Consider the following 114,244-nt stretch of genomic DNA (forward strand, 5'->3'; position numbering starts at 1 on the left):
CCCGCATTCGAAGGCCGCGCCCCGAACAGACGTTGTAAATTTCGCCGGGTTTTCCACGGGTCGCCAAAAGCGCCAGGGCTTCCAGGGCGTCCGGCAGGGCCAGGAAATCCCGCACGGCGTTTTGAGGACCCGTTTGAAGGGTCCGGGGCCCCTTGGATTTCCGTCGGAGAAGGTTCCACACCCGGGGCACGGCGAAGGTGTCGGGAGCGTCGGGCGCGTACAAATTAAAGAGGCGGGCCACGACCACCGGCACGCCCAAAACGTTGTAGGCCAAACCCAACCGGGTTTGAAGAAGTTTGGAAACACCGTAGTCGGTTTGGGGACGGGCGGGGGAGCCTTCGGTCAGTCGCCGGCGGGAGGCGCCGTATTCGGCGGCGGAACCCAGTAGGAGAACCCGGGGACGCGGAGCGGGAAGCCGACGAAGGGCTTCCAGGAGAAAAAAGGTGGGCGTTACGTGGGCGTCGGTCAATTTTTTGAGGGAGCCGGGCCGGGTCCGGCCCAGGCAGTGAATCACGTGGGTGGGGCGAAGGCGGGCCAACCGCGCGCCGACGTCGTCGATGGATTTAAACCGGGGGGCCGGGCCCGGGCCCGTTCGGTCGCCTTGAACGACCGCCCGGGGAAAACGGCGGCGAAGGCTCTTCAACAACCGGGAGCCGACGTAGCCGCCGCTCCCCGTGACCCAAAAACGCACGGAGTTAAACGGAAGTCACCGACGGGCCCGGGGTTTTCGTGAACAGTTCCTGGGCCTGGCGGTAATCGTCGGGGCGGCCGATGTCCAACCACTGGCACCGGCCGGGGAAGGCGACCACCCGCTCGCCCGCCCGCAAGAGCGCCAGCACCAGATCCGGAAAATCCAAAAGAACACCGGGTTTAATCCATTTTAAAACGCGCGGTTCGTAGACGTAGATGCCCATGCTGACTTCCAAGGTGGACACGGGTTTTTCCCGGTAACCGGTCACCCGGCGGTCGGCGTCGATGTCCAGGACGCCCAGGTCGATTTTGACTTCGCGGCGGTGGGCGGCAATGGTGAGGGCCGCTCCCCGCTCTCGGTGAAAGGCCACCAGGGCGCCAATGTCCAAATCCGTCAACAAATCTCCGTTCAACACCAAAAAGGTCTCGGTCAAATCCGGCACCAGCGCTAAGGCCCCGGCGGTTCCAAGGGGCGTGTCCTCGTGCACGAATCGAAGGTTGATTCTTTTCTTCCATTCGGATTTTTGGTCGAAATAGGCTTTGATAAGTTCCGCCAGATGGCCGAGCGCCAGGGTCATGTCCTTGACGCCGTGGGCCACCAGCCGTTCCATCAGGACTTCGAGAACCGGTTTGTCCCCCAGGGGCATGAGCGGCTTGGGAAAATTGATGGTGAAGGGCTGCAACCGGGCCCCTCGACCGCCGGCCAAAATCACCGCGCGCAAACCCTCGGCGGGTTTAACGGGGCCTGTCACAGGGCGTATTCCTCGGGGCGGTAGGCGGCCAAACGACGCCGAACGTAGTCGGCCGTGCGGCGAATTCCCTCCTCCAGCCCCACCCGCGGCGCCCATCCCAACAGGCGCCGTGCTTTGGTCGCGTCGCAGAGGAGCAGATTCACCTCGCTGGCCACCGGCCGCGTCCGAACCCCCTCGATTTTAAGGCGGGGGCGGCGACGAAGAAATCCCATGCATTTCTCCGCAAGTTCGCCCACACTCACCGCGTTTCCTTGGCCGAAGTGAATCACCTCTCCTTCAATGCCCCCGCGTTCCAGGGCGGCCACAAAGGCCGCCGCCGTGTCCGTGACAAAGGTTAAATCCCGCCGGGGGGCCACGCGACCGAGAGCGAGTGTTTTCGACCCGGAGAGAATTTGGGCGAGAATCGTCGGCAAAACGGCCCGGGCCGATTGGCGCGGGCCGTAGGTGTTGAAGGGACGGAGGACAACGACAGGAAGGCCGTGGCTCCGGTGATAGGCCAGGGCCATTTGGTCCGCGGCGATTTTACTCGCGGCGTAGGGGGATTGGGCGTTTAACCGATGGGTCTCGTCCATGGGCGCGGATTGCGCGTTGCCGTACACTTCGCTGGTGGAAGTCACCACCAATCGCCGGACGTCGTTTTGGCGACAGGCTTCAAGCAGGTTCAACGTGCCCTGAACGTTGGTGGCCACGTAAGAATCGGCGGCGCGATAGGAATAAGGAATGGCGATCAAGGCCGCCAGGTGGGCGACGGTGGAGCAGCCCCGGACCACCTCGTTCATCAGGTGGGCGTCCCGAACGTCCCCCCCCACGATTTCGAGATGGGAACGCCGGACGACGCGCAGGTCGTCCAAATGCCCGCGCCGCCCCGCCCCGTTGTAGTGGATCAACGCTCGCACCCGGGCCCCGCGGCGCAACAGGGCTTCGACCACATGGCTCCCGATAAACCCACCGGCGCCCGTCACCAACACGCGGCCACTTCCGCCTTGACCAACGCCCAATCGTTTTTCCCGGGACAATTTAATTTCCCCCTTTTCCCAAAGTCGGGATCTTCGCGGTGGCCCGATTCCGCGGCGCGCAATCGGTCACGGTATTATAGTGAAATCGACCGCGCCCGCCCACGATCCGGCCGAACCCGGCCCGTCGCCCTCAATCCGCTCGAGTCCCGGCGTTCACCGCACCGTAATACCCACGAAAGGCGATGGGCCACAAACGGGCGGGGGCGAACGTCAAGACCCGGCCCCAACGCGCTTTTCCCGCCATGGGCCCTCCCAGCGCGATGGTCCGGCGAAAAAAGCGCCGGGCCACTGGATCGCCGGCCCGCAACGCGGCCATTCCGGCCAAGAAGTATTGACGGCTCAACGCCGTTCGAAACAACGGCGGGGCGATACGCGGTTTCAAGCTCCACACCACGTGCGTGGCGTTCAGCCGGTGAGCGCGCTCGCGGTTGGTGTTGGCGGCGTGCACCCGGTAGCGGATCAGCGGCTTGGCCAGGAGGCCGATCGATTTGCCCGTTCGCGCCGCCATCCGGACCTGAAACTCGAAGTCCTCCACGTTCCGGTAGCGCGGGTCTTCGGAAAAAAAAGCGTCTGTTCGAGCCACGAGAAGCGACGACAAAGGCGGCGCCCCGTGCGTCAACAAGCCGGCGAGGTCGCGGTCTTCTTGGGGCAACGCGGGCCGGCGTCGGTGGATTGCAACGTCCCCGATCAGCACCGCGGAGGAGCCCACGCCGAAGTGGCGCGCCGGGTCAAAAAACCGCAACTGCGTCTCGAGTTTTTCGGGAACCCACAAATCGTCGTCGTCACAAAAAGCCACAAATTGTCCCCGGGCGTGGCGCAAACCTTCGTTCCGATTGACCGCGATGATGCCGCGATTGGGGTTTTTGAAAAATCGAAGACGTTCGTCCCCCAACCGTTGAAGCATTCCGCCCACATCGGCCAAGGAATGATTGTCGATCACGATTATTTCCGTGCGCCGGTGGGTTTGATCCAGCAAGGTCCGGACCGTCTCCAGGAGAAGCGTGGGCCGATTGTACGTGGCGACGATCACACTGACGAGGGCGTCGGTCACGGGGAGGCGACGCCGATCCCGGCGCCCGGAGGAACGGGGGGGGCTGGATCACTGGGGACGGCGGTCGCCGGTCGCCGTCCCGGGATCAAGACCGCAAATCGCGGGCAGTCGGGCCCCCCAACGGCGATAACCTTCAACGCACAAACGCAGCGTCCGGTCGATTTCGCGGTCGATGCCGTTGCGCCAGGAAAACCCCATGGTCGCAACGCGGTCAATGGAAAAACGCAGCGGCGAGACCGGCGTCGGCCGGGCCTCGGGTGCCGGTCCACCGATGGGCGGTCGGACCCCCAATAGACGCTCGGCCCGGCGTGCCACCCGGCGGGCCAAATCGCCCAACGTTAAATTCCAGGGGGACCCCAGATGGATCACCCCGTCGGTCGGCCAGGAGGCGGTTCGCCGGGCCAAAAAAGCCAACCCCCGGACGGCGTCCTCCATCGGAAGAAAATTGCGTCGGTCCGATAGCGGATTGCGCAACACGAGGCGGCCGTTCAACACCGCCTGCAGGCACAAATCGCCCACGATCAGCGTCCACCGCGGAACCGAAATGTCCGCGGGGGCGCCAAACACGTTCGAGAGGCGCACGCAAAGCGCGCGCAATCCCGCCCGGTGACGGAAAACCTGGGTGACGTTCTCGCCCAGGTAGCGGCCGAGGCCGTAGGGGTGACACGGGACGGGAACCGTTTGCTCGGTGACCCGGCCACGCCCCCGTTGCCCGTAAACGTGGAAGGTGGAGAGGTAAAGAAAGGCCGGACGGCGAGGCAAGCGCGAAATGGCTTCCAAGACGTTCCACACGGTTTCGCCGCCGGCGCGGATCGCCGCCCGCGGGTCGCGAACCGCCGCAATCTCGTCCGGCGCCGCCAGGTGGATCACGACGTCGCGGTCGGCCAACAAGGGGGCAATCCGATCGGGCCGGGTCAAATCGTTGCGCACGACCTCGTCGGCCACGGTCCAGCGTGGTCGCTCGTGGGCGGCGCGGCGGGTGGTCACGCGGACCCGGTGGCCCGCGCTTTTTAAATGTTCCGTTAGGCGGCCGCCGATGTAGCCGATGCCTCCCAGAAGCGCCAATTTCATGGGCGGCCTTCCGAACGACAACGGCGGCGGAACGCGCCGCGGCCGGAGAACGTCATTCCCCGACCTTCGGCCAACGGTAGGGGATGGCGTTGTCGAAAGGGTCCAACCGGCGGATCTCCAGCGGGTCGTGAGGGATCGAAGCGCAATTGGCCACGATGGACGTTTCCCGGCCCAGCCCGATGAACCCGTTCCAAACCAACGGCGGGATGGTCACCCGCACGTAGTGGTCGGGCCCCATTTCGATTTCCTGAATCCCCCCCCGCGAGGGACTCTCCGGTCGATCGTCGTACAACACCAACCGAATCTTCCCGTAGGGAACGGCGTAATTGAGAACCATCCGTTCGTGCACGTGCCACCCCTTGACCACGTTCGGGAGGACACAGGAAAAATAAATTTCACCGAACCCAAAAAAGCCCGCCCCATCGCTTCGAAGCATGTGCATGATGCGGCCCCGCTCATCCAAAATTTGTTTCAGGGGGGTAATGCGGACGTCATGAATCAACGCGCGTCTCCAGATATTCGTTTATTTGAGCCCCGGTTAGAGAATCCACGGAACCGCCCAGGGCGGCGGTTTTGTACCAGCGGACGGTTTCGTCCACGGTGCGTTCGAAACCCCATCGGGTTTGCCAGTTCAGCAAACGGCGGGCTTTGTCGCTGTTGAGGGCCAAAAGCGTGCTCTCGTGTCCGACGGTTTTCCCCCGGACCACGGGGGGATTTTTCCCGCCCCAACCGGCCACGACCCGGCGCACAACGTCCATCACCGGTTGGCTCGCGTTTCCGCTGGGACCGAAATTCCAGGATCCGCCGAACGCCTTCGGGGAACGGCGCAATCTCAAAGCAAGGGTCAAATAGCCGGACAAGGGCTCCAGAACGTGTTGCCAGGGACGCGTCGCTCCCGGATGCCGGACGACAATCGGTCGCCCCGCGATCAAGGCGCGGACGCAGTCCGGGACAATTCGATTTTTGGCCCAATCGCCGCCCCCCAGCACGTTCCCGGCCCGCACCGTGGCGGCGCCCAAACTCCGGCGGTCGGCAAAGTAGGAGTGATCGTAGGAGGAAAAAACCATTTCCGCGGCGGCTTTTGACCCGCTGTAGGGGTCGCGCCCCCCCAGCGTGTCGTTCTCGCGATACCCCCAGGGCCACTCGTTGTTCCTGTAGCACTTGTCCGAGGTGACGACAATGAGGGACCGCACCGTTCCCTGGCGCCGGACGGCGTCGAGCACGTTCACCGTCCCCCCCACGTTGACGTCAAAGGTCTTTTGGGGATCGGTCAGCGAAGCGGCCACCAGAGACTGAGCGGCCAGATGAAACACGAACTCGGGCTTGTGCCGCCGCACGGCGGCAAAGAGCGCGGGGGAATCTCGAACGTCGCCGTTCAGGTGGATGATTTTCCGAGCAAGGCCCAGTCGCGCGAAGAGGTGGCGCGGCGAGTCGACCGGAAGCGCGTAGCCCATCACCCGGGCTCCCATCGACCACAACCAATAGGCCAACCACGACCCTTTGAACCCGGTGTCCCCGGTGATAAAAACGCGCGCCCCCGAAAAAACGGCCAAATCCCGCGTGGTCAGCGCCATATCATCCATGGGGCTTTCCCTTCGTCGAGCAGCGCGTTCAACGCGGCAAATTCGCGCGGAGTGTCCATCGGTTGCCAAAACCCGTCGTGCTCAAAAACCATCAGCTGGCCATCCCGGGCCAGACGGCTCATCGGGCCCAACTCAAAAACCAAATCGTCGCGGTCCTCGAGGTAATTGAACAACTCTTGTCGGCACACGAAGAAGCCACCCGAGACTCGACCGCCGCCCGATTTTGGTTTTTCGTGAAATTCGATCACCCGCCCCCGGTTGTCGCTGAGAATCTCCCCAAACCGACCCGTGGGATGAACGCCGCACAGGGTCATGATTTTTCCGTGGGATTCGTGGGCGGCCAGAAGCGCCTTCAAATTGACGTCGCTCAGCCCGTCGCCGTAGGTCAAGAAAAAATTCTTTTCGCCGGCCACGTATTTCTGAATCCGTTTGATCCGGGCACCCGTCATCGCGTTGTCCCCTGTGTCCGCCAGCGTCACGCGCCAGGGAGTGTCCGCGTCGGGACCGTGGTAGTCGATTTTGGATTCGCGGCCCAGGGTCACCGTCAGGTCCGTGGTTCGCATTTTATAATTCACGAAATAATCTTTGATGATCTCTCCCTTGTGCCCCAAGCAAAGGACGAATTCGTTGTGGCCCCAATGGGCGTAATACCTCATGAGGTGCCACAAAAGCGGCCGCGGCCCGATGGGCACCATGGGTTTGGGTTTGTTCTCGGCCACATCGCCCAGCCGCGTGCCCCGTCCACCACACAAGATCACCACTTTCATTGGGCCTCCTCGTTCAACGAAATGCTGCGAAACCGCTCGATCCAACGCCCCACCCCTCTCAGATCCGAGGCGCGGGGCGTCCCCTTGGGAAAAACGGACCGCCGTCGGGCCGGAATCCGGGCCACAAAGGGCACCCGGCAATGGGCGGCGGCGCGCCAATCGCCGACGGCGTCGCCCACGTAGAGAGCCTCGGCGGGCCGCAAGCGGTGGCGGCGCAACAAACGCCCCAACGCCGCGGTCTTTTCGGGCGGAGTCCCGATCACGGAGGTAAAATACGACCGCAAACCTCGGCCACGGACAATCTCGCGCAATTCCCGAGCGGGAGTGCCCGACACCACGAAGAGCTTGACCTTCCCATGGTAGGTTTTCAAAAATCCAAGCGCCCCGGGAACCAACGGCGCGGCCATCACTTTCCGTCGCACATACCGGGCAAAGGCCGCGCCCAGACGCCGGCGCTCCGACGGGCCGTAAGAGCTGCCCAAAATCACGCGTTGAATGTGCTCAAATTTTGAAAACCGGGAAACGCCGGCGTTCCGTCTATGGTAATCGACTATGCGCTGGAGGTGGGCCGGGCGCCTCCGAAAAACCCAGCCAAACGCTTCCGTTTTGATGTCCGCGGACTCCAGCACGACCCCGTCAAAATCGAGAATCACCGCTCGGAGCGGCGGGCGACCGCGCGTCATCCTTCTTTTTCCACGCGGCCAAGCCCCCGGCGGACATCATCGATGGCCCCCAGCAACCCCTGTCCGAGGTCGACGTAGTGGGAGCGCACGAGTTTTCGCGCTTCCTGGGGCAAATAGGCGTAGGGGGTCGTGCGGTAGTGCAATTCTCGAAGTTCCGGCCGCGACCGGGGCTTGTAAATCAGTTTGATTTTATTCCCCAGGATTTCGCGAATCATCGCCAGCAAATCACGTATCTTCATCGTTTGATGACCCGTGATGATCAAGCAAGCATTCTCGTGTTTTTTGGCCAAGGCGTCGACGCAGGATTCCGCGGCGTCACGCACGTGGATGTATTCCCGAATCTCCTCGCCGTCGCCCCAATAGGTGATGGATTTCCTCGTTAGGGCCTGATGAAGAAATCCGAAAATGCCGTTTCGCTCGTCCGCCCGAGGTCCGTAAAGAGAACCGAATCGCAGGATCGTGTACGGGAGTCCGTAAATCCTCTGGTAGGCTTCGATATAGGCTTCGCAAGACAATTTGCTGGCCCGGTAGAAGGAGGCCATCCCGCTGTACACGTACATCGTGCTGGCAAAAAGGTACCGCTTGACCCGGGCTCGGCGACAGGCCTCCAACAACACGCCGTTCCCAAGCACGTTAAGGCGGATGGTTTCCAAGGGATGCCTCTGGGCGGCCTCGATGTCCGCGAACCCGGCGAAATTAAAGACGGCGTCCTGTCCCGCCACGGCCCGGGCCACGGCTTTCTCGTCCGTGATGTCCCCAAGCACCATTTCCTGCCCCGGCCGGAGGCGGGGCGACGTTTTTAAATCGAAGATTCTGACCCGGTGGCCGGCCTCGATCAACGCGTCCGCCACGTGGCCACCGACAAAACCGGACCCGCCGAAGAGCGTGATTTTCATGAAACGTCCTTTCGCGCCGCGGTCGCGGCCGAGGGGTATTCGTTTTCGGGCACGACGGAGGACAGCGCCTCTCCGCGGCAAAATCGTAACACTTCGTCGACCGCTTCGCGCTCCATGCGCACACGGCAGTCTTGGGACATGGATCCCATGTGGCTCGTCAAGACGCACCGTGGGAGAGTGGCCAGGACGCCGGAATAGGGTTCCCGGTCGAACACGTCAACGGCGGCGCCGGACAGCGCGCCGCTCCGCAGAGCCTCTGCCAGATCGTTCTCGTTCACCACCTCGCCGCGCGCGGTGTTGATTATCACGGCCGAAGCCTTCATTCGCGCCAGGGCCCGGCGGTCGATCAGGTTCCGGGTGGCCGGCGTCAGGGGCACGTGAAGGCTCAACACGTCGCTTCGCGACAGGAGCGTCGGCAGGTCGGCCCATTCCACGGGGCCGGGCAGCGTCTCCGTCGTGGGTGACAGGTCCTGGGCCAACACGCGAACGCCGGGAAATCCTCCGGTTAAATGCCGTATCACCCGCCGCCCCACGCGCCCCACCCCCACCACCCCCACCGTGAGTTCGGCCAGCCGCCGCCCCATGACTCGGTTCCACACGCCGTTGCGCATCTGGCGGTCGGCCAGGGCGATGTGGCGGAGCACCGTGAGCATCAGTCCCACGGTTAGCTCCGCCACCGCCGGCGCGGGGGCGTCGGGGGTGTAGGTGACCCGAATGTTTCTTCGCCGGGCGGCCGCCAGATCCACGTTGTCCAACCCGATCCCCACTCGGGCGATGAGCCGGAGGTGCGGCGCCGCGGCCAGGACACGATCGGTGATTGGCTCCGTCCCGGCCACGAGCAATCCGAAGTCCGGGATGAGCCGGATCAAATCCTCCTCCTGAAGCCGTCGCCCCAGGGGGTTCACGAAAACGGCGGCGCCGGCTTTTTCAAGGTCCTCCAACGGGCGACGGTCCACGTCGCAGAAGGGGACCGTGGTGACCAGAACCCGCCGTTCCGGCGGGACTCTTCGAACGGCCTCCGTGGACCCAATCCCGTCAATCGCGGAAATTGTTCCCGCGGGCCCGAGGTAAGGCGTTTTCACGTCGCTGAACCCACGGCGACGAAGCCACTCCTCCACCGCGGGAATTTGCCAAACGTGGTCGATGTCGCCGTAACCCTCGTGCACGAGCGGGGCCACGCGTTGGCGGGCCGGATTGACGATTTCGTTGGGGCGAGTCGATGGAAGCGATTCGCCCTCCAACAAGCGGGCCCGAAGAACCCACATCAGGGAGTCGGAAAAATAAGCCGCCCCGGTCGCGGAGGCCGGTGCGTCCAGAAAGGGCTTCAGAACCCCCCCCTCTTCCAGCCGAAGGGCGTACCGCGGGGCAAAATCGTTCCGCAGGGTCACCGACGCCACTCCGTCCAAGGTCGGGTCGCGCCGCAATTGTTCAAGGCCTTGGTCGATCATGCCGGAGGTGACCGTGGGCGCGTTGGCCAGGAGCACCACGAGGAATTCCGGGGCCCGGCCCTCTCGCCGCGCGATCTCCCGATACCCGTGGGCGATCACGTCTTCCAAGGTGCCGTCCCCCGCCCGAAGCACCGCCGGCCGTTCAATGACCCCGGCGCCCAGATGCCGGGCGATCCCCGCCATGGCCTCGTCATCGGTGGATAGGTACGTGCGGGGCTTTTCCGCCGCGTTGAGCGCGGCCAACAGGGGGTACGCCATCAGGGGCCGGCCCAGAAGGGGAAAGGTGTTCCTCCCTGGGAAGGGAAGCCGTTCCTTTCGGCCGCAAACAAGGGCGGCAATCACGCCGGAAGCACCCCGTGGGCACGAAGCCAATGCTCCGCCTGGGGCATTTGCCATTCGTAATCCACGTCCAAACCGCCCCATTGTTCGAGCGGAAATATGTTTTTCCATCCACCGTTGGGGGAGCAATCCGTCCTTCATGTTTTCGAAACAACGAGGCCGAACGATCGACAGGCCCATGTCGGCAAACCAGACGTTGCCCTGGGAATCCCGGTCGCAGTTGAGAGTGGCCGGATCGCCGAAGGTTTCAAAGGGAACAAAGGGGTGCAACAAGCCGTCGGGGCCGATGCGCCGGGCCCGGAGGGGGCTCCACATGTTGTAACGGGAAACGGTGACCGCTGAATCGTAGTTGGGATGGGCCCGGAGGGCCTCCACGCCGGCGTCGATGGTTTTGCCGAGGACCGTGGGCGCGTTGCAGAAAAGCAACGCCAACAATTCCAGGGCCTCCCCGCGTTCGGCCAATCGGCGGCGAATGGTATCGAACCCGTGGCGAAAGGCGTCCTCGCCCAGCGCCGACGGGGTGGCCAATTCCGCTGGCCGATCGATGATTTCGGCGCCGTACTCCCGGGCGATGGTTTTGATTTTCTCGGAATCCGTGGAAACATAGGCCCGCGAAATGGATTGGGCGGCCCGCGCCGCCAAGAGCGGATACGCCATCAGGGGGCGCCCGAGCACCGGGGTCGTGTTCTTCCCCGGAAAGCCCTGGCTGCCCTCCCGCCCCAACATCAACGCGCACACCGTCACGACGACCTCCTTCGACGACCGGCCGGCGGCGCGGCGTCCAAATCCATGTCCACCCGCGTCGGCGACCCACGCGATCCCTTTTCGATTAAAACAAAAGCAACGATCACGGAGGCCAGCGGAACCTCCGCGCCGTCGGCCGGCGCGTGGGGGTAGCCGCGAACGACGAGGCGCGCCGGCGCCGGGCGCAGGGCCCGCAGTTCCGCGAGCCACCGTTTCAGGTTGAGCACCAAATAGGGCAAGGCCGGCCGGGCCGGGTCCAGGGGAAAGGTCCCGCGAACCGCCGGGCCCCGGGTGAGTCGGAAATCCGTCAGGACGAACCGGCGCGCCTGGCGATAGGCGGCTTTCAACATTTTGGCGTACCCGGTGTTGAGATGCAAAACCCCGCTCAGGTGGACCAGGTCGTGGGAGTTCGCCGGGGTGTCGAAGCGCACGCCGTCGCCTTGGACGAACCGCGCGGCGGGGTAGCGGCGGCGCGCGGCCCGGACGAAATCGGGATTGATGTCGACCCCCGTGTAGCGGACCCGGGGGTTGTAGGACTTCATGATGGGGTAGAACCCCCCGGCCGCGCACCCCACGTCCAGGCAGGAGTCCACCCGGGGCAGAACCTCCGGCAGAAAAAACCGTTCCGAGGGATAAAGTTCCGAGGGTTTCCGGCGGTGGGTGCGGTAATAGCGTTGAATGGACGCCGCCGCCCAGGCCCGCTGTTCCCGCCGGATGGCGGCGGGGGTTTTCGCCGTCGGGGCCGTCACGGGGTTTTCGTCCCTTGGGCCCAGCGCGCCATGCGCTCCAGCCCCTCGGCCAAGGCCACGCGCGGAGTCCAGCCCAGGAGCCGCCGGGCCTTGTCGATCTTGGCCGTGAGGCCGAACTGGTCGTTGGGGGTCGGGCCTTCCCAGCGAATTGGATGGTCCGCCGGTTTTCCCAGGACCCGGAGCAGTTGGGCCAGAAGGTCCTTCACCCGGGTGCCCACGCCGGTGCCGATGTTCAGCACGGCGCCGTGGGAAGCGGGCGCGGTCAGGGCCGCCGTCCAGGCGGCCACCGCGTCGTCGATGTAGACAAAATCGCGGAAGCGGTCTCCCGACCCTTTGACCACGATGGGTTCGCCCTTGAGCGCGTAGGCCAGGTAAATGCTGATCATGCCCTGCTTCAGATTCCCCAGATTTTGGCCCGGGCCGTAGACGCTGAACAACCGAAAGGAGGTGGTCCCGAAATCGGGACGGTTAAACCGTCGGACGTATTCTTCCGCCGTGCCCTTGGCCAGTCCGTAATAGGACAAGGGACGGAGGGGCGTGTCCTCGTCGACCATTGTTGTCCCCGGCTGGCCATACGCCGCCATGGAGGACGCGTAGAGGAAACGCGGCGTATGGGCGGAGGCCCATTGGAGCAGGGCCACGGTGCCGGCCAGGTTGGTCTGAAAGTCCTTCGCGGGGTCCGCGTGGGAAATTTCCCCCGAGGATTGGGCGGCCAAGTGAAGCACCGCGTCGAACCGTTCCGCCGGCAACCGGTCCACAAAACCGGGCGCGGCCAGGTCCAAACGCAGAAATTCGCACCCGGCGGGGATGTTCGATTCCTTCCCCGTCGAAAGATTGTCCAACACCCACACCCGGTCGCCCCGCTCCCGCAGGACACGGGCCAGATGGGCGCCGATAAAACCGGCCCCTCCCGTGACGAGGTAACGCCCCGCGGCGCTCATCGGCTTCCCACGACCCGCCTAAAAATAGAAACGAACCGTCGCATGACGGCCACCGGTCCCACCGTGACCTTCAACTTTTGGCGCAGAGACGGGTGGGTGTAGCCGGAGCCCACCGTGACGCCCCGGTCCGCCAATCGCCGCGCCAACCCCGCGGCGCCGGACCCCGCTTCCACCAAGATAAAATTGCCCGCGGCCCGGCGCACCGGGAAACCCAAAGCCCCCAGAGCCCGCCCCAGATAAGCTTTCCCCTCCTCCACCTGGGCGGCGTAGGCCCAGGCCCGGGGTTCGTGGCGCAGGACGTATTCCGCGAAACGCAAGGCCAGACCGTTCACCTCGAAAATGGGCTGGCACTTCCGCATATTCTTGATGACCCCGGGGCGCCCGCACGCGAAGCCGATGCGCAACCCGGCCAACCCAAGGGCTTTCGAAAAGGTCCGTGTCAGCACCACGTTGTCGTGTCGGAGCGCCAACGCTCGGTGGGTTCGGCGCGTGAAGTAATAATACGCTTCGTCCACAAGCACCAGGGCGCCGAACCGAGCGGCCCGTCGGACGATCCGGTCCAAATCCCCGTCGTCGATCTCGGTGCCGGTGGGGTTGTTGGGGGTCGCGATGGGCACGAGCTTCGTGCGGCGCCCGATGGCGGCCAGGACCTTCTCCGTCGGAAAACTCAAATCGTCGGCGAAGGGCACGGCCCGCACCCGGGCCCCGGCCAGGGCGGCGTAGACGCCGAACATGGCGAAGGACGGCGAGGGCAGCACCACCTCGTCCCCCCGGTCGACGTACGCTTCGAAGGCAAGTTTGATGGCCCCGTCGGACCCCGCCGTGAGAAGCAGGTTGTCCGGCCGGCACCGGAGCCGCCGCGCCAAAAACGCCCGGAAGGGTCCGTAATCGGGATATTCGGTCAAAACCCGGAGGGGCACGGCGCGAAGGACGTCCCGCGCCAACGCGGCGTCGGGAACGAGCCGTTCGTTTTTGTCCAGCCGCATTTTGCCCCTCCGGGCGTATTCCGTCAACGGCGTTCGGGTGAGCAGGCGAAGGGGCGCGCGCGGGCGGATCATGTCAGGCGATGGAAACGTCCCAGGCGTCGTGGCGGGGGTCCAGGGGGAGAGGAACGCGCACGCCCTCGCCGCGGTCGGACACATGAAAAGCCAGGACCATTTCCAGGGAACGAAGGCCGTCTTCCCCGGGCGACCGGACGGGGTCCTCGGAAAGGAGGTTTCGAATCGCCCGGCCGGTCAGGTCCACGATATCGAAGGGCACGGGGTTCGTGAAGGGGACCGGCGGCATGGCGGTCCCGTAGCGGGTCAAGGGCAGGGCGCGGTCCGCGGCGCTTCGGGCCCGGAGAGTCCAGACGTCGTTCAACTCGTCGATAAAAATTCGCCCGTATTCTCCCACCAAGGTGTACTGGTATTGAACCCCGGTATCCTCGCTCGTGTCGACGAAACCCCGGGCCCCGTTTTGAAAGTGGAGAATCCCGTAGCCGGCGGGGTCTTTGAATTGGGCGCCCCGGGGGTTGGGGGTGCCGGTACGGTCCAGGGTTCCCTGCACCCAGTCGGGGTCGCATTGGAAAAGAAGGCGCATGGTGTCGAAGGCGTGGACCGCGAAGTTGCCGAGCCCCGTGCTTCCGGAATGGAAATAGATGTGGCGCAGGCGGCCGATAGCGCCCTCCCCGATGGCTTTCCGCACGGCGTCGTAGGAGGGGCTCCAGCGGCGGATGTGGTTGACGGCCAGGCGCGCGCCGCGCTCCCGCGCGGCGGCCAACAGCGCCTTGGCGTCCCGCAGGTTGGTGGCCATGGGTTTTTCGCAGAGCACCCGGGGCACGCCCGCCCGGACCGCCGCCGTCGAGAGGGCGGCGTGGGTGGGGCCGTTGGAGACGACGCTCAACACGTCGGGCCGGACGGCGGTCCACATCTTTTCCGGATCGGTGAATACGCGGTCGGCGGGAAAATCCGGCGCGGCGAGGCGCACGGCCTCGGGGTTCACGTCGCAGAGGGCGGCCACCTCGACCCCCGCCGCGCGGTAGGCCTTGAAGTGCCGCTGGCCCATGCCCCCGAAACCAACGATGGCGGCCCGGGCCCCGGTCACGGACGTCCCCCGATTCGAACGGTCGTCCTCACACCCGGGCCACGGCGAAGAGCGTGTCGCACAAATAGCGGTCCTTGAGGTTCTGGGAATAGGCCGCGAGCAGTTCCGGCGAGAAGGCGTGGTTGTATTTCCCCTGGCCGCCCGGCTTGCCCGCCAGCATCCAGTGCATGTGGTTCGACAGGTCGTAGCGTTGCTCGGGCTCGATCGCCACCGAGGCGAACCCGGCTTTCTTCAGCACCCGGTCGAGGGTGGATTTGGAATAGTAGAACTGGTGCGCCGGGGTGAAATAAAAATCCCGGAGCGCCGGAATGTCGTAGAGCGCCAGGAGCGCGTCGTCGACGTTCGGCACTTCCACCAGCAGTTGGCCCCCGGGTTTGAGCAGGCGCTGGAGCGCGCCCAGAAAGCCCATGGGGTCCCCGATGTGTTCCAGGACGAAGAAGATGAAGATCTTGTCGAAGGACGCGGGCTTGGCCGCGCCCAGGTCCTTCAGCATGGGGATGCCGATGGTTTCGCAGTAGGCGCGCAGTTCCGTGTGGGTTTCGAAGCCGGTCACCGAACGCACGCGGTCCCGGATCGTGTGCAGGAAATAGCCCGAGGCGCAGCCGACTTCCAGGCAGTCGTCGGTTTTTTTCAAATGTTTTTCGCACAGGCGCGCGTCCCGGCGGGCGTCGGGCAGGCGCTTCTCAAAGAGGTCCAGGGGCGTGGCGCCTTTCTCGCGGCTGTAAATCACGCCGTATTCCCGCTCGTAGAACTCGCGCTCCTCCTCGGGGCTCATCAGGGGGACGACGAACACCAGCTGGCAGGCCCCGCACCGGAAGGCGTATTTTTTTCCTTCGTAGCGGAACCGGTCGGTGAGGAAGGTGAATTTCGCCGGGTCGTTGTTGCCGCACAGGGAACAAGCGCCGGGCGCCGGCACGCCGGCCGGCCGCGGGGCCGCCGTCGAAACGGGGGATTCAACCATGGGGCGTTCCTCCAAAAAGCAATGATTTCCATCGCGGGAGCCGCTCGTCCAACTCCCAATATTTTTCGACAAAAGCGCGGCCCCGGGCGGCGGCGGTCGGATCGAAGGGGGCGTTGGCGCGTTCGGCCGCCGTCCGATGAAGCGCGGCGGGGGTGTCGACGGCGTCCCGGATCGACGTTTCTTCCAGAAGGGGATTGAGCGACAGGCCGCCGGAAAACAACGGCACGACCACGCGGCACCCGAGGGCCAGGGCGTCCAAGGCCATGCTCGTCGACCCGGTGACGGCCACCGCCGCCCGCTCCAGCGCGTCGTGCGCCGACGACGGGGACGCTTCCCACTCCAGCCGCGCCAGCGCGCCGGCCGGCCAGCCGCGCAACACCCGGTCGCGGTCGGCGGAGGGATGAAGCCGAACGCGCCAGCGAAGCGGAAATCCCTTCGCCACTCCCCACAACACCCACGCCAACAGGGAACGGCTTTCGCGCCAATCGATGCCCGAGAGCGCCAGGGCGAAGGCTTCCCGACGGGCGTTCACCGGTCGGCGCATTTTGGGCCCCAAGGACAAATGACGCAGGGCCTCCGCGCGAACAACGCGGGGGTGTCCGCCGCGCCGGAAAATCGCCTCGGTGACCGCGCCGTTGGCCACCCAGACGTCGGGGCCGGGCGCGGGAAGCGTGTTTTCCCACGGCGCGGTGTAATAGTTTAACTCATTTGTTCCCACCGCCGCGTGCTGGTAGGCGAACAGTTTTCCGTCGCCGGGCGCCCCCCGGGCGGCCGCCAACGCGCGCTCCCACCCGTGCATTTCGGCGAAATAAAACACGTTGCCGGTGGCCCGGGTGGAGAAAAAATCGCGAAAGGCCCGGTCATAAACCCTCCCCGACAAACCGTCCACCCCCCAGACCGATTGATCGTAGATCTCGGCCAGGTACGCGGCGGCTTCGGGCATGGGGCCGTTCGCGGTCGCGCGGTCGGCCGCGGCGCGGACCTCGACCGCCGTCGCCGCCCGCGCCGCCCGCCACCACTCGCCAAAGGCGCGCGCCAACGACCCGGGCGTCGCGAACTCCTCCCACAACGCCAGCCGAACGCCCACGCGCCGAAAGCGGCGCACGAGCCGAAGGGCGTCGCCGAAGGATTGCCCCGCGTGGGGCACCGCGATCAACAACCAGCCCAGGGTTTGGCCGCGATCCTCGAACAATTTTTGCAACTCGGGGGCGTACGTGTTTTGGAAGATCCCCCGATCGGCGGCCGGGCCGTCCACGTGGGGAAAATAGGTGACCACGGTGGCGTCCACCGCGCCCGTTCGCGGCGGGGGGCCCAAGACCCACCGCGCCGCGACAAATTTCATCAGGACCCGGGCCCCCCATTTGACGGCGCGGGCGACGGCCCGGAGCCGACTTCGAGCGGGCGATCGACGCGCCGCCCGGCCCCCCCGAACCGCCAATCCCCGTCGGCGGGCCAGGGCGGCCAAGGCGTCGGCCAGGCGGGGATCCCGCAGCGAGACCCAAAGACCCGTCGATTTCAATTCCTCCGAAAGGGTTTGAACCGCCGCGCATTGGGCCAATTTCAGGAAGGCGTCGGTTTTTCCCGGGTTCCGTTCCCCCAGCAAGGTGAACCACCACCCATTCACCGACCCGGGCCCCGTCCCCAGGCGGTCAAACAGCGTGCGTCCCCCGGGGCCCGCCGCGCGCGCGATGGCCCCGCACCATTGGACCAAATCGTCCCGCAGCGCCACCATGGCCCGCTGGACCCGTTCGCCGGCCGGCACCAGGCGGTCGCCGTGTTCTTCGGCCAGCGCGCCGAGAATGCGCGGGTCGTCGGTGAGGGGGAAAACAGCGGCGACGTCGTCCCGCTCCCCGGACAAGGCGTCCGTCGGGACGTCGCAGACGAGAATCCAGCGGACCGGCAGGTCAGTCGCGGAAGGCACGATTCCCGTCCCCTTCCCGCGCGCGGCCGCCGACGAACACGGCGTCGCCCCCCACCCAGCGGTGCCGAAGCCAAAAACCGTGTTTCGCAAACAGCCGGCGGTAGTCCTTGGGCCGGACGTCGTAAAAACGGCCCACGGCCCGCACGATTTTCCCCTCCTCGGCCGCCGGGGCCCGGAAAACCAAGGGCGCGATTTCGGCGATTCGATGCCGTAAAAACTCCACGGCGGGAAGCGCGCGTTCCTCCGGAAATCGGGAGAGCATCGCCGTCGTCCACCCGACCCCGGCCCGCCGGTCGACGCCGGGCCCCCGGAGCGGCCGCCCCGGGGGGCGCGCGAAGCCGGTCAGCGCCTCAAACTGCCGGGACAACGAGGATTCGTCGTCGAGAAAACGGCGACGTTTGAGGGTGTTTCCGTCCCGAACGTCGAATGCCTTGGACGCCTCCTCCGCCGAATTGTTCCCACAGGCCTTCGTCGGAAGGGTCGTCGATTCCAAATCGATCCGAATTCCGAGATCGCTCATGGGCGCCCGGGCGCGGCCCCGGCCCGCGGCCGGCGGGTCCCGGCGCGATCATCCACGGGGAGTCTCCCCCGGGCTTTCCCAGTCCACGTAACCATCGGAGAGCGACCGGTCCCGCTCCAGCTGGACCGACCAGAAACCCTCAAAATCCCGCCGGTTCCACCACCAGGCCAACAAAGGCCAAAACGGATTCCAGCGCCGGGGGTATTGAACGTAGGTGGAGGAACGCACCGCCCGCCACCCCGCGTGTTTGAACAGGAGGGTCCAATCCCGGGGACTGAGTTCAAAGATGTGCTCCTCCTCGGCGTGGACGGTTTTGGCCTCGTTGCGCCGCACGTGATGGAGGCCCACCTGACTTTGCCGTCGATAGGGGACGGTGAGCAACAACCGGCTGGCGTCGTCGCGGCAGGCCAGCCGCCGCAGAAAAAGGGCGGGGTTGTGAAGGTGCTCGAGCATTTCGAAGGAGACGAAAAGATCGACGGGGTTCTCCAGCCGCAGGTCCTCCGCGCGGCACAGCAGGGCCTTCAGCCCCCGGGCCCGAATCTTGGCGATGGCCCGAGGATCCAAATTCACGCTGACGGTCTCCACCGGACGGTCCGGCCCCAGGAGGGCCTTGAGGTAGAGGAGGTGGGTTCCCGCGGAATCGCCGATGTCCACGACGGTGATCCCCCGGGGGGATCCGGCGCCCAGAGATTCCACGGCGGCGAGCATTTCACGGCACTGGAAAGCCTGCAAACCGCGCCGTTTGAGCTCCCAATACGGGTTGAACCGTCGCTCTTCCGACGATTCCTGCCCGGCGATGTCGGGAACGATCTCCCGCAGCCGGCGGACCAAATCCGACAGCCCCTGCTCCCGCTGGGCGAGCCGCAAGCACCCCCGAAGGACCCGTTCCTTGATCGTCAACGCTTCGGCCTTCATGAATTTTCTCCTTTGAGATTAAACGGCCCGCGGCCGGAGACGGAGCGCTTCGCCCGCCCAGGCAAACAGCCGGCGCGCGTCCTCGGGCGAAACGCCGATCCAGGCGGGCCGAACCGCCATCGCCACCGTCGCCAGCGCCCCGTAGAGCGTCGCCGCCGCGGCGAGAGACCCCACCGCGCCCGGGATCCAGCGGGCGGACAATCCGCCGCTCAGGGCCGCCAGCGCGGTCCAAAAAAGCAACGTCACCACCTGGTGGCGGAGGTAGTACGAAAAGCGCATTTTGAGGGACCGCGCGATGACCCACAAAAGGACGTTCGTCGTCGCCGCGTTGAAAAGGACCGTCTTCACGGCCAAGCCCAGGGCGCCGGCCCCCAGGCCGCCCCGGGCGGGCGGAGCGAGGAGGAAATAGGACCCGGCCAGCCCGAGCAGCGAGCCGACGATCCCGACGTTCCGGTAGGCTTTCGTGCGGTCCGTCGCGTAGAAATACGAACCGCAGACTTGCCCCAGCATTTGATGGAGGGGGTAAAACGCCATGACCGCCAGGGGGGCCGCCGCGTCGCGAAAGCGCGCCCCCCCCGCCAGACCGGCCAGCGTACGGGCCTCCACCGCGACAAAGGCCGCCAGAAAACCCGTCACGGAATACAGCAGGGGCACGTAGCGTTCAAAGCGCCGTCGGATGTCGTCCGTGTCGTTCCGCTGAAACGCCAACGCGAACTCCCGCATGATGAGCGGGACCATGGCCCCCGAAAACAAAAAACACACGGAACTCCACTGGAAGGAGAAACCGAAGAACCCCTGATCCAAGGACCCCGCAAACGTTTGAAGCAGCCACCGGTCCATCACGTTCGCGGCAAAACCCGCCAGGCAGTACAAAATCAAGGGGTGGGAGTAGGTCCAGTACTCCCGGGCGTAGCCGCGGCGGGCCGCCGCGGTCAGGGGGTCCGCCGGGAACAGTCGGAGGTTTTTTTTCCGAAGGACTTCCCACCAGGCGGCGAGAAGGAGCGTCGCGACCACCGCGTTGTATCCGAAGAACGTCGGCAACCGGATCGCGCCCCCCCCGCAGAGCGCCGCCAGCAGGAGCAGGGCGACGGCGCGCTGGACGGTGCGCGCCCGCTCCCCCTCCACCGTGTGCCCGAAGGCGTCGATGATTTGGCCGGCGGTCTGGACGACTTTCAGAAGGAACGCCAGCAGAAGCGCCGACCAAATCCAGGACCAGTCCTGGTCGGGCCAAACCCGCGCGCGACCCCCGAACAGGCCCACCGCGCCCACCCCGACCGCCACCGCGACGCCGATCAGGCCGATGAATTCCCAATTGAAGCGTATCAGGGGATTTTCGCGCCGCTGGGACAAGCGGTTGTAAAAACACAGGGACGCGCCGGAGTCAAAAAAATCGATCCACTGGCCGAAAAACGCGGCGAGGAAACTGAAATTCCCAAAGTGGGCGGGGCCCAGGGACCGGATGATCAACACCTGGCTGACGAGCGAAACCACCAGGCCGACCCCGCCCGCCGTCACCTTGGACGCGTAGCGCGCGCCGAACGACGCTTCCGTCGAAGCCGACCGGGGGGAGGCCCCGCCCGCGGGGGACGTCACGGCGCCTCGCCGGCGGGACGGTCGAACAAGGTCCGACGAACCGTTTCCCAAAACGCGCCGGGGGCCGCGGGGGTCAGGAAGCGCTCCCGGAACTCCCCGTCGGGCGGGACGTCCCCGCCGACGGCCGCCGGGTTCCGAACCAACGCGTCCACCGCGCGCAGATAGTCGGCGCGGTCGCGGGCGACGCGGGCGCGCCGCTCCAGCGCGGCCATCATGGCCGGGTCCCATTGTTGGTTTTCCATCCCCGCGTAGAGAAGGATGGGGCGGTCGGTGGCCATGGCTTCGTAGACGGGGGACCCCCCCAGGGAATCGACCAGGAGGACGTCCGCCTCCGACATGTAATCGGCGAAGCTTCCGCGTCGAAGAAGGACCAGGTTTTCAAACCGATCCAACCCGAGGGCGTCCATTTCCGGCCGGTCCAGAATTTTCACCCAGGCCGGCGTTTTCATCTCGTTCAATCGCCGGCACACCTCCAGGACCAAGGGGACGTAGGTGTCCCACGGGGGTTGAACGCCCAAGGTCGTCGCCACGTTCACCAACGTCGGCGCGTAGAGGACGCGCCCCGTCCGCGGCCCGGGACGTCCGCGGGACCGGGCCCAAAGCGTTTGCATCCGCGGCGACCCCGTTTGAATAAACCGCAGGCGCGATTCGATTCCGTAGGACACCAGTTCATCGCAACGGCCTTTCCCCCAGGAGAAAAAGATCCCGTCCGCCCCCCCCTCCATGAACGGGAGCGGCACCGCCCCCCGCACGACCGTGCCCTGATTCCCGCCGTGCTGAAGCCCCGCGGCGGGGCACCCGGCCCGTTTAAAAACCGCCGCCACGTGTCCGGCCCCTTGGTCGTGCGTCGAGACGCCAACGGCCACAAAGGCGGCGCGTCGCCCGCTCGCGAGGAGCGCGTCCAGGACGCCTTGCGTCTTGCGCCGAACCGATTCGCCCCGATCGTCGAAGACACGGGAGTGCTCCCGCCATCGGCGCTCAATCAACGGCCGCAAAATCTCAAAACCCGGCCCCAGAGACGGCGGCGGCGCGGGCGGCGCGGGGGGGGCGCCCGGCGCTTCGGTTTCCACCAACGGCCGCGCGTCGCGCACAAACGACGGCCAAGGCCAGTGAAGGCCTGTTTCATTTTGGGGAAGGAAGAAAAGGACGTCGCGGCCGCCGGCCCACCGATACGCCGCGTGCTGGGCGCGGGCGATCCACCGTGTCAAAATATTTTCCCGGAGGAGGCGAATCGTTTTGGATCGCCAGAGACACCGGAGTTCCACCCCTCGGCTCCTCCAGGAACGTTTGGGCCGTCCGTCGCCTCCGTTCGCGGGTCCGGCCGACCGGGGTTGGACCCGGACGGGCAGGCCGCGGTGGGCGGCCCAGGCTCGGGCCACGTCGTGAAAATACGCGCTTCGGGGCGTGAAATAAAACAAATAGGGCTCGCGATCGTCGTCCTCGGGGGGCCCCACCGACACCTCCGTGACGGAAAAACGCCGGCCCAACTCCTCGAAGGCGCGCCAGAGAACGCGCGTTTGGGACAAAAGCAGAAAAAGGGGGTAGGGGTCGATCGCCGCGCCGGGGCGATTCCCGCCGGGCGGATCCGCCGGCGGGCCCTCCGAAATCGACCAGACCGCGCGGGCGCCCTCCTCCCAGGCCGATTGATAGTCCCGCGGTTCCAACAGGGTCGACGCGGGAACCGAGGGGAGGCCGCTCTCGAGCAAAAACCGCCACCCCTCCACGGAGCCCGGCATGTTCAAATCGGCGGCGCCCGGAAAATCCGGTCCCGGCGCGATGGGCCGGGAGACGATGTTTAAACGCACGGCGGTCTCCCCGCGCGGGCGGTCACGAAACCCGCTCCCGGGACCCGCCGAACCGGCGGTCGCGCGCGGCGAGAGGCCGACGATTTCCGACCCCCGAGGGCGGCCAACGCGAAACAAAAATTGCCGTTTCCGCACCCGAGGTCCAGGCACTTTTTGCCGACGACCAACTCCTCCAGCCGGTTGACCCGCAGGCGGCGGGTGTAGCGGTCCACGTAGGCGTCGTAGGCGGGGGCGTCGTATTGGTCCCAGATGGCGTTGAAGAGATCCTGGTGCAGGCCTTCCAGGCCCGCGCGTTTTCCCGTCCGCGCCGGGGCCCCGCCGGTGTTTTCGATGAACAACGCGTCGACGGCCGCGCGGAAAAACACCCGCTGTTCCTCCACCAGATCGCGGACGCGTTCGTAGGGATGGCGTTGAGAGGCGTGATCCAAAGCGATCCGCTCATACCGCATGTTCAAAATGGCCAGGGTCAGGACTTTAAACGTCATCCCCATCCAGGTGTTGGGCACGCCCTCCATCTCCTCCGTCAAACAATCAAGGGGCTTCAGATACACGGTTTTTTCCATTTAGGCTTTTCCTCCACGGGCGCCCGGGACGGTTCGAATGGTTCTGTCCCAAGGCGCAAGTTGACGTATGGTCCACCAAAACGGCGCACGGCCGGCGCGGGTCACGTGGCCATGGCCGCCAGGGCGCTGGCCACCGGTTCAAACCGGTCGGCCCACAAGCGCAAGTTCATATACTGCCAAAAAAACATCGCGTGGTTTTCACCCGCCAGGTGCGCGCGGAACAACGACGTTAAAACGCCGGGGCGGTAAACGCCGCGATTCACGGCGTGGTCGTCCGCGAGCAGCCCTTCCATTCGCGCCCGAAGGGAGGTGCGCAACCAAACGTCCAAGGGGGCGTTGTGGCCTGTTTTGTCCTTCCGCCAAAGGATCGATTCGGGAAGCAGTCCGGCCAGCGCTTTTCGGTGGATCCATTTTCCGAGCCCCCCGCGAATTTTGAGGGACGACGGGAGCGAAAAGCAAAATTCCACGAGTCGGTAATCCAGGAACGGGACCCGGTTTTCCAAGGAGAACGCCATCATGTTCCGGTCCTCGGCCCGCAAACTGGCGGGCACCGTTTCGAACAAAAGCTCCCGCGCCAGGCGTCGCGTCAATTCCTCCTCCGCTTGCCATTCGGGTCCGGTCGGAGCGATGGCCGCCGCCAGGGCCGGGGCCAGAGCGTCGCGGTGTGGAAAAAATCGGGCACGTTCAACGTCGGGGCGGTGATGGGCCGCCTCGATGCGATCGCGTTCGCGCTCCAGTTCCACCGGGTCGCGTCCGTGTTGCGCCCGCCAGGCGGCGACCTCGGGGCCGTCGTCCAGCCCCTGCCGGCGTAGATCAAAAAAGCGGTAGTGGTAATGGTCCCAATAACCCGCCAACAGCTCGTCCCCGCCGTGGCCGGTCAGAACCACCTTCAGTCCCGTTCGGGCGATTTCACGCGTCAGCAGGTAGAGGCTGTACCAGGCGACCGTACAAATCGGCTCGTCGTGAAACGACATCATTTCCTTCAATGTCCGCCACACGTCTTCCGCGGGAGGTCGCACAAAATCCACGGAAATCCCCGTGTGGGCCATCATGGCGCGAACGTGGTCGGATTCATCGAAGTACCCCTCGCCGGTCACCCCCGAAAAAGCCCGGATCGCGGGCTGGATCCGCAAAGCCATCGCGGCGATGGCGGTGGAGTCCAACCCCCCACTCATTAAAAGACCGACGGGGACATCGCTTCGCAACCGCAGACGCACGGCGTCTTCCAACAGGCCCCGGTATTCTTCGATGAGGGTCGCCTCGGAATCCGACCTCGTCGCGCCCACGGGAAGGGACCAGTAACGTTCCGAGCGGATGTCCCCTTGTTGGTCGATGGTGAGCACCGTCGCGGGAGGAACCTGGGAAATGCCTTCAAAAAACGAGTCCGGGGCCCCGTCCACCAGGCGGTAATGCCCCCCCGCATACGCGGCGATTTTACGGAGGTTTGGACGGGCCTCAACCGCCGGGCAGGCCAACAGCGCTTTTATTTCCGATGCGAACACCAACGCTCCGTTGGCGCGCGTGAAGTAGAGAGGTTTTTTCCCGAACCGATCCCGCGACAACACCAAAACGCCCGTTTCCCGATCGTAAATGGCCAGAGCCCACATGCCGTTGAACCGTCGAAAGCAATCCGACCCCCACTGCAAGAATCCTTTGAGGAGCACTTCCGTGTCCGTCCCGGAATGAAAGACGTGTCCGTGGGCTTTCAGGTCCTCCCGCAGCTCAAGGTAATTATAAACCTCGCCGTTGTAGGACATCCAATACCGTCCGCTCGGGTCGGCGCACGGCTGATGCCCGAGGGGGGAAAGATCGAGGATGCTCAGCCGGCGGTGCACCAGCCCGGCGCGGGCCGACCAATCCGGCGAGGGAACACCCGGGGGAAAGGCGCGCGCGCCGCCGGGTCCCGGATCCAACAAAACCAGACCGGCGTCGTCGGGCCCCCGATGAGCGAGGGAGTGGGACATGGCCGAGAGGTCCCGCGCCACCGCCCGGGTCCGCCCGTTCAGTCCGACGATGCCCCCAACGCCGCACACGTTAGACCCGTTCGCCCCGGGGTTTGGCCGGGATACCGACAACGATGGTGTTCGACGCAACGTTTTCCGTCACCACGGCTTTGGCGCCCAATATGGCCCCGTTCCCGATGGAGACCCCCGGCAGCACGGTCACGTTGGCCCCGACCCAAACGTCGTCCCCGACATCAATGGGCGCGTAGGTGTGGGGTTGGTCTTTTATATCGATGCCTCGGCGCGTCCCGTGGTTTGAACTTTGAAAATGGACGAACCCCGACACCATGCATTTCCGACCCAACGTCACGCTCGCGCCGCAATTGAACAGGCTGTAAGCGCCTATTTCCGTTTTCTCGCCCAATCGCAGGACCGCTTTTCGGGCGGCGACGAGCCGAACCCCGTGGTCGATGCGACACCCGTCGCCGATTTGGATGGCCCCGTCCTCCCGGTTGCGGATATCGACGTCCCCAAGGAAGGTCACGTTATCGCCGATGGAAATGTTCTCCGCTTTTCCCCGAATGAGAAAACGCGGGACCCCCTGGACAAGAAAATTCCTTCCCACCCGCACGCCCCGCCAACGCAAAACGAGACGTATGCCCAAACTGTAGGGGCGATACACCCATTCCCCAAAGACAAACGCCAGTAGTTTCATGGATCAATCCCGGCGCTCATCGAGCCATTCCACGACTCGGTTTTTTTCTTTTCGCAGATAGTTTTCAAAATCCCCCATGCGTTCGGGCTCAACCACCATAATGTAGTAACGACCCGCCGCGTTTTTCACCAACGCCGTTTTGAATCCCTGGTCCACCAAACGCCCGTTCACCGATGGCGTTGCGTAGAAACCCCACGATTTGGCAGCAAAATCGTGGAGCCGGCCGGAAGCGGTCTCAAACGAGACGAGCTCATCGGGATCCAGACGCACCCGGCCGCAATCAACGATTTCAATGTCTCGGTCCGCGCCCGTCCGAAATCGACGCGGCGGATTATTTGCGATGAATTTCATTCCACCTCCAGTCCTTAATCAGGAAGTCCTTCATCCTCCAAATTCCTCCGGACGAGGTCCATATGGCCTTGTTTCGAAATCGATCGGCGATCCGATGGAAGGCGTTGGGCGTCAAGCCCACAAAACGGCAAAACGCGGCGATGTCTTCGCGCGGGGTTTGGTCGCCCGACGACGCGATAATCCCCACCGCGCGGGCCCGGGTCATGCGGCCGTTTCGAATTTCGATGCACAGATTGTCAAACAGCCGCGTGAAACCGAATTTATGCCACTTCAGATAATGGTGGATGGAAATGAAATCGTCATCGATGTCGGCGAAATTATAGTAACCGGTTTTTGGCCCCTCCTTCCGCGCTTGAAATCCAAGCCGCCGGGCCACGCGAAGGCTTTCCTCCGGATCCCAGGGAAAATAGTATCCGAGAAAAACGGCCAGCACCCCCGCGCGCCGGAGCTCGTTCTCGGTGGGCGCGAAGTACGGCGTCATTTCCTTGGCCGACAGAGTGCGCCCCACCCAGTCGGCCGCGGTCGTCCCGTGGGTAACCCCAAAACGGGCAATCCACGCCTTGTCCATTTGAAATCCCCGCTTCTCCTCGTTCGATCCGCCGTATTCAAACGCGGCGTTTTCGCCCCAGACGACCAGCGGGATGCTAAACCGCGCCGCGATTGTCAGCGGGATGGCGATCAGCGCCATGTGCATGGGGATCGCGGTGGATCCGTATTTCTTGAACGACTCCAACAGGAATTTCCGTTCGACGTTCGGGTTGACCTGGTAATCGATGTGGTCCACCCCCAGGCGGATCAGGTTTTCAAGATTGCGCTGCCCCAACGCCGTTCGGGCCGGCGTTTTCCACGTCACCGCCAACACGTTGAGCCCGTGCTCGAGGCACTTCGCCACCTGCCAGGTGCTGTCTTTCCCTCCGCTCACCGGAACCAACGCGTCGTAGCCGCGGCTTTTGGATTTGGCGTGCGCCACCACTTTTCGGAACGCGGCCTCGCGGCGACGCCAATCGATGTCCCGTTTTTCAGCGGCGTTGGCGCACGCGTTGCACACCCCGTCCCGTCCGACGACCACGTTTGGACGCGTCGATGGCGTCACGCACTTCGCGCAGTAAATCATGCGGCGAATTCCTCCAGGAAGAATTTAACGTTGATGAAGTTGAAAAGAAACTTGCTTTCGCTGTTGGGAAGGGCGGGCTTGGCCAGCAGCGCCTCGATGGATTCCCGACGGACAATCTCAAACGCGGGGCTTTGGGGATCCAACACCGCCGACCGCACGGCGGGGTCGCGGGTGTCCAAAAACGAGAAAATGGGGGCATTGAAGCCGACCTTGCGTGGATTGTCCAATATCTCATCGGGGACAATGCCCCGCACGGCTTCGCGCAACACCGATTTGGTTTTTCCGTTTCGAACGAGGAGACGAGTGGGAATCCCGGCGCAGGTCTCAAACAAATCCCGATCCAGGTACGGGGACCGGTTTTCGATCGATTGGTGCATCGCGTTCAAGTCGTCCTCGTGAAGAAGCGCCGGAACCGCCTCGTGGAACATCTCATTCATCATTCGATTGCGAAGCAAATCGTCCGCGTACGTCGCCTCGGCAAAAGGCTCAAACCAGGGCCGTGTGAGAAAATCCGAAAAGACACGGGAGTTCAAGAAAATGTGGTCGCGAAAGGCGGGGGCCTGTATAAATAGATCCGGGTTGCTTAAGTGGGGGTTTCGTACGTACGGGCGCACTTCCCGGGCCCATGCCGCCTTGGCCGCCGCGTGGAGGGTTGCGTCCCCGCGCATTTCGAACAAATAGGCCAAATGGTGGTCGTAGTACCCGGAAAACAGCTCGTCGGCGCCGGTTCCGCTGACCGACACCCGGTAGCCCGCCTCGGCGATTCGTTTCATCAGAAGCCAGTGGGCGTAGTACGTGATGGTGTAGACGGGCGCGTCGTGGTATCGGACCAGCGCTCTCAGTTGGGGGAGAAAATTCTCGGTGGTGACCGATACGTTTGTGTGGCGGATTTGATAGGCGGCCACGGCGGCGTCCACCATGCCCTTTTCCTCGTAACGCGGGTCCAGGTTGGCGATGGTGAAGCCATGCAGATCGTTCCCGTGGATCTTCCGTGCGATGCCAATCAACGCGTTCGAATCCACCCCTCCGCTCATGCAAAACGCCAATTTAACGTCGGCCCGCAAGCGAAGCTCCACCGCGCGGAACAATTTCGCCCGGGCCCGTTCCACCGCGTCCTCAAACGTCAACGAAGGGTCCGGGGCCAGGCGGGGTCGCCAATACCGGCCCATGGACAAGGCACCCTCCGGTTCGATGACGGCGTTGGTGGCCGCGGGAAAGTGCACGACGTCCTCGAAGAAAGTTTGATCCGTTTTGTGAATGGCCTTGTACCCGTTCACCAAATACCGCTTTAAATGATCCATGTTCGGGGCAAACGCACGGCCACGCAGCGCGGCGATGAATTTAATCTCCGATCCGAAGTACACCCCTCCCCGGTCGTCGGTGTGCACACACAGCGGCTTTTCGCCGAAGCGGTCTCTTGAGAGAAGCAATCGCCGGCGGACGTCGTCGTACAGGGCAAACGCCCACATGCCTTCGAAGCGCTCAACGGCGGCGTCCCCGTAGGCCAAGTAGGCCTGCAGAACCACTTCGGTGTCCGATTCGGTGGTGAACGCCGCGCCTTTCTTTTCGAGATCTTTCCGCAACTCGCGGTGGTTGTATATTTCCCCGTTGTAGACCAACGTGCATCCCCCCCTCGCGAAGGGCTGATGGGAACGGGGATTGAGGTCCACGATCGAAAGCCGGGAGTGCAACAACACGCACGTCGCCGGTCCCGCGGGAAGGACGACGTGGGCCTGATGATCGGGCCCGCGATTGACCATTAATTTCAGCGCCGTCTCGATCCGTTGGTTGTCCGGTTTCTGTAAACCAAAATAGCCCGCAATGCCGCACATGGGAAGCCCCCGTGATTCAGCGAATTCGACGCAAGAGTTTGGCGCGGATCAAATCCTGGACAGCGGGCTGAAGATCCCACACCGGGACCCCCAGTTTTTCCGCGATCTCGATGAGCCCGTGCTCTCCATCCGACCAATTCAACACATACCGCAACGCGCGCCCGCGGCGGCTTTGCACCCGGCTTGCGCCCAAGGACGCGTACAATCCGTATTTCCCCAACCGCGGCTCGCCGTAGGGTTTGAGGTTCAGGTACGCCCGATCGGATTCCAACGCGTCGACCACGCGGGAATAGACCAGGGCCGTTTCGTAGAGGGATTCGGGCGTCACGAACCGGCAATCGTCCAGGGACGTGTGGTATTCGGGGTACGTGCCGTACATGGATCGCATCAGCGTGCCCACGGGCAAATTAAAACCGGGGGAGGCGTATTGCCGATCGTCGCTCCCCGTGGGAAAGAAGTCGAGAACCCGAAAGGGCTTCCCCCGGTGTTTCAAGACGTGGAGCACGGCACGGTCCAGCACGTTGTCCGGACGCCGGACCTTTTTGTACGTAAACGGCGCTCGATCCCCGCAGCACGTGACCACAAACCCGGCGTCCATCTTTTTTTTGAGGTGGGCCCCCCGACGGGACAAATAGGCCAGGGCCCCGATTGTTTCGGGACCGAAATAAAATCGATACGTGAAATGCCGCCGAGGAAGTCCGGCCAAATACCGATACATCAGCAACGTGACGATCGGCCCGGACAATTCGTTGTTGGCCATCGAAGGATGGCAACAATAAGTCGAAAAAAGAATTTCGCGATCGGAGTCGCCCCGGAGAACCGATTCGCCGATTGTCATGGACCCGGGCGCAAGACGACTGTCAATCCAAACCCGATAGAGCCCCTTCCTTAGCTTTTTCCGTTCCTGGTGGGAAAGACAGAAGCCCCAGTCCTTCGCGTAATAACTGGTGACGTACGGGATGGCGGATGGCTGATCGGGGAGGGAATGCAGCTTTGATTGCAATTGCTCCAACGACATCGTTTTTTGAATCGGGACGCTGTAACCAACGACGTGCAGATTGGACTTCTTAAAATCAATCACCTTCCGACCGGAAGGCCCCTTCACGTGGGCGTCACGGATGTTCCACTCCCATGGCACAACCCAGTCAAACACACGGGTCCCCGAGGGAATTTCCATAACGTCCAGTGGGACGTGTTTGGACAAACGCCGCAAGGTCGCGCGAACCCCATCGCCCGTCAGACTTCGGCAGATCGGAAAAAGGTCCGACAACAGGCTTTGAATGAGCGCCCGGGTGGGTTTCTCGGGCATTTGTTTTTCAAACAAAATCGTCCTCCCCCATCAGGATTTTTCCGCTTCCACAATGAACGCGGAGCACAGGAAGGGACTCTGCCAGGCGCCGGGGCGGTGCTCCAACCGGCTCGACTCCTGCCAAACCCGATCCCGCATCTTCGATTCCAGCAACGGGGGCGCGGCGTGGTGATGGTACCAATGCAATCGGCAAGCGCCGAAACCCGCCTCGGCAAAAAGTTCTTGGATCGCAAGGGGATTGTGAAATTTTGCCGGGATGTCGTCGTAGCTCTCCGTCCTTTGATTCGGAACACGGCGCCGGGGCTCGTCCAGGGCGAGCCGTCGGTCCAAATCATCGGCCACCAGCGCCTTGACGTCGTCGGCGACGCCCGCCAACAGATCGTTCAACACGAACTCCTTGGTCAAACGATTGAACGTAAACAGCGAAAACAACTTGTTGCGAAACTCCACAAAAACCCTCCCGCCCGAGCGAACCAGCAGGCGCATGTGGGTTAAGGCCAGCCGATCGTTTTTGACATGGGGCATGACCCCAAGCGCGATGACGGCGTCTCTCTCGCCCCCCGCCATTTGATTTGCAATGGACAGATTGTCCTCAATATCCCCCCACTGCACGACGCGGGGGTTGACCCCCGCTCGGCGGAGGCGTTGCCGGGTTTGTTTCACCATGTTGAGCGAAATGTCGCATCCCGACACCGACAAGCCCGCTCCGGCCAGAAGGGCCAGCGGGGTTCCTTCGCCGACACCGACTTCGTAAACCGAACGCGCCCCCAGGGCGCGCAGGCGTTCGACCAATATCTGGAGCCTGAAATAATTTTGCGGGTACTTGTCTTTCATCTCGAGGGCGCCCGGGGCGTACTGGGCGGAATACCCGCCGGCAATCGCGTTGTAATAACGCTCCACCGCGTTCCCGGCCCCCTGGCCCCGTTGACCGTGACCGGACGTCGTCTTCCGTTTATTCGACATGCTTCCTCCCGAAGGGCTCACCAAACGCCATGTCCCTTTTTAACCGACGACCCACCAATCGGTTTTCCTCGCCGGGGCGCATTCCCCCGGACGGTCGCGTCCACATCAAATCGGCCCACGCGATGCGCGTCCCGGCCGACAGGGCCCGTGCGCTAACGATCCGCCGGCGCGCCACCACCATAAAGGGTTTCTCGCAGGGCTGCACGTTCTTTTGGCCCGATCCCAAGAGGGATTCGGCCGCGCGAATTCGCCGAACGAGCTCGGCCATTTCGGCGGGCTCGGCCGACATTTTATGATCGCGGAAGGCCGAGGTGTTCTTGTCCAGCGTGAAATGCTTTTCAATCAGGCGCGCGCCCAACGACACGGCCAGGATCGGGGCTTCGATCCCCAGGGTGTGGTCCGAGTAGCCCACGGGGCAGTCCAAGATCCGACGCAAATGGGCGACGGCTCCAACGTTTTCTTGTCCGGGCGGAACCGGATAGGACGTCACGCAATGCAACGCCATCGTCCGCGCTTTTCCCCCGCGTCGGCGCTGGAGCCCCATTGTTCGCGCCACCACTTTCTTCAAGTCGTCCGCGGTGGCCATGCCGCCGGACAGAATAAGGGGTTTCCCGGTTCCGGCAACCCAATCGATCAAGGGGAGGAAATTATTATCGCCGGAAGCTATTTTATAAGCGTCCACCAAGGGCCTTAAAAACCGTGCGCTCTCCAAATCGAGGGGGGTCGATAGGAATGCCATCCCCTCGCGTTTCGCCAAAGAGGCCAACGCCTCAAACCGCGCCGGTGACAATTCAAAGGATTTCAATCGAGCGAACCGCTCTTTATCGGCGCCACTCACAAACAATTCGGTTTTGTAGGTTTGAAATTTGACCCCGTCAACACCGGCCGCCGCCGCGGCGCGCACCAACTCTTTCGCCCGTTCGTAGCTTCCTTCGTGGTTGTTGCCGATTTCGGCAACCACCATGACGCGTTTCGCCGTGTCGAACGAGCCGATCTTCACCCGCGGCCTCCGCGGTGGGCGTGAACAACGTAGTGGGCGGCGCGGACCGAAAACCCACACTGCAAATAGAGCCGAAGAGATGGAACGTTCGCCGCCTGCGTCCCCACGCGCAAAAGGTCACAGTCCTCCGCGCCGTCGTTGATGAACCGGCGCACCAGCGCCCGGCCGACCCCCCGACCGCGGTGGGACGGCCGCACCGCCATCAAGTCCAGAACCCCCACGCGCTGGTTTTTTTCCTGAATCCGTCGACGGCCCAAGAAACCCACGGGGCGCCCCTTTTCCATGGCCACCCAAACGCGGTCGGCGCGACGCCCCGCCAAATACTCTTCGAGCCACGCCCGTTTTACGGCCGCGGCCTCGGCTTTTGAAAAAAGCGGGTCCAAATGGAACCGGGAAAACAGGAACGCGTTTCCTCCCCAGGAACGAAGGGCGGGAGCCTCCCGGTTCGACAAAAGCCGAACGATCGGGAAGCCGGGCTGGCTTTCCCGAGCGGGCGCACGCTCCAACGACATCGTCACGTCGACCAGATGGAAACCGGCGTTGATGGCGATTTTGAGATCCGCCAATCGGTCGGCGGCGATCCGGGCGTGATAGAAACCGAAGCGCCGAAGCGGCGGGGGCCGGAAACGGCGTCCCGCGCCGCGGTAGGCCGGTCGCCCCAGAACCCGGGACAGCCAGGGATCGGGCTCAAACGACATTCGGCGCCGGGACCTTGGATCGATTTTTGTACCACGCGATGTAATCCCGAAAACCTTTCTCGATGGGGTAGGCCGGGGCGTAGCCCAACAGGCGGCGCGCTTTTTCGACGTCCAGCGTGCCCCGGAAGGGCATGAGTTTGTCCCGCTCGACGCGCTCGACCTTGATGTTCGGGAACTCGGAGCGAACGACCTCGATCAATTCCTGAACGGAGCGCGATTGGCCGTGGGTGATGTTGAAGGTTTCGTTCCGCGCGGCGTCTTTCACCATGGCGAGCTCCACCCCGCGAACCAAATCGCCGATGTAGGTGAAATCCAGCCGCTCGCTCCCGTCCCCGTCGACCCGGAGGGGCGTTCCCGCCAGAGCGCTTTCAATAAAAACCTGCCCCACCCGCCGGCTGACGCAACGCTCGCCGTACAACGCCGAAGGGCGGACGATGGTGTACGGCAGGTTGAACACTTGGTGGTAGGCCGTCACCATTTTTTCGCCCGCCACTTTCAAGGCCCCGTAAATGCCGATGGAATCGAGGGGGTGGTCCTCCGTCACTTCCGGGGTGCGGAAGTTCCCGTAGACCATGCTGGAGGAAAAATACACGAAGTGTTCGATGCGGCCGCGGCTGCAGTCCAGGGCGTTCTCCAGGGTCCGCAGGCTGTGGTCGAAGGTGCTGAAGGGGTCCTTGTTGGATTTTCCCGCGTGGGCCACCGCCGCCAAATGGACCACCGTTTGCGGCTTGATCTTCTCGAAGGTGCGGGCCAGGGCGTGGTAGTCGCGGAGGTCTTCCACCCACAGCGGCACGCCGGCGTCCTGCAACAGGCGCAGGCGCTCGTTGATGAAGCCCACGTACAGGTCCCGGTTGGGCCCTTCGTGGTCCCGGGACGAGTAATAGAGCAGGTTGTTCACCTGCAGCCCGTCCACCACGTGGACGTCGGCCCCCTGGGATTTGAGGCTGAGGGCCAAATTGTGTCCGATAAATCCGGCGCCGCCCAACAGAAGAATCCGGCGGCCTTTGATCTCGTTCGTCATGGTTTCACCTCGTTCACGGTTTCGATAAATTCGCGCGCCACCCGGTCCACGTCCGCTTCCGACAGGTGCGGACCGACCGGCAGCGCCACCGAGTGATCGCTGATCTCCGTCGCGGCGGGAACCGACGCGGCGCTCGTCCCGTATTTTTTTTGGTAATACGCCGCGCGCGGCAGGGGGTGGGGGTAATAAACGCTCGTCCCCACGCCCCGCTCCTTCATTCGAAGCAGCACGGCGTTCCGCCGGGCGGCGAGCGCCCCTTCCAGGACGACCGACAGGCAATAGGGGCTGTGTTCCGCCCGGGGCCCGGACCCGTCCAGAATTCGAAGGCCCGTGGCGGCGCGCAGACGCTCCCGGAGCCGGGCGTAATTTCGCCGGCGGGTTTCGATCAGCCCCGGCAAGTGGCGGAGTTGCACGCGGCCCAGGGAGGCGTTGATGTCGCTCATGCGGTAATTCAACCCCAGGGTCGTGATTTCGTAGAGGCCGGGCACGGTCCGCTCGTCGAAGGAACGATCCACGCCGAAGGCCCGCCAGTGGTGGACCCGCTTGGCCACCTCCGCGTGGCGCGTCACGAACATGCCGCCTTCCCCGGTCGTGATGTGTTTGACCGGGTAAAAGGAAAAAGCGCCCGCGTCGCCCAAAAGCCCCACGTGGGTCCCGTCGTAGCGGGTCCCCAGGGCGATGGCGCAATCCTCCACGACTTTGAGGCCGCGGCGGGCGGCCAGGGCCAGGATCGGCCCCAGGTCGCAGGGGAAACCGATGAAATGGACCAAGCCGATGGCTTTGGTGCGCGGGGTGATCAACGGCTCGATCGTGGACGCGCTCAGGTTCCCCGAGACGGGCGAACAGTCGGCGAACACGGGCCGGGCGCCGACCATTTCCACCGCGTGGGCGGTGGCCGTGTGGGTCAGGGCCGGCACGACCACCTCGTCGCCCGGACCGATGCCCATTTCCAAATAGGCCAGGTGCAGCGCCGCCATGCCCGAGCTCACGGCCAAACAATGGCCGCCGCCCAGGAACGCGGCGAATTCCGATTCAAAGGCTTTTCCCTGGGGACCGTGGGCCAGCACGTCCCCCTTCAACACCTCCAGGACCGCCGCGCGGTCCTCGTCGGTCACGTACGGCCGTCCGAACGGAATGGGCGCTTCTTTCACAGGTAATGAACCTCCTCGGGTTTTCCGGTTCTCAGAGACCGGTCGGCCGCCAGCGCCACGCTGAGGCCGTCGAAAAACAATCGGGTTTGTTCCGCCGTGTCCGTCCCGCGGCGAAGGGCCCGGACGAACCCGCCCAACAAGGCGCCCTTGTGGGACGGCAACGGCGCCCGCGGCACCGGCCGGGCCGGCGGACCGGGATCCCGGTGGACCTGTTCGCGCGGGCCGGCGTCGTCGTAGAGAAACGTCCGCCGCGTTCCGAACACCCGCACGACGTGCTGGTGCGGGTGCACGCACCCAAAGTTGGCGGTGATTCGCGCCACCATCCCCGAGGGGAAGGTCAGCGTCGCGGCCGCGAAATCCTTGTAACGAAAGGCCGTCCCGGCCGTGGCGATCCGGTTGCCCGTGGCCCAGACGGACCGGGGGCGCTCCCCCGTCGTCCACAAAAGCAAATCGATCAAATGGATGCCCCCGCCCTCCATCACCGAATAATCCTTCGCCCGGCCGCGCCAGCCGTCGGTGATTTTCCACAGCCGTCCGTATAGGTAGTCCCCGTCAAACGCGTACACCCGGCCGAAGGCCCCGGCCCGGATCCGGGCGCGAAGCCATTCATACAGAGGGGCGGCCCGCAGCACCAAATTGGAAAAGAGCGCCACCCGTCCCCGGTGCCGGCGCCAGGCCCGATGAATGGCCGCCAATTCCGCCGCCGTGCGGCAGAGGGGTTTTTCCACGAACACGTGCTTCCCGCGGGCCAGCGCCGCGAGCACCTGCCCCGCGTGGGCGTCGTCGTAGGTGCTGATCACGACGGCCTGGACCGCCGGGTCCCCCCACACCGCGTCGGCCCGGGAGCCGACCGCGGCCTTCGGGAACCGCCGCCGCGCCCAGGCGCGCTTGTCCGCCGCCGTGTCGCACAAATGAACCACGCGCACACCGGGAATCCGGCGCAGGGCTTCCGCGTGGGCTTGGCCCACGCCCAAACCGACGACGCCGACCCCGAGCGACCCGCTCACGCGACGGCCGCCTTCCAGGACCGGGCGAGCGCCACGGCCTCCCGCCACCCCCCGCCCGCGTCCAACCGGGCGGCGATCCACTCGGCCCGGGGCCAATCCTCCGGCGTGTCCACGCACAGGGAAATCCCCGGCGCCGGATCCGGGCAGGTCAGATTCCGAAGGCGGAACCCCCCGGGGTGGGCGTAAAAAAAGCGCGTCACGTGCTCCGCGTCCTCCGGGTCGGTCATTTGGCCCACCGCCTTCTCCAGGGCCGAGGAGCGGACCACCTCCACCGATTGACCGGGCGGATAGGACCGGGGGAACACGTTGGTCACCACGTCCCAGGCCCCGTCGCGAAAAACGCGGACGGCTTCCGCGATCAGGAGCGGATCCAAAAAGGGGCTGTCGCCGTTCACCCGCACGAAGGCGTCCAGGCCGCGGCGGGCCGCCGCCTCCGCCAGCCGCCGGGCCACGTGTCGGAGGTCCCCCCGCTCCAGGGGCACGCCGTTTTCCGCGCAGACCGCGGCCAGGGCGTCGTCGGTGGGGTCCGTCGAGGTGACCACGACCGCGCCGTCGATCCCCGCGGCGCGCCGCGCGCGGTCCACCACGCGGAAAATCAGCGGCCGGCCGGCCAGCGGGCGGAGCACCTTCCCCGGCAAACGCCGGGAACTCGTGCGGGCCTGGATCAACGCTTCCACCCGGAGGGTCGCCATGTCAAAGCCGGACGATGTTTCCCCGGGCGAGGCCCCGGGTGGCGTTCCGCGTGTCCATGAACAGCCGGGCCCGCGACAGGATTCGCCTGATGTCGAAGGCGCTGTGGTCGGTCACCAAAACGACGGCGTCGGTCCGGGCGACCGCGGCGTCGGTTAAGCGGACCGCCCGGTAGGTCCGGCCCCCCGTCGTCAACGCGGGGACGTGGGGGTCCGCGTAGGACACCCGGGCCCCCTGCCGCGCCAGGGATTCGATGATTTGAAGCGCCGGCGATTCCCGCACGTCGGCGATGTCCCGCTTGTAGGCGGCGCCCAGCACCAGCACCCGGGAGAGGCGCAGGGGCTTTTTCCGGGCGTTCAAGGCTTCGGCCACCCGCTGTACGACGTACTGGGGCATGTGGGAGTTGATGTCCTCGGCCAGGTCGATGAACCGCGAATGAAAATCCAGTGTTTTCATTTTCCAGGACAGGTAATGGGGGTCCAGGGGGATGCAATGGCCGCCGATGCCCGGGCCGGGGTAGAACTTCATGTAGCCGAAGGGCTTGGTGGCGGCGGCGTCGATGACTTCCCAGGCGCTCAATTTTAGGCGTTCGCACATCTGCGCCACTTCGTTGACGAGGGCGATGTTCACGGCGCGGAAGGTGTTTTCCAACAGCTTGGACATTTCGGCGGTTTCCAGGGAGGACACCGGGACCAGCGAATCGGTCACGGTGCCGTACAACGCCTGGGCCAGTTCGAGGCACCGGGGGGTCAAGCCGGACACGATTTTGGGGGTGTTCCGAAGGCCAAACCGGGGATTGCCGGGGTCGATCCGCTCGGGCGAAAACGCGAGGAAGAAATCCTTGCCGGCCGCCAGGCCCCGCTCCTCCAACTTGGGAAGGATGACTTCGCGGGTCGTGCCCGGGTAGGTGGTGCTCTCCAAGACGATCAGCTGCCCCGGGGACACCCGGGGCGCGAGCAGTTCCGCCGCGGCGACGATGTAGCTGATGTCGGGGTCCTTGGTTTTTCGAAGCGGGGTGGGAACGCAGATGACGACAGCGTCCAGCCCCTTCAAATCCGCGGACCGCGACGACACCCGAAGGCGCCCGGCGTCGAGGGCTTTCCGGACGGCCCGGGCCGGCACGTCCCCCACGTAGGAGCGCCCCGCCCGAAGGGCGCGGCATTTCTCCTCGTCCACGTCGAAACCGAACACCCGCAGGCCCGCCTCCGCGAAGGCGATGGCCAGCGGCAACCCGACGTAGCCCAGCCCCATGACCCCCACCCGGGCCTGGCGGTCCTGCAGTTTTTCCTTAAGAGACCGCGAGGGCATGCGACGACTCCTTTTTTTCCCACGAATCCAGCACATGGGCCGCGAACGAAAACGCGCAGGTGAAGGCCGGGGATATGGCGTTCAGCACGTGCAGGGAACGCTCGTTTTTCTCCACGTGAAAATCCATCTCCAGTCGATCGTCGGACCGCCGGACCAGTTGGGGCCGTATCCCCACCTTGTGGGCGGGGACCAAATCGTCCTCCCTCAACGCGGGGACCAACCGCCGGGCGGCCGCCAGAAACCCGCGGCGCGTGTAATGGAGCAGTTCCCGATGGACCAAGGCCCGAAAGGAGCGGTCCCGCCCGGCGTAGAGCCGCGCCAGGCGCCAGAGGGATTGGGTCGTTTCCACCGGCCGCAGGCCCTGGAGGAGCCCGTAATTTTCCCGCCCGAGGGCCGGGACGGCGGTGGGGCCCGCGTACACGTCCCCCGCGGCGCCGCGGGTCAAATGGACGCCCAGAAAGGGGAACGCCAAGTCCGGCACGGGGTAGAGGCTCTCCTTCACCAGGCCGTTCCGCTCCGGCCGGATTTTCCAATACAGGCCTTTGAAGGGCACCAGCACGTGATCCGCCGCCAGCCCGAACAGCCGCGCCACGCGGTCGGCGTGGGCGCCCGCGCAATTGACGAACCGGTGAAACCGGAAACGACGTCCCGAGGCGGTTTGAACCCCGGAGTCCTCCGCGGCCGCCACCTCTTCGCCGTAAGCGATCTGTACGCCCGCCGTCTCCACCCGACGGGCCAGCGCCCGCACCAGGGCCAAGGAATCCACGACCGCCGTGTCGGGGCAATGGAGGCCCTCCCCCGGCGCGGCGTTCGGCTCGATCTTTAACACGTCCCCGGGGGCGAGGCGGACGGCGCGAATCCCGTTGGCCCGGGCGTTTTGTTCCAATCGCTCGAGGCCCGAAAGGTCCTCGGGGCCCACCGCCAAAATTACTTTCCCGGCTACCCGGTGGGCCACGCCGTTGTCCCGGGCGAAGGCCAGCATCCGCCGCGCGCCCTCGGCGCACAGGCGAGCCTTCAGGGTTCCGGGCGCGTAGTAAACGCCGGAGTGCAGGACCCCGCTGTTCCGCCCGCTGGCGTGGAGGCCCACGCCGGATTCCTTTTCCAGGACCACGATGCGCGCGTCGGGATGGCGGGAACGCAACTCCGCCGCCACCGCCAGGCCCACGATGCCGGCCCCCGCGATCAGAAAATCCGTTTCGTCCGTCATGAACGGGCCCCGTTGATCCAACGAAGGAACCGGGCGGCGTTCCCGAGGAAACGGGCGGCGCGGCGGGCGCCGGTTTTGGCGGCGGCCGGGGCCGCGGCGATCCCTTTCAAATCGGTGGCGAGCGCGGCCAGCCGGGTTTGAAGGCGGCGGGCGTCGACGGTCCAGGCCGCGTGGCCTTGGCGGCGCAGGCCGGCCAGGGTTTCTTTGACGGCCTCGGCCCGGGCGGTCAACTCTTTGGCCAGGGGCGCGTTCTTGGCTTCGCGGGCGGCCCGGGCGGCGGCCACGAGCGACAGCCGAAGGTCGGCCAGGGCTTCCAAAGCGTTTTGCGCGTCGGCGGCGCTCATCGGGCCTTCTCCAATTCCAGGGTGCGCCGGGCCACGCGCTCGGCGGAGCGGGCGAAGGCCGCCAGAGCCGCCCGGGGTTTCCGGCTTTTCTCCACTCCGTCGGCCAGTTCCCGGTGCGCCGCCGGAAGGGTATTGTAGGAAACCTCCAGGGCCTTAAGGGCTTCCATGGCGTCGGCGTATTCCTCGTTCAAATTAAACAGGGATCGCGTGAGGGTCACCCGGCCCGGGGAGCGTTTGTCGTCCCAACGGTCGTGGATCGCCTGGATCTGGTCGGCGTAGGCGGCCTTCAAATCCGCCCGGATCAAACCGATGAGCGCGAGGCTTTGCTCGGCGTGGGACTCCACCAGGGGCTGGTTGTCCCGGATGGCCCGGGCCAGGTCCCGGGCCCGGCGATTTTGAACAAAAGCGCGCAGGCTTTCGGTGACGAGGGCCGCCGCCCCGGCGATGGGACCCTTTTCCACCGAGGGAAGCCCGGCGGGTTTTTCCCGAACCTCCCGAAGGGCGTCGTTCAAAGTCGCCGCCGCGCCGTCGAACTCCGCCGGGTCTTTCACCTGCCCGGCGGCGATGTCGGCCAGGAGGGCGGCGTAACGTCCGAAGGCGGCGTTCAAATCTTCCAGGGTCTTGAGCGTGCGCCGGGCGGCCCAGTGGGGCGGGAGGGTGTCCATGGTCCATTCATAGCCCTTGGCCTCCTTCACCAAATAGGCGCTCAAGGGGGCGTCCTTCCGGTTGGCCAGGTCCTGGACGTCGGCTTCCCGGGTCCAGTTGACGTCCCGGGCCATTTCGGTTTCGAGGCCCTTTTGTTCGGCCGCGACGGCGGATTGAAAACTTTTGAAGGCCTCGGGCTGGAGCGTCGCGCAGGCGGGAAGGAGGGCGCCGAGGATCGCCAAGGACAATCCCCCCCGACCGCCTTTGGCGAAGAGGAAAGGAGGAGCCGGGACGAAGTCCCTCATCGGGAGACTCCCACGGCGGACCAGGCGGCTTTGACGGCGGCGGCTTCGGCGCGGCCGTAGAGCGCGGCGGCTTTTTCCGTCGTGGCCATGGCCGCCTCGCGGAAACCGCTTTTGGGAGAGAGGGCCCGAAGGGCCCCGTACCAAATTTTTCCCGTTTTCTCCCAGGCCCGGCCGCCGATTTTTCGGGCGGCCAGGTAAAAGGCGTGGTTGGGAATCCCGGAGTTGATGTGCACGCCGCCGTTGTCGTCTTCGCCGGTGTATTTGTTTTTTAGGTGGGCGGGCTGGGGGTCGGTGCCGAGGTCGGGATCGTTTTGATAGGCGGTGCCGGGGGCGGCGAAACTGCGGAGGGCCCGGCGGGTGGGCTTTTGGACCAACAGGTCGCCGCCGATGAGCCAATCGGCCCGGGTCACGGTTTGCTTCCGCCGCCACTGCTTGACCAACAAGCCGAAGACGTCGGCGAAATGTTCGTTCAAGGCGCCGGGCTCGTCCTCGTAATCCAAGTTGGCCGTGTGGGCAATCAATCCGTGGGTCAACTCGTGCCCGACGACATCCAGCGCTTTGGTAAAGCGGACGAACGTCCGCCCGTCGCCGTCGCCGTAGGCCATCTGCTCGCCGTTCCAAAAGGCGTTGGCGTAGCTCCGCCCCACGTGGACGCTGGAGATCAGGGACATGCCCCGGTCGTCCAGGGAGTTCCGGGAAAAAAGCTTTTCGTAAAAATCGTAGGTCGCGCCGGAAAAGTCGTAGGCTTCGTTCACCGCGGGGTTCTTCGACCCCTTTTGCCCTTCCGCGCGGATTAATTTTCCCGGCAGGGTTTCCTTATTTTTGGCGTCGTAGACGAGCCGGTGCTTTTTCCCCTCGGGGGAGGGAATGGCCGCCATGGCGGGCTGGGTGGAGAGCGCGCGCCGATAGGCCCGGGCCGCCGCCGAGGCCGCCAAGGATTTGAGCGCCCACCGTCGGGTGACGGGGTCGGGGGACTCCGCCATCCGCTCCAAAAGGAACGGCGGCAAAATGCCGTGGGCGCAGGGACCGGTCACGCGAACCATTGGGCGGCGAACTTGAGGGCGCGGCGTCCCCGGGAGAGCAGGGTTTCCAGTTCTTGTATGCGCTTGCGATGGGCGGGATCGACGGGGGCTTCCAGAAGGGCCGCCATGCGCCGCTCCGCGTGGTCCAGGCGTTTGGTGAGGCCCTCGTTCAACCGGCGAAGGGCCACGGCTTTAATGTCCCGGTTGGCTTCGTAATAATCCTTCCGGCTTCCCACGACGGAGAGGGGCCGGACGGCCCCCCAGGCTTCCAACTGGCGGATGTTGATGCTGACGTTGCCCTTGCTCATGGACAGTCGGCGGCCGATGTCTTCCAGGGCCATGGGCGCGTCCTGCATGTAGAGGAGGCCGTAGATCTGGCCCAGGGAGCGGTTGAAATTGAACTCCTCCGCCATGTCGCCGGCCAGGCGGGCGAATTCCGTATCGAGGGGGGTGGTGGTAGCCATGTATGTTTTCAACGTTTAGTCCGTTCTAAACATACATCGCAAACCCCCGTTTGTCAAGGCGCGGGATCGTCGGAAGCGGGCCGCCCCGCCAGCCCCCGGGCCACCCCCGCCAAATAGGAGACATTCCGCTTGGGGTTGTCCGGCTGTTGGCGCCCCAGGAGGGCCGCGGCACGTTCCAAAACCTCCCGCCCGTAGCGGTTTTCCAAGAGGATCAGCCTTTCCACCGTGCGGGCGTCGGCGTCTTCGTAGAGAAACCGCGCCCGCCGCCGGGCCCGGGCCAGGGCCTCCGGGCCGTGCTTTTCCCCCAGGGCCCGGAGCCGGGCTTCCAGGGCGGCGGGGTCGTAGAAGGGCGCGGGCCGGTAGGCGTTGGGGCGGCGCTGGGGGCGGTCGGGGGTGGGCTGGTCGTCGTAATCCACTTCCAATAAATTGTGGCGGCGAAGGTCCACCGAGCCCAGGCCCACCGTCCACCGGGTGAGCCCGTGGCGGTCCGCCAGGGTTTCCCGGGAGAGGGACCACCGGGGCGCGGCGGGGGACCGGTCGGCGTAATAGAGGTTCAAGAGCAAAAAGACCTTGCCCGGCAGGGAGAGCCGCCGGTCCCACCCCCCGGCGAAATAGTCCAGAGGCAGGCGCACCGTTTCCGAGGAAGAGAGCGGCGAAAGCCGCACGGCGGGGTCTTTCCCATAGACTTCCTGGAACTCCGCCAGGCCGTAGAACGAATTCAACCGACGGAATATCCGGTGGAGCCGCCGCCGGTTGGCCACGGGGCCTTCGTCCTTTTCGCCCAGGGCGGCCACGGCCCCCGGCACGTCCACCGGGGAGAAGGTCGAGGTCGAGACGCCTTGCTTAAGGAAGTGCAGGTAAAGGTCGAAGGCCCCCGCATCTTTCCGCCGCTCCATTTCCCCCATCTTGCCCGGGGGAAACAAAAAGCCCGCCGGCACGGCCAGCGGCTTTCCGGCGTTGACCGCCGGTGGAACGCGACGGGGCAGGGCGGCCAGGCGGTCCAAAAAAGCGCGCGCCGCGGTCGTGGAGCGGATCAACACGTCGGCCTCCACGTTCGACCGGAAAGCCGCCGTCGTCCAGTTGCTGGAGCCCAGCAAAAGGGTTTTCCGATCCACCACCAAGACCTTGGCGTGCAAAATTTTCCCGTCCACATAGGCCGCGTCCACGCCGCCCTGGGCCAGCCTCTCCGCCGCGCTCCGGTTCCGGTCCAGGGGATCAAAGGGCGATTCCCCCCCGTCCAAGAGCACCTCCACCCCCACCCCCCGCCGCCGGGCGCGAATTAAAGCCTCCAAAAGCCGCCCCGGCTCCGACGCCCGTTCCGGCGGGACATTAAATAGGTAGAGGGCGAGGGAAACCGTTTCCCGCGCCCCCTCAATCTCCCGCTCCGCCACGGCCGAATACCCCCCCGCCGGAATGAGCGCCGCCTCCCCACTATATAGGAAGGGAGTAAAAAACGCGTATAACGCTCCAATAATAAGGGGACGTAGCATACTAATTTACTTTAAACCAAGCCCCGACATTTAATCCCTGCGCCAATACCATCCCTCGTTGCCGCGCTCTACCCGCCGCGGCGGGCGACATTTTGATCGTCCGAGCCATTTCCGCGTTATTTTTTCCCAAATATTCCGTCGCCAAGAACGTCAAAAGGGATTTGGCTTCCGAAACTTTTCTCGTCCGATTTCTTAAGTAGAGCCACTGAACATCGATCTTCATGGCACCCGCGACTTTTGCCGCGATGTCATCCATTGTGATGTTCTGGCGTGCGATGTCTCGTTGCAACGATTCTGTTTTCTCGACTTTCTCCAGAACTTTTTCCACAAATTCACCCGAACCCAGCACCCGCGCGTCAAACAATTGCCCCGCCCCCCGATGATCCAGGCAGACTTCCCGAGGGCGCCCACCGCCGCTTCGCCCCAGACCGCCGCCCATTAAATCCTCGCGCCTCCCCTGGGAAACCCCTTCCGTCACAAATTCCAGATATCGCTGGCGCGCTGTCTTTTCGGTTGATGAAAAATGATTCAACACCGCCTCCAACGACTGCCATGGGGTTTTCCCGTAACCCAGAAGCGCGCGGTGCCCCGTGTAGGGAAAATTCCCCAACTCCGTCATAGTCTTTACCAGCCCTCCCCGGAGAGGGTTCAAATGAATGTACCGGACCAGCTCCAAAAGATAGGCCGCTTCGTCGCAAACGATGGATTTGTAGCGGTTCTGAAAAAGGTGCCCGGAGCGCTTATGGCGCGCGTTGAATCCCCCCGCGTAACCGGTCATGAGTCGCCGCATGAATGAAACCATCCCCTGCGGTCCCGACCGGATCAACAAATGGAAGTGATTGGGCATGAGCGCCCAGGCCAGAATCTCGTTGGGAGATTTCTCGAGGCAGGTCTCTATCCGCTGGATGAAATCGGCGTAGTCTGTTTTGGTGGGGAAAATATCGCGTTGTTCGATTCCGCGGCCGATCACGTGGTGAAGAAGTCCGGGGGTGTCGATGCGGGCGGTCCGGGGCATGGGCAAAGATTATTACAAACCCGAAAATAAGTAAATTAGTATGCTACGTCCCCTTAAGTACCCTTCGCCATACCGACCATTTTTTAGCACTCGCCTCCAAATATAGAATCCGCAATATAAAAGTGGGGGGGGCAGGTGATTTAAAGTGTACATTTCATACTAAATTGCTTATAGTCAGGACCCGGCATTCAAACGCAGAACCAATAACGCCCCCCAGTTGTGGCGCTCGACACTCGCGATGGAATGTTATTGAGTCTTCCTGTCATTTTTTCCGGTGGCGCCGTTTGATTCTTTATTATTCCGCGGTCCTATTCTTTTAATTAGGACAAAAACGGCCGAACCACGACAAAAATAAAAAACAACCCGGCGACAGCGGAGGCATCCCCGGTGTAGGCGTATAAGAGACTTCCAATCACTAAACTTATCCCCAATGCGAAGAGTTGGGTCCCCCTGCCGGATATTTCCGCAGCGGGTTTGGTCTGTTTTCTGAGGAATGTTTTCCAGGCAAGACCCGGTTTATGAACGGCCAGCACCATAATGAAAAGCCCGATGAAGGCAAAAAACGTCGAAAAGATTTTCACAAAGTCGTGCGCGTTGCTGTTGAGGAAAAAAAGGGGGACGATTCCAAAGAAGATTATGAAAAGCGCAAAAACCAGGATGGTGCACAGGGTCCAATAAAAGAACTTTCCCCAGAATTTTTGGGTCAATTTGGATTGTCCATAAAATACATGTCAATAACTCCTGTGTGAATCCTTTTCCATGATTTCCCCAAAGGAAGTACGAATTAACTTCAAACCAAATGCCGGTTTTCATTTCCTGAATAATCGAAACCCGGGTGGTGTGGCCAACCCATCGCGATGAAAGTCTATTGAGTTCCCTTGCCGTTTCCTTCCGTAGGCGCCATCTTGATCGTGTACGTGTCCGATGCTCCTCCACAGACATCGCTCCAAAACGATCCTTCTTGGAACAGCGCCATTAACGATTTGAGAGCAAATCCCTGCTTTTGGAGGGCCGAAGCGGCCGGATTGGTTTGAAGCGGTAGGTCCTTCGTTTCGTAGAGCCACAGAATCGCTTTCCCGTCGCCTTTGAGTTTCCCCGATAATTCAATCCCGACAAATCGAAACTGTTTCTCATTGCACATCAGATTCAAATCAAACATTGGGCGCAGAGAATCAAAATCGTAGGCTTGAAGGTCCGGGTGGGATTTGTCCGCCTTCAGCGCGCCCAAAACGGCGTCTTTTGAAACAGTCTTGGCGGGATCGGGGAGGTCCGTTCGTCCCGAAGCCAAAGTGTCGAAAAGGAAAAAACCGAGAACCTCCGGGGCACGATGGACACACCCAAGAGCGAAAAATCCCGCCAGCAACACCAGTGCGCGCGTTCGCATTTTCAGAACTTGTTCCGAAAAGTCATCTGGCCGTGGCAATCAAGATTCATCCTCCTCCCCGCCCAACATCAGATAACGGGTAAAACTCTTTCCCATTGCCCACGCTAGTTATAAGACGTGGAGGGATCTTGGAATGCGCCGTCTTTGTCGTCGGTTTCGGAGAAGAAATAATTTAACGCTTTTTTGTCGGGGTTGGGGTCGTTGGTTTCGCTGATGACCACAAAACCACAAAGTTTCAGTTCGCCGCCGATTTTTGTCAGCTGAAGCTTTAACGCGGCGCCGGGTCTGCCTTTGAGAATATAAACCGATTCGATGTAATCAAAACGATCAAAATTATCGCCGGAGTAGGGAATCGTTCGGGGCGCGTCTTGAGTGAGGTCGATTTGCAAGACGGACCCTGAAAACTCGTATCGGGTTTTCAGTTTAGCAATCAGAGAATTTATTTCCGCGGGCGTCATCTTAGCTTTCAGCTTGGGAGCGAACATCGGAATTATTGGCGAAAGATCGAAATTTAAAAAAGCCTTCACGCACCGGCCTTCCAGCGCGAGCGTCTCCCCATCAACGATTTTGGCCACCCGCATTCTGGCTTCCGTCCGGCCTTCGCTGTAATTGTATCCAAGGTGATAACGGCTCGTGGCACAGCCCAACAAAAAGAGTGTTCCGAACAAATAAAACACTGTGCGAATAGATTTCAAATTCATTCCCGACCTCCTTTAATTATTTCAAAACGCTGAAATAACTTTTGCGGAATGTCTCCATTTTCTCAATTAAACCCAGGCGGTTTTGTCCTCCGGGCCCGGGGGGCGGCGGGTGACGCGGGCCACCAACCTCCGAAGGGCCGGGGGCAAGGCGGTTTCCTCAAACGTCACGCGGCGGGGGTTTCGAGTCCTCTGGACGAGCCCGCCGTCCCGTAGCTCTGCGTAGGGGCGGCGGCTTCCTTTAAGAACGAAGGAATAGACCAGGCGGTCCCTTACCGGAGAGGCCCCACTCAACTTTTTGGGCGGGGCCTTTTGCAAGTGCCTTTGGGCGGTAGCGCCCAGGTCCCCCGGGCGCAGGGTCCAGACCCGCCGCCCGCCGACGATCCCGCCCGACTGAATCAAGCGGGCGGCGGGGGTTTCGGTCGCTCTGCGACCGCCCGCCGTCCTAGAGCTTTGCGGTAGGACGGGAGCCCGAACCTTACGGACCATGTCGTCAGTCGATGACGATGCGGTAATCTTCCCAGGAGAGCGTGGGGTCGATGGCGATCTCGGCGGAGCGGTGGATGATCTTCTCCAGCCGTTCCAGGCGCTCGCGCACGAAATCCCCCACGCCGGGGGCCAGGGTGATCTTGAGGTTGCCGTCGGCCCGGCCCTGGGTGAGCTCCAGAATTTCCTTTTGGATCTTGAGGTACATGGACTCCCGGGAAAGAACGTTGCCCGACCCGGCGCAGTCCGCGCAGGGCTCGGACAAAAGGGACAGCAGGGATTCCCGTCGGCGTTCCCTCGTCATTTCCACGAGGCCCAGGCGGGTGATGGGCAGGATCTTGATTTTCGCCCGGTCGTTCCGCGTGGCGTGGTGGAGGGACTCGACCACCTTGTGCTGGTTGCGCTTCCGACGCATGTCGATGAAGTCGATGACGATGATGCCGCCGATGTTCCGCAGGCGCAATTGTTTGGCCACCTCGTCGGCGGCTTCCAGGTTGGTCGCGGTCACGGTCTCTTCCTGGGACTTGTGGCCGATGAACTTGCCCGTGTTGACGTCGATGGCGCAGAGGGACTCGGCCTCCTGGATGATGATGTAGCCGCCCGAGGGCAGATCGATGCGCTGTTGGCGGATGTGGGCCAGGTCCCGGTCCACGCCGAAGGCCTGGAAGATGGGGGTCTTGCCCGTGTAGTGCTGGACGCGCTCGGCCAGCTCCGGCGCGAGCATTTCCACGAAGCCGCGGACGTCCCGGTACTCCTCCCGGTCGTCGATCAAAAAGATCTGGGCGTCGTCGGTGAGCAAATCCCGGGCGACCTGGAAGGTCAGGCCCAGCTCCCGGTGGACCAGCGTGCCGGTGGCGGAGGATTCGAATTTGCGCTGGACGCCCTCCCAGAGGCGCGCCAGGTATTTCATTTCGCGCCGCAGTTCGTCCTCCTCGGCGCCTTCGGCCTCGGTGCGGACGATCACGCCGCCGGGCAGGTTCTCCTCTTCGACGATGCGCCGCAGGCGCTCCCGCTCCTCGGGCTCCTCGATGTTTTTGGAGACGCCCACGTGCTCGCTTTTGGGCATGTAGATCAGGTAGCGGCCGGGCAGCGAGATGTCCATGGTCACCTTCATCCCCTTGGTGCCGATGGCCTCCTTGGCCACCTGGACCATGATGTCCTCCCCGCGGCGGACCATTTTTTCGATGTGGCGGTCCTTGGAGGGGGAGACGACGTCGGTGACGTACAAATAGGCGTTCTTCTCGAACCCGGTATTGACGAAAGCGCTGGAAATGCCGGGGAGCACGTTTTCGATTTTCCCCTTGTAGATGTTGCCGACCAGCTTGGCCATGCCGAGGGCCGGACGCTCGATCATGAACTCGGCCAGCACGCCGTCTTCCAGGACGGCGATGCGGGTTTCTTCCGGCAACACGTTGGCGATGATTTCTCTCTTCATTTTGTTTTTCCTCCGAAAAACGGCCGATCTACAATAAGTAGCGGCGCAAGTGTATGGACAACAGCAACCCCACGGCCATGAACGATCCCACCAGCCCCGACCCGCCGTAGGACAAAAAAGGCAGGGGCACGCCGGTGACGGGCATCAAGCCCATCACCATGCCGATGTTGATAAGACCTGAAAAAGCGAAATACGCGCCGAGAGCCGAGGCCAAATAACGGCCGAACCGGTCCCGCGCGGTGAAGGCGATGTCGAAGGCGCGCCAGGCGATCCAAAAATAAACCGCCAGGACCAGCACCGCCCCCAGAAACCCCGTTTCCTCCCCGATGAGGGAAAAAATGAAGTCCGTGTGCTTCTCGGGCAAAAAGCCCAGCTGACTTTGACTTCCCGACAGAAACCCCTTTCCGAACAGCCGCCCGGACCCGATGGCGATTTTGGACTGCAAAATGTTGTACCCCGCGCCCAGGGGGTCCACCGCCGGGTCGATGAAGGCGATGAGCCGCTTGCGCTGGTAGGTCTTGAGCGCCTTGTCGACGACAAAAGACCCCGCGACCCCCGCCACCAAAACGGCCAGCGACACGAAGAGCGCGAAGAGCGGCACCGACACCCGCCACCGTCGCAAAAACCAATAACCGAACACCAGCAACACCGCGGCCCCGCCGGCCAGGGCCAGGAGCGGCCCCGTTTCCTGAAAGGCCCGGGCCACCCAGGCCATGGTCGTCCCCGTCGCGTAGCGGTCGCCCACGATGGAAAAATACGTCGACGCCAGGGGCAGGCCCAGGGCCAAACCGCCCGTGGCCAACAGCGCCGCCAGGGCCCCCGTGGGCGCCCCCGCCGCGAAGAGCACCGCCAAAGTCATGGGGCCGATGGCCAGGGCGCTCGACAAATCCGGCTGGAGCAGAATCATGCCGAAATGGGACCCCGCCAGAAAAACCGGGGGGATGAGGCCCGTCCAATGGCGGATTTCCCGGGAGCGGGCCTCGGCGATGGCGGCCAGCCCCACGGCCAAAAGGAGCCGCGTGATTTCCACCGGTTGAAAATAGAACCAGTGAAAGTTGATCCAGGACTTGCTGCCCCGGAGCCGCGTGCCGAAAACCAGCGTCGCCGCCAAAAGCATCAGGCTAAAAAGGAACAACCCCTTGGCGTAGGTCTGAAACACCGGGTAGGGCAAAAGCGCCAGAAAAATCATGGCCACGAGGCCCACGGCCAGGGCGGAAATTTGCCGCGTCAGGTAGCCCGCCGCGTGGCCCCCGTGGAAGGTCGCGGAGAAAATGAAAAGAACGCCCAGGACCGCCAGGGCCACGGCGGCGACCAGCAAACTCCAATCCAACCGGGAAGCCACGTGGCCCAGGGTGGACTGGGGCGCCGTTCGGAAAAAGCGCGGCGTGATCTCGACCGTCAAGGGATGGCCTCGCCCTGTCGGGCTCGCCCACCATTCGCACGGCACTTCAACCCGCGCGAATACGGGAGGGACTTCATATCCCGGCGGTCCCTCCGCGTCACTTCGGTCCCCTCGGGAAAGCGGCGTTGATGATTTCCCGGGCCACGGGACCGGCGGCCACGGAACCCCGGCCGCCGTTCTCGACGAACACGGCCAGGGCCAGGGAGGCCGGCTCCCCCGGCCTGCCCGCGTAGGCGGTGAACCAGGAATGGTCTTCCCCGTGGGGGTTCTGGGCCGTGCCCGTCTTGGCGCCGATCACCAGGTCGGGCCGCTGAACGCCCCGGCCGGAGCCGGTCGTCACCACGCCTTCCAGCGCCCGGTGCAAAACGGCCCACACCTCGTCAGTCAATTGAACGCGCCCCCGGGCCGCGGGCACCGGTTGATAGACCACCTGCCCCTGGGCGTCGGACACCCGGTCGACCACGAAGGGCCGCCACACGGTGCCGCCGTTGGCCACCGCGGCGATGACCCCGGCCGCCTGGAGCGGCGTCGCCGTGACGAAACCTTGGCCGATGCAGAAATTCAAACTGTCGCCGTCGAACCAGCCGTCCCGCATCACGCGCTTTTTCCAGGCGCGGCCGGGGATGAGGCCCGAGGACTCCGTCGGCATGTCGATGCCGGACTTTTCCCCCAGGCCGAAGGCCCGGGCCATGGATTCCAGCGGGTCCGCGCCGAGCTTCAAGCCCAGGTTGTAGAAATAAAAATTGCAGGACCAGGCCACCGCGCCGAAGAAGTCCTGGCGCTTGTGCACCGACCAACAGGCGAATTCCTGCCGGCCGAGGCGGTAGACGCCGGTGCAGACGTAGGCGGTCTTCGTGTCCCAGTGAAGCTGGGTCAGGGCCGCCGCCGCGGTGACGATTTTAAACACCGACCCCGGCGGGTAGGTGCCCTGGAGCGCGCGGTTGAAAAGCGGCAGGGCCGGGTCGCCCAGATACGCCGCCAGCCCCTTGGAAAAATCGAAACCCGGCCGGCTGGCCAGGGCCAGCACCGCGCCGTTGCGCGGGTCCAGCACGACGGCCGCGCCCCGCCCCGTGGGCGAGCGCGAGAGGGCGTCCTCGGCCACGGTTTGAATCCGCCGGTCGAGGGTCAGCCGCACGTCGTTGCCGGGGTTGGAGGGAATCCGCCGGATGATCTGCACGTGGCGGCCGGCGGCGTCCGTTTCGAACTGCAGGCCGCCGTCCTCCCCCCGCAGAAGGTCGTCGTAAAACTTTTCCACGCCGGATTTGCCGATCAATTGCCCCAGGCGAAAGCCCCGGTTCCGCAGGCGCTCGAACTCCCCGGGGTCCACTTCGTCCACGTAGCCCAGCAGGTGGCTGGCCAGTTCGCCGTAGCGCGGGCGGCGCTGGGGTTCCACCACCACGTTCACGCCGGGGAGCAGCATCCGCCGCTCCATGAGGGCCAGGGCCGCGCCCCGGGGCACGTCCGCCAAAATCCGCGTCATCTTGCCGCTCCGGCGCGCCTCGGCCATTTTCCGGTGGACCCAGGCGCGCTGCTCGGGGAGCCAGCGGGTCAGGTCCTCCGCCAGTTGGTCCATGGCCACGGGGGCCTTGGCGTTGAAATCGTAAAACAGGGAGAAGCGGGGCGCGTTGTCCACCAGCACGTCGCCGTTCCGGTCTTCGATGAGCCCCCGGGGCGCCAAGAGGGGGACGATCTGCGTCCGGTTCTGCTCCGCCTGGCGCACCATGTCGGGGCCGCGAACGATCTGCAAATGAAAGAGTCGCAGGACGATCAGGGCGAAGACCGCCGTGGCCAGGCCCGAGAGAAAAGCGACCCGGTGGTCGTCCGCCCGGGAAAAGCCCGAACCGTCGGTGTTAATCACGGCCGCGCGGTCCGACCCGCCAGGCGTCGCCGAGCTCCAGCCAGACCCGCACGGCCCAAAACACCGCCGGAGCGGCCAGGGCGTTCATGACGGCGCCGGCCAGGCACAAGCCGAGCCCCCACCGGTGGGGCCCCGTGGCCGGCACAAACCATTCCCCGAGCTGGAGGGAACCGACGATGAAGACCACGCTGCCGACCAGGGTCAGGGCTTCCTGGGTGACCATTTTTTCCGCGTTCAAATTTTTGGAAAGGGAGCCCGAGGCGAACCCGCAAAAGGCCAGCAGGAGTCCCTGGGCGCCGAAGGGCGTCTGGCCGTAGAGGTCCAACGCCAACCCCCAGAAAAACCCCAATCCCTGGGCCAGGTTCACGCGGCCCGAAGCGCCGATGGCCAGGACCGCCACCAACAACCAGTGGGGCGCGGGCAAAGACACCGGCGCCAGGTGGAGGAACACCGCCTGGGCGATCCACCCCAGAAAGAACGTCACGAGGACGAAAACCGCGCGGCGGATCACGGGGCCTCCCCCTCCGGCCGCCGGGAGAGAAGCAACATGTCCCGGACGTCGTTGAGCTTGGCGGCCGGCGAAAGGACGGCGCGCTTGAAACTTTCGTGGGTGGCTTCCTGGACGGTCAGCACCCGGCCGATCAAGACGCCCTCGGGGAACACGTCGCCCAGGCCCGAGGTGATCACTTCGTCCCCCGGCTGGATGGGCGAATCCGAAAACAAATAGTTGAAGAGCAGGACGTTGGCGCCCCGGCCCTCGACCAGGCCCTGCTCGGCGGTGCGGGCCGCGTGGGCCGACAGGGAGGACGAGGGGTCCGTGACCAGGAGCACCCGGGCGAACCCCCGGGGCAGGATTTCCGCCACCTGGCCCAAAATGACCACGCGGCCGTCCCGCACGGTCACGGCGGCGTCCCCCACGCGGACGGGCGCGCCCACCGCGGGGCGGACCAGCACGCTGTGAAACCAATCGTTGGCGTTCCGGGCCCACACCCGGGCCGCCGTGGCGGAAAATTGCGGCCACCGGGCCAACCCGGCGGATTCCGTGAGCCGTTTGTTTTCCTCTTCGATGGTCTGGGAGCGCTTCTCGTCCAGTCGCTCGGAGAGCCAACGGGCCTCGGCGGCCCGGGCCCGCTGGTCGGCGCGGATCAAGAGCGAAAGGTTGTGGCCGAATTGGCCCCACTGGGACAGGGGGCCGACGGCGGGGGCGCTGGTGGGGGCGAGCAGGTAGAAGAAGGCGTACTTGAGGCTCTGGACGATCCGGTCGCCGGACCAGGACAGGAGCGCCAGGCCGAGGACGGCGTAACAGGAAAAGACAACCGCTGGACGATGCCGCTGAAACAAATCGGTCTCCCGACCCTCCGAGGAGGGTCCCGACGCGTTTTGGCGCGGCGAAAGCGCGCCCGCGTGCGGGGGATCCGAAAAGGGAAAGCGGCGAAGAAGGAGGGGGTCGTTTAGACGGAGGCGCGGCCGCGGGAGCGCTTGATGTTGTCAAGCTCTTCCAGATAGCGGCCGCAGCCCATCACGACGCACGTCAGGGGATCGGCCGCGCGGGTCACGGGCAGTTCGGTCTCCTGGGACAACAGCTCCGGCATCCCGCGCAGGAGGCTTCCGCCCCCGGCCAGCACGATGCCGCGGTCCACCAAGTCGGCCGACAGTTCCGCCGGCGTTTCTTCCAAGGTCGACTTGACGACGTCCACGATGAGCTTCAAAGGTTCGGAGAGGGCCTGGCGGACTTCCTCGGACGTAATGGTGATCGTCTTCGGCAACCCCGTCACTTGGTCCCGCCCCTTCACTTCGAGCGTTTGTTCCTCGGCTTGGGGGAAGGCGCTGCCAATCTTGATCTTCACGTCTTCCGCCGTGGTTTCGCCGATGAGCAAATTGTATTTCCGTCTGAAGTACTGAACGATGGACTCGTCCATCTCGTCCCCCGCCACGTCCAGGGACTTCGAGACCACCATTCCGCCCAAGGAAATCACGGCCACTTCGGTGGTGCCGCCGCCGATGTCCACGATCATGTTGCCCGAAGGCTCAGAGATGGGCATTTCGGCGCCGATGGCGGCCGCCTTGGGTTCCTCGATCAACTCCACGTACCGCGCGCCCGCCTGGTCGGCCGCCTCTTTGACGGCCCGCCGCTCCACCTCGGTGATCCCCGAGGGGATTCCGATCACCACGCGCGGATGGAGCAGGCTTCGGCGGTTGTGCACTTTTCGGATAAAATACTTGATCATTTCCTGCGTCACGTCGAAATCGGCGATCACCCCGTTGCGCAGGGGACGCACCGCGTAAATGTTCGCCGGGGTTTTGCCGAGCATGCGCTTGGCTTCGAGGCCGAAGGCCACCGGCTCCCGGGTGTCGCGGTTGATCGCCACGACCGAAGGTTCCTTGAGGACAATCCCCTGCCCTTTGACGTAAACGAGGGTATTGGCCGTTCCCAGGTCAATCCCCATGTCGTTCGAAAAGAGGCTGAAGATGTAGTCGAACACGTTTTCCCTCGGTGGCGGACCCTTTATTGAACCAGCTTGAGGATCGCCATTTCGGCGTTGTCGCCGGACCGGTTGCCCAGTCGGTACACGCGGGTGCATCCGCCCGCACGCGACTGGTAACGCGGCACCAAAACATCATATATCTTTTTACGCACGTCCTTGTCGTTGATGGCGGCGGCGAGTTCGCGGCGCGCCGGCAAGGATTTCTGTTTGGCCAACGCCAAAATCCCTTCCGCGAAACGCGCGGCTTCCTTGGCTTTGGCGTGGGTCGTGCGGATCTCCTCGTGCTGGAGGAGGCTGGTGGCCAGGCCGCGGAGCAAAGCGACCCGGGCGCCCGTGGGGCGCGAGAGCTTTCGTCCGGCGTGGGTCTTCATTTGGGCTCCCCGCCGGCGGTCAGCATGCCCAGCTCCAGGTTCAATTCCTTCAGCCGGTCCCGGATTTCCTCCAGGGATTTGCGGCCGAAGTTCTTAAAGCCCAGCAATTCCTCTTCGGTCTTGGAAACCAAATCGCCGATCGTGCGGATCTTGGCGGCCTTCAGGCAATTGGAGGCGCGCACCGTGAGCTCGATCATGTCGACGGATTGGTCCATCATGTCCTTGAGGCGCCCTTGGCCGTCGGCCGCGAGGCCGGCGGCGGCGGTCGCCGGTTCGGTCGCCGGTTCCGGTTCGGCCGGGGCGAAGACGCCGAAGGCGCTCTTGAGAATCTTGGCCGACTGGGCCACGGCGGCCGTCGGGGTGATCGAGCCGTCGGTCCACACTTCGAGGATCAGCTTGTCGTAGTCGGTCATCTGGCCGACGCGGGCGTTCTCGATTTCGTAGTGGACTTTGGTCACCGGGGAGAAGAGCGCGTCCACGGGAATGGTGTTGACGGGCTGGCCTTCGCGGCGCAGCCGGTCGGCGGAGGAGTAGCCCCGCCCGCGGGAGACTTCGATTTCCATCTCCAGCTCGCCGCCCGCGTCCAGATGGGCCAGGACGAGTTCGGGGTTGAGCAATTCGACGTTGCTGGTGAGCTCGATGTGCTTGGCTTTGACTTCGCCGCCCTTTTTCTTGAGCGAGAGCACTTCGGGGCCCGCCACGTGCAGTTTGAAGCGCAGCTGGCGGAGGTTCAAGATCAGTTTGATCACGTCTTCTTGAACGCCTTTGAGGCTCGAGAATTCGTGGGGCGCGCCCTTGATGCGGACGCCCGTGACCGCGGCGCCCTCCAACGACGACATCAAAATGCGCTTCAGGGAATGGCCGACCGTGTGGCCGTAGCCTTTTTCAAACGCTTCCGCGACAAATTTACCGTAGTTGTCCGAGGAAGCCGCGTCCGTATCCAGCTTCTGGGGCAACACCAAGCCAAGACTCGTCATGGGAATTCTCTCCTTCTTGAAAAAGCGTCCGGGGTTATTTGCTGTAAAGTTCGACGATGAACTGCTCGTTGACGGGGAACGACATCTCCGCGCGCGCGGGCCAGTTTTTCACTTTGCCCGCGAGGGTGACGCCGTCCAGGCTCACGTTGTCGGCGTGGCCCTTCACGGCGCCGCCGATGGAGCCGTCCCATTCCAGCCAGCCGGGCAGGCCCTTTTGGGCCGCCGTGGCCAGGGAGCGCTTCACGAACAGGTTGGCGCGCAGGGCGTCGTCCAGGGCGATGGCGTCGCCGGGTTCCACCTGATACGACGGGATGGTGACCCGCTGGCCGTTCACCTTGACGTGGCCGTGGAACACGAGCTGGCGCGCGCCGGCGGGCGAGGTGGAAAAGCCCAGGCGGCGGATCACGTTGTCCAGGCGGGTTTCCAACAACCGGAGGAGGTTTTCCCCGGTGTTGCCCTTCTGGTGGGACGCCGCGTCGAACAGACGGCGAAATTGACGTTCCAACACGCCGGTCATCCGGCGCGCTTTCTGCTTCTCGCGCAGACGCTTGGCGTATTCGGTGGGTTTGGTCCCCCGGCGGCGGGCGTGCTGCCCCGGCGGTACGGCGGCGCCTTCCTTATCGATCGGGCACTTCGAAAAGCACCGATCGCCTTTCAAAAAAAGCTTCACGCCTTCTCGGCGGCAGAGCTTGCAAACGGGTCCAGTGTATCGAGCCACAACGTTCTCCTTGGGGGGTTAGACGCGGCGGGCCTTGGGAGGCCGGCAACCGTCGTGGGGAATGGGAGTCACGTCTTTGATGGAAGTCACCACCAAGCCCGCGGCTTGAAGCGCCCGGATGGCGGTTTCCCGACCCGACCCCGGACCTTTGACGAACACGGAAACGCTTTTCACGCCGAGCGCGACCGCTTTTTTGGCGGCGGCGTCCGCGGTGACCTGCGCCGCGAAAGGCGTTCCCTTCTTGGTGCCCTTGAACCCGGCGCTGCCCGCCGTGGCCCAGACAATGGCGTTGCCGCGCTCGTCGGTGATGTTGACGATCGTGTTGTTGAAGGACGATTGAATGTACACGCGCGCGTTGACGATGTCCCGCCAAATCTTTTTCTTGCCTTTGGGGGCGGTCGCCGGGGCTTTGGCGGCCGGTTTGGCCGCGGCTTTGGCGGCGTCTTTCTTCGCTTCGGGTTGATCAGCCATGGGTTCTCCTCGGTAAACCTATTTCGCCGCGGCGGTGGCCGGGGCGGCGGTGGTGCCGGGCTTCGCGGAGCCGACGGTGCGCCGTCGCCCGCGCCGGGTGCGCGCGTTCGATTTCGTTCGTTGGCCCCGGGCCGGCAGGTTGCGCCGGTGCCGCGAGCCGCGGTAGGAACCGATTTCGATGAGGCGGCGGATGGTGCCGTTGATTTCCCGGCGCAAATCGCCTTCCACTTTGTAGTTCTTGGTCAACTCGGTGTTGATCTTGTTGACTTCCGCCTCGGTCAAATCTTTGACCCGGGTCGACGGATTGACCCCGGTCTCCCCGCAGATGAGAAGGGAGCGGTGGGCCCCGATGCCGTAGAGATACCGCAGCGCGACATCAACGCGCTTTTGTTTGGGAAGATCGATTCCCGCGACGCGAGCCATGTGAGTCCTCCTTAACCTTGCCGCTGCTTGTGGCGCGGGTTGGAACAAAGAATGTAAAGCTTCCGGTGCCGACGCTGAACGCGGCACTTGTCGCAAATCGGTTTCACGGACGCACGAACTTTCATTTTATTTCTCCCTGTAGGTGATGCGGCCCCGGGTCAGGTCGTAGGGGGACAATTCCACCTTGACCTTGTCGCCGGGCAAAATTTTGATGTAATGCATGCGCATTTTTCCCGAAATGTGCGCCAACACCTTGTGCCCGCCTTCGATTTCCAGACGGAACATGGCGTTCGGCAACGCTTCGAGAACGCGACCTTCCACTTCGATTTTTTCTTCTTTGGCCATAAAGGGTTTTACGCTCCGTCCGGTCCCCGCCGTTGGGCGGGGCCCCGCGCCGACCTACCGTTTCGCCGCCGGACTCGCGGTCCGCGTCAGCACTTCCGGCCCGTCCGCGGTGATCGCCACCGTGTGCTCGAAATGGGCCGAGGGCCGCCGGTCGTCGGTGATCACCGTCCAGCCGTCGCTCAAGACGCGCACTTTGTGCGTGCCCAGGTTGAACATGGGCTCCAGCGCCAGGACCAGCCCCGCTTCCAGCCGCAGGCCGGTGCCGGCCGTTCCGTAATTGGGCACCGCGGGCTCCTCGTGCATTTGCCGCCCGATGCCGTGGCCCACAAAATCCCGCACCACGCCGTAGCCCCGGGCGTCGGCCACGGCCTGAATCGCGTGGGAGATGTCCCCCAACCGATTGCCGACCCGGGCCTGGGCGATGCCCCGTTCCAGGGACTCCGCCGTCGCGTTCAAAAGATCCGTCCACGCGGGGTCCACCCGCCCCACCGCGAAGGTGGCGGCCGTGTCCCCCACAAATCCGTCCAGGGTGGCGCCCACGTCGATCCCGACGATGTCGCCCTCTTTCAGGACGCGCTGGGCGCTCGGGATGCCGTGCACCACTTCCTCGTTGATCGAGGCGCAGATGCTGGCGGGGTAGCCCCGGTAGCCCACAAAGGTCGGGATCCCGCCTTCCGCGCGGATCGCCTTTTCGGCGATCCGGTCCAACTCTTTCGTCGTGACGCCGGGGGCCACCGCGCGCCCCGCTTCCGCCAGGGCTTTTCCCGCCAAGGCGCCCGCCCGCCGCATGCGGGCGAGGTCGGACGCCGACTTCAGTTCAATCCGTCGTGCGGCGTCCGCCACCGCTCACGCCTTGGGCAGAGCGTCCAACAGGGCGAAAATGGACCGCTGAACGTCCGCCACCGACTGGGCGGCCGAAATCTTCTCCAACACCCCGAGGCCCCGGTAATAGGAAATCAGGGGCTCGGTCAAATTGTTGTACACCACCAGGCGCTTCTCGACGGTGTCGGGGCGGTCGTCCTCCCGCTGGAGGATCTTTTCGCCTTCCACGTCGCAGACGTCGCCCCGACGGGGCGCCTGGGTGAGCAGGTTGTAGACCTTCCCGCATTTCGGGCAGGAGCGGCGGCTGGAGAGGCGCTGGACCACTTCTTTTTCCGACAAATCCATGTAAAGAACCTTGTCCAGGGTGCGGTGGGCGCCGTTCAGGAAAGCGTCCAACCCTTCGGCCTGGGACACCGTTCGGGGAAAGCCGTCCAGGATGAAGCCGGGCGCGCAATCCGCCGCGGCCAGACGGGCCGTGACGATCTCCAGCACCAGCTCGTCGGGCACCAGGCGGCCGGAGCTCACGTACTGCTGCACCTTGAGGCCCAGGTCCGAGGAGGTCGCCATCTCGTGGCGGAAAATGTCCCCCGTGGAAATGTGCGGCACGCCGTAGCGGGCGGAAAGCGGTTTGGCCTGGGTGCCTTTTCCCGAACCGGGGGCGCCCAACAGGACGATGTTCATTGTTTCCCTCCAGAGGAAAAAATCACTGGGAAGCGGCGCCCACGTTGAACCAGCGCCCCTTGACCCGCCCGGCCTTTGAAAAGCCCTCGTAGTGCCGCATGATCAAATGGGATTCCAGTTGACCCACGGTGTCGAGCGCCACGCCCACGACGATCAAAATCGACGTGCCGCCGAAGCTGAACGGCGTGTTGAAAAATCGCTGCAGCAGGTCCGGCAGGATCGCCAGGGCGGCCACGAAGACCGCGCCGCCCAAGGTCACCCGGGCCAGGACCGTGCTGATGTGGGCCGCCGTCGGTTCGCCCGGCCGGATGCCCGGGATGAAGGCGCCCGCCTTCTTCAGGTTGTCGGCCATGTCGATGGGGTTGATCGAGACCGAGTTGTAAAAATAGCAAAAGAAAATGATCAGGCCCGCGTAGAGCACTTCGTACCACCAGGCCCGGTGGTTCCAAAATTCGAGGACTTTCTTGGCCCAGGCGCCGTCGTGGTTGAAAGACGCCACGGTCACCGGGACGCTCAGGAGCGAAATGGCGAAGATCACCGCGATCACGCCGGACTGGTCCACCTTGAGCGGCAAAAACGTGCTGGCCCCGCCGAACATCCGGCGGCCCACCATGCGGCGGGCGTGCTGGACGGGGATCTTGCGCTGGGCCGTTTCCACCCAGACCACCAGGCCCATGACGACGACGATGAAGGCGCCGATGGCCACCGCGCCCACCAGGGAGCGCTGTTGGAGCTGGAACACGTCGGTCACCAAATTGCGGACGGCGCCGGGCAGGCGGTCGACGATGCCGGTGAAAATCATGAGGGAGGTGCCGTTGCCGATGCCGCGCTCGGTGATCTGCTCGCCCAGCCACATCATGAAGATCGTCCCGGTGGCCAGGGTGACGACCGTGGTGAACATGAAAAGAGCGCCCGGGTCCCGCACCACGGGAATGTCGCCCGGCAGTTGGATCTTGGTGATCAGCGTCGTCAACCCGAAGGACTGGATCAACGCCAAAAAGAGGGTGAAGTACCGCGTGATCTGGTTGAGTTTTTTCCGCCCCGTCTCGCCTTCCTTGGCCAGGCGGTCCAAATAGGGAATGACGTGGGCGCCCTGCAGCAGGCTCATGATGATGGAGGAGTTGATGTAGGGCACCACCCCCATGGCCAGAATCGACATGCGGCCCAGGGCGCCGCCCGAGAACATGTCGAGGAAACCCAGGAACGCGTTGGACTGGGATTTAAAGAGCTGTTGAAGGGCCGCCGCCTCGATCCCCGGAATGGGGATGGCGACGCCGACGCGGTAAATCGCCAAAATCCCCAGGGTGAAGAAGACCCGCTTGCGCAGGTCGGGAATTTTGAAAACGTCCGCGAAGGTTTGCATGGATCGGCCGGGTTATTTCGAAGCGGGAACGAGTTCCGCTTTGCCGCCGGCCGATTCGATCTTTTTCTTGGCGCCCGCCGAGAAGGCGTTGGCCTTCACGTGGTAGGCCCGGGACAGATCGCCGTCCCCCAAAATTTTAATCGGCCCGCGGGAGCGGACCAGCCCGACGGCCCGCAGGGACTCGGGCGTCACGTCGCCGGCTTTGGCGAAAAAGGTCATCAAGTCGCCGACGTTGACCAGCTCGTAGCTTTTGCGGAACGCCGTGTTGTTGAAGCCGCGTTTCGGGATGCGGCGGATGAGCGGGATCTGGCCGCCTTCGAAGCCCGGGCGCATGGACGAATCGCCGGAGCGCGCGGTCTGGCCTTTGAACCCCCGGGTGGAGCCTTTGCCCCCGTGGCCGGAGCCTTCGCCCCGACCCACGATTTTGCGGCGGTGCCGGGACCCCGGCGCGGGTTTGATGCTGGTGATGCGAATCATAATCGGCCTCGTTAGACGCCCGCCGGAGCGGGAGCGGCGGTCGACGTCGGGAGCGTTTTGCCCCGCAGACGGGCCACGTCTTCTTTCGTTTGGAGATTCTTGAGCGCTTCGATGGTGGCGTACACCACGTTGAACGGGTTGGCGCTCCGCAGGGACTTGGTGAGCACGTCCCGGACGCCGACGGCTTCCAGCACCGCGCGGACGCTGCCGCCCGCGATGACGCCGGTGCCCGGGGCGGCGGGCTTGATCAACACCGTGCCGGCGCCGAAAATGCCGGTCACTTCGTGGGGAATCGTCGCGCCGTTCAAAGGGGCGCGGATGATGGCTTTCTTCGCGTGCGTAACCGCCTTTTGGATCGCGGCCTGGACTTCCTTGGCCTTGCCCATGGCGGCCCCGACGTGGCCGGCCTGGTCGCCGACCACCACCAACGCGTTGAAGGAAAATCGTTTGCCGCCCTTCACGACTTTGGCCACCCGGTTGATGGCCACGACGGTCTCTTTCAGATTCAAGCTGTTTGCATCGATTCGCGCCACGCGTGATCTCCTTAAAACTGCAGTCCGGCGGCGCGGGCGCCGTCGGCGACCGCTTTGATCCGTCCGTGGTAGGGCCGGCCGCCCCGGTCGAAAACAACCTGGGAGATGTTGAGGCCCTTGGCGCGTTCCCCGATGGAACGCCCGATTTTCTCGGCGGCCGACACCGTGGCCCCGAGGACTTTCTTGTCGCCCGGCATGACCGACGAGGCCGCGGCCAGCGTCTTGCCGGCCACGTCGTCGATGATTTGGGCGTAAATGTGCTTCTGCGAACGGAACACCGACAGGCGCGGTCGCGCCGCGGTGCCGAACACTTTCGCGCGGGTGCGCGCCTTGCGGAACGCGTAGCGCGCTTGGGGGGTCTTGAGGCTCATTTCTTGGCTCCTCCCGCTCCGCCCGCCGCGCCGGCGGCGGCTTTGCCGGCTTTGCGCCGCACCACTTCGTTGGCGTAGCGGATGCCCACGGGTTCGTTGTTGGCCCAGTAGACGCCGGGCTTTCGAAATTCGCGGATCTCGGCGGCCACTTGGCCGACCAGCTCCTTGTCGGCCCCCTGCACGAGGATCGTCGTCTGTTTCGCGTCGACCGTCAGCTTGATGCCGGCGGGCACGGTGTACTCGATGGGGTGGGAATACCCCAGCGTCATGTGCAAATGGCTGCCCGTCAACGTGGCGCGGAAACCGACGCCGCCGATGCGGAGCTCCTTCTGAAATCCTTTGGCCGTGCCTTCCACCATGTTGAGCAGAAGCTTGCGGAGCGTGCCGTGCAGCGCCCGCTGGGTGGTGCTGTCGTTGGCCCGGGCCACCGTCAGGACGGCGCCGTCCACCTTGGCGGAAATGCCCTGGGGGAGCGCCCGCGTGAGCGTGCCCAGGGGGCCGGCCACGCTGACGTTCGTTCCGTCGACGGAGACTTTGACCTTCTCCGGAATGGCGATGGGTTTGCGACCGAGGCGGCTCACGGGATCACCACACCTGGGCGAGGACTTCGCCGCCCAGCTTCGCTTTGCGCGATTGGCGGTCGGTCATCAGGCCCTTGGACGTCGACACGATGGAAATGCCCAGCCCGCCGCGCAGTTTGCCCAGCTTCTCGTAGCCTTTGTACTGGCGGAGGCCGGGACGGGAAATGCGCTTGACCCCGCGGATGACGCGGGTCTTGTTCGGGAGGTACTTCATGAAAAGGCGAAGGACGCCCTGCTTGCGGTCCGGGAGCACCTTGTAGTCGGCGATGTACCCTTCTTCCTTCAAGATATGGGCCACTTCCTTCTTCAGGCTCGACGACGGAAGGTCGATGCGTTCCATAAATTTATGGTTCGCGTTGGTGATCATGGCAAACATGTCGCTGACGGGATCAAAACTCATAACTCATCGTCTCTCTTTGTGTGAAGTAACTACCAACTGGATTTCGTGACGCCGGGCAGTTCCCCGCGCAACGCCAAGGTTCTCAAGCAAATCCGGCACAACCCAAAGTCCCGATAGAAACCCCGGGGCCGTCCGCACAGCCGGCACCGGCTTCGGTGTCGGACCGCGAATTTCTGCGGTTTCCGCGTCTTCGCTACCCACGCCTTCGTCGCCATCGGTGTCTCCTTAGTTCAAAGCCGCTTTGCGGTCGCGCTTGAACGGCATGCCGAGGAGAATCAAGAGCTCCCGGGCGGTGTCGTCCCGCTCGGCGTCGGTCACGATGGTGATGTTCATGCCGCGCGCCTTGTCCGATTTGTCCAAACTGACCTCGGGGAACACGTACTGTTCCGTGAGCCCCAGGTTGAAATTGCCCCGGCCGTCGAACCCGCGCCGCGGGTCGAGGCCCTGGAAGTCCCGGATGCGGGGCATGGCCACGTTCACCAGCCGGTCCAGGAATTCCCACATGCGCGCGCCGCGCAACGTCACGCGCAGGCCGATGGGCATGCCTTCCCGAAGCTTAAAGTTCGAGATCGATTTTTTGGACCGGCGCACTTCGGCCTTCTGGCCGGCGATGGCCGACAGCTCGTCGGCGGCCAGGTCCATCACTTTGGCGTTTTCGCGCGCTTCGCTGACGCCGATGTTGAGGACGATCTTTTTGAGGCGCGGCACCCGGAAGGGGTTCTCCCAGGAAAATTTCTTCATCATCTCCGGAACCACCTGCTTGTTGAAGGCGGTCTTGAGCCGGGGCGTGGGGGCGGTGCTGGGGGTGGCGGTGGTCATGGGGTCCTCGAACCTACCCGACCATCTCGCCGCAGTTGCGGCAGACGCGGGCTTTGGTGCCGTCGGACAAGGCGCCGGCCTTGGGCCGCGCGGTCCGTTTGCACTTGGGGCAAAGCAACATCACCTTGGACATGGGCAGGAACGCTTCCTGCTCCTTGACGCCGCCGGGGTTCTGGGGCGTGCCTTTGGTGTGCCGTTTGACCATATTGAGTTTCGCGACCAGCACGCGGCGCCCCGCGAGGTCGACGTCCAACACTTCCCCTTCTTTGCCCCGGTCTTTCCCGGCCAGAATGCGGACTTTGTCTTTTTTGCGTACGGTGGCCAGAGCCATTACACGACCTCCGGAGCGAGGGAGATGATCTTCAAATAGTTCTTTTCGCGCAGTTCCCGGGCGATGGGGCCGAAAATACGCGTGCCCCGCGGTTCGCCGTTCTCGTCGATCAGGACGCCGGCGTTGTCGTCGAAGCGGACGTAGCTGCCGTCCGGACGGCGCTTTTCCTTGCGGGTGCGGACGACCACGCACTTCACCACTTCGCCTTTTTTGATGCTGGAATCGGCCAGGGCGTTTTGCACCGAGGCGGTCACCACGTCGCCCAGATAGGCGTAGCGGCGGCGCGACCCGCCGTGCATGCGGAACACCCGCACCAGGCGGGCGCCCGAGTTGTCGGCGACTTTTAAAATGCTTCGTTCTTGAATCACGACTTCCCTCCCAGGGACGTGTCGACGCCTTGCGCGACGCCGGCGCGTTCCAGGATCTTCACCAGGCGCCAGCGTTTCTGCTTCGACAGGGCGCGCGTGGCCATCACCGAAATCCGGTCGCCGGCTTTGCTTTCGTTGTTCTCGTCGTGGGCGTACAATTTAGAGGAGCGGATGAGCACTTTGCCGTACCGGGCGTGCCGCAGCCGGCGCTCCACTTCCACCACGCGGGTCTTGTTCATTTTGTCGGAAAGGACCACCCCTTCCAACGTCTTGCGATCGGCGCGTTCCACTTTGGTCGTCACGCGTTCTCCCCTTTCTGCTTTAAAAACGTCATCGCCCGGGCGATGTTTCGCCGGGTGGCGCGGATTTCCCGATGGTTTTTCAACGGGGCCGTCGCGTTTTGAAAGCGAAGCTGAAACAGCTTGTCCCGCGATTCCTGCAATTTCCCCCGGAGCTCGTCTTTCGACAATTCCCCGAAATTCGTGTCTTCTTTCTTTTTCGCCATGGCGCGCTCTCTTAGAAATGATCGCGCTGGACAAAGCGCGTTTTGATGGGCAGCTTGTGGCCGGCCAGGATCATGGCCTGCTTCGCCACCTCGGCGGTCACGCCTTCGATTTCAAACAGGACGCGGCCCGGCTTCACGACGGCCACCCAGAACTCGGGGTTGCCTTTTCCTTTTCCCATCCGGGTTTCGGCCGGCTTCTTGGAAACGGGTTTGTCGGGGAAAATGCGGATCCAGACTTTTCCGCCTTTTTTCAAAAATCGCGCCAGGGTCACGCGGACGGCTTCGATCTGCCGGGCGGTGATCCAATGGGCTTCCAGGGCCTGGAGGCCGAACTCGCCGAAGGACACGAAGGCGCCGGCCTTGGTGCACCCTTTCAGGCGGCCGCGTTGGGATTTACGGTATTTGACCCGGGTCGGCATCAACATGTTATTTCTTCCCTTCCAGCTCGGTGCGCTTGCGCGCTTCCGTTTCTTCCTGCTCGACGGCCTTCATGACCTCTTCCTCGATCACTTCGGCGTCGGCGGCGGGCTCGAGCGCCAGCACGGGTTCCGCCGTGTCCAGCCCCTGCTCGGCCTTCTTGGCCAATTCTTCTTTTTCCTTCTCTTCGATGACGCGCACTTCTTCCATCAGGTCCGCGTCGGTCTTCTTGAAAAGCTCTTTGCGGAACACCCAGGTTTTGACCCCGATGGTGCCCATGTTGATGTGCGCTTCCGTGAAGCCGTAGTCGATGTCGGCGCGGAAGGTCTGGAGCGGCACGCGGCCTTCCTTGAGCCATTCGGTGCGGGCGATTTCGGCGCCGCCCAGACGGCCGGCCACCTGGATCTTGATCCCGAGGGCCCCGGCCTGCATGGCGCGCTCGATGGAGCGCTTCATGGCCCGGCGGAAACCGACCTGCTTTTCCAACTGCATGGCCACGCCTTCGGCCACCAGCTGGGCGTCGATTTCGGGTTTCTTGATCTCGATGATCTCGATGCGGGTCTTCAGGCTCGTCATGTCTTCGATGACGGACCGCAGGCCTTCGATGTCGGCGCCTTTTTTACCGATGACCAGGCCCGGGCGCGCGGTGTAAATGTTGACGCGCAGGTACTTGCCCGTGCGCTCGATGCCGATTTTGGAGACCGCGGCCAGCTTCAGGCGGCCTTTCAAAAATTTCCGGATCTTCTGATCCTCTTCGATCAAGGAGGGCATCTCCTTGAGGTTCAGCCATTTCGAATCCCAGTCGCGGATGTAGCCGAGCCGGATGCCTTTGGGGTGTGTTTTGTGACCCATGAGAAAGTGTTATCCCTTCGCTAATTGTCGCTCACGGTGATCGTGAGGTGACTGGTTTTGCGTTTGAACATCGCGCGGGCGCCCATCGCTTTGGGCATCACGCGTTTGAGAGCCGGACCGTGGTTCACCCACGCTTGAGCGACTTTGAGGCGGGCGGGATCCGCGCTTTTCCCCGCGTTGGCGACGGCGCTCTTGAGCGTCTTGCCGACCAACACCCGGCAGGCCCGGGGGACCCACGGGAGCATCCCCATGGCGTCGATGACGGACTTCCCGCGGATGAGCCCCAACACCTGGCCCACCTTGCGGTAGGAATATCGTGCGAAACGCGCGTGCGCAATGGCTTGCATAGGTCGTCCTTACGTTTTCGCCGCGGCTTCTTTGGTGTGCGCTTCGCCGTGGCCTCGGAAATAGCGGGTGGGGGCGAACTCGCCCAGGCGGTGGCCCACCATCTGCTCGGTGACAAAAATCGGCTGGTGCTTTTTGCCGTTGTGGATCGCGATCGTCAAGCCCACGAACTCGGGGCTGATCATGCTGGCCCGGGCCCAGGTTTTGATGGGCTTTTTGTCGCCGGCCGCGCGGGCGGCTTGAACCTTTTCCTGCAGGTTCGGGTCGACGAACGGGCCCTTTTTCTGAGAACGGCTCATGGGGGCTCCTTACGCTTGCTCGGCGCCGTCGGTGCGGCGGCGGATGATCATCCAGTGGTGCTGCTTGTCCGACCGGGTCTTGTAGCCTTTGGCCGGCTGGTTCCACGGCGACCGGGGCTGGTTGTTGCCTTTGGATCGGCCGCGGCCGCCGCCGTGCGGGTGGTCCACCGCGTTCATGGCCGTGCCGCGAACGTGGGACTTGAACCCGCGGTGGCGATTGCGCCCCGCGTTGCCGATCGTCAAATTTTCGTGCTCGGTGTTGCCCACCTGGCCGATGGTGGCCATGCCGCCGTCCGGCACCAGGCGGATTTCGCCCGAGGGCATCTTGATCGTCACGTAGCCGCCTTCGCGGGCCATGATCTGGACCGAGGCGCCGGCCGAGCGCGCGAACTGGGCGCCGTTGCCGGGCACCATTTCCACCGCGTGCACGATGGTGCCGACGGGGATGTTGGCCAGGGGCAGGGCGTTGCCGTTTTTGATTTCGGCGGTCGGGCCGGACATCAGCACGTCGCCGGGCTTGATGCCGACCGGTTGCAGAATGTAGCGCTTCTCGCCGTCCCGGTAGTGGAGCAGGGCCAGGCGGGCGGAGCGGTTCGGGTCGTACTCGATGGCGGCGACTTTGGCCGGCACGCCGAACTTTTCGCGCTTGAAATCGATGACGCGATACATCCGCTTGTGCCCGCCGCCGCGGAAACGGACCATCACTTGGCCGGTGTTGTTGCGGCCGCCTTTTTTGGTGAGCGGGCGCAGGAGGGCCTTCTCGGGCGTCGTCTTGGTGATCTCCGAGAAGTCTTCGACGGTAATGAACCGTCGCGACGGGGTGTAGGCTTTAAAGGATTTCATCGGCATGGCGTTTTCTTTCCCCGATTATTTCGCGGGTTCCGCGTATTTGATTTCTTGGCCGGCCTTGAGCTTCACGATGGCCTTTTTCCAAGAGGTTTGGTAGCCGGCGTGGGCGCCGCGACGGCGGAGCTTGCCCGGCACGTTCATGGTGTTGACGTCCAGCACGTCCACCTTGAAGGCGGACTGCACGGCTTCCCGGATCTGGCCTTTGGTGGCCCCGGGGTCGACTTCGAAAACGAATTTGTTCTGCTCCCGCAACTGGGTCGTGCGCTCGGTGACGAGCGGCCGACGAAGAACGTCCGCCAAGGGCCTCATGTCAGTTCGCCTCCGCCGCGCCGACGAGGCGCTGGGTGATTTGTTCGAGGGCCGCGCGGGTAAAGACCAGCTCGTCGGCCAAAATCGCGTTGTAGCTGTTGAGGTCCTGGGCGCGGCAGACGCGGAGGTCCGCCAGGTTGCGCGCGGCGCGGAGCAGCGTCGCGCTCAGGGCCGTGACCACGACGACGGACTTGGGCGCGAGCTTGAGGCCCCGGGCCAATTCCGCGGCGGCTTTCGTCTTCGCCTCTTTCACGTCGAAATCCTCGATGACCCGGAGCTTGCCGGCGGTGAAGAAATCCGACAGCACGGCCTTCAAGGCCAGCCGGCGCTTCGCCGGGGGAACCGCCTGGTAGTAGCTGCGGGGCTTGGGACCAAAGGTGATTCCGCCGCCGCGCCACAGGGGCGAGCGGATGGAGCCGGCCCGGGCGCGGCCGGTGTGTTTTTGCTTCCACGGCTTGAGTCCCCCGCCGGACACTTCGCCGCGGGTTTTCGTGGAATGGGTGCCGCGCCGCACGTTGGCCAGATACGCGGTGACCACTTCGTGGATCAGCGCGCGCGGGGCCTTCACGCCGAACACCTGCTCGGACAGGTCGGCGCTGCCGACCTTGGACCCTTTGTTGTTGATGACGTCAACGGTCAAAGACATAAATTCCTCTTATTTCTTCTCGGGCTTCGCGGCCTTGGCCGGAGCCTTGGCGGCTTTTTTCGCCGCGGCGGTCGCGACGACTTTCTTGGCGCGGCGGGGCCGCGTGGTTTGATACACCGACACGCACGTTCCGTCCGGACCGGGCACGGAGCCGCGGAGCAGCAACAAATTCTGATCGAGGTCCACGCTCACCACTTCGAGGCGTTGGACGGTCTTCCACTCGGCGCCCATGTGGCCGGGGCCGCGTTTGCCGGGCCACACGCGTTCGCGGCCCGAGGAGCCGGGCGCGCGCCAGCGGTCCGATTGACCGTGGGTCTTGGGACCGCCTTTAAAGCGGTGGCGCTTGACGGCACCGGCGAAGCCCTTGCCTTTGATGACGCCCGTCACGTCGACGGCGTCGCCCGCGGCGAACTGGTCCACCCGCACGGTTTGGCCGGCGGTGAAGCCTTCGGTCTTGGGCACGCGGAATTCCCGCAGCCAGCGCGAGGGCGGCACCTGGGTCGCGGCGAAGTGGCCGGATTCCGGCTTGTTGATGTTCTTCGCCTTCACGTCGCCCAACCCGAGCTGGACGGCTTCGTAGCCGTTCTTGGCCTGGGTCACGACGCGCACCACGCGGCAGGCGGCCGATTCCAGAACGGTGACGGGAATGAATTCCCCTTTGGGGTTGTACACCCGGGTCATCCCGATTTTCTTCGCCAGGATGGCTTTCAGCGCCGGGGCTTTCCCGGGCTGGGCCGTGGCGTCAATGGCTTTTGGTTCGGTCGCTTGTTCCGTCATGGGGTCAACCTAAAGTTTAATCTCCACGTCCACACCCGCCGGCAGATCGAGCTTCATCATTTCCTCGACGGTTTTGGCCGTGGGCTCAAGAATGTCCACCAACCGCTTATGAATGCGCATTTCAAATTGTTCGCGCGACTTTTTGTCCGTGTGCACCGACCGGTTCACGGTGTACTTCTTGATCTGCGTCGGCAGGAGCACCGGGCCGGCCAGGGCCGCGCCGGTCCGTTGGGCCGTCTCGACGATCTTCGCGAGCGAGTCGTCCAGCATCCGGTGGTCGTAGGCCCGGAGGCGGATGCGGATCTTCTGCTGGGCGGCGGGGGTGGGAGCGCTCACGTCAGTTCACCGAGAAGACGCAATCGACGGACCCTTCGGCCCGGGCGTCCCGCACATGGAGCGTCACTTCGTGACGCCCGTCGAACATTTCCACTTCCACCGTCGCTGTCGTCATATCCCTCGTCCTTACGCCAAAATTTCGGTGACGACGCCGGCGCCCACGGTGTGGCCGCCTTCGCGGATCGCGAACCGCACGTTCTTCTCCAGCGCCACCGGCACCATCAACTCCACTTCCACTTCCACGTTGTCCCCCGGCATCACCATCTCCACCCCGGGCTTCAACTTCAAACTCCCCGTCACGTCCGTCGTCCGCACGTAGAACTGCGGCCGGTACCCGTTGAAGAACGGCGTGTGCCGCCCGCCTTCTTCCTTCGTCAAAATATAAACCTGCCCCTTGAACTTCTTGTGCGGCTGGATCGACCCCGGCGCGCAAATCACCTGCCCGCGCTCGATCTGGTCCTTTTCAATCCCCCGCAACAGCACGCCCACGTTGTCCCCGGCCTGCGCCTCGTCCATCAACTTCCGGAACATTTCGATCCCGTCACGACCGTCTTCTTCGTGTCCTGGATCCCAACGATCTCCACGTTGTCGCCCACTTTCATGCGACCCCGCTCGATCCGTCCCGTCGCCACCGTTCCGCGCCCCGTGATCGTAAACACGTCTTCCACCGACATCAGGCACGGCTTGTCCAGTTCCCGTTTCGGGTCCGGAATCGCGCTGTCCAGGGCTTCCATCAGCTTCAGGATCGACTTCTCGCCGATCTCGCTCTGGTCCCCCTGCATCGCCTTCATGCTGCTGCCGCGGATCACGGGCACTTTGTCCCCGGGAAATTCGTATTTCTTCAACAAGTCCCGGACTTCGATCTCCACCAAGTCCAACAGTTCCGGGTCGTCCACCAAATCCACTTTGTTCAGGAACACCACCAGGTTCGGCACGTTCACCTGACGCGCCAACAGCACGTGTTCCCGCGTTTGCGGCATCGGCCCGTCCGCCGCCGACACCACCAAAATCGCTCCGTCCATCTGCGCCGCGCCCGTGATCATGTTCTTGATGTAGTCCGCGTGGCCCGGGCAGTCGATGTGCGCGTAGTGCCGCTTGTCCGACTCGTACTCCACGTGCGACACCGCGATCGTCACGATCTTTGAATCGTCCCGCACCGTGCCGCCCTTGGCGATGTCTTGGTACGACTTGATCTGCGCTTTGCCCTGCTTCGACAACACCTGGAGAATCGACGCCGTCAAGGTCGTTTTCCCGTGGTCCACGTGTCCGATCGTCCCCACGTTCACGTGCGGTTTCGTGCGCTCAAATTTGGGTTTCGCCATGGTCGTTGCTCCTTGCGTTCAGCGTTCGTTGGATTCGATTGAAAACTAGCGCGCCAGCGTGCCGGCGCTCACCGCACCTTGATATTTTTCGACGATCTCTTTTTGCACGTTGGTCGGCGCGTCCTCGTAGTGGCTGGGCGTCATGCTGTAGTTCGCCCGGCCCTGGGAGAGCGACCGCAACGTCGTCGCGTAACCGAACATTTCCTTCAAAGGGACGGTGCCGTGGATGATCGTCACGTTGCCCTTGTTGTCCTGGCTTTCGATCTTGCCGCGGCGGCGCATCAAGTCGCCCATGACGTCGCCCAGGTAATCCTTGGGCGTGGTCACGTCGATGCGCATGATGGGCTCGAGCAGGACCGCGCCCGCGCGGCGGACGCCGTCTTTCAAAGCGAGGGAGGCCGCGATCTTAAAGGCCATTTCGTTGGAGTCGACTTCGTGGAAGCTGCCGTCGAAGAGCGTGGCGCGGAAGTCCACCATGGGGTAGCCGGCCATGGGGCCCGATTCCATCGACTCGCGAAGGCCTTTTTCCACGGCGGGGATGTATTCCCGGGGCACGCGGCCGCTTTTGATCTTGTCGACAAATTCGAAGCCGCTGCCCGGGGCCAGGGGTTCCAGCTCGAGCCACACGTGGCCGTATTGGCCGCGGCCGCCCGTCTGCTTGATGTATTTGCCTTCCGACTCCACCTTCTTGCGGAAGGTTTCCCGGTAGGCCACCTGGGGCTGGCCGACGTTGGCCTGGACGTTGAACTCGCGTTTCATGCGGTCCACCAGAATGTCCAGGTGCAGTTCGCCCATGCCGGCGATGATGGTCTGGTTCGTTTCCGTGTCGGTGCGGACGCGGAAGGTCGGGTCTTCGTCTTCCAAGCGGGCCAGGGCCACGCCCATCTTTTCCTCGTCCGCCTTGGACTTGGGTTCGATGGCGACCGAAATGACCGGCTCGGGAAACTTCATGGATTCCAAAATGATCGGCGTTTCTTCGTCGCAAAGCGTGTGGCCGGTTTTGACGGCCTTGAGGCCGACGCCCGCGGCGATTTCGCCGGCGTTGACCTGCTCGATTTCCTCGCGTTTGTTGGCGTGCATGCGGAGGATGCGGCCCAGGCGCTCGCGGTTGCCGGTGTTCGCGTTGAACACGTAGGAGCCGGATTTGATCACGCCCGTGTAGACGCGGAAATAGGTCACTTTGCCGACGTGGGGGTCGCTTTGAATCTTGAAGGCGAGGGCCGAGAACGGGCCGTCGTCGGTGGCTTCCCGCAGCAGTTCCTTCTCGGTGCCGGGCTCGTGGCCGACCTTGGCCGGCAGGTCCGTCGGGGCCGGCAGGTAGTCGCACACGGCGTCCAACATCGGCTGCACGCCCTTGTTCTTGAAGGAGGAGCCGCAAAGCATGGGGAAGAATTTGCCGGTGATCGTGGCCTTCCGCAGAACGCGCTTGATCTCGTCCTTGGTGATTTCCTTGCCTTCCAAAAAGTTGGTCGCGAATTCGTCGTCGTAATCCGCCAGGGATTCGATCAAATGCTCGCGGTAGGCCTTGGCCTTTTCCTTCAGGTCCGCCGGGATCTCGACGATCTCGAAGGCGGCGCCCAGTTCCTCGCCCGACCACACGTGGGCGTTCATCTCCACCAAATCGACGATGCCTTTGAAGGACCCTTCCGCCCCGATGGGGAGCTGGATGGGCACGCCCTTGACGCCCAGCTTTTCGGCGACCGACTTTTCGCAGTCGTAGAAGTCCGCGCCGACTTTGTCCATTTTGTTCGCGAAAATCAAGCGGGGGACGTGGTACTGGTCCGCCAGGCGCCAGTTGGTTTCCGACTGGGGCTCGACGCCCTGGGAACCGTCCAACAGCACCACCGCGCCGTCCAGGACGCGCAGGGAGCGGTTCACTTCGGCGGTGAAATCGATGTGGCCCGGGGTGTCGATGATGTTGATTTGGCAGTCCCGCCAGCGGCAGTAGGTCGCGGCCGAGGTGATGGTGATGCCGCGCTCGCGCTCCTGCTCCATCCAGTCCATGGTCGTCGTGCCTTCGTGCACCTCGCCGATCTTGTGGATGCGGCCGGTGTAGTACAACACGCGCTCGGTCGTGGTGGTTTTCCCCGCGTCGATGTGCGCGGTGATGCCGATGTTCCGGACTTTGTTGAGGGGATACTGACGGGCCATGACGGTCTCGGTTTCCTTTTTTTTAAATTCTTACCAGCGGTAGTGGGCGAAGGCCTGGTTGGCTTCGGCCATTTTGTGCGTGTCTTCGCGCTTTTTCATCACGGCGCCTTCTTTTTTGCTGCAGAGAAGGATCTCTTCCGCGAGGCGGTCCGCCATGGGCTTGCCGGTCTTGCCCCGGGCGATCTGCAAAATCCATTTGAACGCGATGGTGGCGCCGCGCTCCGGGCGCACTTCCATGGGGACCTGGTAGGTCGCGCCGCCGACGCGGCGGGGGCGGACTTCCAGGTGCGGGCGGGCGTTTTCAATGGCCCGGGTGAACACCGCCATGGGGTCTTCGTTCAACTTCTTCTGAATCTGGTCGAGGGCGCCGTAGAAAATCTTCTCGGCGGTGATCTTCTTGCCTTCGAAATTGATGCGGCCGATGAAACGCGAGGCCAGCGTGGAACCGAATTTGAAATCCGGGTCCGGAATGCCGCGGCGTTCGCGGGGTTTGAGTGGTTTGCGGGGCATGGTTTATCCTTCCCGGTTATTTCTTCTCAGCGGCCTTGGGCCGTTTGGCGCCGTACTTCGAGCGCCCCTGCCGTCGGTCCGTAACGCCCGTGGCGTCCAGGGGACCGCGGATGATGTGGTAGCGCACGCCGGGCAAGTCCTTCACGCGGCCGCCGCGCACCAACACGATCGAGTGTTCCTGCAAATTGTGGCCGACGCCGGGGATGTAGGCCGTGACTTCCATGCCCGTCGAGAGCTTCACGCGGGCGACCTTGCGGAGGGCCGAGTTGGGCTTTTTGGGCGTCGTCGTGTAAACGCGCGTGCACACCCCGCGGCGCTGCGGCGAGGATTTGAGGGCGGGCGCCTTGGTCTTGTAGCCGAGAGGCTCCCGGCCGGCGCGCACCAATTGATTCGTTGTCGTCATTGATTATCTCCCCGAAGCGGCCGCTTTGGCCTTGTCGGCCCGCGCGCGGTCGTAAAATCCGGATCCCGTTGGAATGAGGTGCCCGATGATGACGTTCTCTTTCAAGCCCCGCAGGGGGTCCAACTGCCCCGTGGCGGAGGCGTCCGTGAGGACGCGGGTCGTTTCCTGGAAGGACGCCGCCGAGATGAAGGAATCCGACGACAGCGAGGCCTTCGTGATGCCGAGCAGAATGGGCTGGGCGTCGGCCGGATCGTTTTTGGCGTCCCCGACGCGCTTGTTCTCCCGGTTGAAGCGGACTTTGGAGACCACTTCGCCGGCCAGGAAATCCGTGTCGCCCGACTTCGTGATGAGCACGTTGGACAGCATCTGCCGAACGATGATTTCGATGTGCTTGTCGTTCATGCCCACGCCCTGCAGGCGGTACACTTCCTGGATTTCGTTGACCAAAAATTCCTGGACTTCCTTGGCGCCGCGCACGCGCAGAATGTCGTGCGGGTTGACCGAGCCGTCCGTCAGGGGTTCGCCCACGCCGACGCGGTCGCCTTCGTAGACCACCAAGTGCTTGCCCTGGGGGATGCTGTAGTCCCGGGCCAGGCCGGTTTCCTCGTTGGTCACGGTGACTTTCATCGTGCCGCGGGCCGTCTGGCCCAGCTTCACGACGCCGTCGATTTCGGAGACGACCGCCGAGTTGCGCGGCTTGCGCGCTTCAAAAAGTTCCGCCACGCGGGGGAGACCGCCCGTGATGTCCTTGGTCTTGGACACTTCCTGGGGAATCTTGGCCACCACGTCGCCCGGCTCCACCTTGTCGCCGTCCTGGACCACGATGTTCGTGTCCACCGGGAGGGGGTAGCTGGCTTCTTTCTTGTTGCCCTTCATGACCAGGACCGAGGGGTGCAGCTGCTCGGCGCGGTGCTCGATGATCACGCGTTCGATCAGGCCCGTGATGCGGTTGCGCTCTTCGTGCATGGTGATGCCGTCCACCACGTCCTGGAGCTTCACGGCGCCTTCGTACTCGGAAATAATGGGGAGGGAGTAGGGGTCCCACTCGGCCAGGATCTCGCCGGACTCCGCCTTTTTGCCGTCGGCGATTTTGAGGCGCGCGCCGTAGGGGATGTCGTAGTGTTCCCGCTCCTGCCCGCCGCCGGTTTCGCGGATGGAGAGGACGCCGTTGCGGGAGACGCAGATGAGCTCCCCGTTCCGGTTTTTGATGGTGCGGAAATTGATGAACTTGACCGTGCCGCCCTTTTCGGTGACGACCTGCGAGCGCTGAATGACGCGGCTCGCCGTGCCGCCGATGTGGAAGGTGCGGAGGGTCAGCTGGGTGCCGGGTTCGCCGATGGACTGGGCCGCGATGACGCCCACGGCTTCGCCGATCTCGACCAAGCGGCCGTTGGCCAGGTTCAGCCCGTAGCACTTGGCGCAGACGCCGTGCTCCGCTTCGCAGGTGAGCACCGAGCGGATCCGGATGCGGTCGATGCCCGAGGCCGCGACCTGTTTGGCCTGGGCCGCGGTGATCATGTGGCCCGGCTTGACCAGGAGCTCGTCGGTCATGGGGTTCACCACGTTGTCCAGGGTGAACCGGCCGACCAGGCGCTCTTCCAAAGGTTCGATGATGTCTTCGCCCGAGCGGATGGTGCCGATGCGGATGCCGTTGATGGTGCCGCAGTCGTCCGCGGAGACCACGATGTCGTGGGCCACGTCCACCAGGCGGCGGGTGAGGTAGCCGGCGTCCGCGGTTTTGAGCGCGGTGTCGGCCAAGCCTTTTCGTCCGCCGTGGGTGGAGATGAAGTATTCCAACACGGTCAGGCCTTCGCGGAAGTTCGAAATAATGGGGGACTCGATGATTTCACCGACGGCGCCGGTGATCTTTTTCTGGGGTTTTTGCATCAAACCGCGCATGCCGGCCAATTGCCGGATCTGCTGGCGGCTGCCCCGGGCGCCGGAGTCGGCCATCATGAACACCGAGTTGAATTTGGCTTCCTTGGGGTTGAAGACGGCCAATTCGGTCTTCTTCATGTCGTCGAACATGACGTCGGCGATTTGGTCGGTCACGTGGGTCCACAAGTCGATGATCTTGTTGTAGCGTTCGGAATCGGTGATCACGCCGGCTTTGGACTGCTTCTCGATGTCTTTGATTTCGACTTTGGCTTTCCGAACCAGCTCTTCCTTGAGTTTCGGAATGTGCATTTCGGAAATGGAAATCGACAGGCCGGCGCGGGTGGCGTGGCGGTAGCCCAGCCGTTTGACCTCGTCCAGAAACACGACGGTGCGGGAGACGCCCAGCTCGCGGTAGCAGCGGTCCACCAAGCCCACCAATTCTTTTTTGGAAATCGGCTGGTTGAGGTAGCCCAGCTCCGGGGGGACGACTTCGTTGAAAAGGACGCGGCCGACGGTCGTGTAATGTTTCCACTTGGCGGCGTTGTGGATGTCTTTTTCGCCCAGGCCCTCTTCCGTCAGCGGGTTGACCCCGTCGACTTTGATGCGGGCGTGCAGGTCGATCTCGCCGGTCTGCTGGACGGAAATCACTTCTTCCCGGGTGCCGAAAATCTTGCCTTCGCCGGGGACGCCGAGCTTTTCCTTGGTCAGGTAGGCGCAACCCAAGACCATGTCCTGGCTGGGCACGGCGATGGGGCGGCCCGAGGCGGGCGACAAAATGTTGTTGGTGGCCATCATGAGAATGCGGGCTTCCAACTGGGCTTCAAGCGAGAGCGGCACGTGGACCGCCATCTGGTCGCCGTCGAAGTCCGCGTTGAAGGCGGCGCAGGTCAGCGGGTGCAGCTGAATGGCCTTGCCTTCGATGAGCACCGGCATAAAGGCCTGGATGCCCAGGCGGTGCAGCGTCGGGGCGCGGTTCAGGAGCACGGGGTGGCTTTTCGTCACCTGTTCCAAAATGTCCCACACTTCGGGCTTCACGCGTTCCAGCATGCGCTTGGCGGCCCGGAGGGTGCAGTTTTCGCGTTTCATCAATTCGTGGATGATGAAGGGCTTGAAGAGTTCCAGGGCCATCTCTTTGGGGAGACCGCACTGGTGGAGCTTCAGGTTCGGGCCCACGACGATGACGGAGCGGCCGGAATAGTCCACGCGTTTGCCGAGGAGGTTCTGGCGGAAGCGGCCCTGTTTGCCCTTCAAAATGTCCGAGAGGGACTTCAAGGGGCGGTTGCCCGCGCCCACGACCACTTTGCCGTGGACGCCGTTTTCCAACAGCGCGTCGACGGCTTCCTGGAGGAGCCGCTTCTCGTTGTGCACCATGACTTCGGGGGCGCGCAGGCCCTCGATGTGCTTCAACCGGTTGTTTCGGTTGATGATGCGGCGGTACAAATCGTTGAGGTCCGAGGTGGCGAAGCGGCCGCCTTCCAGGGGCACCAAGGGGCGGAGGTCCGGCGGGATGACCGGCAGGACCGTCAGCACCATGTTCTCGGGGCGGGTGGCGGAGCGGACGAAGCCTTCGAGAATTCGGAGGCGTTTGACCAGCCGGGTTTTTTCGGCTTCCGAGGTGGCTTCCTTCAAATTGGCGCGGACTTCGACGGCTTCTTTCTTGACGTCGATTTCTTCCAGCAATTGGCGGATGGCGCCGGCGCCGATGCCCACCTTGATCTTGCCTTTGGTGTCGTCGTAGGCTTTGTGGTGTTCCTCGTCGGTCAGGAGCTGGCGCGCCTTGTACTTGGCTTTGCCGTCGGCGTCTTTCCAGTCCTCGAGCACGATGTGCCGGGCGTAATAAACGACCTTTTCCAGGTCGGACAGCTTCAAATTGAGCAGCGTGCCCATGCGGGAGGGCGACTTGCGCAGGAACCACACGTGCGCCACGGGGACGGCCAACTCGATGTGGCCCATCCGCTCGCGCCGAACTTTGGATTCGGTGACTTCGACGCCGCAACGATCGCACACGACGCCTTTGTACTTGATGAATTTGTACTTGCCGCAGTTGCACTCCCAGTCCCGCACGGGGCCGAAAATGCGCTCGCAGAACAGGCCGTCGCGCTCGGGCTTGAAGGTGCGGTAGTTGATGGTTTCGGGTTTCCGCACTTCGCCGTGGCTCCAGGACGAAATCTGGTCCGCGGAGGCGATGGTGAGGCGCACCGCGTCGAAGTTGGTGAAATTCAACCCGGTGGGGGCCTTCTTCTTGGTGGATTCTTTTTTACGTTCGGCAAAAAGGGTCGTCACGGTTACTCCTTCGCCACGGCTTCTTTGGCCGCCGACTTTTTGGCGGATTCGCCGCCGTCTTTGGCCCCATCGGTCTTCACCAACTCCACGTTCATGCCGAGCGACTGCAGTTCGCGCACGAGCACGCGGAAGCTTTCCGGCACGCCCGGCTCCGTGGAGACTTCGCCCCGGATGATCGCTTCGTACATCTTGGTCCGGCCCTGAACGTCGTCGGACTTGACCGTCAAAAATTCCTGCAGCGTGTGGGAGGCGCCGTAGCCTTCGATGGCCCAGACTTCCATTTCGCCGAAGCGCTGGCCGCCGAACTGCGCCTTGCCGCCGAGCGGCTGGCGCGTGATGAGCGAGTACGGGCCCGTCGAGCGCGCGTGGATCTTGTCTTCCACCAGGTGGGCGAGCTTCAGGATGTACATGAAGCCCACGGTGACTTTGCTCGCGAAGGCGTCGCCGGTGCGGCCGTCGAACAGCTGGATGCGGCCGTCGTCGGAGGGCAGATACTTTTCGGGGTAGCCTTTTTCGCGCAGCTTGTCCTTGGCCTGGCGCATCAAATCGTGGATCTGCTCTTCCTTGGCGCCGTCGAACACCGGGGTGACGGTTTCGACGTTCAGCACGTGGGCGGCCCAGCCGAGCATGCACTCGAGCAACTGCCCGACGTTCATCCGGGAGGGCACGCCGAGGGGCGAGAGCACCACGTCGATGGGCGTCCCGTCCGGCATGTAGGGCATGTCCTCGGGCGGAACGATCTTGGCCACGACGCCTTTGTTGCCGTGGCGGCCGGCCAGCTTGTCGCCGACCTGGATTTTGCGCTTGGAGGCGATGTAGACCTTCACGATGCGGTTGACCGTGACGGGCAATTCGTCGCCCATTTTGAAATTTTCTTTTTCCCGGGCGGCCATCCGCTTGGCTTCGTCGATCCGGCGGTCGGCCAGGGACTCGAACATTTCCTTCATTTCCTTGGCCTGGGCCTTGGAAATCTTGCCGCCGGCCAGACGGTCGTCGATGTCGGCGTAGTGGGCCTTGCGGTCGGCGCGGAGGAGCTCCAGCTTTTCTTCCAGCGCCAGATCGATTTCCTTCATTTTCTTGTTTTCGTCTTTTTTGGCCATCTTTTCTTTGCGGACGAAAACTTTGGTCGACAAAATCTTGCCCGTGACGCCGGGGGGCACCCGCAGGGAGGCGTCCATCACGTCTTCGGCTTTTTTGCCGAAAATGACTTTCAGGAGCCGCTCTTCGGGCGTCGTCTGCTGGTCGCCCTTGGGGGCGACTTTGCCGACGAGGATGTCGCCGGGGGCCACTTCGGCGCCGACGCGGATGATGCCCGTGTCGTCCAAATGGGCCAGGGATTCGGCGCCCACGTTGGGAATGTCCTTGGTGATTTCCTCGGCGCCCATCTTGGTGTCCCGGGCTTCCACCTGGAACTCCGAAATGTGGATGGAGGTGAAGACGTCGTCGCGCACCAGGCGCTCGGAGAGGATGATCGCGTCTTCGTAGTTGTACCCTTCCCAGGGCATGAACGCCACGAGCAGGTTGCGCCCCAGGGCCAACTCGCCTTCCTGGGTGGAGGGGCCGTCGGCCAGCACGTCGCCTTTGGCCACTTTTTCAAATTGCTTCACGCAGGGCAGCTGGTTGAGGCAGGTGTCCTGGTTGGAGCGCGCGTATTTGCGCAAATTGTAGAGGTCGACGCCGGGTTTCCCCTCGTCGCTCCAGACGGCCACGTGGTCGCTGGCGGCCGACACCACCACGCCGCCCCGGCGCGCCACTTCCACGGCCGCGGAATCCCGGGCCACGCGTCCTTCGATGCCCGTGCCCACCAGGGGGCGTTCGGGGAACAGCAGGGGAACGGCCTGCCGTTGCATGTTGGAACCCATGAGGGCGCGGTTCGCGTCGTCGTGTTCCAAAAAGGGAATCAGGGCCGCCGAGGTCGAAACGACCTGCACGGGCGAAATGTCCATGTAGTCGATGTCGTCGGGGGCCTTCTGCGGGAAGTCGCCTTTGAAGCGGCAGGCGATGATGTCCGAGGTGAACTTCCCGCTCTTATCAACGGGCGCGTTGGCCTGGGCAATCACAAAATTGTCCTCTTTGTCCGCCGTCAAATAGTCAATTTCGCTGGTCACGCGGCCCTTTTCCACCTTGCGGTAGGGGGTTTCGATCAACCCGTACTGGTTGATGCGGGCGTAGCAGGCCAACGACGTGATCAAGCCGATGTTCGGGCCTTCCGGCGTTTCGATGGGGCAGAGGCGTCCGTAGTGGGTGTGGTGAACGTCGCGGACTTCGAAGCCCGCCCGTTTCCGGTTCAACCCGCCGGGGCCGAGGGCCGAGAGACGGCGTTTGTGGGTCATTTCGGCCAGGGGGTTCGTCTGGTCCATGAACTGCGAAAGCTGACTGGAGCCGAAGAAGCGGCGGACGGCCGCCACGACGGCGGAGGCGTTCACCAGGGTGCGGGGCGTGATCTGGACGTTCTCTTGAACGTTCATGCGCTCCCGGACCAGGCGGGCCATCTGGGCGATGGCGGCGCGGATCTGGTTTTCCATGAGCTCGCCGACGGAACGGATGCGGCGGTTGCCCAAATGGTCGATGTCGTCGATCTCCACCTTCACGGTCGTTTTGCCGAAGGTGTGGGTCGTGGCTTCGTTGTTGAGCAGGATCAAATATTGGAGCGTCGCGATGACGTCTTCCCGGCACAGGGTGCGGCGCCGGTCGTTGGGCACTTCGAACTTGAAGTCTTTCCGCTCCGCGAGGGACTCGAGGAAGGGCATGAGCTTGCGGTTGATTTTGAACCGGCCCACCTTCGTCAGGTCGTATTTGCGGATGGACTTGAACAGCATGTTTTCCAAATAGGATTCGGCCTGCTCGGGAACGATGAATTCCTGGGCGCGGACCACGCGGTAAATGGCCTGGATGGCTTCTTTGCGGGTCTTGATGTTGTCCTTGAGGAGCGTGTTTCGGATCGCCACGTCGTTGACTTGGGGGTCCGACTTGAGCACGTCCACCGAGCGGACTTTCTTGTCCTGGAGGCGGAGGAAGACTTCCCGGGTGATTTCCTTGTTGGCTTCGAGGACGATTTCCCCGGAGCTGGTGTCCACCACGTCCTTGGCGACGATCTTGCCGACCACGTCTTCGGATTGCGCGCTGGACAGGTTCAGGGTTTCCACGTCGTAGAAGAGCGACAAAATTTCGGCGTCCGTCTCCACGCCCATGGCGCGAAGGAGGGTGGTCGCCGGCAATTTGCGCTTCTTGTCGATGCGGACGAAAATGGCGTTGTTGAGGTCGAACTCGAACTCCACCCAGGCGCCGCGGTAGGGAATGAGGCGCGCGAAGTAGAGCTTCTTGCCGTAGGAGGAGATCTTCTTTTCTTCGTCTTCCTCGAAGATCACGCCCGGGGACCGGTGCAGCTGGCTGACCACGACGCGCTCCACCCCGTTGATGACGAAGGTGGCCGGCGTGGTCATGAGCGGCAGGTCGCAGAAATAGACTTCCTGTTCGGTCAGGACTTTGGGTTTGCCGCCCGGCTGCTTTTGGACCAAACGGAGCCACGCGCGCAACTGCGAGGAGTAATTGGCGTCTTTCGCCAGGGCCTCTTCGACGGTGTAGCGGGGCTCGCCCAGGGTGTAGTGCATGAACTCGAGCGAAAGGACTTCGTCCGTGCTGGTGATCGGGAACACGTCCATGAACGCCGCTTGCAGCCCCTGGATTTTCCGCTCGGAGGGCGACGCGTCCTTCTGAAGAAATTCTTCATAGGACCGCGTCTGCATCTCCAGAAGCTGGGGCAGTTCAATGGCCGGGTGAATACGGGCGAACGAGACTTTTTTCATTCGAGTCCTGTCTGACCTTGGGGGTCGATCAAGGGGAAATGAATTCCGTTGATTCGAGTCCGAATTCTCTTATTTCACTTCAACCGTGGCGCCGACGTCCACCAACTTCTTCTTCATGTCTTCGGCGGCGGCTTTGTCCAAACCTTCCTTCACCGGCTTCGGCGCCGCTTCGACGAGATCCTTGGCTTCTTTCAAGCCGAGGCCCGTGAGCTCGCGGACGACTTTAATGACGTTGATCTTCGCCGCGCCCGCGCCCATGAGAACGACGGAGAAACTCGTCTTCTCTTCGGCCGCCGGGGCCGCGCCCGCCGCTCCGCCACCGGCCGCCACCGCGACCGCCGCGGGAGCCGCGGTGATTCCGTATTTATCTTCCAAGCCCTTGACGAGCTTGTGTACGTCCAAAACGGTCCATGCGTCGATGGATTCGAGGACGTCGTCTGCTGTGCACTTTGCCATGGTCTTCCTCCTCCGAGAGGGCGTTTGCCCTGAAAACGATTAGTGGGACTGCTTTTCTTTTTGCTTGGCGATCTGGTCGAGCGCGCCGGCCAGATTTTGAAGATGCGCGTTGAGCACGCCGTGGAACCCCTGGAGGGGCCCCTGCAAACGACCCAACAACTGCGCCAACAAAACGTTGCGCGACGGCAGAGACGCCATGGCCTTGATCTCGGCGGGCTTGAGGATTTTGCCGTTGATGTAGCCCGCGCGGATCTTCCAGTTCTCGTGGGCTTTTTCGAACTCCACCAGAACTTTGAGGCCGGCGATCGCGTCGCCTTTTTGAATCACCAGGGCCGATTGGCCGGTGAAGAAATCCGAAAACGCCCCGTCGATCCCCTTGTTCTTCAGGGCGATCTTCGCCAGGCGGTTTTTGACGATTTGGCATTTCGCCTTGATCGGGCGAAGCTTGCCGCGGAGCTCGTTGAGCTCCGGGGTCTTGACGCCGACGTAGCCGGCGACGACCAACCCCTCCAGGCCGTCAAAATCCTGGGTGAGGGTTTGAACCGATTCTTCTCGTTCTTTGCGTAAGCTGGGCATCGTATTTTTCCCCGTAAAAACAAAAAAACACTCCCACCGACGGTGAAGAGTGTTTTCTTCAACGCGTCCCGGTCCTCGTAAGCCTTAGGAGGTCGGGCCGCCCTCCGAACAAAAAAAAGGGCGCCTCGGTAGGGAGGCTCACTCGAGCCAATTCAGTCGCGGTGAGTTGCGACCCCTACGGTCATTGCCGCATGGCTATGGAAATGGATCGCCCGGAAAGGGCAACACATTGTATGAAAAGTGCGTCCAAAACGCAAGCGTCAGGAGCACAACTCCCGGCACTGACTTACTCTCCCGGGACCTTGCGGTCCAAGTACCATCAGCGCGGATGGGCTTAACGGCCGTGTTCGGAATGGGAACGGGTGTGACCCCATCGCGACAAGCACCGGGAATTCTGCCCCCGTACGACGTGCGTTTGGATTGGAAAGAGCCGGACCGACGGTCCTCAACTCACGGATAGGAAAGTCAAGCGCTTCTCATGTTGGATTCACAGATGCGACTAAGCCTCACGACCGATTCGTACGGGTTAGCTACGTGCGTTGCCGCACTTCCACATCCCGCCGATCAACGGAGTAGTCTTCTCCTGGTCTTTAGGTCCCACAAGGGGACGGGACATCTCATCTTGGGGCTGGCTTCACGCTTAGATGCTTTCAGCGTTTATCCGTTCCGCGCAATAGTTATCCGGCCATGGCCCGGGCGGGCCAACCGGTACGCCAGAGGCGCGTTCATCTCGGTCCTCTCGTACTAGAGACGACTCACCCTCAAATGTCCTGCGCCTACGGTAGATAGAGACCGTACTGTCTCACGACGTACTGAACCCAGCTCACGTACCGCTTTAATTGGCGAACAGCCAAACCCTTCCCACCGACTCCAGCGGGAGGATGCGATGAGCCGACATCGAGGTGCCAAACCGGATCGTCGATATGGGCTCTTGGATCCGATACACAATATTCCCCATTTCCATGGGGTGCAGACTATATCATCATCCTGTCAAAGACAGGAGTCAGGCGTGTTACCTTGGTCGTAAAGTGAAAGGACCGGCTCGGTCCCTTCCTAACCAAAGTCGTGCCGTACGAAACCCTTGTACGAGGAGATCGTCGCGACGCTCTTCGAGCGTGGCACAGTCGTTACATGTCGGATCGGCGTCAATCACCGACCAAACACACGGTATTGCCCTTTTCCTTCGGCGACGTGTGTCGCCGCGCGCCCATTGCGCGTGTGTGTTTCAACTAAGGACTTTTGGGTTTCACCGTTGTAAGCCTGATTTTTTATCCTCCGCAATTGCTCGCGAAGGGGCCTATTTGTTGGTTAAGCCTGTTATCCCCGGGGTAGCTTTTATCCGTTGAGCGATGGCAATCCCACAATCAACCACCGGATCACTAGATCCTCGTTTCCGATCTGCTTGGCTTGTAGGCCTCGCAGTTAAGCTCTCTTCTGCTCTTGCACTCGACAGGCGATTTCTATACGCCCTGAGAGAACCTTGGAACGCCTCCGTTACTCTTTAGGAGGCAACCGCCCCAGTTAAACTGCCCGCCTGCTACTGTTCCCCGGCCGGATAAACGGCACAGGGTTAGCGTCTCAGAACCGAAAAGGTGGTATTTCAAGGACGCCTCCACGCCGGCCAAAACCAGCGCTTCAAAGGCTCCCACCTATCCTACGTATCCAATCCCAAAACGCAATAACAAGTTACAGTAAAGCTCCACGGGGTCTTTTCGTCTAACCGCAGGTAATCCGCGTCTTCACGGATACCACAATTTCGCCGAGCCTCTCGCCAAGACAGCGGAGCCTTCGTTATGCCATTCGTGCAGGTCGGAACTTACCCGACAAGGAATTTCGCTACCTTAGGACCGTTATAGTTACGGCCGCCGTTTACTGGGGCTTAAGTTCGAAGCTTCGCCTTGCGGCTGACATCTTACCATGACCTTCCAGTACCGGGCAGGCATCAGACCCTATACGTCATCTTGCGATTTCAGCAGAGTCCTGTGTTTTTGTTAAACAGTCGCGGCTCCCCATTCACTGCGGCCCGTCAGACCCTTCCCCTGTACGGAGTTAAGTCAACGGGCACCCCTTCTTCCGAAGTTACGGGGCCAGTTTGCCTAGTTCCTAAGCGAGAGTTCGCTCGCGCGCCTGAGGATATTCTCCTTGCCTACCTGTGTCGGTTTGCGGTACGGACACGCCTTGCAGTATTTGCGGGGCTTTTCTTGGCAGCGGAGTTGGGCCACTTCGCCCGTCTTGCGACGGACTCGCGCTCGGCTCTCGGGATTAACGGCCCTCCGGATTTGCCTGGAGAACCTCCCTACGACCTTGGACCAATGACCTTCTATTGGCCGGCTTACCTTTCTGCGTCCCCCCTCAACATGACCCACAAGACGTGGTTCAGGAATATTAACCTGATGCCCATCATCTACGCCTTTCGGCCTCGACTTAGGACCGACTGACCCTGTTCAGACGAACTTTAAACAAGGAAACCTTAGGCTTACGGCGGGTCTGATTCTCACAGACCTTATCGCTACTTATTCCGACATCCTCACTTCCGTTTCGTCCAGCACTCCTATCGGTATGCCTTCATCCTACAACGGAACGCTCCCCTACCCCGTGAGATGGACGAATCCACCTCACAGCCGTGACTGCGGTATCAGGTTTTAGCCCCGGACTTTTTCGGCGCGACTTAACTTGACGAGTGAGCTGTTACGCACTCTTTAAAGGATGGCTGCTTCTAAGCCAACCTCCTCGCTGTCTGAGTCAAATCACATCCTTTACCACTTAACCTGAATTTTGGGACCTAGGTCGACGGTCTGGGTTGTTCCCCTCTTGCGCACGAAGCTTAGCCCTCGTGAACTGACTGCGGAGTTTTCCCGTATGTATTCGGAGTTTGGTTAGATTCGGAACCGAGGTATTCGGCCCTACACTATCCAGTGCTCTACCTCACACGGTCATCGCTCCACGCTAGCCCTAAAGCTATTTCGGGGAGAACCAGCTATCACCAGCCTCGATTGGCCTTTCACCCCTAACCCAAGCTCATGCAGGAGTTTTTCAACACTCAACGCTTCGGGCCTCCATCACCGGTTAAGGTGACTTCACCCTGTCCTGGGTTAGATCGACTGGCTTCGGGTCTACTATTGCATACTATTCGCCCGTTAAGACTCGCTTTCGCTACGGCTCCGGGCCCTTGGGCCCTTAACCTTGCATGCAACAGTAACTCGCCGGATCATTCTTCAACAGGCACGACGTCGAGCATTCCCCTTGCGGGGCATAGCTCTTCGTCTGCTTGTAAACGCACGGTTTCAGGTTCTTTTCACTCCCCGTCAGGGGTCCTTTTCACCTTTCCCTCGCGGTACTGGTTCACTATCGGTCGCCAGAGAGTATTTAGCCTTGGAGAGTGGTCTCCCCAGATTCACGCCGAATTTCACGTGCTCGGCGTTACTTAGGAACTCATCGTAAGTCGTTGAATTTTCGCGTACGGGACTCTCACCCTCTTTGGTCGGCCTTTCCAGGCACGTTCCGCTAACTCAACGATTTTTTACTTACCGGCTCTAAACCGGATGAGCCCTGCAACCCCTGCCGTAAGGCAGGTTTAGGCTGTTCCCCGTTCGCTCGCCACTACTAGGGGAATCTCGTTTGATTTCTCTTCCTCCAGGTACTGAGATGTTTCACTTCCCTGGGTTGTCTCGATCAAGGTATCTCCGGCGGTTTCCCGCCGGCCTTTCCTTGAACGTTCATCGGTTTGTCACCGATGAGGGTTTCCCCATTCAGAGATCCCCGGATCAAAGGTTGCTTGCACCTCCCCGGGGCGTATCGTCGCTGGCCACGTCTTTCATCGACTTCTGGCGCCAAGGCATCCACCATGCGCTCTTTGTAGCTTAGCCGCATCTTTGAATCCTCAGTCGCACCACGCTTCTCTCCGCCGGGGCATACGTCACCCCAGCGTCGTAAAGCTCGGTACAACTACATAATTAGACGCTTGACTTTCCTATTCGTGTGTCAAAGAACCGTCGCTCCCGTGGACCTCAACCAGCGTCCAGAGGACGGCTTACTGCAAAATTTTATGAAGGAACGTTGCTTCCGGACCGCCACCGCGGAACACCGGCAGGAACTTCGAATCTTGTTTCAAATGGAGCTGGCCGGGATTGAACCGGCGGCCTCCTGCTTGCAAAGCAGGCGCTCTCCCAGCTGAGCTACAGCCCCGGCCCGACAAATCGGATCACCTTGATTGACCGGGGAGCCCATGCGAATCAGGCAGGGCCAGCCCCGTGCGGCTTCTTGCTCGTCGGGGTTCCAGAAATCTGGGCGGAAGTGGACTCGAACCACCGGCCTCACCCTTATCAGGGGTGTGCTCTAACCAGCTGAGCTATCCGCCCTAAAGCGAGTCCCACTTCGTTTGAAAGAGCCAAGATTGACATTGAGCCATTCGCAGGCCGATGAGCGCCCCGTGGGGCACATCGATGATCGACCTCTTCTAGCTGCGCCGAAGCGCTCTAGAATTCTCCTTAGAAAGGAGGTGATCCAGCCGCACGTTCCCGTACGGCTACCTTGTTACGACTTCACCCCAATCACCAGTCACAACTTGGGCCGGCCAAAGACCGGACTTCTGTTGCAACGGGCTTTCGTGGTGTGACGGGCGGTGTGTACAAGGCCCGGGAACGTATTCACCGCAGCCTGCTGATCTGCGATTACTAGCGATTCCGCCTTCATGTGGGCGGGTTGCAGCCCACAATCTGAACTGGGGCGACTTTTGTGGGGTTGGCTCCGCCTTGCGGCCTCGCATCCCTCTGTAGTCGCCATTGTATCACGTGTGTAGCCCTGGACATAAGGGCCATGAGGACTTGACGTCGTCCCCACCTTCCTCCCCGTTATCCGAGGCAGTCTCCTAAGAGTGCGCCGCTTGCGCGGGTGGCAACATAGGATAGGGGTTGCGCTCGTTGCGGGACTTAACCCAACATCTCACGACACGAGCTGACGACAGCCATGCAGCACCTCGACTAGCAACCGACTTGACGGTTCGCTCCCGCTTTCACAGGAGCTACTACTAGCCGTTCGAGCCCAGGTAAGGTTCTTCGCGTTGCGTCGAATTAAACCACATGATCCACCGCTTGTGCGGGCCCCCGTCAATTCCTTTGAGTTTCAACCTTGCGGCCGTACTCCCCAGGCGGCACATTTAATGCGTTAGCGTCGACACGGGAGGGGTCGATACCCCCCATATCTAATGTGCATCGTTTACGGCTGGGACTACCAGGGTATCTAATCCTGTTTGATCCCCCAGCTTTCGTGGATGAGCGTCGATAGTGGTCCAGTGACCTGCTTTCGCCATCGGTGTTCCTCCTGATATCTACGCATTTCACCGCTACACCAGGAATTCCAGTCACCTCTCCCACATCCAAGTCCGGCAGTATCCACTGACCTCCCCGGGTTGAGCCCGGGGCTTTCACAGCAGACTTACCAAACCGCCTGCCCACGCTTTACGCCTAGTAATTCCGAGTAACGCTCGCCACCTTCGTCTTACCGCGGCTGCTGGCACGAAGTTAGCCGTGGCTTATTCACGGAGTACCATCAGTCGGCGTTATTCACGCCGCTATTTGTCCCCCGCAAAAGGAGTTTACAATCCGAAGACCTTCGTCCTCCACGCGGCATTGCTGCGTCAGGGTTTCCCCCATTGCGCAAAATTCCCCACTGCTGCCTCCCGTAGGAGTATGGCCCGTGTCTCAGTGCCATTGTGAGCGGTCGTCCTTTCAGACCGCTTACCCGTCGTAGCCTTGGTGGGCCGTTACCCCGCCAACTAGCTGATAGGCCGTGAATCCCTCTTCAAGAGTCCCTTGCGGGACTTTAACCTCATCCTGATGCCAGGACGTGGTCTCACGCGGTATTAGCTCCGGTTTCCCGGAGTTATCCCCCACTCGAAGGGAGGTTATTCACGTATTACTCACCCGTTTGCCACTAACCTTGACGATACACTGCCAAAGTCCGTTCGACTTGCATGTGTTAGGCATGCCGCCAGCGTTCACTCTGAGCCAGGATCAAACTCTCCGTAAGATCGTTGTTCCCAAACCCTTGCGGGCTTAGGAATCGAAACTTATGAGGTTTGGTTTACGGCTCTTCATTGATGGAATTGCTTGAGTTGTAAAACACAAGCTTTATTACACCTGAACGTCGTTTACCAATAAGCATCGGAGGATGCCCCGCTTCACCGTATCGATGGTGCGACACGGGTCCGCTTGGGGCGCTCATCCGCCTGCGTTTTTTGGCTCTATGTCAAAGAACATTTCAAATTGGGTCCGCATTGTACAAAAAAAAGTACGCGGGGCGCAAATGGCCCCCTTCAAAGAATACATCCTTTGTATCCTCTGGCACCGGTTCGCGGGTGAACCGGATCTCTTCATGTCAAAACTCGGCGCGGTGGAACTTCACCGCTGTTCAGGGCTCAAGTATACCAAACGAAAAAAAATTGTCAACACTTTTTTCAATTTATTTTTCACAATGGGAAGTGTCGGATCCGCGAGCGCCCAAAGCGGGACTTTTCCGACGGAGAAGAACGTGAATCTCTCGCATTCCACCGCCCCGTCCCGGCGCGGCCCGATCGCCGGGCTGGACCGTCCCTTGGGGCTTCTGACCTTGGCCGGCGTGGCCGTTTTCCTTTCCGGGGCCCGGGCGGCGTATTGGCCGCTCATCGCCGCCGGTCTTTTCTTTCTCGCCGCCTTCGTCGACAGCGCGCCGAACCCGGGGACGCGCACCGACGGAAGAAACCGCCGGGTCGCCGCCTTTTTTCTCTGGACCGTGCTGGCCTGGGGGGTTTCCCTCTGCCCTCCGGCGGGAACCGAGAGCGTTCTGAAAGTCGGAATTTTTCTCGCCTTCGGCTGGCTCGCTTCACGCTGGAACGACGATCACCGGCGGTTCTTCAAGATTTTGGTCTTGGCGGGCGCCCTGGCTTACAGCGCCGGAGCGGTATTGGGAACATTTTTTCCTTCGCTCACCGATGCCGGCCTTCCCCGCAACCCCCAATACAAATCCTTCTGGTTGGTCGCCGGAACCTTAATGGTTCTGCCCGACGCCCTCGGTCTTTCCGGGGCCAAGCCCCAAAAGGCTTCCGGCGTTGCGCGTCGCGCGGCGGGATGGATTCTTCCGGCCTTTTTTCTCCTCGGACTTTTGTTGTTTCGTTCCCGGAGCGGCCTCATCGCGGTGTCCGTCGGCGCCGGCGCCTTGATCCACCGTCGGTGGGGCGCCCGCGGTCTTCTCTGGTTTGTCCTTTCTTTGGCGGCCGCGGCGGTCTTGGCGCCGGTCTCCCGGACGGCGGCGGTCTTGAAAACCATGGACCCCTTCGGTTGGTCCCGCCTGGCCATTTGGAAAGCGGCGGCGGCGGGCGTCCTGGACCGTCCGCTATTCGGCTGGGGGCCCGGCCTCTTCGCCCGCCTTTACGGCGCCCACCGAGGCCCTTTTCCCCATCAATGGATTCGCTTCGATCACGACCATTCCTTCGCCCACAACGATTTCCTTCAATTGGCCGCGGAATACGGCCTTCCGGCGCTCCTTCTGGCGGGGGCGGCTTTCGGGCCGGCGCTGACGAGGGCCCGACGAGCGGCGGATCCGACTCGCTGGGCCCTGCTGTTGTCCGCCGCGGTGTTTTGCGTGTTCAATTTTCCTTTTTATTCCCCGGTTAACCTCCTGTTGGCCGCCGGCGTATTCTTTGGACTTTCCCCGGAACCGGATCGGTTTTCCCCACCGGTCGGGCGCGATCGGGCGCTTTGGCGCGCCGCCTTCGCCGTTCTCGGCGGGATCGCCCTCGGCGCGTTTATCGCCGCCCGGTCGGACCGTGGGGGTTTCGTTTTCACCAAAGCGCAATTGGAGAACCGGCTGAACCGGGCGGATGCCTTGGTGCACCCGCCGGTCGGCGGGACATCGGACCCCGCCGAAGCGGAGGCCCTTCTCCGGGAGGTGCTCCGGCGTTGGCCCGACCATCCCGAGGCGGGTCACGCCCTGGGCCATTTGTTGATTGAACACCGCGCTCCCCCGAAGCTTGAAGAAGGCCTCCCCTGGCTGACCCGGGCGTCAATTCTCCAACCCACCCGGGCGACTTGGTGGATGGAGTTGTCCGGGGCCCAGGCGACCCTGGGCCGCTGGCCCGACGCCTTGGAATCGGCGCAAAACGCCCTGCGACTGGAACCGGAATACGCCGATGCTCAATGGATGATCGCCCGGGCGTTGACCCGGATCGGCGACCCCGCCGAGGCGGAGCGATTTCTGGCTCCCCTGCGGGCCCTGCCCCCCGAAGATTCCGCCTCCCTTTCCGGGTACGGCCGGACCATCGCCCACCGGGATCGCGACGCCTATTTGCTCGAATCCGCCTACGCCCAACTGAGGCTCCACAACCCCACCGCGGCGCTGACGTTCCTGTCCGAACGCACCGCTCCTCCATCGGCGGAATCCCTGGCGCTTGCCGTCGGCGCTTACTTGGCTCGCCGGGACCGCCCCTCCGCCCGCCGACTCTGGAACGACCTTCGAAAGGGGTTCCCGGAAAGTCCGGCTGTTAAATTGCTGGCGGAGGCTTTCGAAGCCGTCAATGGGAAGGCCCCAAAAGGTAAAATACGAGCCACCCCATGATCGCCAGGACCCCCACCCCGCTGGAAGGACTTTTAATCCTGGAACCCCGCGTGCACCGGGACCCCCGGGGGTATTTTTTCGAGGCGTACAACGAAAGGGATTTTAGAGAAGCGGGGCTACCGACCGATTTCGTTCAAGACAACGTGAGCGTTTCGGTCAAGGGAACCCTTCGGGGACTTCATTTTCAGCGGGCGCCCCACGCCCAGGGGAAACTGGTTCGGGTCCTGTCGGGATCCGTCTTCGACGTGGCCGTGGACATGCGGCCGTCTTCGGCCACGTTTGGAAAATGGTTCGGGTTGGAGTTGTCTGACGAAAACGGCCGGGCCCTCTACCTTCCTCCGGGCTTCGCCCACGGGTTTCTGGCCGCCGCCGAGCGGACCCTTTTTCATTACAAAGTAACGACCCTCTATCGGCCCGGCGCCGAGGCAACCTTGAGGTGGGACGACCCGACGGTGAATGTTCAATGGCCCACCGCGGCGCCCCCGATCCTATCCGAAAAAGACGCCGGCGGTCTCCCCTGGGCCGAGGCCATCCGGCACTTGGCCGTCTAAGGGCCCCGCCTGCCGCCCGAGGGCCTCCTATTATCCAAAAAAGATCGGCGCGGCCTCCTTTGGAATGAGGCGCGTCGTTGCCTTTCTCAGAGCCAATAGCCGGAGGTTTTATTTCCAGCCGGAAAAGTCGGCCGGGGGCTGTCGAATGATCGGTCCGGCCGCGATTCGAGAGAAAATCCCGACTCCGAAAGATCCATGGCACGAACGGAAAATCAACCCGAATCCGCCTAACAAATCCCCACCCTCCCCCGACGATCAACCGAAAGGCGATTATTTTCGAGTGAGGCGATACAAATAATACGACTCGTCGGCCACGATGGCGCCGTTGAATTCGGCTAATTTCCTGATATTGAAGGACGAACTTAGCCATTCAACCTTTGGCGAATCCAGGGGATAACTCAGAACAAGCAAAATTGGATACCCCGTTGCCTCGCTCATTTTCTCAAGCACACGCACCGCGACCGCCGGGCTCTGCGGTTTTTCCCGGTATTCGTTCCAATGAATGAAACTTCCGATCGTATCGGTATTTAGATAATAAATTTTCCGGCCCAGATACGCGGACAACGGGGACACAAGATAATCTCGGCTTCCCGCAATGGGCCAATTCCTCCACTCCCCGCGCAGAATGAATTCAGCCGCTTCGGCGCTCCTTGAAAATGGAAAGAACAAGTCACGGGCGTAGGCAAACGCCCCCCCAATGACGTGCAAAGAAAGCAACACCGTCAGCACCCTCCCCCGCGGCCGGGCGCCGGACCCGAAAGACAACCAAAGGGCAGCGACCAGCACCACGAAGAGGTGGCCGCAATGCCGGACGGTTACTCCGAGGTAAGAAAACACCATCAACTGAAACACTAGAATTCCCCCGATCCCGAGGAGGAAAAAGACGATCGCGGAGGGGTCTCGCCATTCCGACACCAAACAGACGAGGATCGCCAAAACGGAGGCGCCAGCCAACCAGCCGCCAGTAGGGTCAAATTGAATAAAAAAATTCGACGACCACCCTTGAACGATGATTATATTTGGAAGGGGGAGGAGACCGGTCGCCAACAACTTTAGGCATATCAGGGGAGCGCCCCAATTGATGTGTTCGGAATAAATTAATTTCATGTGCGCCCCCGCGTCCGCCGGGGGTCGGATTTGCACGAAAAACAAAATCATTCCCAACCCAACGATCAGCAAGAACAACCCTTCGTCCGCTATCCGGGCCAGCTTTCCTCCCGAAATTCCGAAGCGGGGAAATCGATTGGCAAACACGGTTCCGGTAAAAGCGAGCGCGATGATCGCTCCGAAAACGCTCGTGTTCGCCAGGAGCGCCAATAGAAATCCAATCGGCCAGAGCCGCCGTGCAGAACGGAGCAACATAAAACACACTCCGAAAACGATCGGCAATTCCAGAACGTATCCACGGGAAACGACGGCGAATTCATAAAAAACAAAGTAGCCAAATGAAAACAAAACTTTATGGAGATTCGAAAAGGGGGAAAAACGAGCGAATAAAAACACCCCGAGCGTTGCTGCCCCAAGATGAACCAACTGCATGGAATGCGGGTTGGACGTGACCCTTGTCAAAAAATAGAGCACCGTGTGCCACAACCCGGGATGTCCCTCGTACCGGAGGTTTCGGAAAAGTTCGCCCAACGATCGACTGTCGCGCGCCAATAGCCAAGCCTGGAGCTCATCCCTCCACATCTCATGCCGCAAAACACCGATTAGCCCGAGGGTGAAATAGAGGCTGGAAATCAGGATTCCGCTTTGGAAGGGTTCGTTGGGGAGGAAGGATCGGCCTCGGAATTGCAAAGAATTCGAGAGCATTAAGAACGAGGGGGGCGGGACATGCGGTGGAGGAGCGCGAGGCGGGCGCGGATTTGGGCCGGGGTCACGGTGAGCAGCCGGTCCAGGGAAAATTTCTCGACGGTGAAGCTCGCCATGACCGTGCCGTGGAACAAGGCGTTGTGAAGGGTGGTTTCGTCCAGCCGGTTGCCGTTCCGGTTGATGTAGCCCATGAATCCTCCGGCGAAGGTGTCGCCGGCGCCCGTGGGGTCAAAGACCTCTTCCAACGGATAGGCCGGCGCCGAGGACACGCGCCGTTCCGAGAAAAGCAGGGCGCCGTGCTCCCCCTTTTTCACCACCACGTAGCGGGGGCCCCAGGACCGGATCAATTTTCCCGCTTGAATAAGACTGGGTTTCCCCGACAACTGGCGGGCCTCCCCGTCGTTCAAAATCAAAATATCGATTTCTTTGCAGAGAGCCTTCAGGCGGTCGGGCTTGGTCGAAATCCACAAATTCATGGTGTCCGCGGCAACGACCTTCGGCCGGTGAACCTGGCGGAGAACCCGCATTTGCAGGTCCGGGTCGATGTTGGCCAGAAACACGGCGTCGGTGGCGCGGAAAGATTCGGGCAGGATGGGGACGAATTTCTCAAAGACGTTCAGCCGCGTGTCCAGGGTTTTGGCTTCGTTCAAATCGTATTCGTAGAACCCCGACCACCGGAACGTCTCTCCGTCGGCGATTTGGAGGCCGGACAGATCGATCCGCCGTCGGCGCAAGAGGTCCAGGTGTTTCGTTGGAAAATCACGACCGACCACTCCCACCAACCGGACATCCGTGGAAAAACTCGCCGAATAGGAAAAATAAACGGCCGACCCCCCCAACGCGTCGGCCCGCTGGCCGAAGGGGGTTTTCACCGAATCCAACGCCACCGATCCCACCACCAAAACGCTCACACCCACCTCCCTGAAAAAATCGGCCGGCCGACGCCGCCCGGTTTAATGTGTAAATTCTTCGAACAGCCCCGGGTCCAGTCGCCGGAGGCGGTCTTCGAATTCCGAAATCAACATCGACGCCGGTATGCGATCCGGAAAATCCGCCGGACGGTCGGCCATCTGCCGGAAGGGCATGCCGTAGCGGGTCAACAGGGTGAAAAGCCTCACGTCCGCCAGGAAAAACCAACGCGTCAATCCGCGCTGCTTGGAAGCGAGGTAAAGAAGCCGAAACAACCCGAGAATCAACCGGGGGCCTTTTCGACCCCGCAGGGTCATGCCCAGAGGGCCCTGATCCGGCAGGGAACCGCCCTCGCTTTGGCGCAGGTACGGCTCCGCGCCGAAGGGACCGTCCTCTTTTCGTCGACGGTATATTTGACTGATCACCAAGTGGGAAATTTCGGCGGTCGGCTCCGGCCGCCCGCTGAAACGGACGTTGATCACCCCGTGGATGGGCAGGCCCTTGGCGGTGGGTGGAATCAAACGGATCGCGGCCACAGGGTCGGGGCCCCGCAGGGCTGCCGCGTGAAGCGACACCGCGTCCAACTCGTCGGTGACCAAGCCCTTGGGGAAGTGGAGCGGTTGGGCGTGGGACAATTCCGTCACCCACACATCGTAGCGTAGGCGGTAAATCGCCTCCCGCCGCGCGGGGGTTTCCACGAAATTGAAGGAAAGGTCTTTAACGTCCAGCAGGCCCATGGTCGAAAGGATGTCCGTTCCCGGGGAGGCCGCGGGAAACGTCGGTCAAATCAATTCCCGAGGGTTCGGCGGGAGCCGCGGCGTTGCGCGCGGTTGCCCTGGCGCTGCATCCGCTCGCCCCGCTTTTCTCGTCGTTCGCCTTTTTTCTCCACCCGGTCGGCGGCCGGGCCGTTCCCGGCGGACCGAAGATCGTCGGCCTTGTTTTGAAGGGCCTCGCCCTGCTTTTCGATTTTTTCCCCGCGTTTTTCCCGGCGCTCTCCGCGCCGCTCCTCGCGATCTCCCCGCTCCCTGCGTTGATCGCCGGATCGCTCCGCCTTATCGCCCCCCCCCTCGCCGCTTTTATTGCGTGTGGGCGTCGTGGCGCCGCCCACGGGCGGGTCTTCGTTGTAGTCGGCCCGCAAAACGGGAGCAACGAGGCTTAAGAGCAAGAGGAGCAACGGTTTTCTCATGGGATCTCCCGAAATTGTTTTGTTAAGTTTATGATTTTTTGACGGCCCGCATGGCCCGCCGCCGGGCGCGCACCGCCCGTTGGTGGTCTTCGTAATTGGACGAAAAGGAATGGCCGCCGGTGTCGTCGGCGACAAAATAAAGAAAATCCACGGCGGCCGGGGCCAACGCCGCCGCCAGGGATTCACGGCCTGGACTGCAGATCGGTCCCGGGGGAAGGCCGAACCGCCGGTACGTGTTGTAGGGGTGTTCCATCGCCAGGTCTTTTCTCCACAGCGGGTTTTTCCACTCGCCCAGGGCGTATTGGACCGTCGGATCGCATTCCAAACGCATCCCCTTTTTAAGTCGATTTTGATAAACGGCGGACACGAGGGGTCGGTCGCTGGGACGGCGGGCCTCCCGCTCCACCAGGGAGGCCAGGGTCACCGTTCGGCGTTGGGTCCAACGGCGGCCGTCGGCCAGACGGAATTCTTCGTCGGGGTCCCGGGGAATCGGGCCCGGCGGCACCGCCCCCGCGGCCTGGGCCGCCCGGAAAACTTCCTCCCACACGGCGGCAAAACGATCCCGCCCCGCCCGGATCACCGCGGGGGCGGGCGTGCCGGGCTCAAACAGATACGTCTCCGGGAACAAAAAGCCTTCGGCCCCCTGGGCGGCCGCGAGAAACGCGTCCCGCCCGCAGACCCCGGCGGCCGCCGTCCGATCCGCCATCTGCCAGAGGGCCCACCCTTCCGGCCAGGTGAGCCGGAGGGCCTCGCCCCGTCCCGCGACCAAATCCTTCAGAAGGCCAGCGGCGGACCGGCCGGACGCCAAGCGATAGGCTCCCGCTTTTAATTTTCCGTCGGCTCGAAAGAGGCGGGACAGCAGGCGAAACCAGGCCACGGAGCGCAGACGTCCCGCCGCTTTCAGCTCCCGGGCCACTCGGACGGCCCCCGCCCCCTGGGGAATTTCCAGAACCCCGTCGCCGCCGCCCGCGGGCGCGCTGTTGATCCACGCCAGGGTCGCCCCGAAACCCAGGACAGCGACCGCCGCGACCGTCCCAAACCCCCGCCGGGAGAAACCCATCACGCCCCGCCCCCACGCTGCTCGTCCAGATACCCCTGGAGAATCACCGCCGCCGCGGCCCGGTCCCGGCGCTCTTTTTTGGCCCGCCCGTGGGCGCCCCGCTCCGTCAGCATCGCCTCGGCCCGCCAGGTGGACAATCGTTCGTCGCGCAGAATCGTCCGCAGGCCCTGGGATTCCAGGGCCGCGGCCAGGGCCCGGGCCGCCCGGGCGCTGTCGCCTTCGGAACCGTCCATGTTGAGCGGGAGGCCCAGAACCACCGCCCCGGCCCCCCGATCCACCGCCAATTTCATCAACGCCGCGGCCACGTCCGCGGGGGACCCGCCGTGCAGGGTCTCCAGGGGATGGGCCATGACCCCGGACTCATCGGACACCGCCACGCCCACCCGAGCCCGCCCCCAATCCACCCCGAGATAAACCGTCACGCGGGGCCGCCGAGGGAATACGCGCTTCGCGTGTAATGCTTGACGCCGAAGGCGGTGGGTTGACTCTCCATCACCGCGATTTTATCGGCCCGAAAGGAAAACCAAGGACGATCGGCGTGGGCCGCGAGAAAGCCTTCGGGGAGGCGCGGCGCGCCCGTAAAGCGCGCCAGGGTGAGGTGGGGTCTAAACGGATGGTCCGGGGGCGGGAAACCGGCCCGGGCCAGCCCGCTTTCCAACCCCGCGGTCAACCGGGTCAAGACGTCGCCCCCCGCGCCGACCCCGGCCCACAGGATCTGCGGGATTCCCTCCGTCGGAAAAACGCCGAGGCCCCGCAATTCCAATTCAAAGGGGGCGACGCTGCGCGCCGCCGCCCGGCAGGCGGATTCCAGGGCCGGAACGTTGTCGGACGGGCCGATGAAACGGAGAGTGAAATGGGATTGATCGGGCTTGGTCCACCGGGCCCCGGCCACGCCCTCCCGCAGGGGGAAAAAAGACCGGGTCAAGGTGGCGTGAAGCTCCCGGGGCGGCGCCAACGACACGAATAATTTCACGACGCCATTGTCCCAAAGTTGCCGGCGAATGAAAAGGGCGTTTCTTCTTGCGGGTCCCGCGCCCACTGTCCTACACTGTCGCCATGACCCGTCGGGACATCGCGTGGATCGGTGGAATTATCGTCGCCGCGGCCCTTTTGTTTGTTCCGGGCTTTTTCAACGGAAAAATCCCCTTCTCCGGGGACATCACCTTTTCCTTTCACCCTTGGTTGACGTACGCCGCCCAGGAGGTCCAGGCCGGGCGCCTGCCGCTTTGGAATGGTTTTTCCTCTTGCGGGGAACCTTTTCTGGCCAACCCCCAAATCATGCTTTTTCACCCCCCGGCCCTTCTTTACTGGGTCTTCCCCTTTGCGACGGCTTGGCGATTGGGGATCGGACTTAACGCCGGCCTGTTGTTTTTGGGAACGCTTCTCACCGCGCGGGTCCTGCGGCCACGCGCCGACCGGTCTTCCTCCCTCCTCGCGGCGCTGGCCGTCGCCTTGGGCGGTTTCGCGGTGGTCAACTGGGAATTCCCCGCCGTGGGGGCCACGCTGCCTTTTCTTCCGTTCCTCGTTTTGTTTTCCTGGACCGGCCGACACCGATGGGTGCCCTGGGCCACGGCTCTTTTGTTTTTCGGCGGCTACACGCCCCTCACCGAATACGGCCTCCTCTGGGCCGGGGCGGCGGTGCTTTGGCGGGGGGCCCGGGAACGGCGCTGGTCTTCTGTCGGTTTTTGGGCCCTCGGGGTGGGCTTCGGAATCCTGGCGGCGTTGCCGCAAATTTTGCCCTCCTGGGAGCTGGCCGGGCGATCGCTCCGCTCCGCCATCACGGACTCCGACGCGGCCCGTTATCTTCTCACCCCCGCCTTGCTTTTTAAAATCCTGATTCCCAACCTGATCGACAAAATAGCCTCTCCGTTCGCTCCTTCGGCTTTCGGGGCGGAATTTTGGCCCGTGCAGCGAAATTGGTTGTCGACTTTTTACGTGGGCACCGCCCCTCTTCTCCTGGCCCTGGGGGCCGTTTTCACGCGGACCCGCAAAAAGGGGTTTTGGATCGGGAGCGGCGCCCTGTTTCTCCTCCTGGCCCTGGGGTGCGAACCGCTGTTTTCCGGGGCCCGTGTCCTCGTCCCAGGATTTCGTTATATGACCCATTTTTCCAACGCCGCCGTGGTGACGGTTCTGACCGTGGGCTTTCTGGCGGCACTCGGCGGATCGGACGAATCGGCAAGAAAAAAAGCGACCCGATTCGCCTGGGGCCTGGGCGCCCTCTGCCTCCTGGGCGCCCTGTGGTCCGCCCCGCGTCACCGGCTGATCGGCGCCATGCTGGGCCTGGCGGATCTCACCGCCGCCCAGGACCGCTTCGTGCGGTGGGGGTTTATTCAAACGGGCGTCGCGGCCGCGGCCGTGGGCCTGCTGGCGCCCCGGGGACGTCGCGGAACCGCCGGACTTTTGTTGCTCACGCTCCTCGAACTCGCCTGGAACGCCGGCGGCCTTCATCCCCTGGCCCCCGTCGACTTTTTTCGGGAACGCATCGCCTTGGCCGCGGTGTTTCAGAATCAACCGCGCCGGTTCGCCCTGGTTCCGGCGGCCCTGGACAACCGCGTCATGACGGGGGACAATTTGGTCGAGGGTTACCGCAGCCTGCGCCAGGCGGGTTTCCCAACGGTCATGCTGCCCTACCGCGCCCCCAACGCCTGGTCCTACGAAGTCTTCGGCCTGTCAGAATTCGCGGCTTTCCGTCGACTTCTTAATCGAGAAGATCCCGGGGGGCCCGTGCTTGATTTTCTGGGCGTCGACGGCCTGGTCGCCCACCGGGGCCTTTCGGCGCCCCGGGTTCCCACGGCCCGGGCCGCCAACGCCCTTTTCTACCGCAACCCCGGAGCCCTGGAACGGGTCACCGCCGTCGCCCGGTCCACGGCCATTGCGGACGCCTCGGCGCGCCTGGCCTATTTGGGAAGCGCCTGGGATCCCCGCCGTGAAGTGGTGTTGGAGGAGCCGACGGTGAACCCCCCGTCCGACGCTTCCCCGGAAATCCGCTGGACCGAAGGACCGGGACGGGTTGACTTTCAAGGGCGGGGCGCCGGTTGGGCCGTTCGGAGCGCGCCCTGGTACCCGGGATGGGACGTTTATTTGAACGGCGCCTTGGAAAAAAATCGGCGGGCCAACCACGCCTTTCAATCGGTGGCGTTGCCGTCGGGGGATTGGCGGGGGGCCTGGGTGTACCGGCCGGCGCTCTTTCGGTGGGGATTGGGGCTGGGAATCGGAAGCCTGATGGTCCTGGGGGCCGGCGCCGCCCGGCGCGCCCGGCGGTACGGCTAAACCGGCACGGCGTCCCGACGGACCAAGTGATGTCCGTTGATTTTTTTGGCCTCGGCCAGGGCCGCGGCGGCCTCGTCCAGAATGGGCACGTGGTGGTGAAAGCGCCCGGGGGCCACATCGACAATGCCGATGGAAAGCGTCATGAGCGCCGGGGCCGCGCCCCGGGCCGGGGGCGTCCGGTCTTTTTCCTCGTATTGCATCAAAAGCAACATTTCCGCGTTTTCCAAGGCCCGGGCCGCCACCACTTCCGCCCGCACCGCCGTGCTCACAAAACCGAAATCGTCTCCGCCGAAGTGGGCCACCAAATCGTTGCTGTTTCCCAGTTCTTGAACCGCGCTGCGTAAAATCATGCCGATCAGGCGAACGATGTGATCGCCCTTTTCATAGCCGTACGACCGGTTAAAGGCGGCCAACCCCGAAACATCCACCCGGGCCACGGTGAAAGCCTCCTGGTCCATCAACCGCCGTTGAATTTCCCTTTCCAACGCCACGCCCCCCGGAAGGCCCGTGAGCGGGTTGGCGGCCAGCTCCTCGCGGCTCCGTTGAAGCACCCGTTCCACCCGGGCCAACAGCTCCAAAGAATCGAAGGGTTTTGACAAGTATTCGTCGGCCCCCAGCTTGAACCCCGTGACTTTGTCCTTGGTGGCGCCCAGGGCCGTCACGAGGATGATGGGAATCAGGCAGGTGGCCGGGTCCGATCGAAGGCGCTGGCACACCTCAAAGCCGCTCATTTTGGGGAGCAGGACATCGAGCAAAATAAGGTCGGGGCGTTCTTCCCGGGCGAGCCGGAGCGCGTCTTCGCCGTTCCGAGTCAACGTGACGCGATAGGCTTCCTGCTTGAGAAGGGTCGAGACGATCTCCGAAAGAGTTTGGTCGTCTTCGACGAGCAGGAGCCGGGCGGTGGAAGAGCTCATTGCCCTTCCCGGAAACTCAAATACACCCATCGGCCCTGGCGGTTCACGTCCAACAGCAACCCGTCCTGGGCGTCGGCGGCTTTGGCGGTCTTGAGGAAAGCCGCGAGGTCGGGCGTTTTCTGCCGGTTCACCGACGCCACCAAATCGCCCTCTTCCAACCCCAGCCGTTCGGCCAACCCCCCGGGCTGGACTTCCACCACCACCACGCCCGGGGCGCCCGGGGAAAAACCGTAACGCTGGGCCAATTCGGTCGAGGCGGGGACGAGGCGCGCGCCTTCCCATTCCACGGGCTCGCCGGGGGCCGGTGAGCGGCCGTCGCCGCCGGCGGCGGGCGCCGCCGCTTCGGAGGGCATTTCCGCGGTCACCAAGGATAGATCGCGCTCCTTCCCGTCGCGCACGATTTTCATGGCCACGGTTTTCTTGGGTGGCGTTTTTCCCACCAACTCCACCAAGGCTTCCTGGGTGGGGGTCCTTCGGCCGTCGAAGGACACGACCACGTCGCCGCGTTTCAAGCCGGCCTTGTCGGCGGGGGACCCCGGGAGCACGTTGTTGATCATCACGCCTTCGGTCGATTTCAGGCCGAACTGCCGCGCCATCACGTCGTTGACCGACAAAATTTCCACGCCCATCCAACCCCGGACCACGCGGCCCTTTTCAATTAATTGCTCCATGATGTCCTTCACGCGGTTCACCGGAATGGCGAAACCGATGCCCGCGAAAACGCCGGTGGGGGCGTAGATGGCCGAGTTGATGCCGATGACTTCCCCCCGGATGTTGAGGAGCGGCCCGCCGGAATTTCCCCGGTTGATGGCGGCGTCGGTTTGAAGCAAATTCGAGTAGTTGACGCCTTCAATGTTCAGGGTTTGCCGCACCGCCGAAATCACGCCCACCGTGAGGGTTTGTTCCAACCCGAAGGGGCTGCCGATGGCGATGGCCCAATCCCCCACCCGAACACGGTCCGAATCCCCGAGCGTGGCGTAGGTCAACGGTTCTTTGGGAGTGATTTTGACCACCGCCAAATCCGTGCGAGGGTCGGCCCCCACCACTTTGCCCGGAAACTTTTTCTCCTCGGGACATTGAAGGGTCACGGTCAATTCGTCGGCGCCCCGGACCACGTGCTCGTTCGTCAAAATGTAACCCCGGGGGTCAACGATCACGCCCGACCCCAGCCCCTGCTGCCGCCGCTCAAAGGAACGCGGCGCGGGGGCCGCGCCCGGCGCCCGACGGGGCATGCCCTGGAATTCGCGGAAGAAATCCTCAAAGGGGTCGCCGAAATAAAACTGGGGGGCCTGAACGGTTTCGATGTGGGTGGCGGTGATACTGACCACGGCGGGCTTGACCTGGGCGGCCACCTTGGCGAAGGAGTTCTGGAGATTCAAAACGGACCCGTCCACGGGCACGGGGTCCAGGGAAAGGCCCTTGTCTTTTTTGGGGCCCCAGGCCGTGGGAAGAAAGGAGGAAATGCGACCTTCGCTCTGCCGCTCGGACATCCATACCAAACCCAGGGCGAGGGTCGTCGCGAGAACGCCGAAAAGGAAACGATCGTGCTTGGAAGGTAAACTCATGGATGGCTCCTTGGGGTTATTCCGCGCGCACGAAGGGCAAGGTCGGGTCCTGCCCTTGACGGTAGACGCCGAGGGCGCGGCGCTGGCTGACCCCCTCGGGGGTCAACAAATCGATGTAAGGGGGGGCCGGACGGTCCGCCGCGTCGGCGCCGCCGAACTGCGCGGCACCCGGGTCCGTCCCCACGGCCATGGGACCGCCTTGGGGCGCCCGGCCCATCACGGCCACGCCGAATCCCCAACCGTCGGGATCGCCCCGAAGATAACGGCGCGGAAGGGTGGCCGTGAAGCGCGCGGGCCCGGTTTTCTGGCCGGCCAAAGTCGCCACCGTGCGGGGAGCACCGCCCGGAACAAATTGAAACAGTCGCGCGCCCCATCCGTCGATGCTCATCGCGTATTCCCAGGCGTCCTGGGATTCCACCAGGCCCGGCCGACCGGGCAGCAACTCTTGAGCGCCGGCCCCGGGGGAATGATTGATGTCGATGTAGACGTCCACCAAGGGGAAGGAGAACCCCAACGGCGCTTTGAACGGATTGGGCAGCGCCGCGAATTCGAATCCAAGAACCACGGCGTCGGTCGTGGGGCTTACGTCAAAAACGCGCAGATCCCAGGTCCCCGTCTCGTACTGGCTGCCCATCGGATAATAGTAATTGCCCGGGCCCCGATCGTCGTGCAGGGGGTCCCGCCAGCGAAGCGTCGCGCCGACCCGTTCAAAGGACCCCTCGCCCTCCGCCGTCGTCGGGACGCCCCCCCGGGCGAACCCGTTGCGAATTTCGGGGGGCACGGGCTTTCCCATCAATTGAAACACCTGGTTGAGCGAGGCGAGGAATTCCCGTTTTAAATCGGCGTCCCGGGCGCCGTCGGCCTCCTGCCCGAACGAATGGAGGTACGTCCCGCTCTCGGCGGCGTAGACCGCCCGGACCGCCAGGTTCAGGCTTCGCACATCGGCTTGCCCGGCGTTGGTCACGTCTTCCACGGAACGGCGGGCGATGCCCAGCAATTCCCAGGCGCGGTTCTCCTCGTTGTCGCCGATCCAGGGGGTGAAATCCGGCGTGGGCAGGGGCGAACGGACCACCGACGTGGAAACGGATTCCCGGACGGTGTCGGACACTTTGGCCCAGTGGAAAGCTTCCGTCGAAAGCCAGGATTCCCACAACGTCAATTCGTCGAGGGTCGCGACGTGGACGGGGCCCCAGGTCTCTCCGGCGGACAAAGCGGGCCCGGGGCCGCGCTTCCACCAGTCGCGCCGGGCCGCCGCGCCGATCGGCGGAAGGGCCGGTCGCGCCAAGGAGAGGCGATCGTCCTCCAGCAACAGGGGCGACCCGGGGGTGGAGGCGAGCAGCCCCCAGCGAAGTTTAAATTTCGCCAATTCGGCCAATTCGGGGCCTTGAACCGCGTCCCAGGGCATCATCACCACGGCCGGATCGGACCGCCAGCGGCGGCGATGGGCCGCCCGGGCCAGGGCGATTTGTTCCGTCACGTCCTGGGGCCAGGCGAAACGGGGGGGCAGGGCGGTCACGGGCGCCGTTGATGCTTTGGCGTTGTCCGTGTCCATCAGAAGAGGCAGCACCGGCCGGCCCGGCAGCGTCAGGGCGACTTCGAGAGCGCCGGAGGAAATCAGGGAGAGGAACAGTGCCCGGGCCTGACGACCGTTGGCGTCATCGGAAAAATAGGCCTCGGGGAAGAGGGCCGTCACTCGAAGACCCGGACGGGCGGCCAAATACCGGGCGGCGGCCAAGGGATCGGATTTGGGGGCCGGGGTCCAAAGAACGGGCAATAGCCCCACGGCGGGGCCCGTGGAGGGAAGAATTTCCACCGGCGGAAAGCCTTCCGCGGGAACCGTCGATGGAACGGGAATCGTCTCGCCGGGGAGCGTCGGAACCGCGGGGGTCGTCGGCTCGACCGGCGGAATCCCCATGGGCCGCACCCGACCCCGGGGGGGCAAAGGGCCCAGACACCCGGCGACCAGGAGGAAAGCCCCGGCCCAAAGTGCGCGGCCGCGGCTCACGAGCCGATCTCCAGCAAGGAACATTCCCGGGGCGCCGGGGTGCGTTCGGGGTTGGCGGGGTCCAGCTCCCACCGGCCGTCGACTTTGAATTTGTATTCGTAGCGGCCGGGGGCCAAGGGCACGGTGGTTTCCCACACGCCGTCCGCGGTGCGCGTCAGCGGATGGTCGGCCGCGTTAAAATCGTTGAAGGAACCCCCGACCCACACGGATTGGGCCGCCGGGGCCAAGAGGCGGAACGCCACGGGCCGAAGGCCGTCCTCGGGCGCTCGAAGAACGACGGGCGAAGGCGCCCGAAAAACGGGAACCGAGGCCGCCAGGGAGCGGGGCGTGGCGCCCCGGGCGCGGTCCAGCGCGGCCAAGTCGCGCCCCACTCGCAGGGTGGCCGGCGCCATAAGGCCCAGGGCCGTCAGGGCGAAGAGCGCCGCCCCCCGGGACCTCCGGGTCGCCGCCGTTGAATCCACCGTCAAATCGGTCATGCCGTCGCTCCGTTCAAGGATTTCCACAACACATCCGTCCGGCCAAAACCGCCCGGTTTTAAAACCAACTCCCGCGCGGGCCCCTCCAGGGATCGACAGAGGGGAATTCCCGGGGCGACTTTCCCGACCACCCGCCACCGGTTTTGACCCCAGCATTTTACCAATCTCAAAGCCGTTTCTCCGCCCGTGAGGACCCAACGGGGGGATCGGTTCGCCTTCGGGATCCCCCGGGCCTCCACCACCAATCCGCGAAGCACCGTCTCCGAGGAGGACCGCCGTCGGGGCGATCGAATAATATGGACGTTCCATTGGGCCGGAAAGTTCCCCCGCCGGAGCCGTCGCTCAATGAAGTCCAACTGCGCCCCCGTCCGGGGGTGGGCCGAGCCGGACACCACCACCGCGGACCGGACCCGGGAAACGGCCGAAAGGGCCCCGCGCCTTTCCCCCGGACCGGCGAAAACGCCCAGGAAAGCCGAGGAGCCCACGGCCACCGAATCCTTGGCCGCGCGGCGGGCCGCCTGGCGCAATGCCGCGTTGTCCGGCACGTCGGGAATCGTCAATCGCCGACCCAACCCGCGGGGCCGATCGAGGAGGGTCGCGACCCGGGCGCTCCGACGGGGACTCCGGGGGTCCCGGCCGAAGGGCGTGCGGTCCAGGGGAATCCCCTCCACCAACAACCGGCCGGCCACCACCGTTCGCCCCGCCCGGGGAAAAGCGGGGACAAAGAAAACCGGGGCCTTCACGTGCGCCGCCCGGAGAAAAGCGTCGGTTTCGGGGCCGACGGGGCCCCGCAGGGTGGAATCGATTTTTTTGAAAAGGACGTCGGCGCCCCACCGTCGGAGGGATCGGACGGCGGAACGGACCTTGGCCGCGGCCCGGGCGGGCCCGTCGTGGCGGGAATCGGTGTTGATCACCCAGGCCCGGGACCGGAAACCGGGGCGGCCGCCGGGCCAGGCGTGAAATTCCACGGGCCAGCCCCGCTCGGCCAGGGCCAGGGCGGCGTCGCCCGCGCCGGTCAAATCGTCGGCGAGGACCCCCAGTCGGAAACGCCGCCCCGGGAATCGACGGAAAACCTCAGTCTTCTTCGTAGGCGTCCAGGTGGGGCCGCAGGCGGTATTTGGCGCCCGCGGCGTGGGCGACGGCTTCCACGCCCGCGGGGTCCACCCCGGGGAGAGCCACGGCGGTCACCGTGGTGTTCGGCACGGCCCGGGCGCATTCGGCGATGAATTCCTTGACGCTGTCCAGGGCCCGGTCCCGAAACTCCGGCCGGGGTCGCATGATTTTAAGGTAGGTGTCGGGATCGACGGTGTTGAGGCTGATGGACACCGCGTCCAAGAAGGTCAGCTCCGGGGCGATGTTCCGCCCGTTGATCAGGTTGCCGAGGCCCACGGTGTTGAGGCGGACCCGCCGGGCGCCCCGGGCGCGGAAGGCCGCCGCGAGGGTTTTCATTTCCGGCAACCGATAGGTGGATTCCCCGTAGCCGCAGAAAACCACCTCGCGGTATTTGGAAAGGTCCGGGGGAGCCGCGTTCAAAATGTCCTCCACGGTGGGCTCCGCCGGCAATTTCAAATCGTGGCCCCGATACTTGTAGTCCCAGGAAAACTTGATGCAAAAAGCGCAGGCCGTGGGGCAGCGGCTGGTCAAATTAACGTACAAGCCGCCGTCATACTCATACACCAGGGACACGGCCGTGGCGGTGGTCACAGGGGTTGGGGAACGGCGCCGGCGGGCAAGGCGGGCCGGGGCTCCGGGTCCAGGGGCGTGGTCCAGAGCAGGTTGGCGTCGCCGATTTTAATGGTGAAGGCCCCTTCCCGTCGGGAGTCGACCAAAAGGCGCCCCTGCCTGTCGACATTGGGGAAGGCCAGAAAGTACGTGTAGTCGGCCAACCCCGGCTGGGTGGAGGCCAAACCGAAGCGAAAGCCCTGCAGGGTCTGGTGCAGTTCGGCCGGCAGACGATCCGGCGTCAGGGCTTTGTAGGACCGGCCGTCGGGGCCCACGAGCCGGACCTTTTTTCGGACCCAGGCCTCGGGCCGGGGGCGGACTTCGCCGCCTTTTTGGCGGGCGTAAATCAGGCCCACCAGGGTGTAGGGCCGCAAAAATTTCTGGAGAAGGAGGACCTCCTGGGCGGAGAGGGCGGCGCCCGGGGAGGCGCCGGCGGCCGCGGAGGCGAGGCTGTCCCAGATGGGTTCCGGGAACCAAATGCCCACGGCCAAATCCCGCGGGCCTTTGTGCATTTGCATGTAGCGGGCCACGAGGTTCTGCTCCGTGGCGGTCAGTTCTTCCGCCCGAAGCGCCCCCGGCCCGGCCAACGTCAGGAGAAAGAAGGAAAACAGGAGCTTGCGCGATCGCATCTTAAATAGTATATCACTTATGTCTTTGGTATACGGAGCGCTTCTCCCAGGCCCGCCGAAGGTTCACCGTTGGCGGGGAGGGTTCTTTTTTTTGTACTCCCCCTTTGACAAATTCCTTTAAATTGCTAGAATAGGCGAATTATGACCGAACAAACGACCTACGCCGTTATCCGCACGGGCGGCAAACAATACCGTGTGACCGCGGGCGAAAAGCTCAAGATCCAGAAGCTTCCCGAAGCGGCCGGCGACGCCGTGACTTTTTCCGAAGTGCTTCTCGTCAAAGACGGGGACGCGCTCAAGACCGGCCGCCCCACCGTGGCCGGCGCGGCCGTCAAGGGCCAGGTGTTGCGCCAATTCCGCGACAAGAAAGTTCTCGTTTTCAAGAAACGCCGGAAAAAAGGCTACAAAAAACTCCAGGGCCACCGGCAGGACCTGACCGAAGTGCTGATCGAATCGATTCAAACGGGGAACTGACATGGCATCCGTAAAATCCCAAGGCTCCACCTCCAACGGCCGCGATTCCCACGGCCAGCGGCTCGGCATCAAGGCGTTCGGCGGCGAAAAAGTGACGGCCGGCTCCGTCATCGTCCGCCAGCGCGGCACCCCCATTGCGGCGGGAACCAACACCGCCGTGGGCAAAGACGACACCATTTTCGCCACCGCCACCGGCGTCGTGAAATTCGAATTTCGACGGGGCACCCTGGGCCGTTCCGGTGGTCGTCGGCGCGTCTCCGTTTACCCCATCGCGGCCAACGCTTAAAACGCCCCGGCCAAACCATCTCCACAGCCCGAGGGGCCCCGCCTCTCGGGCTGATTTTTTTCTAGGAACCCTTTATGAACTTTGTTGACCGCGCCACCCTCCATCTCCTGGGCGGCAAGGGGGGCGACGGCTGCCTCTCTTTCCGACGGGAAAAGTACATCGAAATGGGCGGCCCCGACGGCGCCACCGGCGGCAAGGGCGGGGACGTCTGGCTCCTGGCCGACCCCCAAAAAAACACCCTCTACGATTTCACCTACCGGCCCCAGTACCGGGCCGAGGACGGCGTCAATGGCCGCGGCCGGGATCAAACCGGTGCCGAGGGCGAAGACCTGACCATCCGCGTGCCTCCCGGCACCCTGGTGTTCCGGGACGGCCGCCTTCTGGCGGACCTCAAAGTCGCCGGGGACAAATTTTTGGCCGCCCGGGGCGGCCGGGGCGGGCGCGGAAACGCCAGCTTCAAAACTTCGGCCAACACCGCCCCCCACCTGTCGGAAAAGGGCGAGCCCGGTCAAGACGTCAAAGTTGATTTGGAACTCAAACTTCTGGCCGACGTGGGTCTGGTGGGTTTCCCCAACGCGGGGAAAAGCACCTTCCTCTCGGTGGTCACCCAGGCGCGGCCCAAGATCGCCAACTACCCCTTCACGACTCTCACCCCCAACCTCGGCGTCTGCGCCGTCCACGGAGCCACTTTCGTTTTGGCCGACATCCCCGGCTTGATCGAAGGAGCCCACACGGGCAAGGGCCTGGGCGACGAGTTTTTGCGGCACGTGGAGCGGACGCGGGTCCTGATCCACTTGGTGGACCTCTCGGGCTACGAAGACAAAACGCCGCTCAAAACCTTCCGCGCTTTAAACGAGGAACTCTCCTCCTATTCCCCCAAACTGGCGGAGAAGCCCCAAATCGTCGCCGCCACAAAAATGGACCTGACCGATTCGGACAAGGCCCTGACGGCCTTTCGCAAAGGCCTCAAGGGCGTTCCCGTTTTCCCCATCTCCTCGGCCACGGGCAAAGGGGTCAAAGAGCTTCTTTCCGCCGTGCAGAAAACCCTGGCCGAAGCCCCCGAAGCCCCCGTCTTTCAGCCGGAGCGCCTGGACGTGGTGCTGGAGCCGGATTACCGCGCCGAGAAAACCGCCGACCACCGCTTCCGCGTCTGGGGCCGCGAGGTGGAGCGCCTCATGGTCGTCACCCATTTCGATCAGGACGAAGCCGTGGCCCGTTTTCAAAAGATTCTTAAAAAAATGGGCGTCGAAGACGAACTGCGCCGCCGGGGCGCCGTGTCGGGCGACGTTGTGACCGTCGGCGAGTATGAATTCACCTACCGGCCCGACATGGGCGACCGCCCCGTGGCCGCCGGCCGCTCGGCCCCCCGCCGACCGTCGGAACGAACCAAGGACGTGCCCAGCCGTTCCTTCAGCGAATCCAAGAGCCGCGGGCGGACCGCCCCGCCCCGGGTGCCCTTCGGCGATCCCAAGGATTACCGGCGGGCCGAGCGCATCGGGGGCACCCGGCGCCGTTCCCGGAACTCGGGAAAAATGAAAAAATAAAGGGGCACCCATGTCCCTCACCTCCCGTCAACGCCTGGTGGTTAAAGTCGGCACGGCGATCTTAAGCCGCGCCGAAGGCGGCTTAAACCGCGCCCGTCTCCGCCAATTGGCCGAGGAACTTTCCGGCCTTCAAAAGAAAAATTTCGCCCCCCTCGTCGTGTCCTCCGGCGCCATCGGCGCCGGCATGGACGCCTTCGGTTGGCGCGTGCGCCCCACCGCTCTGCGGGACAAACAGGCCGCGGCCGCCGTGGGCCAAGTGGCCTTGATGGAAGCCTACAAGGCGGCCTTCGGGGAATTCGGCGTCACCGTCGCCCAAATCCTCCTCACCCGCTCGGACCTGGAAGACCGGGAACGCTACCTCAACATCCGCCACACTCTCACCGCCCTTTTGGAACGGGGCGTTCTCCCCGTCCTGAACGAAAACGACACCGTGGCCACCGACGAAATCAAGTTCGGCGACAACGACTCCCTCTCGGCCCTGGTGGCGGCCAAGATGGACGCGGGGCATCTCTTTATCCTGACCGACGTGGACGGCCTCTTGACCAGCACCGGGGCCGAAGGCCAACTTCTGCCCGAAGTCTTTCAAATCACCCCCGACATCGAAGCCCTGGTCCGGGCCGGGGCGGGCTCCGCCAAAAGCGTGGGCGGCATGGCCTCCAAACTTTCGGCCGCGCGACTGGCCATGGCCTCGGGCGTGGAAGTCTGGATCGCCTCGGGCCGAAAACCCGGCATCGTTCGGGACATATTGGAAGGGCACGGCCGGGGCACCCGGTTCGCTCCCCAGGAAGAGGCCTTGAGCGCTCGAAAACGCTGGATCGCCTTCGGCCGCCGGGTGAAGGGCGCCCTCCATGTGGACGCGGGCGCCGCCCAGGCCCTGGTGGACGGCAAGCGCAGCCTCCTGCCCGCGGGCATCGCCCGGGTGGAAGGCGCCTTCTCCGCGGGGGACACCGTCAAAATCCTGAACGCGGCCGGCCGGGAAATCGCCCGGGGCCTGGCGGCCCACGGCTCCGGCGACCTGCAGAAAATCAAAGGTCGCCGCTCCTCCGAAATCGAGTCGGTCCTGGGCCATCCCGCCCCCGCCGAAGTCGTCCACCGGGACAATCTCATCGTTCTCTAACCGGCTCACCGCCGGCGGCCATCAATAAACGATGCGCCTTCTCAACACGTTTTTCAAACGCCCTCCGACCCCTCCCGTTAATTTTGTTACCATTCTTTTAATGAAAAAATGGGCCTCGGGAATTCTGTCGTTTTTTCTGCTGGCGGGTTGCACCGCCCACCGAATATTCTATTTCCCCGATTCAAAGCTTTACGTGGACCCGGACAAATTGGGCCTGCCCTACGAGGTGGTGACCTACCCCAGCCTCAATGGGAAACAATTGGTCGGCGTGTATTTTAAAGCGGAGGGACCGGCCGTCGGCACCGTGGTCCATTGCCACGGGAACGCCCACAACGTGTCGGACCACTTCCCCCTGGCCTTGTTTCTTCGCAAGGGCGGTTTCGATGTTTTGTCTTTCGACTACCAGGGATTCGGCGCCTCGGAAGGCCGGCCTTCGCCGGAGGGGACCATTGAAGACGCGGTGGCGAGCGTTCATTACGCGTCCTCCCGCCTGGCGCCCGGAGCCCAGGGCGTCGTGCTCTTCGGCCAGTCCCTGGGCGTGGCGGTGGCCGTGGGCGCGGCGGTTCGGGAACCCGCGGTTAAAGCGTTGGTGTTGGAGGGGGGATTCAATTCCTACCGAGTGATCACCCGGACGGTTCTTCGACGCAGTTGGATTTTATGGCCCGTTTCGGCGATCTTGCCCCCGATCCTGGTCCGAAAGACTTGGGACCCGGAAAAAATCGTCGCCGAAATTTCCCCGCGTCCTCTCCTGGTGATACACGGCACCGCGGACCGGGTGGTGCCGGCGGTCCTTTCGGAGCGGCTCTTCGCCCGGGCCCGGGAGCCCAAGAAACTCTGGCTGATCCCCGGGGCCGGTCATTTGCAATGCCACCGCGTGGCGGGGGCGGCCTACGAAGAAAAAGTGATCGGCTTTTACCGCCGGGCCCTGGGGCTTACAGAAAATAATTGAGGGAAGCCGCGGCTTCTTGGTAAATCCCGGTCCGTGAAAACTCCGTCCGTAGAAGCCAGCGGGGCGTCAGTGACCAACCCGCGGTGGCGGTCCAGCGCGTGACCGTGTCGACTTGCCCCCAGGCGTAGTGAATCACGCCCCCCTCCGCCGAAATTTTTATCGGCGAAAAAGACGCCCACAGAACGCCCCCCGTCCCCCCCCACCCCACCCGGGCGTTCTCCCGAAAGACCCCGCCCAGGCCCGCGTCGGCGTCGATCCGCGCGTAGAGGATCGCGGGCCAATTCCCCGGTGTTTTCGCCGAAAGGCCCGACCCGCCGTTGAGCGTGAAATGCGAACCCCCGCTCGGCTTTTTAAAACGATCCCGGGCCCGGTCCCACCCCATGAAAAACCGCCAGGACGGCGAGCGCGCCCAGGGGTCCCAGGGCGTCAGGGAAAAAATATCCACCAAGGTGCCCCGCTCCAGAGACGCCCGGTTCGTTTCGTTCAAATAACGAAGCTTCACGGTGAACATACTGAGTCGGCTCCCCCGGGGAAACCCCGGCGACGGGTCGGTTAAATCGTGGAGCGAGGTGCGAAGCTCCAGTTCTTCGAAGCCCTGTCCGGCCCCACGACCCGTTCCCAGGCCCAACCGACCCGTGGGGTGGCTGACCTCGGGGGGCTCCAGGGCGGCCAGGGCCGCCGAGGAAACGTCCGGCGCGGGCGCGGGGACGCGGCTCCGCTCCAGCAACAATTGCCGCTCCATCGCTTCCTCGGCCGGGGAACCGTAGCGGCGGAATTTGTGGCGCAGGCGGTAATAATCGTAAGCGGATTCCCACAGGAGCGCCCGTCGCTCCGGGGGAAAGGCCTCGGCGCTCGGAAGCGGCCCCGGCCGGGAGGCCCGCTCCACCCATCGCCGCTCCGTTGGAGATAGAAGGGCCCGCCGGGCCAAAATAAATTTCAGTTGGGCGGGCCGCCCCCGTCGCGCGGTCGCCAATCCCGGCGCGGCGAGCACCCGCCGCAGGGTATCCACGGGAATCGCCTTCCAGGAAAACCCGCCGCTCAGGGAGAGCTCCGGGATCGCCACCTCCAGCAGGGGCAGCAGTTGGTAGGAGCAATTTTCCGTCAGAAAAAAGTAATCGAAATAGGTGGGCCCCATCTCCCACAGATGGTCCATGAGGCGGCGGATCTGGGCGGTGGAGAGGGCCAAGTCGAATTCCCAGAGGTCGCGGTTCTCCATGTTGTTGTACTGCTGGATCTTCATGTAGTAGGGGTGGGTGGAGAATTTCCCCGGGTAGCCGCCCAGGAGACCTTTGACGGCGAAGGCCAGGCCGTTGGTCTCGCCGGTCACGGCCGCGAAATTGGCCGTGTAATCCAGGAGCGGGTCGGCCCCGCCGGCGCCCCGGCGATGGAGCCGAAGGAACGTGTGGCCGAACATGGAGGCCGGGTTGTTCAAATAGGCCGTGGCGAACACCAGGGAAACCCCGTTCACGTCCAGGTTTTGCCGCCACTTTTCGAGGCGGGGCGACGAAATTTCGGGCAGGCGGGTCCCGTCGAACCCGAGGGCTTCTTTTAAGTAATCGTAGCGGGCCGGGAAGAGCCCTTGGGGGTGGAGGGTGTCCGTGTCGGCGGGCGGCGGGTCGAAGAACGCCACCAACGTGGCGTCCAGCTCTGCGGCCGCGTCGGCCGTTCCCCGGGGGGAGAGGAAAAAGTCCTTCCCGTCCACCGAACTTCCCCATCGGCCCCGCCAATTTTTTTTCATGTGGAGGAGGGCCCGCCAGCGGGGATCGTCGGCCAGGGCGTTGGCCCGGGCGCGCTCCCGCAGGGCGTCCAAATAGGCGGTGTCCGCCGCCCGAAGGGCGAGGGGCGCCAGGAACAGGAAAAACATCAGGGATCGTCGCATGGAAAAAAAGCGGCCCCCGCGGGTCCCGCGGAGGCCGCTTGGAAACCTTAAGGAGTCGCCTTAGCCGAGGAGGTCCGTGCGCCCGGCGAGCTTGTCCGCC

The 114,244-nt window shown here is 63.4% G+C and carries 113 protein-coding genes, 2 tRNA genes, 3 rRNA genes and 2 pseudogenes (1 of these 120 cut by a window edge); 8 read left to right on the top strand and 112 right to left on the bottom strand.

Going from position 1 to position 114,244, the window contains the following annotated elements:
* From IPP68_00005 to IPP68_00480, 96 genes and pseudogenes are all read right to left on the bottom strand, one after another.
* Window positions 1-691 (bottom strand): NAD-dependent epimerase/dehydratase family protein (locus tag IPP68_00005; GenBank protein ID MBL0348751.1); only part of this gene is annotated, 691 nt, incomplete at its 3' end.
* Window positions 692-695: 4 nt separating this feature from the next.
* Window positions 696-1,412 carry an NTP transferase domain-containing protein gene (locus IPP68_00010; GenBank protein MBL0348752.1) on the bottom strand — a complete coding sequence of 239 codons (717 nt, stop codon included), beginning with the start codon at window positions 1,410-1,412 and terminating at the stop codon, window positions 696-698.
* A 26-nt stretch (window positions 1,413-1,438) separates the two neighbouring features.
* Complete coding sequence (locus tag IPP68_00015) at window positions 1,439-2,440, bottom strand: GDP-mannose 4,6-dehydratase (protein MBL0348753.1); 1,002 nt, start codon at window positions 2,438-2,440, stop codon at window positions 1,439-1,441.
* 148 nt (window positions 2,441-2,588) lie between these two features.
* Window positions 2,589-3,509, bottom strand: coding sequence for a glycosyltransferase (locus IPP68_00020; protein ID MBL0348754.1), 921 nt, complete (start codon window positions 3,507-3,509; stop codon window positions 2,589-2,591).
* A gap of 48 nt (window positions 3,510-3,557) precedes the next feature.
* Entirely contained in the window at window positions 3,558-4,580 is a 1,023-nt protein-coding gene (locus IPP68_00025) for an SDR family oxidoreductase (protein ID MBL0348755.1), read from the bottom strand.
* A 52-nt stretch (window positions 4,581-4,632) separates the two neighbouring features.
* A complete protein-coding gene (locus IPP68_00030) occupies window positions 4,633-5,082 on the bottom strand; it encodes a dTDP-4-dehydrorhamnose 3,5-epimerase family protein (GenBank protein ID MBL0348756.1) in 450 nt (149 codons plus the stop codon).
* A complete protein-coding gene (gene rfbG / locus IPP68_00035) occupies window positions 5,072-6,163 on the bottom strand; it encodes a CDP-glucose 4,6-dehydratase (protein ID MBL0348757.1) in 1,092 nt (363 codons plus the stop codon). Before rfbG ends, IPP68_00030 begins: the two co-directional genes overlap by 11 nt.
* On the bottom strand, window positions 6,145-6,930 hold the full coding sequence (rfbF, locus tag IPP68_00040) for a glucose-1-phosphate cytidylyltransferase (GenBank protein ID MBL0348758.1): 786 nt from the start codon (window positions 6,928-6,930) through the stop codon (window positions 6,145-6,147). The genes rfbG and rfbF overlap by 19 nt, the downstream gene beginning before the upstream one ends.
* Window positions 6,927-7,613: an HAD family hydrolase gene (locus IPP68_00045; GenBank protein ID MBL0348759.1), complete on the bottom strand. Its 687-nt coding sequence runs from the start codon at window positions 7,611-7,613 to the stop codon at window positions 6,927-6,929. The genes rfbF and IPP68_00045 overlap by 4 nt, the downstream gene beginning before the upstream one ends.
* The gene (locus IPP68_00050; GenBank protein MBL0348760.1) at window positions 7,610-8,509 is read right to left on the bottom strand and encodes an NAD(P)-dependent oxidoreductase; all 900 of its coding nucleotides are present in this window, start codon (window positions 8,507-8,509) and stop codon (window positions 7,610-7,612) included. Before IPP68_00050 ends, IPP68_00045 begins: the two co-directional genes overlap by 4 nt.
* Window positions 8,506-10,299, bottom strand: a complete 1,794-nt coding sequence (locus tag IPP68_00055; protein MBL0348761.1) for a hypothetical protein — start codon at window positions 10,297-10,299, stop codon at window positions 8,506-8,508. The genes IPP68_00050 and IPP68_00055 overlap by 4 nt, the downstream gene beginning before the upstream one ends.
* Window positions 10,296-11,022 (bottom strand): annotated as a pseudogene (locus IPP68_00060) (cytidylyltransferase). The gene IPP68_00055 and the pseudogene IPP68_00060 overlap by 4 nt, the downstream one beginning before the upstream one ends.
* Window positions 11,023-11,036: 14 nt before the next feature.
* Window positions 11,037-11,789 carry a class I SAM-dependent methyltransferase gene (locus IPP68_00065; GenBank protein ID MBL0348762.1) on the bottom strand — a complete coding sequence of 251 codons (753 nt, stop codon included), beginning with the start codon at window positions 11,787-11,789 and terminating at the stop codon, window positions 11,037-11,039.
* A complete protein-coding gene (locus tag IPP68_00070) occupies window positions 11,786-12,730 on the bottom strand; it encodes an NAD-dependent epimerase/dehydratase family protein (GenBank protein MBL0348763.1) in 945 nt (314 codons plus the stop codon). The genes IPP68_00065 and IPP68_00070 overlap by 4 nt, the downstream gene beginning before the upstream one ends.
* On the bottom strand, window positions 12,727-13,788 hold the full coding sequence (locus IPP68_00075) for a histidinol-phosphate aminotransferase family protein (protein MBL0348764.1): 1,062 nt from the start codon (window positions 13,786-13,788) through the stop codon (window positions 12,727-12,729). The genes IPP68_00070 and IPP68_00075 overlap by 4 nt, the downstream gene beginning before the upstream one ends.
* Before the next feature lies 1 nt (window position 13,789).
* Window positions 13,790-14,815: a Gfo/Idh/MocA family oxidoreductase gene (locus IPP68_00080; protein ID MBL0348765.1), complete on the bottom strand. Its 1,026-nt coding sequence runs from the start codon at window positions 14,813-14,815 to the stop codon at window positions 13,790-13,792.
* Window positions 14,816-14,843: 28 nt separating this feature from the next.
* Complete coding sequence (locus IPP68_00085; protein MBL0348766.1) at window positions 14,844-15,776, bottom strand: class I SAM-dependent methyltransferase; 933 nt, start codon at window positions 15,774-15,776, stop codon at window positions 14,844-14,846.
* Complete coding sequence (locus tag IPP68_00090) at window positions 15,769-17,697, bottom strand: hypothetical protein (protein MBL0348767.1); 1,929 nt, start codon at window positions 17,695-17,697, stop codon at window positions 15,769-15,771. The genes IPP68_00085 and IPP68_00090 overlap by 8 nt, the downstream gene beginning before the upstream one ends.
* Window positions 17,681-18,217, bottom strand: coding sequence for a hypothetical protein (locus tag IPP68_00095; GenBank protein MBL0348768.1), 537 nt, complete (start codon window positions 18,215-18,217; stop codon window positions 17,681-17,683). The genes IPP68_00090 and IPP68_00095 overlap by 17 nt, the downstream gene beginning before the upstream one ends.
* A 48-nt stretch (window positions 18,218-18,265) precedes the next feature.
* Window positions 18,266-19,132, bottom strand: a complete 867-nt coding sequence (locus IPP68_00100; protein MBL0348769.1) for a methyltransferase domain-containing protein — start codon at window positions 19,130-19,132, stop codon at window positions 18,266-18,268.
* A gap of 18 nt (window positions 19,133-19,150) precedes the next feature.
* Window positions 19,151-20,725, bottom strand: coding sequence for an oligosaccharide flippase family protein (locus IPP68_00105; protein ID MBL0348770.1), 1,575 nt, complete (start codon window positions 20,723-20,725; stop codon window positions 19,151-19,153).
* Window positions 20,722-22,530 carry a hypothetical protein gene (locus tag IPP68_00110; GenBank protein ID MBL0348771.1) on the bottom strand — a complete coding sequence of 603 codons (1,809 nt, stop codon included), beginning with the start codon at window positions 22,528-22,530 and terminating at the stop codon, window positions 20,722-20,724. Before IPP68_00110 ends, IPP68_00105 begins: the two co-directional genes overlap by 4 nt.
* On the bottom strand, window positions 22,521-23,093 hold the full coding sequence (locus tag IPP68_00115) for a hypothetical protein (GenBank protein MBL0348772.1): 573 nt from the start codon (window positions 23,091-23,093) through the stop codon (window positions 22,521-22,523). The genes IPP68_00110 and IPP68_00115 overlap by 10 nt, the downstream gene beginning before the upstream one ends.
* Before the next feature lie 101 nt (window positions 23,094-23,194).
* Window positions 23,195-25,126 carry an asparagine synthase (glutamine-hydrolyzing) gene (gene asnB / locus IPP68_00120; protein MBL0348773.1) on the bottom strand — a complete coding sequence of 644 codons (1,932 nt, stop codon included), beginning with the start codon at window positions 25,124-25,126 and terminating at the stop codon, window positions 23,195-23,197.
* Between the two features lies 1 nt (window position 25,127).
* Window positions 25,128-25,385, bottom strand: a complete 258-nt coding sequence (locus IPP68_00125) for an acyltransferase (protein MBL0348774.1) — start codon at window positions 25,383-25,385, stop codon at window positions 25,128-25,130.
* 369 nt (window positions 25,386-25,754) lie between these two features.
* On the bottom strand, window positions 25,755-26,102 hold the full coding sequence (locus IPP68_00130; protein ID MBL0348775.1) for a hypothetical protein: 348 nt from the start codon (window positions 26,100-26,102) through the stop codon (window positions 25,755-25,757).
* Window positions 26,083-27,216: an N-acetyl sugar amidotransferase gene (locus IPP68_00135; protein ID MBL0348776.1), complete on the bottom strand. Its 1,134-nt coding sequence runs from the start codon at window positions 27,214-27,216 to the stop codon at window positions 26,083-26,085. Before IPP68_00135 ends, IPP68_00130 begins: the two co-directional genes overlap by 20 nt.
* Window positions 27,213-29,048: an asparagine synthase (glutamine-hydrolyzing) gene (gene asnB, locus IPP68_00140; GenBank protein MBL0348777.1), complete on the bottom strand. Its 1,836-nt coding sequence runs from the start codon at window positions 29,046-29,048 to the stop codon at window positions 27,213-27,215. The genes IPP68_00135 and asnB (IPP68_00140) overlap by 4 nt, the downstream gene beginning before the upstream one ends.
* 16 nt (window positions 29,049-29,064) lie before the next feature.
* On the bottom strand, window positions 29,065-30,357 hold the full coding sequence (locus tag IPP68_00145) for a DUF4910 domain-containing protein (GenBank protein ID MBL0348778.1): 1,293 nt from the start codon (window positions 30,355-30,357) through the stop codon (window positions 29,065-29,067).
* A 30-nt stretch (window positions 30,358-30,387) separates the two neighbouring features.
* A complete protein-coding gene (locus IPP68_00150) occupies window positions 30,388-31,320 on the bottom strand; it encodes a class I SAM-dependent methyltransferase (protein ID MBL0348779.1) in 933 nt (310 codons plus the stop codon).
* Complete coding sequence (locus tag IPP68_00155) at window positions 31,310-32,320, bottom strand: N-acetylneuraminate synthase family protein (protein ID MBL0348780.1); 1,011 nt, start codon at window positions 32,318-32,320, stop codon at window positions 31,310-31,312. The genes IPP68_00150 and IPP68_00155 overlap by 11 nt, the downstream gene beginning before the upstream one ends.
* Complete coding sequence (locus IPP68_00160) at window positions 32,317-33,018, bottom strand: GNAT family N-acetyltransferase (protein ID MBL0348781.1); 702 nt, start codon at window positions 33,016-33,018, stop codon at window positions 32,317-32,319. The genes IPP68_00155 and IPP68_00160 overlap by 4 nt, the downstream gene beginning before the upstream one ends.
* Window positions 33,008-34,039, bottom strand: coding sequence for an NAD(P)-dependent oxidoreductase (locus IPP68_00165; protein ID MBL0348782.1), 1,032 nt, complete (start codon window positions 34,037-34,039; stop codon window positions 33,008-33,010). Before IPP68_00165 ends, IPP68_00160 begins: the two co-directional genes overlap by 11 nt.
* Window positions 34,036-35,190, bottom strand: coding sequence for a DegT/DnrJ/EryC1/StrS family aminotransferase (locus IPP68_00170; GenBank protein ID MBL0348783.1), 1,155 nt, complete (start codon window positions 35,188-35,190; stop codon window positions 34,036-34,038). Before IPP68_00170 ends, IPP68_00165 begins: the two co-directional genes overlap by 4 nt.
* The gene (locus IPP68_00175) at window positions 35,187-36,197 is read right to left on the bottom strand and encodes a Gfo/Idh/MocA family oxidoreductase (protein MBL0348784.1); all 1,011 of its coding nucleotides are present in this window, start codon (window positions 36,195-36,197) and stop codon (window positions 35,187-35,189) included. Before IPP68_00175 ends, IPP68_00170 begins: the two co-directional genes overlap by 4 nt.
* Window positions 36,194-36,889, bottom strand: a complete 696-nt coding sequence (locus tag IPP68_00180) for an NTP transferase domain-containing protein (GenBank protein MBL0348785.1) — start codon at window positions 36,887-36,889, stop codon at window positions 36,194-36,196. The genes IPP68_00175 and IPP68_00180 overlap by 4 nt, the downstream gene beginning before the upstream one ends.
* Window position 36,890: 1 nt before the next feature.
* Window positions 36,891-38,195, bottom strand: coding sequence for a nucleotide sugar dehydrogenase (locus IPP68_00185; GenBank protein MBL0348786.1), 1,305 nt, complete (start codon window positions 38,193-38,195; stop codon window positions 36,891-36,893).
* Window positions 38,176-39,402, bottom strand: a complete 1,227-nt coding sequence (lhgO, locus tag IPP68_00190) for an L-2-hydroxyglutarate oxidase (GenBank protein MBL0348787.1) — start codon at window positions 39,400-39,402, stop codon at window positions 38,176-38,178. The genes IPP68_00185 and lhgO overlap by 20 nt, the downstream gene beginning before the upstream one ends.
* Window positions 39,399-39,746, bottom strand: a complete 348-nt coding sequence (locus IPP68_00195; protein ID MBL0348788.1) for a hypothetical protein — start codon at window positions 39,744-39,746, stop codon at window positions 39,399-39,401. The genes lhgO and IPP68_00195 overlap by 4 nt, the downstream gene beginning before the upstream one ends.
* A complete protein-coding gene (locus IPP68_00200; protein MBL0348789.1) occupies window positions 39,743-40,696 on the bottom strand; it encodes a hypothetical protein in 954 nt (317 codons plus the stop codon). Before IPP68_00200 ends, IPP68_00195 begins: the two co-directional genes overlap by 4 nt.
* The gene (locus IPP68_00205) at window positions 40,693-41,739 is read right to left on the bottom strand and encodes a M4 family metallopeptidase (protein MBL0348790.1); all 1,047 of its coding nucleotides are present in this window, start codon (window positions 41,737-41,739) and stop codon (window positions 40,693-40,695) included. The genes IPP68_00200 and IPP68_00205 overlap by 4 nt, the downstream gene beginning before the upstream one ends.
* The gene (locus IPP68_00210; protein ID MBL0348791.1) at window positions 41,727-42,182 is read right to left on the bottom strand and encodes a hypothetical protein; all 456 of its coding nucleotides are present in this window, start codon (window positions 42,180-42,182) and stop codon (window positions 41,727-41,729) included. Before IPP68_00210 ends, IPP68_00205 begins: the two co-directional genes overlap by 13 nt.
* Before the next feature lie 53 nt (window positions 42,183-42,235).
* Window positions 42,236-43,672 (bottom strand): hypothetical protein, encoded by a 1,437-nt coding sequence (locus tag IPP68_00215; protein MBL0348792.1) that lies wholly within the window; start codon window positions 43,670-43,672, stop codon window positions 42,236-42,238.
* Between the two features lies 1 nt (window position 43,673).
* Entirely contained in the window at window positions 43,674-44,687 is a 1,014-nt protein-coding gene (locus tag IPP68_00220) for a transposase (GenBank protein ID MBL0348793.1), read from the bottom strand.
* Window positions 44,688-45,007: 320 nt separating this feature from the next.
* Window positions 45,008-45,394, bottom strand: coding sequence for a hypothetical protein (locus tag IPP68_00225; GenBank protein ID MBL0348794.1), 387 nt, complete (start codon window positions 45,392-45,394; stop codon window positions 45,008-45,010).
* A 158-nt stretch (window positions 45,395-45,552) separates the two neighbouring features.
* A complete protein-coding gene (locus tag IPP68_00230; protein ID MBL0348795.1) occupies window positions 45,553-46,071 on the bottom strand; it encodes a hypothetical protein in 519 nt (172 codons plus the stop codon).
* Window positions 46,072-46,175: 104 nt separating this feature from the next.
* Window positions 46,176-46,772: a hypothetical protein gene (locus IPP68_00235; protein MBL0348796.1), complete on the bottom strand. Its 597-nt coding sequence runs from the start codon at window positions 46,770-46,772 to the stop codon at window positions 46,176-46,178.
* 490 nt (window positions 46,773-47,262) lie between these two features.
* Complete coding sequence (locus IPP68_00240) at window positions 47,263-48,690, bottom strand: Rne/Rng family ribonuclease (GenBank protein MBL0348797.1); 1,428 nt, start codon at window positions 48,688-48,690, stop codon at window positions 47,263-47,265.
* A 28-nt stretch (window positions 48,691-48,718) separates the two neighbouring features.
* Entirely contained in the window at window positions 48,719-50,092 is a 1,374-nt protein-coding gene (gene rodA, locus IPP68_00245) for a rod shape-determining protein RodA (protein ID MBL0348798.1), read from the bottom strand.
* Between the two features lie 97 nt (window positions 50,093-50,189).
* Entirely contained in the window at window positions 50,190-51,950 is a 1,761-nt protein-coding gene (gene mrdA, locus IPP68_00250) for a penicillin-binding protein 2 (protein MBL0348799.1), read from the bottom strand.
* The gene (gene mreD, locus IPP68_00255; protein ID MBL0348800.1) at window positions 51,943-52,461 is read right to left on the bottom strand and encodes a rod shape-determining protein MreD; all 519 of its coding nucleotides are present in this window, start codon (window positions 52,459-52,461) and stop codon (window positions 51,943-51,945) included. Before mreD ends, mrdA begins: the two co-directional genes overlap by 8 nt.
* The gene (locus IPP68_00260; GenBank protein ID MBL0348801.1) at window positions 52,458-53,291 is read right to left on the bottom strand and encodes a rod shape-determining protein MreC; all 834 of its coding nucleotides are present in this window, start codon (window positions 53,289-53,291) and stop codon (window positions 52,458-52,460) included. The genes mreD and IPP68_00260 overlap by 4 nt, the downstream gene beginning before the upstream one ends.
* Before the next feature lie 110 nt (window positions 53,292-53,401).
* Entirely contained in the window at window positions 53,402-54,532 is a 1,131-nt protein-coding gene (locus tag IPP68_00265) for a rod shape-determining protein (protein ID MBL0348802.1), read from the bottom strand.
* Window positions 54,457-54,807, bottom strand: a complete 351-nt coding sequence (gene rplQ / locus IPP68_00270) for a 50S ribosomal protein L17 (GenBank protein MBL0348803.1) — start codon at window positions 54,805-54,807, stop codon at window positions 54,457-54,459. Before rplQ ends, IPP68_00265 begins: the two co-directional genes overlap by 76 nt.
* Complete coding sequence (locus IPP68_00275; GenBank protein ID MBL0348804.1) at window positions 54,804-55,784, bottom strand: DNA-directed RNA polymerase subunit alpha; 981 nt, start codon at window positions 55,782-55,784, stop codon at window positions 54,804-54,806. The genes rplQ and IPP68_00275 overlap by 4 nt, the downstream gene beginning before the upstream one ends.
* A gap of 34 nt (window positions 55,785-55,818) precedes the next feature.
* Window positions 55,819-56,502, bottom strand: a complete 684-nt coding sequence (gene rpsD / locus IPP68_00280) for a 30S ribosomal protein S4 (GenBank protein MBL0348805.1) — start codon at window positions 56,500-56,502, stop codon at window positions 55,819-55,821.
* Between the two features lie 18 nt (window positions 56,503-56,520).
* Window positions 56,521-56,973, bottom strand: coding sequence for a 30S ribosomal protein S11 (gene rpsK, locus IPP68_00285; protein MBL0348806.1), 453 nt, complete (start codon window positions 56,971-56,973; stop codon window positions 56,521-56,523).
* Between the two features lie 18 nt (window positions 56,974-56,991).
* Window positions 56,992-57,396 (bottom strand): 30S ribosomal protein S13, encoded by a 405-nt coding sequence (gene rpsM / locus IPP68_00290; GenBank protein ID MBL0348807.1) that lies wholly within the window; start codon window positions 57,394-57,396, stop codon window positions 56,992-56,994.
* 11 nt (window positions 57,397-57,407) lie between these two features.
* Window positions 57,408-57,521, bottom strand: coding sequence for a 50S ribosomal protein L36 (rpmJ, locus tag IPP68_00295; GenBank protein MBL0348808.1), 114 nt, complete (start codon window positions 57,519-57,521; stop codon window positions 57,408-57,410).
* A 1-nt stretch (window position 57,522) separates the two neighbouring features.
* Window positions 57,523-57,741 (bottom strand): translation initiation factor IF-1, encoded by a 219-nt coding sequence (infA, locus tag IPP68_00300; protein ID MBL0348809.1) that lies wholly within the window; start codon window positions 57,739-57,741, stop codon window positions 57,523-57,525.
* 54 nt (window positions 57,742-57,795) lie between these two features.
* Window positions 57,796-58,530, bottom strand: a complete 735-nt coding sequence (gene map, locus IPP68_00305; protein ID MBL0348810.1) for a type I methionyl aminopeptidase — start codon at window positions 58,528-58,530, stop codon at window positions 57,796-57,798.
* Between the two features lie 57 nt (window positions 58,531-58,587).
* A complete protein-coding gene (locus tag IPP68_00310) occupies window positions 58,588-59,244 on the bottom strand; it encodes an adenylate kinase (protein MBL0348811.1) in 657 nt (218 codons plus the stop codon).
* A gap of 22 nt (window positions 59,245-59,266) precedes the next feature.
* Window positions 59,267-60,607, bottom strand: a complete 1,341-nt coding sequence (gene secY / locus IPP68_00315) for a preprotein translocase subunit SecY (GenBank protein MBL0348812.1) — start codon at window positions 60,605-60,607, stop codon at window positions 59,267-59,269.
* A gap of 12 nt (window positions 60,608-60,619) precedes the next feature.
* On the bottom strand, window positions 60,620-61,081 hold the full coding sequence (gene rplO, locus IPP68_00320) for a 50S ribosomal protein L15 (GenBank protein ID MBL0348813.1): 462 nt from the start codon (window positions 61,079-61,081) through the stop codon (window positions 60,620-60,622).
* A gap of 14 nt (window positions 61,082-61,095) precedes the next feature.
* Entirely contained in the window at window positions 61,096-61,617 is a 522-nt protein-coding gene (gene rpsE / locus IPP68_00325; GenBank protein MBL0348814.1) for a 30S ribosomal protein S5, read from the bottom strand.
* 11 nt (window positions 61,618-61,628) lie between these two features.
* Window positions 61,629-61,988, bottom strand: a complete 360-nt coding sequence (locus IPP68_00330) for a 50S ribosomal protein L18 (GenBank protein MBL0348815.1) — start codon at window positions 61,986-61,988, stop codon at window positions 61,629-61,631.
* A complete protein-coding gene (gene rplF / locus IPP68_00335; GenBank protein MBL0348816.1) occupies window positions 61,985-62,569 on the bottom strand; it encodes a 50S ribosomal protein L6 in 585 nt (194 codons plus the stop codon). Before rplF ends, IPP68_00330 begins: the two co-directional genes overlap by 4 nt.
* Before the next feature lie 4 nt (window positions 62,570-62,573).
* The gene (rpsH, locus tag IPP68_00340) at window positions 62,574-62,969 is read right to left on the bottom strand and encodes a 30S ribosomal protein S8 (protein MBL0348817.1); all 396 of its coding nucleotides are present in this window, start codon (window positions 62,967-62,969) and stop codon (window positions 62,574-62,576) included.
* Window positions 62,970-62,998: 29 nt separating this feature from the next.
* Window positions 62,999-63,184, bottom strand: a complete 186-nt coding sequence (locus tag IPP68_00345) for a type Z 30S ribosomal protein S14 (protein MBL0348818.1) — start codon at window positions 63,182-63,184, stop codon at window positions 62,999-63,001.
* Between the two features lie 10 nt (window positions 63,185-63,194).
* A complete protein-coding gene (rplE, locus tag IPP68_00350) occupies window positions 63,195-63,788 on the bottom strand; it encodes a 50S ribosomal protein L5 (GenBank protein MBL0348819.1) in 594 nt (197 codons plus the stop codon).
* A gap of 13 nt (window positions 63,789-63,801) precedes the next feature.
* The gene (locus IPP68_00355) at window positions 63,802-64,119 is read right to left on the bottom strand and encodes a 50S ribosomal protein L24 (protein ID MBL0348820.1); all 318 of its coding nucleotides are present in this window, start codon (window positions 64,117-64,119) and stop codon (window positions 63,802-63,804) included.
* Window positions 64,119-64,487, bottom strand: coding sequence for a 50S ribosomal protein L14 (gene rplN, locus IPP68_00360; GenBank protein ID MBL0348821.1), 369 nt, complete (start codon window positions 64,485-64,487; stop codon window positions 64,119-64,121). The genes IPP68_00355 and rplN overlap by 1 nt, the downstream gene beginning before the upstream one ends.
* Complete coding sequence (gene rpsQ / locus IPP68_00365; protein ID MBL0348822.1) at window positions 64,484-64,789, bottom strand: 30S ribosomal protein S17; 306 nt, start codon at window positions 64,787-64,789, stop codon at window positions 64,484-64,486. Before rpsQ ends, rplN begins: the two co-directional genes overlap by 4 nt.
* A complete protein-coding gene (gene rpmC / locus IPP68_00370) occupies window positions 64,786-64,992 on the bottom strand; it encodes a 50S ribosomal protein L29 (protein ID MBL0348823.1) in 207 nt (68 codons plus the stop codon). The genes rpsQ and rpmC overlap by 4 nt, the downstream gene beginning before the upstream one ends.
* A gap of 11 nt (window positions 64,993-65,003) precedes the next feature.
* Window positions 65,004-65,417, bottom strand: coding sequence for a 50S ribosomal protein L16 (rplP, locus tag IPP68_00375; GenBank protein ID MBL0348824.1), 414 nt, complete (start codon window positions 65,415-65,417; stop codon window positions 65,004-65,006).
* A 1-nt stretch (window position 65,418) separates the two neighbouring features.
* Entirely contained in the window at window positions 65,419-66,261 is an 843-nt protein-coding gene (gene rpsC / locus IPP68_00380) for a 30S ribosomal protein S3 (protein ID MBL0348825.1), read from the bottom strand.
* 20 nt (window positions 66,262-66,281) lie between these two features.
* On the bottom strand, window positions 66,282-66,608 hold the full coding sequence (gene rplV, locus IPP68_00385; protein MBL0348826.1) for a 50S ribosomal protein L22: 327 nt from the start codon (window positions 66,606-66,608) through the stop codon (window positions 66,282-66,284).
* A 9-nt stretch (window positions 66,609-66,617) separates the two neighbouring features.
* Window positions 66,618-66,905 (bottom strand): 30S ribosomal protein S19, encoded by a 288-nt coding sequence (gene rpsS, locus IPP68_00390; GenBank protein ID MBL0348827.1) that lies wholly within the window; start codon window positions 66,903-66,905, stop codon window positions 66,618-66,620.
* A 9-nt stretch (window positions 66,906-66,914) separates the two neighbouring features.
* Window positions 66,915-67,754 carry a 50S ribosomal protein L2 gene (gene rplB / locus IPP68_00395; GenBank protein MBL0348828.1) on the bottom strand — a complete coding sequence of 280 codons (840 nt, stop codon included), beginning with the start codon at window positions 67,752-67,754 and terminating at the stop codon, window positions 66,915-66,917.
* An 18-nt stretch (window positions 67,755-67,772) separates the two neighbouring features.
* On the bottom strand, window positions 67,773-68,063 hold the full coding sequence (locus IPP68_00400; GenBank protein ID MBL0348829.1) for a 50S ribosomal protein L23: 291 nt from the start codon (window positions 68,061-68,063) through the stop codon (window positions 67,773-67,775).
* Between the two features lies 1 nt (window position 68,064).
* Window positions 68,065-68,709, bottom strand: a complete 645-nt coding sequence (gene rplD, locus IPP68_00405; GenBank protein ID MBL0348830.1) for a 50S ribosomal protein L4 — start codon at window positions 68,707-68,709, stop codon at window positions 68,065-68,067.
* Window positions 68,710-68,718: 9 nt separating this feature from the next.
* The gene (rplC, locus tag IPP68_00410) at window positions 68,719-69,486 is read right to left on the bottom strand and encodes a 50S ribosomal protein L3 (GenBank protein MBL0348831.1); all 768 of its coding nucleotides are present in this window, start codon (window positions 69,484-69,486) and stop codon (window positions 68,719-68,721) included.
* A gap of 9 nt (window positions 69,487-69,495) precedes the next feature.
* Entirely contained in the window at window positions 69,496-69,756 is a 261-nt protein-coding gene (rpsJ, locus tag IPP68_00415) for a 30S ribosomal protein S10 (protein ID MBL0348832.1), read from the bottom strand.
* Window positions 69,757-69,948: 192 nt separating this feature from the next.
* Window positions 69,949-71,144: pseudogene (tuf, locus tag IPP68_00420) on the bottom strand (elongation factor Tu).
* Window positions 71,145-71,189: 45 nt separating this feature from the next.
* Complete coding sequence (gene fusA, locus IPP68_00425; protein MBL0348833.1) at window positions 71,190-73,295, bottom strand: elongation factor G; 2,106 nt, start codon at window positions 73,293-73,295, stop codon at window positions 71,190-71,192.
* 30 nt (window positions 73,296-73,325) lie between these two features.
* Complete coding sequence (gene rpsG / locus IPP68_00430; protein MBL0348834.1) at window positions 73,326-73,805, bottom strand: 30S ribosomal protein S7; 480 nt, start codon at window positions 73,803-73,805, stop codon at window positions 73,326-73,328.
* Window positions 73,806-73,821: 16 nt separating this feature from the next.
* Window positions 73,822-74,208 carry a 30S ribosomal protein S12 gene (locus IPP68_00435; GenBank protein MBL0348835.1) on the bottom strand — a complete coding sequence of 129 codons (387 nt, stop codon included), beginning with the start codon at window positions 74,206-74,208 and terminating at the stop codon, window positions 73,822-73,824.
* Window positions 74,209-74,211: 3 nt separating this feature from the next.
* Entirely contained in the window at window positions 74,212-78,309 is a 4,098-nt protein-coding gene (gene rpoC, locus IPP68_00440) for a DNA-directed RNA polymerase subunit beta' (GenBank protein MBL0348836.1), read from the bottom strand.
* Window positions 78,310-78,371: 62 nt separating this feature from the next.
* Window positions 78,372-82,175 (bottom strand): DNA-directed RNA polymerase subunit beta, encoded by a 3,804-nt coding sequence (gene rpoB, locus IPP68_00445; GenBank protein MBL0348837.1) that lies wholly within the window; start codon window positions 82,173-82,175, stop codon window positions 78,372-78,374.
* Between the two features lie 69 nt (window positions 82,176-82,244).
* The gene (gene rplL / locus IPP68_00450) at window positions 82,245-82,631 is read right to left on the bottom strand and encodes a 50S ribosomal protein L7/L12 (GenBank protein MBL0348838.1); all 387 of its coding nucleotides are present in this window, start codon (window positions 82,629-82,631) and stop codon (window positions 82,245-82,247) included.
* A 39-nt stretch (window positions 82,632-82,670) separates the two neighbouring features.
* Window positions 82,671-83,207 (bottom strand): 50S ribosomal protein L10, encoded by a 537-nt coding sequence (locus tag IPP68_00455; GenBank protein MBL0348839.1) that lies wholly within the window; start codon window positions 83,205-83,207, stop codon window positions 82,671-82,673.
* Between the two features lie 273 nt (window positions 83,208-83,480).
* Window positions 83,481-83,597 (bottom strand): 5S ribosomal RNA (gene rrf, locus IPP68_00460).
* 105 nt (window positions 83,598-83,702) lie between these two features.
* A 23S ribosomal RNA gene (locus IPP68_00465) occupies window positions 83,703-87,073 on the bottom strand.
* Between the two features lie 246 nt (window positions 87,074-87,319).
* Window positions 87,320-87,392: transfer RNA gene (locus IPP68_00470), tRNA-Ala, on the bottom strand.
* 99 nt (window positions 87,393-87,491) lie between these two features.
* Window positions 87,492-87,565: transfer RNA gene (locus IPP68_00475), tRNA-Ile, on the bottom strand.
* Between the two features lie 133 nt (window positions 87,566-87,698).
* Window positions 87,699-89,234 (bottom strand): 16S ribosomal RNA (locus IPP68_00480).
* Together the 16S, 23S and 5S rRNA genes with 2 tRNA genes alongside form the textbook arrangement of a ribosomal RNA operon.
* Before the next feature lie 501 nt (window positions 89,235-89,735).
* Here IPP68_00480 and IPP68_00485 point away from each other — a divergent pair.
* The gene (locus tag IPP68_00485; GenBank protein ID MBL0348840.1) at window positions 89,736-91,796 is read left to right on the top strand and encodes an O-antigen ligase family protein; all 2,061 of its coding nucleotides are present in this window, start codon (window positions 89,736-89,738) and stop codon (window positions 91,794-91,796) included.
* Entirely contained in the window at window positions 91,793-92,347 is a 555-nt protein-coding gene (gene rfbC / locus IPP68_00490) for a dTDP-4-dehydrorhamnose 3,5-epimerase (protein ID MBL0348841.1), read from the top strand. Before IPP68_00485 ends, rfbC begins: the two co-directional genes overlap by 4 nt.
* 270 nt (window positions 92,348-92,617) lie before the next feature.
* On the opposite strand, the gene IPP68_00495 is transcribed toward rfbC, so the two are convergent.
* The 7 genes from IPP68_00495 to thpR all read right to left on the bottom strand — a co-directional run bounded on the left by IPP68_00495 (window position 92,618) and on the right by thpR (window position 98,287).
* The gene (locus tag IPP68_00495; protein ID MBL0348842.1) at window positions 92,618-93,940 is read right to left on the bottom strand and encodes a hypothetical protein; all 1,323 of its coding nucleotides are present in this window, start codon (window positions 93,938-93,940) and stop codon (window positions 92,618-92,620) included.
* Window positions 93,941-94,158: 218 nt separating this feature from the next.
* Window positions 94,159-95,070, bottom strand: coding sequence for a sugar kinase (locus IPP68_00500; protein ID MBL0348843.1), 912 nt, complete (start codon window positions 95,068-95,070; stop codon window positions 94,159-94,161).
* Between the two features lie 42 nt (window positions 95,071-95,112).
* Window positions 95,113-95,805: a GNAT family N-acetyltransferase gene (locus tag IPP68_00505; protein MBL0348844.1), complete on the bottom strand. Its 693-nt coding sequence runs from the start codon at window positions 95,803-95,805 to the stop codon at window positions 95,113-95,115.
* A 50-nt stretch (window positions 95,806-95,855) separates the two neighbouring features.
* Entirely contained in the window at window positions 95,856-96,254 is a 399-nt protein-coding gene (locus IPP68_00510; GenBank protein MBL0348845.1) for a hypothetical protein, read from the bottom strand.
* Window positions 96,255-96,282: 28 nt separating this feature from the next.
* On the bottom strand, window positions 96,283-97,317 hold the full coding sequence (gene mltG / locus IPP68_00515) for an endolytic transglycosylase MltG (GenBank protein ID MBL0348846.1): 1,035 nt from the start codon (window positions 97,315-97,317) through the stop codon (window positions 96,283-96,285).
* Window positions 97,314-97,736, bottom strand: coding sequence for a Holliday junction resolvase RuvX (gene ruvX / locus IPP68_00520; protein ID MBL0348847.1), 423 nt, complete (start codon window positions 97,734-97,736; stop codon window positions 97,314-97,316). The genes mltG and ruvX overlap by 4 nt, the downstream gene beginning before the upstream one ends.
* On the bottom strand, window positions 97,733-98,287 hold the full coding sequence (gene thpR, locus IPP68_00525; protein ID MBL0348848.1) for an RNA 2',3'-cyclic phosphodiesterase: 555 nt from the start codon (window positions 98,285-98,287) through the stop codon (window positions 97,733-97,735). Before thpR ends, ruvX begins: the two co-directional genes overlap by 4 nt.
* Before the next feature lie 83 nt (window positions 98,288-98,370).
* Here thpR and IPP68_00530 point away from each other — a divergent pair, with 83 nt between their 5' ends.
* Window positions 98,371-100,584, top strand: coding sequence for a hypothetical protein (locus tag IPP68_00530; protein ID MBL0348849.1), 2,214 nt, complete (start codon window positions 98,371-98,373; stop codon window positions 100,582-100,584).
* Here the strand turns inward: IPP68_00530 and IPP68_00535 are convergent.
* From IPP68_00535 to IPP68_00565, 7 genes are read right to left on the bottom strand one after another with little or no spacing between them, the layout of a single operon-like run.
* Window positions 100,581-101,498: a response regulator gene (locus tag IPP68_00535; GenBank protein ID MBL0348850.1), complete on the bottom strand. Its 918-nt coding sequence runs from the start codon at window positions 101,496-101,498 to the stop codon at window positions 100,581-100,583. The genes IPP68_00530 and IPP68_00535 overlap by 4 nt on opposite strands.
* On the bottom strand, window positions 101,495-103,063 hold the full coding sequence (locus IPP68_00540) for a Do family serine endopeptidase (protein ID MBL0348851.1): 1,569 nt from the start codon (window positions 103,061-103,063) through the stop codon (window positions 101,495-101,497). Before IPP68_00540 ends, IPP68_00535 begins: the two co-directional genes overlap by 4 nt.
* A 16-nt stretch (window positions 103,064-103,079) precedes the next feature.
* Window positions 103,080-105,068 carry a hypothetical protein gene (locus IPP68_00545; GenBank protein MBL0348852.1) on the bottom strand — a complete coding sequence of 663 codons (1,989 nt, stop codon included), beginning with the start codon at window positions 105,066-105,068 and terminating at the stop codon, window positions 103,080-103,082.
* Complete coding sequence (locus IPP68_00550; protein MBL0348853.1) at window positions 105,065-105,571, bottom strand: glycogen-binding domain-containing protein; 507 nt, start codon at window positions 105,569-105,571, stop codon at window positions 105,065-105,067. The genes IPP68_00545 and IPP68_00550 overlap by 4 nt, the downstream gene beginning before the upstream one ends.
* Window positions 105,541-106,563, bottom strand: coding sequence for a hypothetical protein (locus IPP68_00555; protein ID MBL0348854.1), 1,023 nt, complete (start codon window positions 106,561-106,563; stop codon window positions 105,541-105,543). Before IPP68_00555 ends, IPP68_00550 begins: the two co-directional genes overlap by 31 nt.
* A gap of 55 nt (window positions 106,564-106,618) precedes the next feature.
* Window positions 106,619-107,248 carry a radical SAM protein gene (locus tag IPP68_00560; protein ID MBL0348855.1) on the bottom strand — a complete coding sequence of 210 codons (630 nt, stop codon included), beginning with the start codon at window positions 107,246-107,248 and terminating at the stop codon, window positions 106,619-106,621.
* Complete coding sequence (locus IPP68_00565) at window positions 107,245-107,895, bottom strand: hypothetical protein (protein MBL0348856.1); 651 nt, start codon at window positions 107,893-107,895, stop codon at window positions 107,245-107,247. Before IPP68_00565 ends, IPP68_00560 begins: the two co-directional genes overlap by 4 nt.
* Before the next feature lie 141 nt (window positions 107,896-108,036).
* Here IPP68_00565 and rplU point away from each other — a divergent pair, with 141 nt between their 5' ends.
* The 5 genes from rplU (at window position 108,037) to IPP68_00590 (ending at window position 112,265) form a co-directional block, all read left to right on the top strand.
* A complete protein-coding gene (rplU, locus tag IPP68_00570; protein MBL0348857.1) occupies window positions 108,037-108,369 on the top strand; it encodes a 50S ribosomal protein L21 in 333 nt (110 codons plus the stop codon).
* A 1-nt stretch (window position 108,370) separates the two neighbouring features.
* Window positions 108,371-108,655, top strand: a complete 285-nt coding sequence (gene rpmA, locus IPP68_00575) for a 50S ribosomal protein L27 (GenBank protein ID MBL0348858.1) — start codon at window positions 108,371-108,373, stop codon at window positions 108,653-108,655.
* Window positions 108,656-108,729: 74 nt separating this feature from the next.
* Window positions 108,730-110,199 carry a GTPase ObgE gene (gene obgE / locus IPP68_00580; GenBank protein MBL0348859.1) on the top strand — a complete coding sequence of 490 codons (1,470 nt, stop codon included), beginning with the start codon at window positions 108,730-108,732 and terminating at the stop codon, window positions 110,197-110,199.
* 10 nt (window positions 110,200-110,209) lie between these two features.
* Window positions 110,210-111,316, top strand: a complete 1,107-nt coding sequence (gene proB, locus IPP68_00585) for a glutamate 5-kinase (GenBank protein MBL0348860.1) — start codon at window positions 110,210-110,212, stop codon at window positions 111,314-111,316.
* Window positions 111,317-111,416: 100 nt separating this feature from the next.
* A complete protein-coding gene (locus IPP68_00590) occupies window positions 111,417-112,265 on the top strand; it encodes an alpha/beta hydrolase (GenBank protein MBL0348861.1) in 849 nt (282 codons plus the stop codon).
* Here IPP68_00590 and IPP68_00595 read toward each other — a convergent pair.
* Complete coding sequence (locus tag IPP68_00595; GenBank protein ID MBL0348862.1) at window positions 112,249-114,144, bottom strand: DUF4105 domain-containing protein; 1,896 nt, start codon at window positions 114,142-114,144, stop codon at window positions 112,249-112,251. The genes IPP68_00590 and IPP68_00595 overlap by 17 nt on opposite strands.
* Before the next feature lie 60 nt (window positions 114,145-114,204).
* Window positions 114,205-114,244, bottom strand: the 3' portion of a protein-coding gene (locus IPP68_00600; protein ID MBL0348863.1) for a DUF3015 domain-containing protein. Its footprint extends 446 nt past the window's final position; 40 of the gene's 486 nt are visible here — the last part of the coding sequence; its start codon lies beyond the right edge, outside the window — the gene reads right to left on this strand; its stop codon occupies window positions 114,205-114,207.

Source organism: Elusimicrobiota bacterium, assembly GCA_016722575.1.
Taxonomy (GTDB): Bacteria; Elusimicrobiota; Elusimicrobia; order FEN-1173; family FEN-1173; genus JADKIY01.

What these genes read in the sequence shown, in the direction of transcription:
- rplQ (MBL0348803.1), bottom strand. Translation starts at nt 54,807, where the DNA reads ATGAAGACCCACGCCGGACGAAAGCTCTCGCGCCCCACGGGCGCCCGG.
- IPP68_00240 (MBL0348797.1), bottom strand. Translation starts at nt 48,690, where the DNA reads ATGAAGAGAGAAATCATCGCCAACGTGTTGCCGGAAGAAACCCGCATC.
- IPP68_00150 (MBL0348779.1), bottom strand. Translation starts at nt 31,320, where the DNA reads ATGTCGAATAAACGGAAGACGACGTCCGGTCACGGTCAACGGGGCCAG.
- rfbF (MBL0348758.1), bottom strand. Translation starts at nt 6,930, where the DNA reads ATGAAAGTGGTGATCTTGTGTGGTGGACGGGGCACGCGGCTGGGCGAT.
- IPP68_00070 (MBL0348763.1), bottom strand. Translation starts at nt 12,730, where the DNA reads ATGAGCGCCGCGGGGCGTTACCTCGTCACGGGAGGGGCCGGTTTTATC.
- IPP68_00590 (MBL0348861.1), top strand. Translation starts at nt 111,417, where the DNA reads ATGAAAAAATGGGCCTCGGGAATTCTGTCGTTTTTTCTGCTGGCGGGT.
- rplU (MBL0348857.1), top strand. Translation starts at nt 108,037, where the DNA reads ATGACCGAACAAACGACCTACGCCGTTATCCGCACGGGCGGCAAACAA.
- IPP68_00505 (MBL0348844.1), bottom strand. Translation starts at nt 95,805, where the DNA reads ATGGGCCTGCTGGACGTTAAAGACCTTTCCTTCAATTTCGTGGAAACC.
- rpmA (MBL0348858.1), top strand. Translation starts at nt 108,371, where the DNA reads ATGGCATCCGTAAAATCCCAAGGCTCCACCTCCAACGGCCGCGATTCC.
- rfbG (MBL0348757.1), bottom strand. Translation starts at nt 6,163, where the DNA reads ATGGATGATATGGCGCTGACCACGCGGGATTTGGCCGTTTTTTCGGGG.
- IPP68_00165 (MBL0348782.1), bottom strand. Translation starts at nt 34,039, where the DNA reads ATGACGAACGAGATCAAAGGCCGCCGGATTCTTCTGTTGGGCGGCGCC.
- IPP68_00135 (MBL0348776.1), bottom strand. Translation starts at nt 27,216, where the DNA reads ATGATTTACTGCGCGAAGTGCGTGACGCCATCGACGCGTCCAAACGTG.
- rpmC (MBL0348823.1), bottom strand. Translation starts at nt 64,992, where the DNA reads ATGGCGAAAAAGAAAGAAGACACGAATTTCGGGGAATTGTCGAAAGAC.
- IPP68_00160 (MBL0348781.1), bottom strand. Translation starts at nt 33,018, where the DNA reads ATGTCGTTTGAGCCCGATCCCTGGCTGTCCCGGGTTCTGGGGCGACCG.
- infA (MBL0348809.1), bottom strand. Translation starts at nt 57,741, where the DNA reads ATGGCCAAAGAAGAAAAAATCGAAGTGGAAGGTCGCGTTCTCGAAGCG.
- IPP68_00510 (MBL0348845.1), bottom strand. Translation starts at nt 96,254, where the DNA reads ATGAGAAAACCGTTGCTCCTCTTGCTCTTAAGCCTCGTTGCTCCCGTT.
- IPP68_00180 (MBL0348785.1), bottom strand. Translation starts at nt 36,889, where the DNA reads ATGGCGACCCTCCGGGTGGAAGCGTTGATCCAGGCCCGCACGAGTTCC.
- IPP68_00275 (MBL0348804.1), bottom strand. Translation starts at nt 55,784, where the DNA reads ATGACGAGTCTTGGCTTGGTGTTGCCCCAGAAGCTGGATACGGACGCG.
- IPP68_00205 (MBL0348790.1), bottom strand. Translation starts at nt 41,739, where the DNA reads ATGGTTCGCGTGACCGGTCCCTGCGCCCACGGCATTTTGCCGCCGTTC.
- IPP68_00145 (MBL0348778.1), bottom strand. Translation starts at nt 30,357, where the DNA reads ATGCCCGAGAAACCCACCCGGGCGCTCATTCAAAGCCTGTTGTCGGAC.
- rpsS (MBL0348827.1), bottom strand. Translation starts at nt 66,905, where the DNA reads ATGAGCCGTTCTCAGAAAAAGGGCCCGTTCGTCGACCCGAACCTGCAG.
- obgE (MBL0348859.1), top strand. Translation starts at nt 108,730, where the DNA reads ATGAACTTTGTTGACCGCGCCACCCTCCATCTCCTGGGCGGCAAGGGG.
- IPP68_00125 (MBL0348774.1), bottom strand. Translation starts at nt 25,385, where the DNA reads ATGGTGTCGGGGTTCGTCCATTTTCAAAGTTCAAACCACGGGACGCGC.
- IPP68_00075 (MBL0348764.1), bottom strand. Translation starts at nt 13,788, where the DNA reads ATGATCCGCCCGCGCGCGCCCCTTCGCCTGCTCACCCGAACGCCGTTG.
- IPP68_00230 (MBL0348795.1), bottom strand. Translation starts at nt 46,071, where the DNA reads ATGCGAACGCGCGCACTGGTGTTGCTGGCGGGATTTTTCGCTCTTGGG.
- IPP68_00045 (MBL0348759.1), bottom strand. Translation starts at nt 7,613, where the DNA reads ATGACGCGCGGTCGCCCGCCGCTCCGAGCGGTGATTCTCGATTTTGAC.
- IPP68_00220 (MBL0348793.1), bottom strand. Translation starts at nt 44,687, where the DNA reads ATGCCCCGGACCGCCCGCATCGACACCCCCGGACTTCTTCACCACGTG.
- rpsG (MBL0348834.1), bottom strand. Translation starts at nt 73,805, where the DNA reads ATGCCCCGCAAACCACTCAAACCCCGCGAACGCCGCGGCATTCCGGAC.
- IPP68_00400 (MBL0348829.1), bottom strand. Translation starts at nt 68,063, where the DNA reads ATGAGGCCCTTGGCGGACGTTCTTCGTCGGCCGCTCGTCACCGAGCGC.
- rpsC (MBL0348825.1), bottom strand. Translation starts at nt 66,261, where the DNA reads ATGGGTCACAAAACACACCCCAAAGGCATCCGGCTCGGCTACATCCGC.
- rplC (MBL0348831.1), bottom strand. Translation starts at nt 69,486, where the DNA reads ATGACGGAACAAGCGACCGAACCAAAAGCCATTGACGCCACGGCCCAG.
- IPP68_00355 (MBL0348820.1), bottom strand. Translation starts at nt 64,119, where the DNA reads ATGGCTCTGGCCACCGTACGCAAAAAAGACAAAGTCCGCATTCTGGCC.
- rpoB (MBL0348837.1), bottom strand. Translation starts at nt 82,175, where the DNA reads ATGAAAAAAGTCTCGTTCGCCCGTATTCACCCGGCCATTGAACTGCCC.
- IPP68_00050 (MBL0348760.1), bottom strand. Translation starts at nt 8,509, where the DNA reads ATGAAAATCACGCTCTTCGGCGGGTCCGGTTTTGTCGGTGGCCACGTG.
- rplV (MBL0348826.1), bottom strand. Translation starts at nt 66,608, where the DNA reads ATGCAAGCCATTGCGCACGCGCGTTTCGCACGATATTCCTACCGCAAG.
- IPP68_00455 (MBL0348839.1), bottom strand. Translation starts at nt 83,207, where the DNA reads ATGCCCAGCTTACGCAAAGAACGAGAAGAATCGGTTCAAACCCTCACC.
- IPP68_00130 (MBL0348775.1), bottom strand. Translation starts at nt 26,102, where the DNA reads ATGAAATTCATCGCAAATAATCCGCCGCGTCGATTTCGGACGGGCGCG.
- rplD (MBL0348830.1), bottom strand. Translation starts at nt 68,709, where the DNA reads ATGTCTTTGACCGTTGACGTCATCAACAACAAAGGGTCCAAGGTCGGC.
- IPP68_00330 (MBL0348815.1), bottom strand. Translation starts at nt 61,988, where the DNA reads ATGAGCCTCAAGACCCCCCAAGCGCGCTACGCGTTCCGCAAGGCGCGC.
- IPP68_00200 (MBL0348789.1), bottom strand. Translation starts at nt 40,696, where the DNA reads ATGAGGGACTTCGTCCCGGCTCCTCCTTTCCTCTTCGCCAAAGGCGGT.
- IPP68_00535 (MBL0348850.1), bottom strand. Translation starts at nt 101,498, where the DNA reads ATGAGCTCTTCCACCGCCCGGCTCCTGCTCGTCGAAGACGACCAAACT.
- rplL (MBL0348838.1), bottom strand. Translation starts at nt 82,631, where the DNA reads ATGGCAAAGTGCACAGCAGACGACGTCCTCGAATCCATCGACGCATGG.
- IPP68_00235 (MBL0348796.1), bottom strand. Translation starts at nt 46,772, where the DNA reads ATGAATTTGAAATCTATTCGCACAGTGTTTTATTTGTTCGGAACACTC.
- IPP68_00540 (MBL0348851.1), bottom strand. Translation starts at nt 103,063, where the DNA reads ATGAGTTTACCTTCCAAGCACGATCGTTTCCTTTTCGGCGTTCTCGCG.
- map (MBL0348810.1), bottom strand. Translation starts at nt 58,530, where the DNA reads ATGCGGCGGGCGGGCGCCTTGGCGGGAAAAGCCCTGGCGGAAGCGGGG.
- rplE (MBL0348819.1), bottom strand. Translation starts at nt 63,788, where the DNA reads ATGACCACCGCCACCCCCAGCACCGCCCCCACGCCCCGGCTCAAGACC.
- IPP68_00345 (MBL0348818.1), bottom strand. Translation starts at nt 63,184, where the DNA reads ATGGCGACGAAGGCGTGGGTAGCGAAGACGCGGAAACCGCAGAAATTC.
- rpmJ (MBL0348808.1), bottom strand. Translation starts at nt 57,521, where the DNA reads ATGAAAGTTCGTGCGTCCGTGAAACCGATTTGCGACAAGTGCCGCGTT.
- IPP68_00565 (MBL0348856.1), bottom strand. Translation starts at nt 107,895, where the DNA reads ATGCGATCGCGCAAGCTCCTGTTTTCCTTCTTTCTCCTGACGTTGGCC.
- IPP68_00310 (MBL0348811.1), bottom strand. Translation starts at nt 59,244, where the DNA reads ATGAACATCGTCCTGTTGGGCGCCCCCGGTTCGGGAAAAGGCACCCAG.
- IPP68_00215 (MBL0348792.1), bottom strand. Translation starts at nt 43,672, where the DNA reads ATGCTACGTCCCCTTATTATTGGAGCGTTATACGCGTTTTTTACTCCC.
- secY (MBL0348812.1), bottom strand. Translation starts at nt 60,607, where the DNA reads ATGCAAACCTTCGCGGACGTTTTCAAAATTCCCGACCTGCGCAAGCGG.
- asnB (MBL0348777.1), bottom strand. Translation starts at nt 29,048, where the DNA reads ATGTGCGGCATTGCGGGCTATTTTGGTTTACAGAAACCGGACAACCAA.
- rpsK (MBL0348806.1), bottom strand. Translation starts at nt 56,973, where the DNA reads ATGGCTGATCAACCCGAAGCGAAGAAAGACGCCGCCAAAGCCGCGGCC.
- IPP68_00085 (MBL0348766.1), bottom strand. Translation starts at nt 15,776, where the DNA reads ATGGTTGAATCCCCCGTTTCGACGGCGGCCCCGCGGCCGGCCGGCGTG.
- rplB (MBL0348828.1), bottom strand. Translation starts at nt 67,754, where the DNA reads ATGCCGATGAAATCCTTTAAAGCCTACACCCCGTCGCGACGGTTCATT.
- IPP68_00185 (MBL0348786.1), bottom strand. Translation starts at nt 38,195, where the DNA reads ATGCCCTCGCGGTCTCTTAAGGAAAAACTGCAGGACCGCCAGGCCCGG.
- IPP68_00025 (MBL0348755.1), bottom strand. Translation starts at nt 4,580, where the DNA reads ATGAAATTGGCGCTTCTGGGAGGCATCGGCTACATCGGCGGCCGCCTA.
- lhgO (MBL0348787.1), bottom strand. Translation starts at nt 39,402, where the DNA reads ATGACGGACGAAACGGATTTTCTGATCGCGGGGGCCGGCATCGTGGGC.
- rpsH (MBL0348817.1), bottom strand. Translation starts at nt 62,969, where the DNA reads ATGAGTTTTGATCCCGTCAGCGACATGTTTGCCATGATCACCAACGCG.
- IPP68_00435 (MBL0348835.1), bottom strand. Translation starts at nt 74,208, where the DNA reads ATGACGACAACGAATCAATTGGTGCGCGCCGGCCGGGAGCCTCTCGGC.
- IPP68_00115 (MBL0348772.1), bottom strand. Translation starts at nt 23,093, where the DNA reads ATGGAAAAAACCGTGTATCTGAAGCCCCTTGATTGTTTGACGGAGGAG.
- IPP68_00595 (MBL0348862.1), bottom strand. Translation starts at nt 114,144, where the DNA reads ATGCGACGATCCCTGATGTTTTTCCTGTTCCTGGCGCCCCTCGCCCTT.
- IPP68_00210 (MBL0348791.1), bottom strand. Translation starts at nt 42,182, where the DNA reads ATGGCTACCACCACCCCCCTCGATACGGAATTCGCCCGCCTGGCCGGC.
- IPP68_00100 (MBL0348769.1), bottom strand. Translation starts at nt 19,132, where the DNA reads ATGAAGGCCGAAGCGTTGACGATCAAGGAACGGGTCCTTCGGGGGTGC.
- IPP68_00095 (MBL0348768.1), bottom strand. Translation starts at nt 18,217, where the DNA reads ATGAGCGATCTCGGAATTCGGATCGATTTGGAATCGACGACCCTTCCG.
- rfbC (MBL0348841.1), top strand. Translation starts at nt 91,793, where the DNA reads ATGATCGCCAGGACCCCCACCCCGCTGGAAGGACTTTTAATCCTGGAA.
- rpsJ (MBL0348832.1), bottom strand. Translation starts at nt 69,756, where the DNA reads ATGCTGGACGACTCGCTCGCGAAGATCGTCGAGACGGCCCAACGGACC.
- fusA (MBL0348833.1), bottom strand. Translation starts at nt 73,295, where the DNA reads ATGGCCCGTCAGTATCCCCTCAACAAAGTCCGGAACATCGGCATCACC.
- rpsM (MBL0348807.1), bottom strand. Translation starts at nt 57,396, where the DNA reads ATGGCTCGCGTCGCGGGAATCGATCTTCCCAAACAAAAGCGCGTTGAT.
- rplP (MBL0348824.1), bottom strand. Translation starts at nt 65,417, where the DNA reads ATGTTGATGCCGACCCGGGTCAAATACCGTAAATCCCAACGCGGCCGC.
- proB (MBL0348860.1), top strand. Translation starts at nt 110,210, where the DNA reads ATGTCCCTCACCTCCCGTCAACGCCTGGTGGTTAAAGTCGGCACGGCG.
- IPP68_00195 (MBL0348788.1), bottom strand. Translation starts at nt 39,746, where the DNA reads ATGAGCGCCGCCGACGCGCAAAACGCTTTGGAAGCCCTGGCCGACCTT.
- IPP68_00530 (MBL0348849.1), top strand. Translation starts at nt 98,371, where the DNA reads ATGACCCGTCGGGACATCGCGTGGATCGGTGGAATTATCGTCGCCGCG.
- IPP68_00265 (MBL0348802.1), bottom strand. Translation starts at nt 54,532, where the DNA reads ATGCACCCGCGTGTACCGACTGGGCAACCGGTCCGGCGACAACGCCGA.